The organism is Streptomyces sp. NBC_00568 (genome assembly GCF_026341855.1).
In the GTDB taxonomy this organism is placed as follows: domain Bacteria; phylum Actinomycetota; class Actinomycetes; order Streptomycetales; family Streptomycetaceae; genus Streptomyces.
Window position 1 is genome coordinate 7,295,599 of sequence record NZ_JAPENW010000001.1, and the last position, 115,343, is coordinate 7,410,941.

General features: G+C 69.7%; 98 protein-coding genes, 1 tRNA gene, 6 pseudogenes and 2 CRISPR repeat arrays (1 of these 107 running past the window's edge). Of the genes and pseudogenes, 49 read left to right on the plus strand and 56 right to left on the minus strand.

The features are described 5' to 3' along the window. From OOK38_RS31740 to OOK38_RS31750, 3 genes are all read right to left on the minus strand, one after another. Positions 1-188: the 5' portion of a CU044_5270 family protein gene (locus OOK38_RS31740; RefSeq protein WP_266849165.1), read on the minus strand. The gene continues 910 nt to the left of window position 1, outside the view; 188 of the gene's 1,098 nt are visible here — the first part of the coding sequence; it begins with the start codon at positions 186-188; its stop codon lies off the left edge, out of view. Next, entirely contained in the window at positions 185-883 is a 699-nt protein-coding gene (locus OOK38_RS31745; RefSeq protein ID WP_266766174.1) for an RNA polymerase sigma factor, read from the minus strand. The genes OOK38_RS31740 and OOK38_RS31745 overlap by 4 nt, the downstream gene beginning before the upstream one ends. Before the next feature lie 248 nt (positions 884-1,131). After that, positions 1,132-1,959 (minus strand): bifunctional 2-polyprenyl-6-hydroxyphenol methylase/3-demethylubiquinol 3-O-methyltransferase UbiG, encoded by an 828-nt coding sequence (locus OOK38_RS31750; RefSeq protein ID WP_266849166.1) that lies wholly within the window; start codon positions 1,957-1,959, stop codon positions 1,132-1,134. Between the two features lie 206 nt (positions 1,960-2,165). On the opposite strand from OOK38_RS31750, the gene OOK38_RS31755 reads away from it, so the two are divergent. The 5 genes and pseudogenes from OOK38_RS31755 to OOK38_RS31775 all read left to right on the plus strand — a co-directional run bounded on the left by OOK38_RS31755 (position 2,166) and on the right by OOK38_RS31775 (position 4,916). After that, positions 2,166-2,420, plus strand: coding sequence for a DUF6479 family protein (locus OOK38_RS31755; protein ID WP_266766172.1), 255 nt, complete (start codon positions 2,166-2,168; stop codon positions 2,418-2,420). Between the two features lie 66 nt (positions 2,421-2,486). Beyond that, positions 2,487-2,984 carry an SRPBCC family protein gene (locus tag OOK38_RS31760; RefSeq protein ID WP_266849167.1) on the plus strand — a complete coding sequence of 166 codons (498 nt, stop codon included), beginning with the start codon at positions 2,487-2,489 and terminating at the stop codon, positions 2,982-2,984. Next, a pseudogene (locus OOK38_RS31765) lies at positions 2,981-3,127 on the plus strand (NAD(P)-binding protein); the annotation flags it as partial. The gene OOK38_RS31760 and the pseudogene OOK38_RS31765, both read left to right, overlap by 4 nt. 105 nt (positions 3,128-3,232) lie before the next feature. Further along, complete coding sequence (locus OOK38_RS31770) at positions 3,233-3,922, plus strand: HEAT repeat domain-containing protein (protein WP_266849168.1); 690 nt, start codon at positions 3,233-3,235, stop codon at positions 3,920-3,922. Further along, positions 3,909-4,916, plus strand: coding sequence for a HEAT repeat domain-containing protein (locus OOK38_RS31775; protein WP_266849400.1), 1,008 nt, complete (start codon positions 3,909-3,911; stop codon positions 4,914-4,916). Before OOK38_RS31770 ends, OOK38_RS31775 begins: the two co-directional genes overlap by 14 nt. A gap of 333 nt (positions 4,917-5,249) precedes the next feature. Here the strand turns inward: OOK38_RS31775 and OOK38_RS31780 are convergent, their stop codons facing one another. Next, the gene (locus OOK38_RS31780; RefSeq protein ID WP_266766169.1) at positions 5,250-6,080 is read right to left on the minus strand and encodes an endonuclease/exonuclease/phosphatase family protein; all 831 of its coding nucleotides are present in this window, start codon (positions 6,078-6,080) and stop codon (positions 5,250-5,252) included. Positions 6,081-6,881: 801 nt separating this feature from the next. Here OOK38_RS31780 and OOK38_RS31785 point away from each other — a divergent pair. Continuing rightward, complete coding sequence (locus OOK38_RS31785) at positions 6,882-7,118, plus strand: DUF5302 domain-containing protein (RefSeq protein WP_266766168.1); 237 nt, start codon at positions 6,882-6,884, stop codon at positions 7,116-7,118. A 247-nt stretch (positions 7,119-7,365) separates the two neighbouring features. After that, positions 7,366-7,644, plus strand: a pseudogene (locus tag OOK38_RS31790) (RNA-guided endonuclease InsQ/TnpB family protein); the annotation flags it as partial. Between the two features lie 700 nt (positions 7,645-8,344). On the opposite strand, the gene OOK38_RS31795 reads toward OOK38_RS31790, so the two are convergent. Further along, complete coding sequence (locus tag OOK38_RS31795; RefSeq protein ID WP_266766167.1) at positions 8,345-8,929, minus strand: dihydrofolate reductase family protein; 585 nt, start codon at positions 8,927-8,929, stop codon at positions 8,345-8,347. A gap of 159 nt (positions 8,930-9,088) precedes the next feature. Between OOK38_RS31795 and OOK38_RS31800 the strand changes: the two genes are divergently transcribed. Together OOK38_RS31800 and OOK38_RS31805 are read left to right on the plus strand one after the other, a co-directional pair. After that, positions 9,089-10,099, plus strand: coding sequence for a sigma-70 family RNA polymerase sigma factor (locus OOK38_RS31800; RefSeq protein ID WP_266849169.1), 1,011 nt, complete (start codon positions 9,089-9,091; stop codon positions 10,097-10,099). A 463-nt stretch (positions 10,100-10,562) separates the two neighbouring features. Beyond that, on the plus strand, positions 10,563-10,769 hold the full coding sequence (locus OOK38_RS31805; protein WP_266766165.1) for a hypothetical protein: 207 nt from the start codon (positions 10,563-10,565) through the stop codon (positions 10,767-10,769). 271 nt (positions 10,770-11,040) lie between these two features. On the opposite strand, the gene OOK38_RS31810 is transcribed toward OOK38_RS31805, so the two are convergent. Further along, positions 11,041-11,202 carry a hypothetical protein gene (locus OOK38_RS31810; protein WP_266849171.1) on the minus strand — a complete coding sequence of 54 codons (162 nt, stop codon included), beginning with the start codon at positions 11,200-11,202 and terminating at the stop codon, positions 11,041-11,043. 894 nt (positions 11,203-12,096) lie between these two features. On the opposite strand from OOK38_RS31810, the gene OOK38_RS31815 reads away from it, so the two are divergent. Further along, positions 12,097-13,134, plus strand: coding sequence for a hypothetical protein (locus OOK38_RS31815; protein WP_266849172.1), 1,038 nt, complete (start codon positions 12,097-12,099; stop codon positions 13,132-13,134). A gap of 323 nt (positions 13,135-13,457) precedes the next feature. Next, on the plus strand, positions 13,458-13,769 hold the full coding sequence (locus OOK38_RS31820; protein WP_266766163.1) for a cold-shock protein: 312 nt from the start codon (positions 13,458-13,460) through the stop codon (positions 13,767-13,769). Positions 13,770-13,798: 29 nt separating this feature from the next. Here OOK38_RS31820 and OOK38_RS31825 read toward each other — a convergent pair whose 3' ends face one another. Then, positions 13,799-14,938, minus strand: coding sequence for a pentapeptide repeat-containing protein (locus tag OOK38_RS31825; protein WP_266766162.1), 1,140 nt, complete (start codon positions 14,936-14,938; stop codon positions 13,799-13,801). 388 nt (positions 14,939-15,326) lie between these two features. Here OOK38_RS31825 and OOK38_RS31830 point away from each other — a divergent pair, with 388 nt between their 5' ends. The 3 genes from OOK38_RS31830 (at position 15,327) to OOK38_RS31840 (ending at position 17,368) form a co-directional block, all read left to right on the plus strand. Then, on the plus strand, positions 15,327-15,674 hold the full coding sequence (locus OOK38_RS31830; protein WP_266766161.1) for a PadR family transcriptional regulator: 348 nt from the start codon (positions 15,327-15,329) through the stop codon (positions 15,672-15,674). Then, positions 15,671-16,489: an HD domain-containing protein gene (locus tag OOK38_RS31835; protein ID WP_266766160.1), complete on the plus strand. Its 819-nt coding sequence runs from the start codon at positions 15,671-15,673 to the stop codon at positions 16,487-16,489. Before OOK38_RS31830 ends, OOK38_RS31835 begins: the two co-directional genes overlap by 4 nt. Positions 16,490-17,294: 805 nt before the next feature. Beyond that, positions 17,295-17,368, plus strand: a tRNA-Met gene (locus tag OOK38_RS31840). Between the two features lie 117 nt (positions 17,369-17,485). Here OOK38_RS31840 and OOK38_RS31845 read toward each other — a convergent pair. Then, positions 17,486-18,127, minus strand: a complete 642-nt coding sequence (locus OOK38_RS31845) for a TetR/AcrR family transcriptional regulator (RefSeq protein ID WP_266766159.1) — start codon at positions 18,125-18,127, stop codon at positions 17,486-17,488. A gap of 84 nt (positions 18,128-18,211) precedes the next feature. On the opposite strand from OOK38_RS31845, the gene OOK38_RS31850 reads away from it, so the two are divergent. The 3 genes and pseudogenes from OOK38_RS31850 to OOK38_RS31860 all read left to right on the plus strand — a co-directional run bounded on the left by OOK38_RS31850 (position 18,212) and on the right by OOK38_RS31860 (position 20,379). Then, positions 18,212-18,949 (plus strand): SDR family NAD(P)-dependent oxidoreductase, encoded by a 738-nt coding sequence (locus OOK38_RS31850; protein ID WP_266766158.1) that lies wholly within the window; start codon positions 18,212-18,214, stop codon positions 18,947-18,949. Further along, positions 18,946-19,170: pseudogene (locus tag OOK38_RS31855) on the plus strand (DUF664 domain-containing protein); the annotation flags it as partial. The gene OOK38_RS31850 and the pseudogene OOK38_RS31855, both read left to right, overlap by 4 nt. Positions 19,171-19,389: 219 nt before the next feature. After that, positions 19,390-20,379 carry an aldo/keto reductase gene (locus OOK38_RS31860; RefSeq protein ID WP_266766157.1) on the plus strand — a complete coding sequence of 330 codons (990 nt, stop codon included), beginning with the start codon at positions 19,390-19,392 and terminating at the stop codon, positions 20,377-20,379. Between the two features lie 333 nt (positions 20,380-20,712). Here OOK38_RS31860 and OOK38_RS31865 read toward each other — a convergent pair whose 3' ends face one another. Together OOK38_RS31865 and OOK38_RS31870 are read right to left on the minus strand one after the other, a co-directional pair. After that, positions 20,713-21,600: a nucleotidyl transferase AbiEii/AbiGii toxin family protein gene (locus OOK38_RS31865; protein ID WP_266849174.1), complete on the minus strand. Its 888-nt coding sequence runs from the start codon at positions 21,598-21,600 to the stop codon at positions 20,713-20,715. Continuing rightward, on the minus strand, positions 21,552-22,331 hold the full coding sequence (locus OOK38_RS31870) for a hypothetical protein (RefSeq protein WP_266849176.1): 780 nt from the start codon (positions 22,329-22,331) through the stop codon (positions 21,552-21,554). Before OOK38_RS31870 ends, OOK38_RS31865 begins: the two co-directional genes overlap by 49 nt. Before the next feature lie 581 nt (positions 22,332-22,912). Here OOK38_RS31870 and OOK38_RS31875 point away from each other — a divergent pair. Then, positions 22,913-24,220: a hypothetical protein gene (locus tag OOK38_RS31875; protein WP_266849178.1), complete on the plus strand. Its 1,308-nt coding sequence runs from the start codon at positions 22,913-22,915 to the stop codon at positions 24,218-24,220. A 52-nt stretch (positions 24,221-24,272) separates the two neighbouring features. On the opposite strand, the gene OOK38_RS31880 is transcribed toward OOK38_RS31875, so the two are convergent. The 4 genes from OOK38_RS31880 to OOK38_RS31895 all read right to left on the minus strand — a co-directional run bounded on the left by OOK38_RS31880 (position 24,273) and on the right by OOK38_RS31895 (position 27,445). Beyond that, a complete protein-coding gene (locus tag OOK38_RS31880; protein WP_266766153.1) occupies positions 24,273-24,740 on the minus strand; it encodes a hypothetical protein in 468 nt (155 codons plus the stop codon). A gap of 437 nt (positions 24,741-25,177) precedes the next feature. Further along, positions 25,178-25,819, minus strand: coding sequence for a uridine kinase (locus OOK38_RS31885; RefSeq protein ID WP_266766152.1), 642 nt, complete (start codon positions 25,817-25,819; stop codon positions 25,178-25,180). Between the two features lie 376 nt (positions 25,820-26,195). Next, the gene (locus tag OOK38_RS31890; protein WP_266766151.1) at positions 26,196-26,903 is read right to left on the minus strand and encodes a metal-dependent transcriptional regulator; all 708 of its coding nucleotides are present in this window, start codon (positions 26,901-26,903) and stop codon (positions 26,196-26,198) included. 8 nt (positions 26,904-26,911) lie between these two features. Continuing rightward, a complete protein-coding gene (locus tag OOK38_RS31895; protein WP_266766150.1) occupies positions 26,912-27,445 on the minus strand; it encodes a YbhB/YbcL family Raf kinase inhibitor-like protein in 534 nt (177 codons plus the stop codon). A 156-nt stretch (positions 27,446-27,601) separates the two neighbouring features. Here OOK38_RS31895 and OOK38_RS31900 point away from each other — a divergent pair, with 156 nt between their 5' ends. From OOK38_RS31900 to OOK38_RS31910, 3 genes are all read left to right on the plus strand, one after another. Beyond that, positions 27,602-28,300: a GntR family transcriptional regulator gene (locus OOK38_RS31900; RefSeq protein ID WP_266849179.1), complete on the plus strand. Its 699-nt coding sequence runs from the start codon at positions 27,602-27,604 to the stop codon at positions 28,298-28,300. A gap of 662 nt (positions 28,301-28,962) precedes the next feature. After that, positions 28,963-29,655 carry a hypothetical protein gene (locus OOK38_RS31905; protein WP_266849181.1) on the plus strand — a complete coding sequence of 231 codons (693 nt, stop codon included), beginning with the start codon at positions 28,963-28,965 and terminating at the stop codon, positions 29,653-29,655. A 74-nt stretch (positions 29,656-29,729) separates the two neighbouring features. Then, complete coding sequence (locus tag OOK38_RS31910) at positions 29,730-32,636, plus strand: AAA family ATPase (RefSeq protein WP_323178838.1); 2,907 nt, start codon at positions 29,730-29,732, stop codon at positions 32,634-32,636. Positions 32,637-32,639: 3 nt separating this feature from the next. Here the strand turns inward: OOK38_RS31910 and OOK38_RS31915 are convergent, their stop codons facing one another. The 5 genes from OOK38_RS31915 to OOK38_RS31935 all read right to left on the minus strand — a co-directional run bounded on the left by OOK38_RS31915 (position 32,640) and on the right by OOK38_RS31935 (position 39,641). After that, the gene (locus OOK38_RS31915; protein ID WP_266849183.1) at positions 32,640-34,826 is read right to left on the minus strand and encodes a bifunctional serine/threonine-protein kinase/ABC transporter substrate-binding protein; all 2,187 of its coding nucleotides are present in this window, start codon (positions 34,824-34,826) and stop codon (positions 32,640-32,642) included. A gap of 39 nt (positions 34,827-34,865) precedes the next feature. Continuing rightward, positions 34,866-37,130, minus strand: coding sequence for a bifunctional serine/threonine-protein kinase/ABC transporter substrate-binding protein (locus OOK38_RS31920; protein WP_266849185.1), 2,265 nt, complete (start codon positions 37,128-37,130; stop codon positions 34,866-34,868). After that, positions 37,130-37,975 (minus strand): hypothetical protein, encoded by an 846-nt coding sequence (locus OOK38_RS31925; protein WP_266849186.1) that lies wholly within the window; start codon positions 37,973-37,975, stop codon positions 37,130-37,132. The genes OOK38_RS31920 and OOK38_RS31925 overlap by 1 nt, the downstream gene beginning before the upstream one ends. 187 nt (positions 37,976-38,162) lie before the next feature. Then, complete coding sequence (locus tag OOK38_RS31930; protein WP_266849188.1) at positions 38,163-38,348, minus strand: hypothetical protein; 186 nt, start codon at positions 38,346-38,348, stop codon at positions 38,163-38,165. A gap of 468 nt (positions 38,349-38,816) precedes the next feature. After that, positions 38,817-39,641: a hypothetical protein gene (locus tag OOK38_RS31935; protein ID WP_266849190.1), complete on the minus strand. Its 825-nt coding sequence runs from the start codon at positions 39,639-39,641 to the stop codon at positions 38,817-38,819. 312 nt (positions 39,642-39,953) lie between these two features. Between OOK38_RS31935 and OOK38_RS31940 the strand changes: the two genes are divergently transcribed. Then, positions 39,954-43,550 (plus strand): SpoIIE family protein phosphatase, encoded by a 3,597-nt coding sequence (locus OOK38_RS31940; RefSeq protein ID WP_266849191.1) that lies wholly within the window; start codon positions 39,954-39,956, stop codon positions 43,548-43,550. A 138-nt stretch (positions 43,551-43,688) separates the two neighbouring features. On the opposite strand, the gene tnpA is transcribed toward OOK38_RS31940, so the two are convergent. Then, positions 43,689-44,105, minus strand: a complete 417-nt coding sequence (gene tnpA, locus OOK38_RS31945; protein ID WP_266849193.1) for an IS200/IS605 family transposase — start codon at positions 44,103-44,105, stop codon at positions 43,689-43,691. A 25-nt stretch (positions 44,106-44,130) separates the two neighbouring features. Between tnpA and OOK38_RS31950 the strand changes: the two genes are divergently transcribed. Beyond that, a complete protein-coding gene (locus tag OOK38_RS31950) occupies positions 44,131-45,339 on the plus strand; it encodes an RNA-guided endonuclease TnpB family protein (protein WP_266849195.1) in 1,209 nt (402 codons plus the stop codon). 71 nt (positions 45,340-45,410) lie between these two features. On the opposite strand, the gene OOK38_RS31955 is transcribed toward OOK38_RS31950, so the two are convergent. The 22 genes from OOK38_RS31955 to OOK38_RS32060 form a co-directional block, all read right to left on the minus strand. Next, positions 45,411-48,719 (minus strand): LysM peptidoglycan-binding domain-containing protein, encoded by a 3,309-nt coding sequence (locus tag OOK38_RS31955; protein WP_266849197.1) that lies wholly within the window; start codon positions 48,717-48,719, stop codon positions 45,411-45,413. Continuing rightward, on the minus strand, positions 48,719-49,171 hold the full coding sequence (locus OOK38_RS31960) for a pilus assembly protein TadG-related protein (protein WP_266849199.1): 453 nt from the start codon (positions 49,169-49,171) through the stop codon (positions 48,719-48,721). Before OOK38_RS31960 ends, OOK38_RS31955 begins: the two co-directional genes overlap by 1 nt. Beyond that, positions 49,171-49,629 (minus strand): TadE family protein, encoded by a 459-nt coding sequence (locus tag OOK38_RS31965; protein ID WP_266849201.1) that lies wholly within the window; start codon positions 49,627-49,629, stop codon positions 49,171-49,173. The genes OOK38_RS31960 and OOK38_RS31965 overlap by 1 nt, the downstream gene beginning before the upstream one ends. Next, positions 49,626-50,051, minus strand: coding sequence for a TadE family protein (locus tag OOK38_RS31970; protein WP_266849202.1), 426 nt, complete (start codon positions 50,049-50,051; stop codon positions 49,626-49,628). Before OOK38_RS31970 ends, OOK38_RS31965 begins: the two co-directional genes overlap by 4 nt. Continuing rightward, positions 50,051-50,266, minus strand: a complete 216-nt coding sequence (locus tag OOK38_RS31975; protein WP_266849203.1) for a hypothetical protein — start codon at positions 50,264-50,266, stop codon at positions 50,051-50,053. The genes OOK38_RS31970 and OOK38_RS31975 overlap by 1 nt, the downstream gene beginning before the upstream one ends. A 44-nt stretch (positions 50,267-50,310) precedes the next feature. Continuing rightward, on the minus strand, positions 50,311-51,195 hold the full coding sequence (locus tag OOK38_RS31980; RefSeq protein ID WP_266849205.1) for a type II secretion system F family protein: 885 nt from the start codon (positions 51,193-51,195) through the stop codon (positions 50,311-50,313). Next, positions 51,192-52,145 (minus strand): type II secretion system F family protein, encoded by a 954-nt coding sequence (locus tag OOK38_RS31985; protein ID WP_266849206.1) that lies wholly within the window; start codon positions 52,143-52,145, stop codon positions 51,192-51,194. Before OOK38_RS31985 ends, OOK38_RS31980 begins: the two co-directional genes overlap by 4 nt. Then, a complete protein-coding gene (locus tag OOK38_RS31990; protein ID WP_266849208.1) occupies positions 52,142-53,617 on the minus strand; it encodes a CpaF family protein in 1,476 nt (491 codons plus the stop codon). Before OOK38_RS31990 ends, OOK38_RS31985 begins: the two co-directional genes overlap by 4 nt. Further along, positions 53,607-54,428 carry a hypothetical protein gene (locus OOK38_RS31995; RefSeq protein WP_266849209.1) on the minus strand — a complete coding sequence of 274 codons (822 nt, stop codon included), beginning with the start codon at positions 54,426-54,428 and terminating at the stop codon, positions 53,607-53,609. Before OOK38_RS31995 ends, OOK38_RS31990 begins: the two co-directional genes overlap by 11 nt. Beyond that, positions 54,428-55,132 carry an SAF domain-containing protein gene (locus tag OOK38_RS32000; protein WP_266849211.1) on the minus strand — a complete coding sequence of 235 codons (705 nt, stop codon included), beginning with the start codon at positions 55,130-55,132 and terminating at the stop codon, positions 54,428-54,430. Before OOK38_RS32000 ends, OOK38_RS31995 begins: the two co-directional genes overlap by 1 nt. Positions 55,133-55,155: 23 nt before the next feature. After that, complete coding sequence (locus OOK38_RS32005) at positions 55,156-55,641, minus strand: ATP/GTP-binding protein (protein ID WP_266849213.1); 486 nt, start codon at positions 55,639-55,641, stop codon at positions 55,156-55,158. 389 nt (positions 55,642-56,030) lie between these two features. Continuing rightward, positions 56,031-56,642, minus strand: a complete 612-nt coding sequence (locus OOK38_RS32010) for a hypothetical protein (protein ID WP_266849215.1) — start codon at positions 56,640-56,642, stop codon at positions 56,031-56,033. Between the two features lie 203 nt (positions 56,643-56,845). Continuing rightward, positions 56,846-57,775: a replication-relaxation family protein gene (locus OOK38_RS32015; RefSeq protein WP_266849216.1), complete on the minus strand. Its 930-nt coding sequence runs from the start codon at positions 57,773-57,775 to the stop codon at positions 56,846-56,848. Beyond that, a complete protein-coding gene (locus tag OOK38_RS32020; RefSeq protein ID WP_266849218.1) occupies positions 57,772-60,405 on the minus strand; it encodes an ATP/GTP-binding protein in 2,634 nt (877 codons plus the stop codon). Before OOK38_RS32020 ends, OOK38_RS32015 begins: the two co-directional genes overlap by 4 nt. Continuing rightward, a complete protein-coding gene (locus OOK38_RS32025; RefSeq protein WP_266849220.1) occupies positions 60,381-61,028 on the minus strand; it encodes a hypothetical protein in 648 nt (215 codons plus the stop codon). Before OOK38_RS32025 ends, OOK38_RS32020 begins: the two co-directional genes overlap by 25 nt. Beyond that, a complete protein-coding gene (locus tag OOK38_RS32030; RefSeq protein ID WP_266849222.1) occupies positions 61,025-62,137 on the minus strand; it encodes a C40 family peptidase in 1,113 nt (370 codons plus the stop codon). The genes OOK38_RS32025 and OOK38_RS32030 overlap by 4 nt, the downstream gene beginning before the upstream one ends. Positions 62,138-62,172: 35 nt before the next feature. Continuing rightward, positions 62,173-64,929: a hypothetical protein gene (locus OOK38_RS32035; RefSeq protein WP_266849224.1), complete on the minus strand. Its 2,757-nt coding sequence runs from the start codon at positions 64,927-64,929 to the stop codon at positions 62,173-62,175. Position 64,930: 1 nt separating this feature from the next. Further along, the gene (locus tag OOK38_RS32040) at positions 64,931-65,287 is read right to left on the minus strand and encodes a hypothetical protein (protein WP_266849226.1); all 357 of its coding nucleotides are present in this window, start codon (positions 65,285-65,287) and stop codon (positions 64,931-64,933) included. Further along, complete coding sequence (locus OOK38_RS32045; protein WP_266849227.1) at positions 65,284-67,953, minus strand: ATP-binding protein; 2,670 nt, start codon at positions 67,951-67,953, stop codon at positions 65,284-65,286. Before OOK38_RS32045 ends, OOK38_RS32040 begins: the two co-directional genes overlap by 4 nt. Next, the gene (locus OOK38_RS32050) at positions 67,950-68,528 is read right to left on the minus strand and encodes a hypothetical protein (RefSeq protein ID WP_266849229.1); all 579 of its coding nucleotides are present in this window, start codon (positions 68,526-68,528) and stop codon (positions 67,950-67,952) included. Before OOK38_RS32050 ends, OOK38_RS32045 begins: the two co-directional genes overlap by 4 nt. Next, the gene (locus tag OOK38_RS32055; RefSeq protein ID WP_266849230.1) at positions 68,525-68,866 is read right to left on the minus strand and encodes a hypothetical protein; all 342 of its coding nucleotides are present in this window, start codon (positions 68,864-68,866) and stop codon (positions 68,525-68,527) included. Before OOK38_RS32055 ends, OOK38_RS32050 begins: the two co-directional genes overlap by 4 nt. Further along, complete coding sequence (locus tag OOK38_RS32060) at positions 68,863-69,792, minus strand: conjugal transfer protein (RefSeq protein ID WP_266849232.1); 930 nt, start codon at positions 69,790-69,792, stop codon at positions 68,863-68,865. Before OOK38_RS32060 ends, OOK38_RS32055 begins: the two co-directional genes overlap by 4 nt. A 682-nt stretch (positions 69,793-70,474) precedes the next feature. Between OOK38_RS32060 and OOK38_RS32065 the strand changes: the two genes are divergently transcribed. The 6 genes from OOK38_RS32065 (at position 70,475) to OOK38_RS32090 (ending at position 79,234) form a co-directional block, all read left to right on the plus strand. Beyond that, positions 70,475-71,938: a hypothetical protein gene (locus tag OOK38_RS32065; RefSeq protein ID WP_266849234.1), complete on the plus strand. Its 1,464-nt coding sequence runs from the start codon at positions 70,475-70,477 to the stop codon at positions 71,936-71,938. Beyond that, entirely contained in the window at positions 71,935-73,350 is a 1,416-nt protein-coding gene (locus tag OOK38_RS32070; protein WP_266849235.1) for a hypothetical protein, read from the plus strand. The genes OOK38_RS32065 and OOK38_RS32070 overlap by 4 nt, the downstream gene beginning before the upstream one ends. Positions 73,351-73,536: 186 nt before the next feature. Continuing rightward, positions 73,537-73,887: a trypco2 family protein gene (locus OOK38_RS32075; protein ID WP_266849237.1), complete on the plus strand. Its 351-nt coding sequence runs from the start codon at positions 73,537-73,539 to the stop codon at positions 73,885-73,887. Next, on the plus strand, positions 73,884-77,195 hold the full coding sequence (locus OOK38_RS32080) for a serine protease (protein ID WP_266849239.1): 3,312 nt from the start codon (positions 73,884-73,886) through the stop codon (positions 77,193-77,195). Before OOK38_RS32075 ends, OOK38_RS32080 begins: the two co-directional genes overlap by 4 nt. A gap of 694 nt (positions 77,196-77,889) precedes the next feature. Next, entirely contained in the window at positions 77,890-78,360 is a 471-nt protein-coding gene (locus OOK38_RS32085; RefSeq protein ID WP_266849241.1) for a lamin tail domain-containing protein, read from the plus strand. 238 nt (positions 78,361-78,598) lie between these two features. Continuing rightward, positions 78,599-79,234, plus strand: a complete 636-nt coding sequence (locus tag OOK38_RS32090) for a DUF1524 domain-containing protein (RefSeq protein WP_266849243.1) — start codon at positions 78,599-78,601, stop codon at positions 79,232-79,234. Between the two features lie 74 nt (positions 79,235-79,308). Here OOK38_RS32090 and OOK38_RS32095 read toward each other — a convergent pair. The 3 genes and pseudogenes from OOK38_RS32095 to OOK38_RS32105 form a co-directional block, all read right to left on the minus strand. Next, positions 79,309-79,501 (minus strand): annotated as a pseudogene (locus OOK38_RS32095) (IS5/IS1182 family transposase); the annotation flags it as partial. Between the two features lie 30 nt (positions 79,502-79,531). Next, entirely contained in the window at positions 79,532-79,978 is a 447-nt protein-coding gene (locus OOK38_RS32100) for a hypothetical protein (RefSeq protein WP_266849245.1), read from the minus strand. A gap of 257 nt (positions 79,979-80,235) precedes the next feature. Then, positions 80,236-80,463, minus strand: a complete 228-nt coding sequence (locus tag OOK38_RS32105; protein ID WP_266849246.1) for a hypothetical protein — start codon at positions 80,461-80,463, stop codon at positions 80,236-80,238. Between the two features lie 1,100 nt (positions 80,464-81,563). Then, positions 81,564-83,300: direct repeats of the CRISPR family, unit length 29 nt; unit sequence GGGACCATCCCCGCGTGCGCGGGGAGCAG. A gap of 227 nt (positions 83,301-83,527) precedes the next feature. Here OOK38_RS32105 and cas3 point away from each other — a divergent pair. Genes cas3 through cas2e form a run of 8 tightly spaced genes read left to right on the plus strand, consistent with a single transcriptional unit; the run spans position 83,528 to position 92,782 of the window. Beyond that, positions 83,528-86,425, plus strand: a complete 2,898-nt coding sequence (cas3, locus tag OOK38_RS32110) for a CRISPR-associated helicase Cas3' (protein ID WP_266849248.1) — start codon at positions 83,528-83,530, stop codon at positions 86,423-86,425. Continuing rightward, positions 86,418-88,109, plus strand: coding sequence for a type I-E CRISPR-associated protein Cse1/CasA (gene casA, locus OOK38_RS32115; protein ID WP_266849250.1), 1,692 nt, complete (start codon positions 86,418-86,420; stop codon positions 88,107-88,109). Before cas3 ends, casA begins: the two co-directional genes overlap by 8 nt. Further along, entirely contained in the window at positions 88,106-88,792 is a 687-nt protein-coding gene (gene casB, locus OOK38_RS32120; RefSeq protein WP_266849252.1) for a type I-E CRISPR-associated protein Cse2/CasB, read from the plus strand. The genes casA and casB overlap by 4 nt, the downstream gene beginning before the upstream one ends. Next, positions 88,789-89,979 (plus strand): type I-E CRISPR-associated protein Cas7/Cse4/CasC, encoded by a 1,191-nt coding sequence (gene cas7e, locus OOK38_RS32125; protein ID WP_266849253.1) that lies wholly within the window; start codon positions 88,789-88,791, stop codon positions 89,977-89,979. The genes casB and cas7e overlap by 4 nt, the downstream gene beginning before the upstream one ends. Beyond that, on the plus strand, positions 89,976-90,704 hold the full coding sequence (gene cas5e, locus OOK38_RS32130; protein ID WP_266849255.1) for a type I-E CRISPR-associated protein Cas5/CasD: 729 nt from the start codon (positions 89,976-89,978) through the stop codon (positions 90,702-90,704). Before cas7e ends, cas5e begins: the two co-directional genes overlap by 4 nt. Beyond that, positions 90,704-91,483 (plus strand): type I-E CRISPR-associated protein Cas6/Cse3/CasE, encoded by a 780-nt coding sequence (cas6e, locus tag OOK38_RS32135; RefSeq protein WP_266849256.1) that lies wholly within the window; start codon positions 90,704-90,706, stop codon positions 91,481-91,483. The genes cas5e and cas6e overlap by 1 nt, the downstream gene beginning before the upstream one ends. Before the next feature lie 4 nt (positions 91,484-91,487). Beyond that, a complete protein-coding gene (gene cas1e / locus OOK38_RS32140; protein WP_266849257.1) occupies positions 91,488-92,435 on the plus strand; it encodes a type I-E CRISPR-associated endonuclease Cas1e in 948 nt (315 codons plus the stop codon). After that, positions 92,432-92,782, plus strand: coding sequence for a type I-E CRISPR-associated endoribonuclease Cas2e (cas2e, locus tag OOK38_RS32145; protein ID WP_266766078.1), 351 nt, complete (start codon positions 92,432-92,434; stop codon positions 92,780-92,782). The genes cas1e and cas2e overlap by 4 nt, the downstream gene beginning before the upstream one ends. 93 nt (positions 92,783-92,875) lie before the next feature. Beyond that, positions 92,876-94,549: a CRISPR direct-repeat array (repeat unit 29 nt; unit sequence CTGCTCCCCGCACGCGCGGGGATGGTCCC). 37 nt (positions 94,550-94,586) lie between these two features. On the opposite strand, the gene OOK38_RS32150 is transcribed toward cas2e, so the two are convergent. After that, positions 94,587-95,177, minus strand: a complete 591-nt coding sequence (locus OOK38_RS32150) for an HD family hydrolase (RefSeq protein WP_266766077.1) — start codon at positions 95,175-95,177, stop codon at positions 94,587-94,589. Between the two features lie 13 nt (positions 95,178-95,190). Further along, positions 95,191-96,306, minus strand: a complete 1,116-nt coding sequence (locus tag OOK38_RS32155) for a helix-turn-helix transcriptional regulator (protein WP_266849259.1) — start codon at positions 96,304-96,306, stop codon at positions 95,191-95,193. A gap of 315 nt (positions 96,307-96,621) precedes the next feature. Between OOK38_RS32155 and OOK38_RS32160 the strand changes: the two genes are divergently transcribed. The 9 genes and pseudogenes from OOK38_RS32160 to OOK38_RS34655 form a co-directional block, all read left to right on the plus strand. After that, the gene (locus OOK38_RS32160; protein ID WP_266849261.1) at positions 96,622-96,984 is read left to right on the plus strand and encodes an ATP-binding protein; all 363 of its coding nucleotides are present in this window, start codon (positions 96,622-96,624) and stop codon (positions 96,982-96,984) included. Between the two features lie 80 nt (positions 96,985-97,064). After that, the gene (locus OOK38_RS32165) at positions 97,065-97,409 is read left to right on the plus strand and encodes a DUF6415 family natural product biosynthesis protein (protein WP_266849262.1); all 345 of its coding nucleotides are present in this window, start codon (positions 97,065-97,067) and stop codon (positions 97,407-97,409) included. A 59-nt stretch (positions 97,410-97,468) separates the two neighbouring features. After that, on the plus strand, positions 97,469-98,137 hold the full coding sequence (locus OOK38_RS32170) for a hypothetical protein (RefSeq protein WP_266849264.1): 669 nt from the start codon (positions 97,469-97,471) through the stop codon (positions 98,135-98,137). Between the two features lie 617 nt (positions 98,138-98,754). Next, on the plus strand, positions 98,755-99,780 hold the full coding sequence (locus OOK38_RS32175; protein WP_266849266.1) for a radical SAM protein: 1,026 nt from the start codon (positions 98,755-98,757) through the stop codon (positions 99,778-99,780). Continuing rightward, entirely contained in the window at positions 99,777-100,412 is a 636-nt protein-coding gene (locus tag OOK38_RS32180; protein ID WP_266849268.1) for an AAA family ATPase, read from the plus strand. Before OOK38_RS32175 ends, OOK38_RS32180 begins: the two co-directional genes overlap by 4 nt. Next, a complete protein-coding gene (locus tag OOK38_RS32185; protein ID WP_266849270.1) occupies positions 100,405-100,908 on the plus strand; it encodes a hypothetical protein in 504 nt (167 codons plus the stop codon). The genes OOK38_RS32180 and OOK38_RS32185 overlap by 8 nt, the downstream gene beginning before the upstream one ends. After that, complete coding sequence (locus OOK38_RS32190; protein ID WP_266849272.1) at positions 100,905-101,702, plus strand: STM4013/SEN3800 family hydrolase; 798 nt, start codon at positions 100,905-100,907, stop codon at positions 101,700-101,702. The genes OOK38_RS32185 and OOK38_RS32190 overlap by 4 nt, the downstream gene beginning before the upstream one ends. Before the next feature lie 18 nt (positions 101,703-101,720). Then, positions 101,721-102,155, plus strand: a complete 435-nt coding sequence (locus OOK38_RS32195) for an NUDIX domain-containing protein (RefSeq protein ID WP_266849274.1) — start codon at positions 101,721-101,723, stop codon at positions 102,153-102,155. A gap of 7 nt (positions 102,156-102,162) precedes the next feature. Further along, positions 102,163-102,455: pseudogene (locus OOK38_RS34655) on the plus strand (Tn3 family transposase); the annotation flags it as partial. A gap of 20 nt (positions 102,456-102,475) precedes the next feature. Here the strand turns inward: OOK38_RS34655 and OOK38_RS32200 are convergent. The 4 genes and pseudogenes from OOK38_RS32200 to OOK38_RS32210 form a co-directional block, all read right to left on the minus strand. Continuing rightward, positions 102,476-102,834: pseudogene (locus tag OOK38_RS32200) on the minus strand (transcriptional regulator); the annotation flags it as partial. Positions 102,835-102,892: 58 nt separating this feature from the next. Further along, positions 102,893-103,696 (minus strand): DUF6082 family protein, encoded by an 804-nt coding sequence (locus OOK38_RS32205; RefSeq protein ID WP_266849276.1) that lies wholly within the window; start codon positions 103,694-103,696, stop codon positions 102,893-102,895. Next, positions 103,678-103,971 carry a DUF6313 family protein gene (locus OOK38_RS34660; RefSeq protein WP_354006131.1) on the minus strand — a complete coding sequence of 98 codons (294 nt, stop codon included), beginning with the start codon at positions 103,969-103,971 and terminating at the stop codon, positions 103,678-103,680. The genes OOK38_RS32205 and OOK38_RS34660 overlap by 19 nt, the downstream gene beginning before the upstream one ends. Further along, positions 103,968-104,384 (minus strand): DUF6313 family protein, encoded by a 417-nt coding sequence (locus OOK38_RS32210; RefSeq protein WP_266849277.1) that lies wholly within the window; start codon positions 104,382-104,384, stop codon positions 103,968-103,970. Before OOK38_RS32210 ends, OOK38_RS34660 begins: the two co-directional genes overlap by 4 nt. A 708-nt stretch (positions 104,385-105,092) precedes the next feature. Between OOK38_RS32210 and OOK38_RS32215 the strand changes: the two genes are divergently transcribed. Further along, entirely contained in the window at positions 105,093-105,605 is a 513-nt protein-coding gene (locus OOK38_RS32215; protein WP_266849278.1) for a hypothetical protein, read from the plus strand. A gap of 118 nt (positions 105,606-105,723) precedes the next feature. Here the strand turns inward: OOK38_RS32215 and OOK38_RS32220 are convergent, their stop codons facing one another. From OOK38_RS32220 to OOK38_RS32235, 4 genes are all read right to left on the minus strand, one after another. Beyond that, positions 105,724-106,725 carry a pentapeptide repeat-containing protein gene (locus tag OOK38_RS32220; protein ID WP_266849280.1) on the minus strand — a complete coding sequence of 334 codons (1,002 nt, stop codon included), beginning with the start codon at positions 106,723-106,725 and terminating at the stop codon, positions 105,724-105,726. Between the two features lie 5 nt (positions 106,726-106,730). Beyond that, positions 106,731-107,225: a hypothetical protein gene (locus tag OOK38_RS32225; RefSeq protein ID WP_266849281.1), complete on the minus strand. Its 495-nt coding sequence runs from the start codon at positions 107,223-107,225 to the stop codon at positions 106,731-106,733. Positions 107,226-108,472: 1,247 nt separating this feature from the next. Next, on the minus strand, positions 108,473-109,150 hold the full coding sequence (locus OOK38_RS32230) for an AlpA family transcriptional regulator (protein ID WP_266849283.1): 678 nt from the start codon (positions 109,148-109,150) through the stop codon (positions 108,473-108,475). Between the two features lie 119 nt (positions 109,151-109,269). Next, positions 109,270-109,608 (minus strand): hypothetical protein, encoded by a 339-nt coding sequence (locus OOK38_RS32235; protein ID WP_266849285.1) that lies wholly within the window; start codon positions 109,606-109,608, stop codon positions 109,270-109,272. Between the two features lie 557 nt (positions 109,609-110,165). Between OOK38_RS32235 and OOK38_RS32240 the strand changes: the two genes are divergently transcribed. Both OOK38_RS32240 and OOK38_RS32245 read left to right on the plus strand, forming a co-directional pair. Next, complete coding sequence (locus tag OOK38_RS32240) at positions 110,166-110,477, plus strand: trypco2 family protein (protein ID WP_266849287.1); 312 nt, start codon at positions 110,166-110,168, stop codon at positions 110,475-110,477. A gap of 11 nt (positions 110,478-110,488) precedes the next feature. Next, positions 110,489-114,535 (plus strand): trypsin-like peptidase domain-containing protein, encoded by a 4,047-nt coding sequence (locus OOK38_RS32245; protein ID WP_266849289.1) that lies wholly within the window; start codon positions 110,489-110,491, stop codon positions 114,533-114,535. Positions 114,536-114,739: 204 nt separating this feature from the next. Here the strand turns inward: OOK38_RS32245 and OOK38_RS32250 are convergent, their stop codons facing one another. Further along, entirely contained in the window at positions 114,740-115,336 is a 597-nt protein-coding gene (locus OOK38_RS32250; protein WP_266849290.1) for a DUF6193 family natural product biosynthesis protein, read from the minus strand. Between the last annotated feature and the right edge of the window lie 7 nt (positions 115,337-115,343).

Here is a 115,343-nt window from a genome sequence, read left to right on the forward strand (position 1 = left end):
GGCTTCGGCAGGGCGGGGGTGGCCTTCGTGGTGCTCGCGTCCCGCTGGGTGTCCTGCTGGATGTGGGCCATCAAACGCTCCTTGTGGAACTGGTGACGGCCCGCCGGGAGATCGCGCGCAGTCTGCGGGAGGAGAGGCGCGCTCTCCTCCCACTCGGCCGGACTCTGCCGGGACTGGGTCGCTTTCATCGCTTTCCTTCCGATACGGGCCGGATCGAGTGGATGTGTTCTCCTCTTGTCTGTCGATCCGGCCGGCCGAGTTCCCGATTTCCCCGTACGGGTTTTCCCGCGCGTTCTTCGGCGCGGTGGTCCGTGGACGGGACCGGCGCCGCCCGGGTGGCGGGTCGGCCGCCGAGTTCGGCCTCGGTGAGTTTGCGCAGCCTGGCGCGTGCGCGGGAGAGACGTGAGCGCACCGTTCCGACGGCGATGCCGAGCGCCTGGGCCGCGGCCGTGTACTCCAGCCCCTCCCAGAGGCACAGCGTCAGGACCTCGCGCTCGGGTCTGCGCAGTGCGGCGAGCGCGCGCAGGGCGGCGGCGATACGCCGTCGGTCGTCGAGCCGGCCCGCCACCTCGTCGGCGTGGTCGGGCAGCGCCGTCTCGGCCTCCGCGGCGGCGTTCGCCGCGGCCCGGTAGCGCCGGTTGCTGCGATGGTGGCCACGGGCGACGTTGGTCGCCACGCCCAGCAGCCACGGCCGCAGGCTGCCGCCCTCGGCGTCGACCCGGTCACGCAGCCGCCACGCTTCCATGAAGGTCTCGGCCATCACGTCCTCCGCCGCGGACCAGTCGGCGGTGAGGCGGAAGGCGTGGTTGTAGACGGCGCGTGCGTAGCTGTCGTACAGCTCGGCGAACGCGCTCGGATCCCCGGCCCGTATCCGGGTACGCATGTCAGTGCTCACCTTCATTAACTGCCGATCCGCGCACCCCGGGTTCCCGTGATCCGCGTCACACGCGGGGCGGCGGAGGTGCCGTCCGGCCGTCACTCCTTCGACGCGGTCCGGCACATCGTGCACGATGTGCGCGATCTGCCGGGATCCGCGACGGCGGTCTGCCTCGGCACGAGAGAGACGGACAGGCCCTCTCCGGCTGCCGACCGGGCTGCTGCGGCCGGTAGTTCAGGGACCGGCCCCCGGCCTCACCCGGCGCGCTGTCCGACGCGGAGGACGCTCAGATAACGGCGTGGTACCCGGTCGCCCATCCGCGTGCGGACGCGCTCGGCGATGGCGTCGAGCAGGGGCTCACGGACGTCGCGGGCGAGCCTTCGATACAGCGACGTCGAGCGAAGGAGATCGGCAAAGCCGTCCCCGTCGAACCACTGAACGGCTGGGTACCAGCGCACGATCGTCGGGCCGAACAGTCCTCCGGGGGCGTCGACCAGGCCCCAGCCCTCGTCGGTGGTGCGCACGTCGTCCTCCAGCGGCGGATGACCCCAGCCGGGGTTCCCGGGGCAGAACCGCTCGTGGAGATCGGCGGTCCCGGCGTACACCTCCGGCTCTCCCGGCCGGCGGACGACGACGTTGCCGAGCAGCGCCATCCAGCCTCCGGGACGGAGCACGTCGTGCGCCCGCTGCCAGCCGGTCGACGGGTCGACCCAGTGCCACGACGACGCGGCCACGAGAACATCGAAACGCCGACCGCGGTCGTCCCACTCCTCGAACGTCGACGTCTCGACTCCGACGTTGCGGAAGGCGGCGATCCGCCGGCGGGCGAGTGCGGCCATGTCCGCGCCCGGCTCGACGGCGGTCACCGGGCATCCGAGCGCCGCCAGTGAGCGGGTCGCCTGGCCGGTACCGCAGCCCACCTCCAGCACCGACGACCTTCCGTCCATGCCGGTGACGGCGACGAGGTCCGCGAACAGCTCGTCGGGATACCCCGGCCGGACCCGGTCGTAGATTTCCGGCACCTCGTTGAACACCCGTCCGAGGCCGGGTGGAATCGGGCGCACCATCGGGTCATCAGCCACGAGCGCACAACCTATGAGGCTCGTCCACGAAGACGCCACCGGATTGCCGCCGGCCGCGGACGGGCTGCCGCCGGAGGGCCGGACCCGCTGGACGCCGGCCGGGACCGGGGCCGGATACCGGCCCCGCTTCCGGGTGAAGAGCACCGACTCCCGACATCCCCGCAGCCGATAGGGTGTTTTGTGTCGATTCGGGGTACACGGCACCCATGATCGACGAAGCGCACACCATATTGGCCGTTTCCTCCGCCGGTGCCCTGTGGCTGATGGTGGCGGGTGTTGCCGTGGTCGCCGTCCTGATCGCGGCGTTCGTCATCGGCAGCCGGCGCTCCGCCCGGCGCAGGGTGTCCACCCCCGCGCCCAAGGCCGCACAGGTGCGCCAGGAGGTGGCTGACCCCGCACGCCGCGGCGAAGGATGGAGCACCCCCGACGACGACCCCGAGCAGGGTCACCCCCGCCGCTGATCGTGCGCGTTGGGTAGGGGGTGCTGGGCCGTATAGATCCATTTCAGATGATTTGAGGGTTTTGTCATGGCGATCCGGCACCACGTCATCGAGCGGCCGCCCGAAGCGGTGTGGGCCGTGCTGGAGAACCCCGAGCTCTACGGCGAGTGGGTGGTGGGCACATCCGCATCGCGGCCGCTCGATGACCGGTGGCCGCAGGTCGACGCATCACTTGAGTACTCGGTGAGCCTGGGCCCCTGGTCCTACGAAGGACGCACCACGGTGAGACGATTCGAGCCACATCGCTGGCTGGAACTCGAAGCTCACACCGGCCGCCTGGGCACGGCCCGAATCGCCATAGAGGTGCGGCCCTGGGGCGGCCATACATTGGTCATCGTGGACGAGCATCCACTGCGCGGGCTGGGAGGTGCCCTGCACGCGGCGCCGCTCGAGGTCCTCATCCAGCTGCGGCACCGCAGCCTGCTCACCCGCCTCGCAGAAGTCGTGGAACGCACGACTTCCCCCGCCGCCTCCGCCGACGCACAGGCCCTGAAGGACGCCCACCCGCCGGGCGTGAGGAGCTGAGCACGCCGGACGCCGTGGTCATCGGAGCGGGCCCGAACGGCCTGGCGGCCGCGCGAACCACCCTGACCGACGCGGGGTGGAGCGTCGAGGTCCCCGAAGCGCAGAGCGAACCCGGAGGCGCTGTCCGCGGCGACCGCGAAGTGCGCAGCGGCCGGGAACATTCTCCCGATGGCCCGTAGCCGGGCAGCCGGCCCCGTTGACCTTGACACGGTGACAAGGTCTTCACTGCCTCCCAGGAGGTGGTCCCGATGACCATGACGAGACAGGACACGGACACGCTACGAGCACTGCGGGGACTGGAGGACAGCCGTTCGTCCGTGCGACTGCGGGCCGCTCTCGCGGTCGGTACGCTGCCTGACCCGCGCTTCGTCGACAAGCTCATCGAGCGCTGCGCGGTCGAGCCCGAGTTCTTCGTCCGCGACATGCTGACCTGGGCACTCACTCGCCACCCGGTGTCCCTGACGCTCCCCGGGCTGCTCCGCGCAGTCCGCTCGGAGCGGCCACAGGCACGCAGCCAGGCGCTGCACACGCTGTCCAAGATCGGAGACCCGCAGGCGTGGCCGGCGATCACACGCACACTGCTGTCCGACGCCGATGACGAGGTGGCGAGGAGCGCCTGGCGGACCGCGACCGTGCTCGTGCCGGCCGGCCAGGAGCCCGCCTTGGCCACGGTGCTCGCAACACAGCTCGGGCGCGGTGAGCAGGAGACACAGCTGAGCCTCAGTCAGGCGCTGGTCGCACTGGGCGAAGTGATCGTGCCGGCGCTGCAAGCCGCGACGACGGCCCCTGACCCGCACGTGCGTGCGCACGCGCTCGCCACACAAAGGCTGCTGCGCGACCCGGACGCCGGCTTCACATTGGCGATCGAGGCGGCCAAGCGCGCCGCGGCCCTCGTCGGGGCCCCCAGGACAGACGATGAGAACCGTGCTGATCGGTGAGGTGTCGAGGCGGTCCGGAGTCAGTTCCCGCATGCTCCGGCACTACGAATCCCTCGGCCTGGTACGGCCTTCAAACCGTACGGGATCCGGATATCGGGAGTACTCCGCAAAGGACATCCGACGGATCTTCCACATCGAGAGCCTGCGGTCGCTGGGCCTGTCACTGCGGGAGATCGGGCGCGCGCTCGACGATCCCGCCTTCACGCCTTCGGCGCTCGTCGGCGACCTCATCCGCCAGACGCACGATCGCATCGCGGCCGAGACCGAGTTGCTCACACAGCTCCGCCGGATCCACGCCGCGGATCCCGTCGGCTGGGAGGACGTGCTCCAGGTCGTCGCGCTCCTCCAAGCCCTGAGGTCGAAGAGCGCCGACATGCGCCAACGCGCGGTCCTCCACCCGGGCGACGAGGTTCCCGTGCCGGTGGAGGCCCTGGTCGAGGCGACACTCAGCGAGACGGAGCCGAACGTCGCCGGCGCCCTGCGATGGGCACTGGCGCGATCGCACGACGACGGCACCCTGGCACTGCTCGCGGAAGGCCTCACCTCACCGGAGGCCGCGGTGCGGGAGCGTGCCGTTCAAGCCCTCGTCGAGATGCCGGGCGATGAAGCCACCGCGCAACTGCGGGATGCCCTTGCGAACCCCGACGCCGTGGTCCGCGGGTACGCGGCCCTGGCACTCGGTGCATGCGGTGTGGCCGATGCCGTCCCGGCGCTCATCGACATGATCGTGGAAGGAAGGAACGACACCGATGCAGCCGACGCACTGAGCGTGCTGGCGAGCGACACCGTGACGCCGGATCAGATCGCGACCCGGCTTGTCGACCGCCTTGCCGACGACACCACCCAGGCACCTGCACGCGGCCGGTTGACCCAAGCACTGGCGGACATTCCGGGGACGACGGCTTCACGAGCCCTCCTGGAGCTGTCACATGACGAGGACCGCGCTGTTGCGCTGACTGCCGCATACCTTCTTCGGCTCCGCGACGCACGGTGACGACACGACCCCATCGTGCCCGGCCGGCGAACCGCGACGCCCTCTCAGGTGCAGCGTCGCCCGCGGAACGACAAGCTCCTGGGGTCCAGATCTCCCGGAGAATCGGGCCACTCGTCGAGTGCTGTGGTGACAGCGCCGGCCCACCGGCGGGAGAACTCCCGGCGCAGACGCACGCCATGGACACCGTCGCCACCGACTGATCCGCTGCCACAGGGGCCGGCCGGACCGCCCGTGCGTGAGGCCACGCCCGCGCGCCGCACACGCCCTACCCCCGCCGGGCGGCTCCGTGTCCGCCGCCCTGTGCTCCTCAATCCCGGTCGGGCGGTCTCCGTGTCACTTCGACCGGATCAGCCGCGCCTGCACGCCGTAGTGGTCGGACAGGTAGGCCTGGCGGCCGTCGCCCAGTGTCACCTTGTCCTGGAACACGAAGTCGGCGCCGCCGGTCAGCGTCTCCCCGGCTGCGGCCCGGACCAGTACGTGGTCCAAGGCCGGCGGCGACGGCCATCGAGGTGTGGGCCGGTAGGTCGGACGCGTGTCGCCGGCGAGGATGTCGCGCAGCCCCGCTGCGGCGACGAAGCCGGCGAGTGCCGCCGAGTCGCGCGGGATGTTCAGGTCACCGACCACGGCGACGGGCAGGGACGGGCCGACGGCCGCGATCAGCCCGGTGAGCCGGGCCAGTTCGGCACCTGCGATCCGTGAGTACCGGTTCGTGGGGGACCAGTCGTCGTCGCGGTTGGCCGACAGATGGGTGTTCACGACCACCAGTTCACCGTCCGGGGTGGCGACGGACGCCAGCTGGGCCCCCTTGCGCATGAGGAGTTCGCCGCGCACCGGGCCCGTCATCGGGTACCGCACGAACCGCCACCGGCTGATCGGCCACCGGGACAGCAGCACCAGGCCGCCCTTGAGCAGGACCGTGCCCGAGTAGGCGAAGTGCCGGTACGCAGGAGCGGCACGGCGGATCAGCCGGGCGTTGCGGCGGAACATGACCTCCTGCAGGCAGACGATGTCGTAGTCGGACCGGTCGAGCGCCGCGCCGAGGGCCCGCAGCCGAGCCGGGACATCGCCGGTGAAGAGGGTGTTCATGGTCAGCAGCCGCAGGGCCTTCACGGACTTGTCACCTTCCGTCCGGTGGCCTGCCGGGCCGTGCGGGGAGTCGCTCACGGCGTTGATCGTACTGTTCGCCCCTGCCGCCGAAAGGCCCGAAGTCGTGGACGGACACTGCCGCGAGAGAGGTGTCGGTGGCGTACGGTCCCGGGCCCGCAACCGCGGCGTACGCACACTCGCCGGCGTCACTCCACAGGACACGACCGGGTCGGGAACGACCGGGGGATGACCGATGACCTCCCCGCCGGCCCGGCACCCGAACCGGCAGCCCGCCCCGGCGGCCAGGACGAACTGCGCGCACTGTCGGCTCCGCGCCGCTCGGCGTGGACGACCACATGCTCACCGCCCCCGGGCTGCCGGGGACGTTCCGGCAGCAGCTGTTCACCGCTCCCGGGACGCCCGGTCGCCGTGGCGCCCCAGATCGCCGGCGCGGAGGGCATGGGGCTGATGAACGGGGTGGAGAGGTTCGCGGGCGCGGTGTGGGAACAGCAGTGCCCCGTCGCGGTGTCAGAGCCGTACGGGGATGCCACGGCTCGAAGCAACTGTTGTTCGAGCCGGCTCTCGGGTGCACCTCGCGAGAACACCTCTTGCCCCGACTCCTGCCGCATCTCCCGCCGGGATCTCTCGCGACTTCGCTTGCGCGAGAATCGCCCACATCACGGAGTCCGTGCAGGTCACCTCGCCCGCGCGGGCGTGGTCGCGGCTCCGACATCCCCGTTGCGGGTGCTTTTGCCGATGTCTCTGGCTGTAGTCGAGGAGAGGGAGGGCGGAATCGGCGGCGCGGACGCCCCGGGGACCGGGGTGCGGTGCCCGCCATGACAAGCTGTGCTTCCCACCACACAGTCCCAGGAGATCACCATGGCCGCAGAGTCTTCATCGCCCGAAGAGCCGGTTGACGGCGAGAGCCCTTCCCTCTCGCCCGACGATGACGCCCAGGACGACCTGAAGCGCAAGTTCCGGGAGGCTCTGGCGCGCAAGCGTGGTCTGCAGGCGGACGCCGCTGACCTCACTGCGAGCACCAACAAGTCGAAGGTCCACGGCGCGCACGGCCCGGCCGCGAGCCAGCGGTCGTTCCGTCGAAAGAGCGGCGGCTGAGTCCCACAACGGCCTCAGGACGGGACTCGGCAGCGCCAGGCGATTTCTGGCGCCGGCCAGTTGGGCCGCGACCAACGACGACATCGAGCGGGGTCGCCCGGACAACGACTTTGGACCGGCCGACTCGGCCGGACACCCGACTGAAGACGAGCCACGCGAGTCGATCTGCGGCAACGTTCGCGGCATAGCGGCACGTCGCCCTCGCCAACTCACAGACCGGGTCCTCCCCGCCGACGCCGGGGTGCTCCGGGCCGGACTCAACAAGTCGATCAACGATGCCGGATGGGGGGTGTTCCTGACGATCCTGCAGGCCAAGGCTGAAAGCGCCGGACGGGAAGTGATCGCCGTCGACCCCCGCAACACCTCCCGCACCTGCCCCCACTGCGGGCACACCGCCAAGGAGAACCGGCCCACACAGGAGAAGTTCCACTGCATCGCCTGCGGACATATTGCGCACGCGGACACGGTGGGAGCACTCAACGTTCTACGGGCCGGGCTGGTCCGTCGCAACGCCCACCCGGCGTAACGAGAAGCCCCTGGCTTCAGCCGGGGAGGAGTCACGATGTACACGTCGTAGCCTTTGCCCTTGCCCGCCAGGGCCTGCGCCCAGCTGTATCTGGTGTCCGGGTGCGAGGAGCTGCCGGGCGCAGGGAGCACGAGGTCGAAGCCGGGGAGGGCCGGAACACTCCTGCCGTGGAGCATGAGGACCGGCTTGGGGGTGCCGCCGGATCCGGCGGCCTTGTATTCCCGTACAAAGAGATTGATCTGGTCGCCGGCGTTCGCCGGGATGGTCGATTTGTGCTTGACCTGGTGGTCAACGGGAGTCATGTGCGACATGGTCGCCTCAGATGTCTGTTCGCCCCGGGAACGGTTGTTCCCGGAGTGGTCAGCATTTCTGCCGCCCCTGGGCGGTACGGGGAGTCGGGACGGCGGGGCGCACGACGGTGACTGATCGGGTGGCCGCCGCTCCTCCGATCGGCGGGGCGCGCCCGGGGGCGCGTCAGCGACTGCGCTGCGGGCACGGGAATCCGTCACTCACCGACGTGTTGACTCCGAAGAGGTCGACTCCGGAGTCCGCACGGGCCGATGGGGGCCTGGTGTCCGAACTCTGCGACTCCTGCCCTTTCCAGGGGGTTTGCCGAGCCGAGGCCGAACCCCGACGGAACCGGTTCACGCCCGGCTCCGGGTCTTCCGAGGCGCTTGGTGATCCCTCGGCCGCCTGGCCGCTAGGCGTTGTGGACGAACGTGTAGGTGAGGAAGGCCAGACCGTCCCCGATGGTCCTGGCTTCGACCAGGCGCATGGGCTTCCTGCCGCCGGCCTCGCCGAAGAACCGTTCACCGGACCCGAGCACGACGGGGAAGACGACCAGCCGCACCTCGTCGACGAGGTCGTGCTCGATCAGCGTACGGCCGAGCCGATAGCTGGCAGGGACGACGATTTTTCCCTCCAGCTCCTGCTTCAGCTTCGCAACCTCGCTCACCACGTCGCCCGTCAGGACCGTCGAGTTGTTCCAGTCGGGTTCTTCGAGGGTCGAGGAGACGACGTACTTGGGCATGCTGTTCAACCGGTCCGCGAGCTCGCCGCTCCGGGGCCGCCACCGGACCCCGAAGAACTCATAGCTTCTGCGGCCCAGCAGCCACGCCTCGGCGCGCAGCGCCTCCTCGAGCGCGACCTTGTTCCACTCAGCGAGATCCTCGCCCCCGAACCGGGTGAACCAGCCGCCCAGCTCGAAGCCCTCCGCACCGTCCGGGTCCTGGACCACTCCATCGAGCGAGACGTTCTGCGGCCCGCTCATCACGATCTTTCCCATGACGATCCTCCTTCGCGCCGGCGTTGTTCGTCGGCTACGCAGGTACAGGCGCCGCGGCGCCGGGAAACCGGGCGCCGGCAGACCGCCCAGTTCTCCTCCCTGCCGGCGCCTGTACAGGATGGAAGTGCGACACGGCGCGGGAAGAAGGTGACGGTGAGGATGGCGGCAGCCGATCTGGTCGAAAGGGCGCGGGCCGGGGACAACGACGCGTTCCGGGAGCTGACCGAGCCCTACCTTCGAGAGCTGCAGGTGCACTGCTATCGCATGCTCGGATCCCTGGAGGACGCCGAGGACGCCCTACAGAACACGCTGCTGTCCGCCTGGCAAAGCCTTGGCGGGTTCGAGGGACGTGCCTCGCTGCGCACCTGGCTCTACCGGATCGCGACCCATCGGTGTCTCGACGCGCGCCGCGCGGCCGCCCGGCGCCCGGCCAAGGAGTGGGATGTGCCAGGGGTCGAACCGCCCGAGCCGACCCGGCTCGGCGAGGTCGTATGGCTGCAGCCGTTTCCCGGCGCCCTCCTGGAAGGCGCGGTGGAGGCGCCGCTCGGCCCGGAGGCCCGCTACGAACAGACGGAATCCATCTCTCTGGCCTTCGTGACCGCCCTGCAGGTCCTGCCGCCCCGCCAGCTCGCCGTCCTCGTCCTGCGCGATGTCCTGGGGTTCAGGGCGAGCGAAGTGGCCGACATGCTGGACTCGACCGTCACATCGGTCAACAGCGCCCTCAAACGAGCACGCGCAGGCCTGCAGCGCCACCGGCCGCCGCCCGCCGGTCAGCAGCCGCCTCCCCCCGCCGGATCACCCGCCGAGGACGCGATCGTGGCGAGGTTCGTCCACGCGTGGGAGTCCGCCGATCTCGATGCGCTGGTGGCACTCCTGACCGACGACGTCTTCATGTCGATGCCGCCGATGCCTTTCGAATACCAGGGCCAGGACATCGTGGCCCGCTTCTGCGCCGGCCTGTTCGACGCCGGCCGCAGGTTCGACCTCGTTCCGTCGCGTGCCAACGGCCAGCCGGCGTTCGGGGCCTACCTGCGCACCCCCAACGGCATCAGCCACGGGGTCGGCCTGTACGTCCTCACGCTCACCGGTGACCGGATCTGCGCTCTGACCCGATTCGACAACAGCGTGCTCCCATGGTTCGGGCTGCCCCGATCACTTCCGAGCCGGTAGCCGGTAGCCGGTAGCCGGTAGCCGGTAGCCGGTAGCCGGATGCGAGGGCGCGGCGGGGCTGCCGTGCCCCACCCGGCGTTGTTGTGCGAGCGCGACGGCTACCGGGGTGATGACGTACGTCGAGCCGGCGAAGGCCGCGCTCACCGGGATGACCGGCCCTGGTCGGACAGGTCGCCCAGGCGGGCGGCAGGGAAGGACAGTGCAGCGGGACCCATCGACTGCTTGATGTCACCAGCGAAGATCGCGGTCCCTGCCGAGAGGGCAGAGCGCCATCCCCCGACCGGAGTTCAGCGGGTGACAGCGCCGACCACAAAGCACGACCGCCATGCCCGCCGACCTTCTCCACCGCGCTTCGTGACAGCCGACGGCCGGTGCTGAACTGGAGGCGTGCCGCACGGCCCCGTACACTCGGCGGCTGCCTCCGTGTCCGACGCGAGGCGCCGACAGGAAGGACGCGTCGCTCGTGTTCCAGGAAGCCCCGATCTACACACAGCTCGTCGCGGAGCGCGGTGACGTGCCGGCGCAGGTGCGCGGCGAGGCCGAGCGGATCGGCAGGGACCTTCAGCGGGTGATGCTCCCCTTGCAGGTTTCCGCTCCTCCCACACCCGAGCGCGCATGGCCCAGCGCGCCTGCCGGCCTGGCGCTCCCGGCCGGCGCGCAGCCGAGCTGACCGACACCACCCGCGGATCGTGCGTCCGGCGGATGGCCTCCGAGTACAGGTCGGGCCGGGCTCGCCCACGACATCGGCGGAGCCGGACGCCCCCTGAATTTCCTCGCAGACCGCGCGTCGGGGACGGACATGGCACGTGGACGCAGGCGAGTCCGTCACTTCCCCAGTGGTGGCGGACCCGCCTTTCTGCGTGGCCGAAGGCGTCGGTTTCAGTGAGGCGGCCTCCTCGACAGGCCAAGCTCTCGATCGGACGAGTTGTCAGTGGCAACGCCTACCGCCGGGTGCACCCGGCCAGTTCGCCGAACTCTCGTGACAGTGTCGGAGTGTCTGCCGCCACGGCGACCGCACCGTGGCGGCGCCTGCGGCCGAGCACGGGCCGGGCCGGCCCGCACTCCGCCAGCCGGGCGCGTGCGATGTCCTCTTCCCCGGACATGCTGCTCGTTCTACGCTCGTACACGTCGGTGAGCCGTACAGCTCCGTCCGAGCGGCACGTGGGGGAGACCATGGACGTTCCGACGCTGATCGTTCTGGGGGCTGTGGGCGGATTTTTACGCGGGGCTGTGGACCTGTACGTCCGGTTCCGGGAATGGCTGGCCGACCGCCACGTCCATCAGCAGCGTGTGTCCACAGGAACGGCTGATGGCCAGGCTCCGAGGTTCGGTGCGTACGTGGACTCCGCTGCCGACTCCGCGGCGGCCGCTGTGCACAGCCTGCTGGGGGCCGCAGCCGCCGTGCTCTTCGGTACCACAGGGCAGATCAGCGGTCACTACGCTGCCCTCGTCGTGGGTCTGTCCGCCCCCATGCTCCTCACACAGCTCAGTCACGTTCAGGCGGTGAGTGACATCGTCACCGGCAACGGCGAGCACACCGTCGTGGCACCTGGAGCAGAGGCCGGTGCGGGGACAGCTGCTGATGGAGCGCAGCCGGTCGTGGGCGGCGCGGCGAGCTCGTCAGCACCCGGCCAGCCGCGGGCTTCCACGGCACCGACGGCAGTTCAGGCCCCGTCTGCTCCATCGGGTACCGACCAAGGGGCGGCGGACCATCACACGGCCCAACCTGCGTTTCCTGCCTCTGCGGCGGCATCCTCGGTGCAGCCCCAGGGGAGCCGAGGGCGCCAGGAGGCCGCACATCTCACGGATGACGTGGACCCCCAGCCTCCCGCTCGCCGCGAGCGGCGCGCTGACCGGCAGGAGGGGACCGGCGACGGTCTGCCGCACGTCGCCCCTCACAGCGCGGACCGCCGCCTTGGGGACGTGGAAGAGGGCTCCGGTAGTCCTGTCACGCCACGCTTGCAGCACCGGCCGGTGCCGGGCGAGGAGGGGCTGCTGTGACTACCGTTCCGCAGCACCTGCTGAGCGAGGACCGTCCGGAGTACGAGCGGATCCTCGATGAGGCGCTGCTCTCCGCACCCGCCCGTCCGGAACTGGCCTCTATGGGACAGCGGCTGAGCCCTGAGCAACTGCGCACCATGGCCCTCAACGCGAGCGGTCTCATCACGGCGGCCGCAGCTCCCGAGTACGAGCACTATGTGAAGATCCGTGAGGAATGGCGCGGGCCGGCAGCTCCGCCACTGCCGGCCGCGCCTCCGCCCGAAAGTCCCCCGGCAGGCCGCGGCCGACTCCCCACGGCCAGTCTGGGCCGCAGGATCCGCGCGTCCGTTCTCAGCGGCGGCCCTGGCCACGGTCGCCAGACCGGCACAGTCACCCGGCAGAGCTGGGCCGGCATGTCCTTCGGGCGGCGTGTGCTGGCATCCGTTCTCGGCCTGCGGGTGCGACCGTCCCTTCCCCCGCCACTGCGGGGATCATCAAACGCCGCTCACTCAGGTAGCCCGGCGCAGCCGCCCTCTCCCGCCGCGGACAAAAGCACGGCCCGACTCGCTGCGACGCTGGGCGAGGTCGCCGAGAGCGCCGGCGCCGGTCTCATCGCCGTCGTCGCAGTCCTGGCACCCGTCCTCGCCGGGACCGCTGCACTGATCTTCCTGGTGATCGGATACCTCCTGAGCTTCCTCGACCCCGAACCGGCCTACGCTCAGGACGCACTGGGAACAGGGTGGGTGCTGGGCGCTGTGACAGCAGTGTCGGTTCTGGCCTCGGCCATCGGTCTGCTGGTGACGGCAATGCGCAACGGCGGCCTCGAGCAGACGGCGCCGCTCAGCCTGTCGGAGGAGGTCGCCCGTGCCAAGGAGGTCTGGCAAAAGGCTCTGCTGGAACGCGGCATTCTGCCCTTCTTGCGTGAAGCGCTCGCAGAACCTGTCGTCGCGTCCGTCGGGTCACGCTCCGACCCGCACGCACGGTCGCTGCTGAGCGCCGATCATCCCTGGTTCACCAACCCCGACTTCGGCGGACCGGAACACCAACCCGGATGAACCCCCCCGTCGTCCCCCAGCATCGCCACGTCCAAGTCCGGCTCTTCGTGTCCGGCGACGGCCACTCCATGCCGACGACGAGTCGACGCCCTGTTCCAGGAGCAGTGTCGTGCGCGGTGCCGTAGGCCGTGGAAGCGGATCCGGCGGGGGCCGGCGCGGTGGAGCAGGGTGGCGAAGCGGGCTTGGTGAACGGTCGCCGCCGTGTCGGATCAAGATCGAGTGGTTCCGGTCTGTCTGTAATATCACTGATGCTCGGTCGAGCGCTGCTGACCACAGTGCACGCCGGAACGGCGAATTGCCGGTACTGCAAGGGGGAACGGGGAATGCCTGACGTCACGTCGGCAGAGGTGTTCAGCGGGCGCGTGCTGGAGTGGCACAGCGAAGAGGGCTGGGGAGTTATCGCTTCCGATGCCCTCCCTGACGAGGTGTGGGTACATTTCTCGGCCATCCAAGCCGATGGCTACCGTGAGCTGATCGTTGGTCAGTCCGTCACTTTCTCGGCTGAGCAGGCAGAACAGGACGAGTACCGATGGCGTGCCGTGTCCGTCTGGCCTGAAGCCGGGGCACGGCGCTCGTCGAACGGGGACGAGGGGCCGGGCTGTTCATCCGGCCTGGACATCACGTCCGATTCCTGACGCGGTCGGTCACCGACTGAATTTCTCCATCACTGCGAGCCGCCACGGCGCTGAGGCGGCAATCCGCGTGCGCCCTCAAGGATCGCGCCCGACAGCTTTGCCCCGGTCAAGTCTGCGTTGCTCAGGTCTGCGTTGCTCAGGTCTGCATTGGTCAGGTCTGCGCCGCGCAGGTCGGCGCCGGTCAGGTCCGCATCAGTCAAGTCCGCGTCGATCAGAATGACGCCGCGCAGGTCCGCGGTGCTCAGGTTCGCGCCGATCAGGGACGCGCGGGTCAGGTTGGCGCTCGAGTCGGCCTCACTGGTTTCGTTGGTTTCCTCGGCCCTGCTCAGGTGCGCGTTGTGAAGGTTCGCTCCGCCGAGGTCCGCGCCGGTCATGTCGGCCGCGCCCAAGCGCGCGTTGGTCAAATTGGCGCTCCCGAGGAATGCGTGCCGCAGGTCCGCATTCGGCAGCTTCACGCCGGACATGTTCGCGTTGTCGAGGGACGCGCCTGAGAGGTCGAAATTCTCGAGGCCTGCGTCTCGGAGATCCGCGCCGGTGAAGAACGCGAAGCGGAAGTTGCTGCGTCTGGGCATGCCGCCTTCTGTGAGCCCCACTTCGCGCTCCAGACCGCGCAGATCGACACTGCTCAGATCCGCTCGGTACAGCGGCTTCCCGTCCTGGGTCACCTCCCGGTCGGCGGACCGGTTGCCCAGCACGGAAACTACGGCTGCTACGTCGGTAGGGGGTCTGTACTCCTCTGCCGGCTTGAAGCCACTGACCGGAACGGGAGCGTGCTGGCGTACGAACGCGGACAACACCGAGACCACAGTTCGCTGGTCTCGAGACGAGTCCTGCATGATGCGTTGCAGGGCGTAGATACCCCCTAGGCGCACATCCAACGATGCCTTTCCCAGGTTGGTGATCGCGGCGTTGAACCGGGTGGTGATCTGCCCCTGCTCGGAGATCTGTAGATCTTTGTTGGTCTGCCCGACCGACATCCACGTGAACAGCAGGGCGACGAGCGCAGCCAGTCCCGGCAGCGTGGACGCCGCGAGGGCCACCCACGTCAGTCGGCTGACACCACTGTCGCGGCCCGGCCCGATGGAACGGCTCCGTTGCCGTCGATGATCCCTGGCGGCCCGTCGACGTGCGATCCGGCGTAGTTGTGCGGCGGCAGACGACTCGGTCATCCACTCATGACATAGCAGGAAACAGTGCCCACTTCTCCGCCACGCTGTCGTAGCATCCGATCAGGACTGTCCGGAGGTGGTCGTAGGGGCCACGGACCGGTTGTGCACAACGCTGCCGACTGCGCTGCCCAAGCCCGTTCCAGCCGTGCGCAGTGCTGCACGCCGACTGTGCAGGCCCTCCGAACTCCTTGCGCAGACGCAGGCATGGCCAGCCGGACGGGTCGGCGTGACCCTGCACTGATGCCCGGCACCCTTTACGCCCAGGGGTGCAGTGTTCGGCGGTCAGCGTGGCGAGCGTCTGAACTGGGGCTCTGCGTCGTCGTGTTGGCGGCACTGACAGTCGCAGTTTCTCTAGACAGGCCATATATAGGCTATGTAGACTACGGGTATGGCGACGTTGCGGATGACCCTGCAGACCCAACTGGTACTGCGGGCTTTGCTGGAGGATCCCGCGAGACAGCGGTACGGCCTGGAGCTGTGCGAGTTGGCGGGACTGCCGTCGGGGACGATCTATCCGATCCTGGCCCGGCTGGAACAGGCCGGCTGGGTGGACAGCACCTGGGAGGATCCGGCTGTGCACGAGGAGGCAGGCCGGCCGCGGCGGCGCTTCTACCGGATCACACACGACGGCGCCGAGCAAGCCCGTGAGACCCTGGCACGCGCCTACCAGTCCCGCAAGCAACCGCTGCCGGGATGGGCGGCGGCCCGTCCGGCCACGGATGGGGGAGCTTCATGAACGGTGCGCGGTTACGGACTTGGCGCAGCAGGCGTGGGGATCAGTGCCCGTCCTATGACGAACTGCTTTCGAGCGTCCGCGTCCACCATCCTGCCGTAGATGCAGTACTGCTTCAGGGGGCCTATGCGGAGGCTGCTAGGTGGCACCAGGGTCATCTCCGCCGCAGTGGAGCCCCGGTGCTCGCGCACTGTGTGACCGTCGCTGCCATCGTGGCGGAGTGCGGCATGCCGCCCGACGTGGTCTGCGCGGCCCTGCTGCACGACCTTGAGGACACGGACTGCCCGCCCGAACGCGTTGCCGAGCTGTTCGGCCCGTACATCGCTGACCTCCTGCGGGCGATTCCGACCGCTCCGCTCGACATGCCTTCGGCCGCCGCCTTGGGAATTCCTGGCGATGCGCCATCGTTCGAGGCGGCCGTGCTGGCCATCCGACTCGCGGACCGGCTGCACAACATGCGCACCATCGCGTTCCTGTCCCAGGCCGCCCGCTATCGCAGGGCCTGCGAAACCGTCGACGTCTTCGCCCCGCTGGCGCACGCAGCGGGCCTGCACCACGTCAGCCGTGAACTGCACCATCTGGCCTCCGCCGTTCTCCGTAGCCCGGTTGCTTCCTACGCTGTCACCGGACGGACACTGGCCCTCCTTGCGCTGCTGCTGCCTTCCCGTCAGCGCTCCCGGTGGCAAGAAGAATGGACCGCCGAACTGGTTGCCCACCGCACTCGACGGACTCGCGCCCGCTACACCCTCCGCGTGCTGTGGCACACGCCACGCCTCTCGCTGGCGCTGCGGCGCCCCGTGGAGAGGGAGCAGTCATAGAGAACGTTCTAGCCCGTGCTGGAAGCGTGCTCGGCGCCACGGCAGCCGCTTGCGCGATGGCCTTCGTCGGCGGTGGTCTGCCGGCATGGATGACCGTGGCACTGTGCGCCGGGCTTCTCGCCCTGGCCGCGGCAGTGCTGTTCTGGCCCAGTGAAACCCCCGCCCGACGTTTGACGCATCTGATCCAGGCTTGGAGGGGTGCCACCGAGGCCGGGCTGCCTCAGCCGGACCAGTCATCGAGGTCCGTGATTTCACCGGAGGGGGAAAGTCTGTGACACGCGGTCCCTTCAGCAGACGTCGAACGCCAGTTGCCCTGAGGCCTCCGGCTTGCCGTACCCGTAAGAGCCCGGTCCAGGCTGCGCTCGGTGAGGACCCGCACCTGCCTGAGCCGAGGTTGGTTCCCTGCTCAACGCCCGGGCTATCGGCGCCTACCAGTAGTCGGCCAGGCCGGCGTACCGCGGGCGTGGACCACGTGCGGCCGCACCGGTACTGCCGGTCCTGCACGACCTCGATGCCATGGCGTTCGGACACGGTGATCAGTCGACGGACACGCTGCTGCGTGCGGCCGATGCCGACCATGCGCGGCCCATCGGTCGGCCTGTGTCCGGCGCGCGGGCTGCTCGGTCTCGTCCGCGGGTTCGAGGCCGAGGACGCTGCCGGGCATCCACTGCTGCGCCGGTGTCAGCTTGTACCAGTCGATTCTCTGCGCCGTCGTCCACGCGCCGAGGTCTCGCCCTGCACCGGATCCTGCGTCGTACGGTGGTCTTCGGTGCTTGCTGTGATGCCGTACGGTGGGGGATACCGACGCGGGGTGGAGCAGCTCGGTAGCTCGCTGGGCTCATAACCCAGAGGTCGCAGGTTCAAATCCTGTCCCCGCTACTGCTGGAGAGGGCCCGGATCCACACGATCCGGGCCCTCTCGCCTTCCCGGACGATCGCCCGTCCGGCTCCTGCCCAGGCACTGTCCGGCGGATCATGTGGCCGTGATGGCACCGAGTTAGTTCTCGCGGGCCGGACTGCGCCCGGTTGCGGGGCGTTTCTGCCCCTCGGGCATGGGCAGGACCGCCAGTGCGGTGTCTGCGATGTTCCGCAGCGTCTGCGGGTCCAGGCCGGCCTTGCCTACCGCCTCGATACCGCGGACCACCGTCAGCAGCAGTGCCGCCAACCGCTCCGGATCCGCAGCGCTGTCGATGTCGCCGTGGCGCTGGGCGGCGCTGATCTCCGTCCGCAGCAGGGTCAGCAGTGCCGTCATGGTCTCGGCCGACCGTCCGGCGACCGCCGGATCGTGCTGGGCCAGTTCCGCCGCGCCCTTGGCCAACAGGCATCCGCGGCGCTCGGTGTCTGAGGCGGTGTTCTCCGCCATCAGGTGCACGTATCCCGACAGCCGGGCCAAGGCCTCTGCGTCCGGGCCACCTGCCAGCCGCCCTTCGGCCACCTCAACGACTGCGGTGCACCAATCCCCGAACACGCGGTGGAACAGCTTGCCCTTGTCGCCGAACGCGCCGTACAGACTGCCCTTGCCCAGGCCGGTCACCTGGGCGATGTCGTCCATCCGGGTTCCTGCATAGCCGGTCGCCCAGAACTGTTCCCGGGCCCGCTCCAGGACTTGGCGTTCGTCGAATGCGCGTGGTCTCGGCATGATCTCAGCCTAACCATTCTTGACTCGATCGTCCATTACTGCCTACGTTATGGACGAACCATTCCACAATTGAAGGGGTTCGACATGCCAGGCGTGCTGCAGGAGAAGGTGGCCGTGATCACCGGAGGGACCAGCGGGATCGGGCTGGCCATCGCCCACCGCTTCGTCCGGGAGGGCGCACGGGTCTTCGTGACCGGCCGGGACATCGACCGCATCGAAGCGGCAGTCAAGGAGATAGGCCCTGCGGCCACCGGCGTACGCTCCGACGTCTCGGTCCTGGCCGACCTGGACGCGCTCTACGCGCGAGTCCGCGAGGAGGCCGGACGCATCGACGTGCTGGTGGCCAACGCGGGAATCGTCGCGGACGCCGCGCTCGGCGCCCACACCGAGGCGAACGTCGACCTGACGCTCGCCGTCAACGTCAAGGGCCCACTGTTCACCGTTCAGAAGGCGCTTCCGCTGCTGGCGGAGAACGCCTCCATCCTGGTCGTCGGCTCGAGCAACAGCGTGCGGCCCCATGAGCAACTCGAGGTCTACAGCGCCTCGAAGGCGGCGGTGAGCAACCTCGTGCACAACTGGGCCCGGCAGTCGCGGGAGCGCCGATTCCGGGTCAACGTGCTCAGCCCGGGACCCACACGGACCCCTGGCCTGCTGGGCGCCGCGGGGCCGGACGTCGACCAGTTCGCCGAGGCCCTCGTGCCACTGGGGCGGCTGGCTGACCCAAAGGAAATCGCCGAGGCCGCCCTCTTCCTGGCTTCGGACGCCTCGTCGTTCGTCACCGGCGCCGAACTCTTCGCCGACGGCGGCTACACCCGGGCCTGAACGACGGCCGGCGGTGCGCATCCGGTTCCCTCGAAGCGAAGGGGCGCACTCCCGGCCGCGCGCGTGCGTCGTACGAGGCCCAGTGCGCCCGCAGCAACGAGATCGTGGCCGCGGCCTCTTTGGATGACGTCGGCCGCCACCCCGACTGCCGCTCCGGCAACGCCAACCTCCGCTGGACGCTCATCCATCTCGTCGAGGAGACCGGACGGCACGCGGGGCACGCGGACATCGTGTCCTCGGCGGCGTTCGCCGAGATCTTCGCACTCTGCGCATCGATCGACTTGTGCTGGAGTGCGCTCGAACTCGTAGCGTCGCAGACACCACGGTGCACGAAGCCGTATCGCTGTCCGCTTCTCACGGGATGCCGACGTCGGAATCCGCCGCTTGAATCGACGAGGGGCTTCGTGCGCTCGAACGACAAGGAAAGGCTGGGACACGACATGCACAAACGCAGTCTGCGGGACCTCCAGGTATCACCCATCGGCCTGGGGTGCATGGGCATGTCTGCCTTCTACGGATCCACCGATCGACAGGAGAGCATCGCGACCGTCCGGCGCGCCCTCGACCTCGGGGTGAACTTTCTCGACACCGCGCAGATGTACGGGCCGCTCACCAACGAGTCCCTCGTCGGCGAGGCGATCCGGGGACATCGCGAGCAGTACGTGATCGCGACGAAGTTCAACTACCGGATGGACAACGCCGTGCCGGGCGACATCAGCACGGTCGGCCCGCAGGACGGCTCGGCCGAGCACGTCCGCAGCTCCGTCCACGGCTCCCTGCAGCGTCTTGGGACCGACCGCATCGACCTGTACTACCAGCACCGGGTCGACCCGAACGTACCCATCGAGGAGACGGTCGGCGCACTGGGCGAACTGGTGGCCGAGGGCAAGGTGCGGTGCATCGGCCTGAGCGAGGCGAGCTCGGAGACCATCCGGCGCGCCCACGCGGTGCATCCGATCACTGCGGTGCAGAGCGAGTACTCGCTGTGGTCACGGGACGTGGAGGCCGAGGTATTGCCCGCCTGCCGTGAGCTGGGCATCGGCTTCGTGCCGTACTCGCCGCTCGGCCGCGGCTTCCTCGCCGGGCGGTTCACCTCGACGGATGAGCTGGACGCGAACGACTGGCGCCGGGAGAACCCGCGTTTCCAGGACGCCAACCTGGAGGCGAACCTGCGGCTGGCGGCAAAGGTGAAGGAGATCGCCGCCGAGAAGGACGTGACCCCGGCCCAGCTGGCGATCGCCTGGGTGCTGGCCCAGGGCGAGGATCTGGTACCGATCCCGGGCACCAAGCGCCGCACCTACTTGGAACAGAACGCCGCCGCAGCAGGCATCGCGCTGACCGAGGAGGAATTGGCCCGCATCGAGGCGGAGCTGCCCGAAGCGGCGGGTGAGCGGTATGACGAGGCAGGGATGCGAGCCGTCAATCGCTAGTGCCGCGTGAACGAACCTGACCGCTCTCCTTGCCCGGATTCCTCGGGGCCACGGTCGCAGTACACGGCCGCCGACCTCAGGACTGGCATCATCAGCCACCGGTCCAGGGCCAGTTTCTGCCACAGGTCCGGGCGGCCCTGCAGGCGCATGGGATCGGGCCGTGCTGTTCGCGTTCGCCCGGTTCACCGGCTGCCGCTTGAGAGCGGTGCAGAACGTGACTGCGGACCAGTTCCTGTCCCATCTGCGCCGTGAGCGCGGCTTTGCCCTCGGAAGCCCCACGCACCGAGTCCGTCATCGCTGTTCCCGCGCTTCAGACCTTTCACCGAGCCCGGATCAGCCAGCGGTCCCCTTGAACGTTTTCGTCACAGCCTGCACCAGCCGGTCCGCGTACTCCCGCTCGGCATCCCTGAATTGCGGGTACTCGGTGACGAAGTGGTCCCACTCCACGTACCCGACCGCCTCCGCCACGTCCTCGAGCAGGATCCGCTCGCGGTTCGCATATGGCCACTCGCCCGACAGCCGGAACACCTCGTGCAGTAGCTCGTAGCGGAGCGGATGCCGCTCGGCCAGCAGCACGGCGTCGTACAGATCCTTGCCCTGGCCGTGCATGTCGGTGATCAGCCACATCAACTTCCAGGCCAGGGACAGTTCCGGCGTGGCCGCCTGCACGACCGTGCCGCCCGGCAGCTCTGCCGGCCGGGGCGCTTCGGGCAGCCGCTCGTTGAAGACGAAGTCGAGCTGGACATGGCCGCCCGGCAGCCCGGGCGACACCCACGGCAGCACCATGCGGCAGCCCGGTACCCGGTCGTAGGTCCAGATGTCCTCGACCACCGCACCCTGCGCCGAGATCCCGACCTCGGGTCCGTGCGCTTCGGCCAGCGTCTGCGCCGCCGCGGCGATCCCGCGCAGCATGTGGTCCGTACGGTCGTCGTCGATCCGCCAGGTGTCGGGGACGACGACGAAGTCCAGGTCGCCGGGCTCGCGGGCGGCATCCGGGAACCACACCGACATCAGCACGCTGCCCCGCAGCACCAGTGCGTCCGCCCACGGCGACGCGGCGATCGCGTCCAGCACCAGGTGCAGGGCCCGGCGCCGGGCCGCCCGCCACGTCTCGCCCCGCGCCGGATCTCCGAACCGCGGGTCGGTCGCGCGGTAGGCGTTCTCGTGGTGCTTCAGCGACGGGTCGAAGACGGGACGCTGCACCACGTCGTCCCCTGCCACCCACTGCAGCGTCTTAGGCAGGTCCTGTGCACTGCGGGTGACCTCGTCCAGCGGTTCCCGGGGCAACTCGGTGCTCCGCCAGCCGAATCCGTCCCATGCCGTCCCACCCATCTCCGTACCCCCACAGGCTCCGCGATCCAACCGTCGTCCACGGACAGGTCACTGTCATAAAGCACGAACTCCCGCTCCACGCCCAGCACCACGAATCCGCCCAGCTCCCTCAGCAACTGCTCCAGCGCCCGCCCCGCCCCGTCGGCGCCCACCCCGCGGCACCGCTGCGTCACGAACCGCTCGTGCCGCGCGCCGGCCCGTACCCGCAGGGCGTTCCACGACAGATGGGCGCCGTGCGGCACCACCCGGGCCGCGAGCGCGGCCAGGTCCGTACCCGCGTCGAGCAGCAGCTTCACGTGATGCTCGAAGTACCGTTCGTCGTCCCCGCCGAGCCGAGCCGGTACCTCCGCGGCCCACGGCGTGGACTCGGTCTTCACCCGTACCGGCTCGAAGCCGTCCGCACGAAGCCCCGCCACGACGTCCCGCACTCGCTCGGCCTGCTCAACGTACGACGAGGAACCGGACAGCGTGAGCATGGGCTGATCGCGCATCCGGCCGCGCGCCAGCACGATATGCGTCAGCTTCAGACCACCCGAAGCCGCCCACCGCTGCAGCCGCACCCACTCGTCGGGGTCGGCACAGCGGACCGTCACATGCGATTCGTACAGGGAAGCGGACACCCGCGGATCCTGCCAGACCACGGCCACTCACGCCCATTCGACCGTTGCTGAGTCCGTAGTCAGGTCTCAGCATTCCGGGATCCTGTGGGAGAAGCAGACGAAGGGCAATCCGGTGACGCGGCCGGCCGCATCGTGCGGCGGGACTGACTGACACTCAACGGACGCCGGCAGCTGCGGGGCGGGCACCTTTGTGCCCTCCGGACGCGCCGGGGTGGCCGGTGCCGCTCGTCCATTTGGCAGCGCGACGCTGAGGCTCAGGCGCGAGCAGGCACTCACGGCTGCCCGCTGCCGGTCACCGAGGTGGTCCCGATGAGACGGGCCTTCGATCTCGGCCAATGATCCGTCCTCATCTCGCCATCCCTGCGAGGCTGCGGCAATTGCGGTCATTCGTTCGATAGATCTTTTCTCGACCAGGTGTTCGGGCATGGGGTCCGGCACCAGCTGAGTTCGGGGGTTCAATCATGAACGGAGCCTTGCTCCGCCGTGCCCGCAGACGGGCACTGACGATGATGACGGCTGTCGCCCTTCTGTCCGCGGCAGCGCCATCCATGGCGAGAGCCGAAAGTCCCGCAGATCTGCAGGTGGAGTCCTACGTGCTGCCGGCAGGAACGGCGGCACCGTCACTCAAGGCACTACGGAGCGAGGGCGGTACGCAGCGGCTGCGCGAGCTTGCTCGAACCGCAGATCCTGCTGAGCGAACGGCGCGGGAGACGGTGGGGCCAGCCCGCTCGTACGCGCCGCTGGCGCGCCATGCGTCCGCTGCCGCACCGGCCGCAAAGAGCAGGCTCTCACCTGCGGGGCCGCCGGGTGCGCAGATCGCGGTACCGGAGCCCTCGCGGACGCTGACGTTCGACGAATGCAAGAGAGGACTGGGCAGCACCACGAACTTCTTCATGAAGTCCCGGTTCGCGGTCTGTTCGGGAGCCTCGTTCGTCCAGACCTGGGTCGTCAACCGCGAGCCCGTCGGCGTTAGCCAGTTCAACGTCCGCGTCGTGGGAACCATCGCCAAGAACAGCCGCACGATCAACTTCCAGTACTACTTCACCGAGATGGTGGCCCACGGCGAGACCGAAGTGGCCGCCATGAAGATCACAACGAAGGCCGGCATTCCCCGGAGCTGGCCCTCCGGTGTCCGCTACACCCGCGGCGGCCACATGCCCGGGACGAAGACCTTCACCGAACTCTCCGCACAGCGCACCTTCAACGACACCGTCAACGCCAAGCCGGGGCAGGGCAGTAGCGGTTCCACAGATCTGGTGTTCTCCGTCTACCAGCCCTCCATCTCCATCACCCCGCCGCCCAACGCCACGCTGACCGGTGATCTCAAGGGCAACATATTCATGCTGGCGCCGCGCTGGGAGGCTGCGAAGTACCTCGCCTACTCAACCGGCGGCGGCAACCCGGCCAGAAGGGGCGCAGCTACGTTCAGCTACGTGCCCACGCTGACCTACAGCACCAAGCCCGGCGCCAGCGAGCGGGCCGCGGCGCAGCACGTCAAGACGGCGTTCACTCATCCGGAAGACACCAACCCGTACATGTCCGCGAAGAAGGTGCCCGGTCAGACGCCAGGCGCCCCGCTGCACCGCACCGTGGACAAGACCCGCAAGGAAGACAACCGCAAGGCTGCGATCAAGCAGTGCAAGCGGTACTGGGGTCCCAACTACAGCCACGGCGCGACGCTGGAGTGCGACGAGTACCCCTTCGCCTCCACCTACGAAGGTGCCGCCGAGTACGACTACGACCCTGACGCGAGAAAGTTCAACTTCTCCGTGCGTCCGATCGCGAAGGCGGACAACGGGGCAGGCGGCAGCCTGCTGCTCAGCTTCTACGCGAAGAACCGCCTCATTGACGGCCTCGAGGACGGATTCATCGTGAAGATCGTCTCCTGACCTGTGTGAAGCCGGGCCGGCGGCAGTATGCGGCCGCCCCGGCTCCCGCCGGTCAGGCTGTGCGGGGCCAGAACTGCACCAGATACTTCTCGACCCCGTGGCCAGTGCCCTCTTCCTCCGACAGACGCGCGGCCGCGGCACGCCCGGTGCAGCTCACCCGCACACGCCAGAGCCCGCCCGAGTCGGCCAGAGTGATCACATCGTCAGCACGCCCCAGACTCATCGACCACACGGCGACTTCGCCGCTCGTCGATTCGTAGTCGGCTTCCGCCTGCTCGTCCCACTGCACCCGGTCGTGCGAGGCCGGCGGGCCGTCCCACACCTCGACGGTGACCGACGCGGTGTGCGTGTGGCCGGCGCTGTAGATATCGAGCCGTCCCGGGAAGGCGTTCAGGAACACCTCGTCGGCGAAGTCGTCCGGGAACGGGACCAGGATGTCTCCGTCATCGGACTCCTGAAAACCAAAGCCGTGGTAGCCCACGTCAGCATCAAGATGCTGCTGCCGGACAAGCTCAGCCATGAGAGCCCCTCTGATGTGACAGACGACTGATCCTTGCCCTGATCGTAAGTCGGCCTGGCTGTGAGCTCGATCCGCTTTGGGAGGATGCCCGCGCCGCCGCAGCGGCTGCTCGCCCGGGTTGCGGAACTGATCCACGGCGAGATCTGGGCCGGGAAGACGTTCCCCACCGCGGGGTGAGCGCGAGATGCTCAGTTCCGCCTCAGCCAGCGTTAGTTGTGCGCAATTGCCCGGCCCTCCCGCGCAGTGCCGGGCGAAGCGGAAGAGAGCCTGGATGCGGGTCTTCCCCTGATCCCGCCATATGTCGCCCCTGCAGTTCGCCTGGCTGCAGGTGAACTGGATCGGTCGTGATTCGCCTGAGAGCCCGCGGGGGGTTGGGCTGTGTTGCCGGAAGCGTGATCACGCGGTGTCTCTCGCCGGGGCCGGTGCCGCCGGGCACGTCACAGCGCGAACGCCGGGACTCCGGGGGTACGGGTCACACCGCACACCCCCCGTGCCCGCGAGGACGCTGCGGGCGGCGGCGCGAGGGCCGGCTCGATCAGCGGCATGACGGCCGCCAGCATCTCCGCCTCGCTCGCCCTCCCGTCCACGACCAGATCGGCCGCTGTCCGGGAGGGCGCGACGTGGGCTGCGTGGCGGTCCCTGCCGGTCTGCAGATAGTTGCGCAGGGACAGTCGGGGGTCCTGCCGCTGCATCTCGATCTTCCGGAGGATCTTGCGGGCCAGGCGTATGTCGTCGGGGGTGTCGACGTACACCCGCCACGCCGCCCGCCGGACCACGGACGGCAGTGACAGCGCGAACAGGCCCTCGACCACCACCAGCAGCACGCCGGGGCGCAGCAGCGCCGCGTCGATGGCATGTGCCACCGCTGTCTCGTCGATCGACCCCGGATGGTTCCAGTCGAGGACGGCATGCCCGTCGGCACTGACCGTCCACACACCCCTCAGGGGGTCGTGCGCGGGCACGTAATAGTCGTCCAGATGGACCAGCGCCACGCTCTCGGGACACTGCAGCGACAGGGCTTCGGCAAGGGTGGACTTGCCCGATGCGGTGCCGCCTGCGACCGCCAGTACACCCGTCATACCGGGCGCTCCTCATGTGCTCAAAGGGGATAGATGAAGCGGCCGGACAAGCCGGGTGCAGGGAATGTACGGCGGCGTGATCGCCTATGGCAAGCAGGGAAACGCGGCCCGGTTCAGGGCCGCGACCTCGGTCGACCTGCGCACCGGTCTCGGCGATGCCGCGGACCTTCAGCGTGGCGTAACGGCCCATGCGCCGCGGGCGTGCTGTCCAGAACGCTCTCGCCCTCGATGAGGTCCCGGCAGGCCTGGGAGAACTGGCCAGCTGTCACGTGCGGAGCGAGCTCGTGCACGCGTTCCGCTGAATCAGGCGGACGGCCCTCGACCACGATCGTGGTCGAGAGCCGTCCGCCTGCCTGCAAGGGCCTTACAGCCTGGGTCAGCGCCCGGCTGGGCTCCGCTTGGCCACGAAGACATGCGCGGCGGCCTGCGTGGGGAGTTCCGCGGCCTCCCCGTCGCTGCTGACCATCACGCCGCCGGGCGAGGACGTCACGCTCACGACCACGCCGGGCTGCACCCCGGCGTGCCGCAGGGTGTACATCAGCTGAGGGTTGGTCTGGATCAGCTCCCTGATGCACCGTACGACCGCGCTCGCGCCGTTCGGCCCGGGCTCAAGGTCGCTGAGGCTGACCATGCTCTCGCCGGGGAGCGGATCCACGGTGCTCTTCCCGCCGAGTTCCTCCAGGCCCGGGATCGGGTTGCCGTAGGGCGACTTGGTCGGGTGCCGCAGCAGCTCAAGGATGCGGCTTTCGACGGCCTCGCTCATCACGTGCTCCCAGCGACAGGCTTCGGCGTGGGCCCGTTCCCATTCCAGCCCGATCACGTCGACGAGCAGGCACTCCGCGAGCCTGTGCTTGCGCATCACGCGCGTGGCGATCCGCCGGCCCTCCGCGGTCAGCTCCAGGTGCCGGTCGCCGGCGACGTGCAGCAGACCCTTGCGCTCCATGCGGGCGACGGTCTGGCTGACGGTGGGGCCGCTCTGGTCCAGGCGCTCGGCGATGCGGGCGCGCAGGGGGACCACGCCTTCTTCCTCGAGCTCCAGGATCGTGCGGAGATACATCTGAGTGGTGTCGATGAGTGGGGACATGCTGTTGGTCAGGCGGGGGTTTCGGCGGTGGCCGTCAGTACCGCACGGCCGAGGATGTGGCCGGCCATGGTGAAGCCGAGGACGGCCGGGGTGGCGTCGGCCGGGACGCCGATGGAGGTGACGTCGAGGGCGTGCACCACGACGAAGTAGCGGTGTGGGCCGTGCCCGGCCGGCGGGGCGGCGCCGATGAAGCGGGCCGCACGGGCGTCGTTGGGCAGCTGGAAGGCGCCCTCGGGCAGGCCCGAGCCGGCGTCGTCGCCGGCGCCCTCGGGCAGCTCGGTGACGGTGGCGGGGACGTCGGCGACCGCCCAGTGCCAGAACCCGGACCCGGTGGGGGCGTCGGGGTCGTAGACGGTGACGGCGTAGCCCTTGGTGCCTTCCGGGGCGCCGCTCCAGGACAGCTGCGGGGAGACGTCCTTCCCGCCGGGGACGCCGGAGGAGTACTGCTCGGGCGACCAAGCGGCGCCGTCGGTGACGGTGGTGCTGGTAACGGTGAAGGAGGCCACCTCGGGGAGGCGGGCGAAGGGGTCGTTGGCGCTCATCACGTCGTTCCTTTCAGGCCGTGCCGTGGGTTGGCGGTGATGCGGCCGACGGGGCCCACAGCGTCGTGTGGAGGCACCGCCACCGTCTTTCACCGGCCGATAGGTCGACCATAACACTAATAATCGATTATTCACTGGATCGTCTATGCTTGGGTCATGACCCAGACGGCCCACACCTCGACCTCACCGGGGAAGCAGATGCTCTCCGAGCAGGTCTACGCACACCTGCGGGACGCGATCATGCGCGGCAACCACGCCCCCCGTGACGCCCTCAAACCGCAGGACCTCGCCAAGGAACAGGGCGTGAGCCTGGCCGTCGTCCGTGAGGCACTCGTGCGACTGGTCGGCGAGGGCCTCGCCGACCGGCTGCCCAACCGCGGCTTCGCCGTCCCAGCCTGCTCTGACCGCCGCTGGCAGGAGATCGCGGAAGCCCGCCGGACCATCGAACCGGTCGTGCTGCGCATGTCCATCGAGCGCGGCGACGTCGACTGGGAGTCCCGCGTACGAGCCGCCCACCACCGCCTGGCCCGCACCCCGGCGTACGCGCCGGAGGAGGGCGAGTACTACAGCGGCGCATGGTCCGAAGCCCACCGGGTCTTCCACCGCACCCTGCTGGAGGGCTGCGGCAACCCCGTCCTGCTGGAGACCTTCGACCGGACATGGACCGCGAGCGAACTGGCTCGCCGCTGGTCGGCGCACCGCGTCCCCGACCGGGACCACGCCGGCGAGCACCGCCAGCTGGAGGAGGCGGCGCTGGCCCGCGACGCCGACACCGCGGCCGAGGTACTGACCCAGCACCTCACCCAGACCGCGGCTGGACTGACCGGCTGCACCCTCCACGAACCCGCGAACTAAGCCCGATGCGCCTCGCCGACCCGGCCGGAGATCTGACCTGATCACCGACACCGGAGCTGTGGACGGCGCCGACGCCAGTGAGATTCCGCCCGCCCAAGCCACTGCGCGACGAGTTCGAGGCGTTCGCCAAGGGCAAGGGGCCCACGCCAACGTTGCCGGGTCGAGCACCGTCTGGCGGGCGCTGGGCAGGAGTTGCCGGATTTGTGGCCGTGGTTGACGGCGTTGCGGGTGGAGAACAAACGGCGGTCGGAGCGTCAGGACGATGAGCCGCCGGTTGTTGAGCTGCCGGATGTCGGCTGAGCCTCACATGGCTGAGGACCTCTGTTCGCGGACGTGCGGATCGGCGCGTACCGACTGCCCCCGTCGCAGGATCCCGCACAGTGCGACGCGGACCGGTCGACCCCGAACCCCTCACCCACCGGGTCGACGGCCTGGGACATCTACCATCCGTGACGCGGTCACGGCCGGGTGGTCGACCGCAACCATGGTCAGCTGTGCGGCGTGTGATCCGGTGGGACGGCTTTCGCCTGTCCCCGACCGGAAGGCGAGGGGGCCCGATGGCGCAGGAGCAGACCGGGGACACGACGTCGCGGACGAGACCGGGCACGAGGCGGCCCAGGACAGTGCGAGGCCATGCGCTGCGCTGGGTGTTCCGCCTGGTCATGGCTGCCCTGATCCTGCTGCTCGCCATGCGCACCTACGAGGAGACGGGCGTCGCGCACGCACGGTCGAACGGGACGCTGCACACGGCCGATGCCACCATCACGAAGCTGACGTCCCACACGACGAGTGGGAGAGACGGCGGAGGCCAGGACGGCGGTAGCGGCGACTGGATCGTCACCACCAAGTACACGATCGAACTGCGCGTCGGCGACGAGACGAAGACGGTGAACGGCGTCCCGAACGATTCCGCGAACGACCTCCAGGAGGGACAGCGGGTCCAGGCGGGCCTATGGCACGGGCGGGTCGTGGAGATCGACGGGCGTGACGTGTGGCTCGGCTGGCACCCCGGGGGGTGGGACATGGCACTGTTCATGCTCTACCCGTTGATCACGGGCTATCTGATCGACCTCGCCCTGGCCGCCGCCGCGTACCTGGCCGGCCTCGACGGCCGGGTACGGCTGGAGCGGCAGCACCGGCTGGGGCCCTGGGGGTTCGGGTTCGTCGTCGGGGTGGCGGCGATCTTCGTGCTCATCGTGTGTGCGGCTTTCGGGAACAGCATCGCGTACTGGCCGGTCGTTCCCATGGGCGCCGGAACGGCCGCCGCGCTGGTGAGGCTGAGGGGAGCGCCCCGGCGGGTCCGGGCCACCCAGGTCGCTGACACATCCAGCGGAAATGCACCGGCCCAGGTCTGATGGCCGGGGCCCGGCCGCCCAGGGGACCACTCTGGAATGATCACGCAAAATCGGTGGGGAATGGAGACGCGCTGGTGCCAGCGGTGGACGGGACGGCGACGATGCTGGTCGGCAGATCCGAGGAACTGAGGCGGTTCGACTCGGTGATCGCCGGTCTGGGGCAGGACGGCGTCCCCGCCGTGGTCGACATCGCCGCAGACGCCGGTATGGGGAAGAGCCGGCTGCTGAGCGAGTTTTGTGCGCGGGCGCGGCAGCGTGGGCTGACCGTGCTGCGCGGCAGGGCCACGGAGTACGAGCGGCACACTCCGTTCCAGACGTTCACGGACGCGTTCGCCGACGTCGATCGTGCCTTTCTCGACTCGGACGACGTACCCGAGGCGGCGGCACCGGTGCTGTACGGCGCCGACAGTGTGCAGGGCGCCGCGTCGGGCACGGGCAACCGCGATCGATTCGGCCTCTATCGTGCCGTCACGGAAGTGCTGACCAGGCTCGGGGAGCGGAGCGGGTTGGTGATGGCCCTGGACGACCTGCACTGGGCGGATCCCGCGTCCCTGGAGCTGTTGGACCACTTGATCCGACACCCCGCGTCCGGCCGGATGCTGCTGGTCGTGGCCCGGCGGGAACGACAGACGCCGCACTCGCTTGCCGCCGCTCTGACACGTGGCATCGACAGCGGAGCCGTACTGCGCATGCCGCTGCGGCCGCTGCCCGAGCAGGACTCGATCGAGGCGCTGGCCTCCGACCTGCCACCGGGCGACGCCAGCAAGATCTATGAATCCAGCGAAGGCAACCCGCTCTATCTCCTCTCCCTCCTGCACGCCTACCGGCACGGCGCGTCGTCGCACGGCACCACCATCCGGGCCCACGACGACACCGCGTCCGGCGTGCCGAGCGGACTGGGATCGCTGCTGCTGGACGAACTGACCGCGCTGACCGAGGCACAGCGCCGTACCGTCGAAGCGGTGGCGGTCCTCGGTGACCATGCCACGCCCGCGATGCTGAGCCTGACGACCGGACCCACCACGGCGGAGGAACTCGACGACTGCATCGGTGCATTGGCGCGACGGGATCTGCTGCGCAGGGGGTCCGACGGGCGCTGGACCCTGCGCCACCCGCTGCTGCGGGCACTGGTCTACGAGAACACCCCCGCACCGCGCCGCGCCGAGATCCACCGGGGCGCGGCGGACGAACTGGCGCGGGCAGGAGCCTGCGCCGCCGAGCGGGCTCATCATGTCGAGAGGTCGCTGGTCGGCTGGGATTCGGTGTCGGCGGCCGTGTTGAGCGAGGCGGCCGCCCAGTTCGCCCACACGGCGCCCGCTACCGCCGCACATCTGCTGGAGGTCGTCCTCCGGCTCATGCCGGAGGCACCCGCCCACGCCCAGCAGCGTGGGGATTTGACGCTGGCGCGCGCCAGAGCCCTCGGTGTGGGCGGCAGCCTGCGGGAGAGCCGCGATCTGCTCCACACGCTGATCAGCAGGTCCGGGCCGGATGACGCATCGCTGCGCGGGGACGCGATAGCGCTGTGCGCGATGATGGAACGGCACCTCGGACACTCCCCGGAAGCGATCGCCCTGCTGCAACGGGAACTGGTCCGCAGCCCTGGTCCTGAGCCCCGCCAGGCGGTCTCCCTGGGGCTCGCGCTGGGCATGGCGGCCCTGAACACCGTCTCCTACCCCGACGTACGCGACGACATCGAGCGGACGCTCGCGACGGCCCGCTTCCACGGCGACCTCATGGGAGAGATGGGGGCCCTGGCGCTGGGGTCGTTGGGCGAGGCCTACGAAGGGGAGACGGAGGTGGCCCGCCGGTTCGCCGATGCCGCCGCCGGGCTCGCCGACGGTCTGACCGACCCCAACCTCACGGAACTGTGCGAGTCGCTGGTGTGGCTGGCCTGGGCGGAAGCCCTGCTGGAGCGCTACACCGACGCGGAACGCCACGCCGACCGGGGGCTGGACATCGCCCGTCGCAGCGGCCAGGTCCACGTCTTGCCACACCTGCTGAGCAGCAAGGCCTTCGTGCACCTCAACACCTGCCGGCTGCCGTCCGCCCTGGAGTCGGCGGAGGAGGCGGAATCCGTCGCACGAGCCATCGGCAGCAGCGATCTCCTGGCCTTCACCCTGTGTTTCAAGGCGCTGATCCTGCTCCCGCACCGCCCTCTGGGCGACACCAGGGCCGTGCTGACCGCCGAGGAGGCCGTGGCCGCGGCCGGCGGAAGCCGCCACTGGTGGGCGTCGCTGGCCAGCTGCGTGCTCGGTCACACGGCGCTCGTGAGCGGCGACCCGCACCGCGCACAGGACGCCATCCTGAGGGCGGGCGGTCCTGAACTGCTGGGGCTGCAACCCTCCATACGCCCAGGCCAGCTGGACACCCTCGTCAGCACCGCCCTCGCGATCGGTGACGTCGAGCAGGCCGCGCGCTGGGCCGCACGAGCCGTCGAGGAGGCCGACCGGATGGGGCTGCACGGCCAGCGCGGGGCGGCACTGCGGGCCGAGGCGGCGCTCGCCCAGCACCAGGGTGACGCCCGCGCGGCCGCAGACCTCTTCGAGCGTGCCGCGCAGGCGTACGCACCCTCCGGCGCGAGGCTCTGGGAGGCGTACTCCCTGCTGCTGGCGACGACCCAGGCACAGGCCGCGGGCGACGGTCCGCGCGCCGTCGCGATGTGGGAGCGGGCCCGCCGTATCGCCGACGACGGCGGCGCGCGCCTGCTGTCCGACCTGGCCGCGCTCGTGCGTCCCCCAGCAGAGGAGGCACCCCTGGTTCCCACGGAACTCGACCAACTGACCGCACGTGAACGGGAGATCGCGGAACTCGTCGCCGAAGGACTGAGCAACCAGGCCATCGCGACCAAGCTGTACCTCAGTCGCCGTACGGTCGAGACCCACCTGTCGGCGATCTACCGGAAGACCTCTGTGTCGTCCCGCTCGGCGCTGGCGGGCCTCATGACGCGCACGGTCCTGGACCGGCGCGCGCGTGGACAATGAAACTCAGGCCGTGGCGTCCCGGTAGTCGCCGAGACAGCGGAAGGCGCCCCCGGTCGCCCGGAACAGGTACATCGCGTCCGCGTACCGGTAGGTGGACGAGTCGTAGCGCAGCCGTTTGGTGATCCCCCGGTAGTCGGTCTCCCGCAACCGGCCCATGATCGCGCCCCGTTCCGCGCGCAACGCGCCCAGGGCCGTCATGGCGCGGGCCACGAAGAGCGTCGCGTCGTAGGCCTCGGCGGAGTACCAGGGCGGTGCGGTGTCGAAGCGGGCGCGGTAGGTGGCGACGAAGGACTTCGCTGCCGTCACCCGGGCCGGATCGAGGAAGGCGGTGGCGAACACCCATCCGTCGGCGGCGTCGCCCGCCGAGGTGAGGAAGCGGGGGTCGAGGGCGCGGTGGCCGGCCAGCCGCGCACCGGAGTAGCCGGCGGAGCGCAGCGCCCGGGCCAGCCGCGCGGCCCGCGCGTACCCGCCGCCGAACACCACCGCGTCCGCTCCCGCATCCGTCACCGACTCCGCGAGGGTCCGGAAGTCGCGGTCCGCGCCGTCCTCGGCGGCGAGGGTGCGCCGGACCGTGGTGCGCTGGGCGGATCGGACGGCCTCGTCGACGCCGGCGCACAGACGCCAGCTGAAGTCGCCCTCGGCGCCATCGTCGATCAGCGCCGTCTTGCGGGTCCCGGCGGTGCGGACGAGGTACCTGACGACCGGCGCCGCCAGGGTCGCGTCATCGGGGCGGGTGGCCGCGTACACCCGGTACTTGGTGGGGTCCACCTCGTTCAGTCCTACCGACACGGTGACCATCGGGAGCCGTGCCTGCTGGTAGAGGCCGAGGGTGGCCTTCGCACAGGCGTCGGTGGTCGGCCCGAGCACCGCGCGGACCCGGTCGTCGGCCGCCAGCCGCCGGGCGACCTGCCGTGCCCGGGTCGCGCTTCCTTCGTCGTCGTGCACCTGGAGCGCCAGGTCGAAGCCGCGCCCGGCGCGGGAGTTGAGGTGGTCGAGGGCGAGCCGGACGCCGTTCTCCTGGGCGCGGCCCGTCGTACGGCCGCTGCCGCTCAGGTCGGCGTGCAGGGCAACTACGAGGCGCGGGAGCCGGGTTCCGCTTCCCTGGGCCGAGGTGCGGCCGGGGCCGTTCGCCGTCCACCACGCTGCCGTTCCGCCGGCCGCCAGGACCCCGGCGGCCGAGCCCAGTACCAAAAAGCGGCGGCGCGTGGCGCCTCCCGGGCCGACGGCCGTCTCAGCGCCGGGCGCTGCGTCGGCCACCGTCGCCCCGGACGCCCCGGACGCTCCGGACACCTCGGTCGCGTCGACGGCGGGCAAAGCGAGCACGGCGGCCGAACGGCGCGCGATCAGCCGGGTCAGGGACTCCGGCAACCAGCCCCCGCCCTCGCCCGTACCGTCCAGGGCCCGACGTATCTCGGCCACGGCCGGCCGGGAGCCGGGCTCCTTCGCCAGGCACCCCCGCAGCAGTGGCAGCAACGGCTCCGGTACGCCGTCCAGTTCCGGCTCGTCATGGACCGTGCGCACCAGCATCCCGGCCGCGGAGCCATGCCCGAAGGGGCGCTCGCCCGTCACGGCGTACGCCAGCAGACAGCCGAGCGAGAAGACGTCACTGGCCGGCCCGATCTCCCGGCCCCTGCCCTGCGCCTGTTCGGGGGAGAGGAACCCGGGGGAGCCGACCACCATCCCGCTGGCGGTGAGCGCGGTGTCCTCCGGCATCCGGGCGATACCGAAGTCGATCATCCGGGGTCCGTCGACGGCGAGCAGAACATTGCCGGGCTTGACGTCCCGGTGCACCAGCCCCGCCCCGTGCACCGCGTCCAGCGCCTCGGCCAGCCGCGCCCCCAGGACGCGGACGGTCCCGTACGGCAGCGGCCCGCACTCCTCCACCGCCTCCGCCAGCGAGGGCCCCGGCACGAACGCCGTGGCGAGCCACGGCGACTCCGCGTCCGGGTCCGCGTCGAGCAGCGGTACCACCCAGGGGTTGGCGACCCGGCCCCCCGTCTCCACCTCACGGCGGAAACGGGCCCGGAACCCCGCGTCGTCCGCGTGCGCCGCACGGATCACCTTCACCGCGGCGAGCGCGCCTCCGGCAGAGCGGGCCAGATACACCACACCCATGCCGCCCGCGCCCAGCCGGCGCAGCACCCGGTAGCCCGCGATCCTGGCCGGGTCGGCGCCGCGCAACGGCTCCATCAGCGCCTCACCCGGTGGACACCTGGTACGAGCGCCCCATCAGGTGGACACCTGGAACGGCGCCACGCCCTGGTACGCGAACCGGCCGCCGGCGACCTTCCACAGGTAGACCCCGCTGCCGTCGATGACCAAGGCCCCGGTCGCCTTGTCGAACGCGAGGTTCCGGCTGATCCCCTTGTACGTGGCCGAGCGCAGCGCCGCCGTCAGGTTCTGCCGGGTGCGGCGCCCGGCGGTCAGCGAGCGCAGAGCGCGTACGGAAAGTTGCGCCACGTCGTACGTCTCGACGGCGTACCGCTCCGGCTCCGCGTCGAAACGCTTGCGGTAAGCAGCCCTGAACGCCTTCGCCTCGGGCGCCACGGTGGCGTCCATGACCGGGGCGACGATCACCCAGCCGTCGGCCGCGTCCCCCGCGGCGGACAGGAACCGTGCGTCGAGCACCCCCTGGGCGGCAGCCCTGGCCCCCGGGAAGTCACGACTGCCCAGTTCCCGGGCCAGCAGCGCCGCCCGGTCGTGGTAACCGGCGAACACCACGGAGTCCGCGCCCCCGTCGAGCAGGGCATCCAGGGTTGGCCCGAAGTCGGTGCGCAGGGCGCTGACCACCTTCGGCACGGCCGGCTGCCGTTCCTTCCGCAGGATGTTGGCGAGGGTGCTGCTGATCTCCCAGCCGTAGGCGTCCGCCGCCCGGTCGTCGACGATCCCGACCGTGCGCGACTTCGCGGTGCCGCGCACATACGCGTCCAGGTAGAACGGCAGGACCGTGTCCGTCACCCGGGCGTGCAGGAAGGACCGGCTGCCCATCACCCCCAGCACGGTGGCGCCGGGCGACACCGCGATCAGGGGCAGCGAGGCCGCATCGTACGCCGCCAGCGAGGCCAGGGCGGTGGCGTCCGTGGTGGGACCGATCACGGCCAGCACGGAACGGTCGGCGACGAGCTTCGCGGCCGCCTTGGGTGCCCGGGCCGGATCGCCACCGTCGTCCACCGTCTTCACAGCGAGAACAAAGGGACTGTCCGCACGGGAGTTGAACTCGTCGACCGCCAGCCGCAGCCCCCGCTCCTGAGCCCGGCCGACCGCCTTCTGATCGCCGCTCAGGTCGGCATGCAGACCGAGGGTGTACACGGGACTGCTGGAGTTCGGGGCGGCGTTGTCGTTCTCGCCGTCACCGGAGAGCGCCGCCCACGCGGCCAGTCCGCCCCCGGCCGTGACCACCGCCGCGCCTCCGGCCAGCAGGAGGAAACGGCGTCTGCCGACGGCACGGACCGCGGGCTGCGCCGCCGTGTCCGTCGCAGCGGTGCCGACGGACGCGGCGTCGACCTCGGTCTCGTCGATGGAGGGCAGCGCGAGCCCGGCGGCCGACCGTTCCGCGATCAGCCTGACCAACGGCTCGGGCAGCCAGGCCTCGTCGCCGGGGGCCGACTCCGTTTCGCCGGGAATCCTGTTGTCCTCGGGTTCTGGAGGACGTACGACGCGCAAGGCCTCCCGCGGGTCGGAAGGCGAGGCGGGCGACAAGGGCGCGGCGACCGTGAGCGCCTCGGCCGTAGGCCGCAACTCCGGGTCCTTCTCCAGACAGCTGCTCACCACCTCGGCGAGCTCCGCCGGAACACCCTCCAGATCCGGCGCGTCGTGCACCGTCCGGTACAGCAGCGCGTCGATCGACCCGGTGCCGAACGGAAGGCGCCCCGTCGCGGCGAAGGCCAGCACGCAGCCCAACGAGAAGACGTCTCCGGCCGGTCCCGGATCCCGTCCGCCCCGCGCCTGTTCCGGTGGCAGGAACCCCGGCGTGCCCACCACGACACCGGTCGTGGTGAGCGCAGTGTCCTCAAAATTGCGGGCCACACCGAAGTCGATCAGCCGTGGGCCGTCGAGCGCCAGCAGCACATTGCCCGGCTTGACGTCCCGGTGTACGAGACCGGCCGCGTGCAGCTCCCGCAGCGCCTCGGCGAGCCGCGCCCCGAGCACCCGCAGGCTCGGCACCGGCAGCGGCCCGTGCGCGGCGAGAGCCTCGGCGAGCGAGGGACCGGGGACGAAGGTGGTCGCGAGCCAGGGCTGTGCCGCCTCGGGGTCCGCGTCCACCAGGGACGCCACCCACGGGCTGGTCATCCGGCGGGCCGTGTCCGCCTCACGCCGGAATCGCTCCCGGAAATCGGGGTCCTCGGCGTACTCGGCCTGAATCACCTTCAGTGCGACCAGAGTTCCGCCGGCCGAGCGGGCCAGGTACACCACCCCCATACCGCCCGCGCCGAGCCGTCCCAGCAGCCGGTAGCCCGCCAGCCTGGCAGGATCCGAAGTTCGCAGCGGCTCCATCACTTCCCCTTCAGCCGCTGCTCGATGCGCGTCAGCATCTGAGCCAGGGCCTTGCTGCCCAGTTGTTGGAGTTCCTGCGCGGTGTTGCCCTTCGAGCCCGTCACGGAGACGGCCACGACGACCGTGCCCAGCCGGGCGACCATCCACCGGTACGGCTGCGCGGCACCGCCGTTCTCGACGTAATCGCCGGCCTCAAGTACGGAGTCGTCGGCGTACTCCTGCTCGCGGGCGCCGAAGGGGGTGCCGAGCGACATGAGACCCGTGATCCGCTCGTCGGACCGGGGCCGCTGCTCCGGGCAGCGCAGCACCTCTTCGAGAGTGGTGCTCAGCTGCTCGTCGGCGCCCAGGACGGAGGCGTGCACGGTGGCGACCGCCGTCACCCTGACCGCGCCCTTGCCTCCGCCGGCCGGCAGCCGGCTGTAGCGGGACGTGCTCGCCAGCACCCCGCGCGAGACCTTCTCACGCTGCCAGCGGCAGTCCTCGTTCAGCACGGCCCAGGTACCCGGGGTGCTCCCGGCCGGAGTCTGGGCGACGAAACTCCGCCCCCAGCCGGCCGGGGCGAGCACGACGGACTCGGCCAGCCGGCGCCCGTCCTTGGAGGTCCTGGGGACGAGGGAGGCATCGGGCGTGAAGACGGAAGAGGCGGCGGACGCGCCGGCCGACGGGGTCTCCCCGCTGACCGGCGAGGAACTGGCCGAGGCGCGCGGCGAAGTACCGGCCGAGGGCGAATCGCTCTGCCGGGAAGGCTGGTTGTCCGTCCCCTGGGCCGAACACCCGGCCAGCAGAGTCCCCGCGACCAGCAGCGTCACCCAACTGCCCCGCATCCCATGGGCGTTGCTTGTCACTCAGTCCCCTCAACACCGTTCGTGCCATTCGACTCGTCGAACATAGATGGCCGGGAGGGAACGGACCTCCGTAGAACCACGTATCTGGTTACGTAATCCGCAAGCGGAACGACGACAGTCGCGGTCAGCACCAACGCGCCCGCAATCACGCATAGGAACCGTTCGAAGAAGACGACCGGGATACCCCTCATCGGTGGAGCAGGGCGGAGGCGACGGCGCCCAGCGTCGTCGTCACCACCACCGACGCCCAGAACAGTACGGGCCGTACGACGACCCGTGGAGGCGAGCCGTGCCGGCGCCTCAGCAGCCCGCGACGCCCGATGTGGACGGTCGCCCAGACCCAGCCGACGATTCCGACCAGCGCGGACGCCATGTGCCGGGCGCTCCACTCGTCAGGCCAGGCGAACAGGCAAGCCGGGCTGAACGAGAGCATCCACGACGCGCGGTGGCAGTCCACTGTGGGAGAGCTCGTCGAGCCAGGACGGCAGGGAGCCGGCGTCGCGGACGGTTGTCGAGCATGGCGACGAACCGGCGGACTGGCGCCACCCACCGAAGTCCCACTCCTCGACCTCGGTGCCATCGTCACCGCAGTTCAGCAGGTAGTGGGTCAGCCGGTCTCCTTCGCCGACCCGGACCTGCCGCCCGTCCTGCTCTATCCGCTGGCGCCGTCCGGTCCCGCGCCTCAGTTCGGCCCGGCCGAGGCGTCGTTGTCGGCACTGCTCGGACGCACCCGCGCCGCGATTACTTGGCCCCGCGCCCGTGAGCCGAGTTACGTCGGCCCAGGTGTACCCGTCGCCTCAGTCCAGGTCGACAGGCCCATCGGCGGGGAGCCGACCTCGCTTCACTCCGTAGCCTGGGTGGCTCGCTGTGTGCGGAGTGTTTCGGCGACCTCGTAGGCGGGGGCCGGGTCGTAGACGGTGATGCTGTTTCCCGGGTTGTACATCGCGCTTGCTCGTGGTGTGTATGTGTGGCTTCTGACGCCGTGGTGGGCGGCTGTCTCGTCGACGGCCTCGAGGGGCACCTGCCACAGGGCGGCGACACGGGGGCCGGCCAGCCATTCCTCGGGGCACGAGAAGTTCCTTTGGGCCTCGGTGCGGTGCTCGACCTCTACTGCGCAGGGGGTGAGCTCCCCCGTGAGCCAGTCGGTCAGGGTCCCCGCGTCGATGAGCGCGAGCGGGGAGGACGCCGCCGGCCGGCACTCCAGCCTTCCGCCCGTGGAGTGCAGCGTCACAGTGATCGACTTTCGTAGGCCCAGCCTGGTCTGCTCGACGACCACGATCCGCTGGAGATCATCCATCGCGAGTGTCGAGCGGCGCAGGAAGCGGGCGATCTCCACCTGCGGCGGAACATGCCGGGGACGGAACTCGACCCATCGCACCATGCCGGCCGGCACGGTGTACAGCAGGACAGCCACGATCAGGATCGCGGCCAGGGCCATGATCCCCAGCACGACCCAGACGATGCCCCAGACCAGCGCGTACCCCGAGACAAGAGCGACCACCAGCACAGGCAGCAGAAGCGGCAGCGCGATCAGCGGAACCAGAACCCCGCTGCCGAGCATGCTGAGCAACTCCCGCACCCTGCCAGGAACAACCACCAGCCGCCAGCCCTCCGCGGTCGGCCCGACAACTCCTGCTAAAGCAGAGGCGCTTCGATCAGTTGCCATGACGAAAGCATAGGGCTCGGCACCGGAGTCGGTAAGGAAGCGTCAGGCGTACCGCGGCACTTCGCAGGTGGGGCGCCGCCGGGGCCTCAGGTGGGGTCGATCCTGGCTTCAGGCAGCCCACGGCCACGTGCCCTTTGCGGCCCGCCACCTTCCTCCCGCACGTCCCGCCCTTGTCCGTCGGTGCCGACAGTGTCGGCCGCCCGCAGGGACTGCGAGTCGGCGATCACCGCCGTCGGCGTGCGGCTGCAGGCGTACACTACTGGGCAAATAGCCTCTTATTTGCCTTAATCTTGCAATTCGGAAGATTTCTCGATGACCCGGCCCGATGACCCGCGCACGGCGGCGGCCCGGGTGTTCGCCGAGGGCGGCGCGTTCGGCGAGCTTCTGGCAGGGATCGACTGGGCGGCGACGCCGCTCGGGCCCACCGTCTCCTGGCCGGGGCCCCTGGTGGACACGCTGCGCCTCATGCTCACCTCTGAGCATGGGATGGCTCTGTACTGGGGGGCTGAATTCGCCACGCTGTACAACCTGGGCTCCACACCCATTGTCGGCGCCAAACACCCCTGGGCGCTCGGCAGGCCCTATAAGGAGGTGTTCCCCGAGGTCTGGGCCCACCCCGTGAGCTCCCACTTCCACTATGTGACCGGCACCCGCAAGCCCCTGCTGGTCCCGGATGAGCTGCTCATCATGGAGCGCCACGGCTTTTTGGAGCAGTGCTACTTCGACTCCGCCTTCCAGCCCGTGCTGCTGGATGACGGCACCGCCGGCGGCGTGCTGCAGATCCTCACCGAGACCACCGGCCGGGTACTGGGCGAGCGCCGACTGCGCCTGCTGAGCGAGACCGGCACGCGCACGGCCGGGCTGCCCACTCCGGGCGAGGTCGCCCGCGTGGTCGCCGAGGTGGCGGGCTCCTACCCCGACGAGATCCCGTTTCTGGGCCTGTACCTGGCCTCCGAGCCAGGGATGCAGCGGCTGGCGGCCTCCACCGGGCTCCGGTCGGCGCCCGAGACCGTCTCGCTGAGTGCGGCCGACGGGCCGGAGGCGGCGGCCCGGCTGGCGCAGGTGGTCGCCGACGGTGCCCCGGCCACGCTGCCGGCCGCCGCGTTCACCGACGGCAGCACGGCCGGGCAGCACGCCGCGGCCCCCCGGCTCCCGGTCGAGCAGGCGCTGGCCCTTCCGCTGCACTGCGCGGGCCAGGTGGAGGGCGTGCTGGTGGTGGGCGTCAACCCCTGCTTCCCCCCGGCCGGGGCCTACCACGACTTCCTGGAGGTGCTCGCCTCAGCCGTGGCCGGGGCGCTGTCGGCCGCGCTCGCGCACGAAGAGCAGCGCAGGCGGGCGGAGGCGCTGGCCGAGCTCGACCGGGCCAAGACCACCTTCTTCGCCAACGTCAGCCACGAGTTCCGCACCCCGCTCACCCTGCTCCTGGGCCCGCTCCAGCAGGCCCTGGCCGACGAGGACCGGCCCGAGCGGCGCGAGCAGCTGGAGCTGGCCGAGCGCGGCGCCCTGCGCCTGCTGAAGCAGGTCAACACCCTCCTGGACGTCGCCCGGGCCGAGGCCGGGCAGATGCGCCCGGCCCTCGAGCCGGTCGACCTCGCCGGTGCCACGGCCGAGCTGGCCGGGGTGTTCCGGTCCGCCTTCGAGGCGGCAGGGCTGACGCTGGAGGTGGACTGCCCGCCGCTGCCCAAGCCGGTGCCCCTGGACCGGGAGATGTGGGAGAAGACCATCCTCAACCTGCTCAGCAACGCCCTGAAGTTCACCTTCACCGGCGGCGCCCGGGTGCAGGTGGCCGCGGCCGGCGACCGGGCCAGGCTGACCGTGACCGACACCGGCACCGGCATCCCAGCGGACGAGCTGCCGCGCCTGTTCGAGCGCTTCCACAGGGTCCGCGGCGCCCGCTCCCGTTCCCACGAGGGCAGCGGCCTCGGCCTGGTGCTGGTTAAGGACCTGGTGGAAGCGCACGGCGGCACCGTCGGCGTGGACAGCCGCCTCGGCCAGGGCACCACCGTCACCGTGGACCTCCCCTTCGCCACCGCCCACCGGCCCCGCCCGGCCCCGCCCGCTGGCGCCGGATCCCCCGGGGACGCGGCTGGCGCCGGATCCCCCGGGGAAACCCCCAGGGAAGGCGGAGGCGGCCGGCCCGGCCGCGCCGCGGCCTATGTGGACGAGGCGCTGGGCTGGCTGGCGGCCGACCCCGTCCCCGCCGCGGCCACCCCCGCGGCACGCACCCCGCACGCCCCCGCGACCCACGATGCCCCCCACGGCCCCGGCCCGCACGAAACCGACCGCCCCCACCGGGCCCGCTTGCTGGTCGTCGACGACAACGCCGACATGCGCGCCTACCTCACCCAGCTACTGCAGCCCGACTACGACGTGCTGCTCGCCGCTGACGGCCGGGCCGCCCTGGAGATGGCCCTGGCGCAGCCGGTGGAGCTGGTGCTCAGCGACGTGATGATGCCCCGCATGGACGGCTTCGAGCTGGTCCGGGCGCTGCGTGCCGACCCGCGCACCGCCCGCCTGCCCGTCGTCTTGCTCACCGCCCGCGCCGGCGAGGAGGAATCCGTGCAGGGCCGGCACGCCGGCGCCGACGACTACCTGGCCAAACCCTTCTCCGCGCGCCAGCTGCTGGCGCGCGTCCGCACCGGGTTGGAACTGTCCCGGCTGCGCGAACAGGCCCTGACCGAGACCCGCAACCAGCTGGCCCTGCTGGCCTCCCTGGCCGACGCGGGCCTGCGGCTGTCCGCCACCCTCGACCCGGACCAGATACGGCAGACTGCCGGCCAGATCCTGCTGCCCGACTTCGCCGACCAGATCAGCATCCACCTCACCGCCGCAGCACCCGCCCCGGCGCAGTCGCCCCCGCCATACATCGCCGGCACCCCCCTTCTCGCCCACGAGGCCCTGGCCACCGCCGCCACCCACGCGATCAACGGCACCGCCCCAGCCCCAGCCGGCCCGCACCCGGCGCCCGCCGCCGTGCTGGCCCTGCCGCTGCACGCCCACGACCAGACGCTTGGGGCCCTGGTACTGGTCCGGCACACCGACTACTCCGCGGTCGAACACAAGTATCTGGAGAACCTCGCCCACCGCCTGGCCCTGGCCTACGACAACGCCACCCGCTACCACAACGAGCGCCGCCTAGCCCTGACCCTGCAGCGCGCCCTGCTGCCCCACCACCTGCCCCAGGTGCCCGGTGTGCGCCTGGCCACCCACTACCGGGCCAGCAACCGCGGCGCCGAGGTCGGCGGCGACTGGTACGACGTTCTCGAACTACCCGACGGCGCCGTGGGACTGGCCATCGGCGACGTCATGGGCCACGACGTGGAAGCCGCCACCGTGATGGGCCAACTCCGCTCCGCCCTGCACAGCCTCGCCCTGGAGGGCGCCGGCCCAGCCCAGGTGCTGACCAGGCTGGACGCCTACCTGCAGTCGCTCGCCACCGACCGCTTCGCCACCTGCCTGTACGCGGTCTACGACCCCCACCGCCACCGCCTGCGCTACGCCGCCAGCGGGCACCTGCCGCCCCTGCTGGTAGCCGCCGACACCGCCTACCTGGAACTGCCCCCGGCGCTGCCGCTGGGACTGGGCAGCACCCCGGTCGACCGCGAGGTGGCATTCCCGCCCGGCACCAGCCTGCTGCTGTACACCGACGGCCTGGTGGAGAACCGGGCGCTGTCCCTGGACGACGGCCTGGCGGCCCTGCGCCAGACCTGCGACGCGCTGCCCGCCGCCGCCCGCCCCGACCCCCAGCGGATCACCGAACGAGCCCTGGAACTGCTGAACACCCCCGACCGGGTCGACGACGACGCCGCCCTGCTCGCAGCCACCGCCGAACCATCGCGTCGAACCGGCGACCCGCAGACCGACGCAAGTGCCATACAACCGACCGCTACTGCTCGTAGTCATTGCTGAGGAAGCTGCGGATTTGCTAATTCACTGCTACCGGGTCTATTCGCAGTGCACCGGGCTTCAGCCCGGTGGTGAAGTGAATCTGAGAACTGCTCTGACCTGAGCTGTGGGCACGGATCTGCGCTGTTGACTTCAGCCGTGTCAGAGCGGCCGGTTCTGCTGCTCGATGTACTGCTTCACGATGCTGAGTGGCGCGCCGCCGACGGACCCGGCGAAGTACGAGCCGGACCACAGACGCTGTGCCCGCCAGTAGTGGCGGACGAGGTCGGGGAACTCCTGGCGGAGGCGGCGTGAGGATACGCCGTTGAGGGAGTTCACCGGCCTGGACACGGCGACCTTCGGCAGGAAGTTCACGAGCAGGTGGACGTGGTTGGCCTCGCCGTTGAACTCCACGAGCTCGGCCTCGAAGTCCTCGCACACGGCCCGCACGATCTCCTCGCACCGCGTCAGGTGCTGTCCGGAGAAGACGGAGTGCCGGTACTTCGTCACGAAAACCAAGTGGACGTGCATGCGGAAGACACAGTGACGGCCTGTACGAATGTTCTCATCGATACCCATAAACCAACTGCGTATCGTGATCCGTGTGCAGCTTCGGTACAGCTTCCGCTTGTACCCGACGGCTGGTCAGCGCACAGCGTTGGCAAGGGCGTTCGGGTGCGCGCGGGTGGTCTACAACGACGCGCTTCGCGCGCGGGAGACCGCCCGCAGTGAAGGCATGCCGTTTCCGAAGACCGGCGACCTGTCGAAGACGTTGATTACCGAGGCCAAGCAGACGCCGGAGCGTGCCTGGCTCGGCGAGGTGTCGGCGGTCGTGCTCCAGCAGTCCCTGCGCGACCTGGACACCGCGTACCGGAACTTCTTCGACGCACTGAAGGGCAAGCGCCCGCGTATGGGTGCGCCCCGGTACAAGTCGCGGAAGGACACCCGGCAGGCGGTGCGGTTCACCGCGAACGCCCGCTGGTCGATCACCCCGGGACAGAAGCTGCGCCTGCCGAAGATCGGCGACCTGAAGGTGAAGTGGTCCCGCATGCTGCCCTCGACGCCGTCCGCGGTGACGGTGGTCAAGGACTCAGCGGGTCGGTACTTCGCATCCTTCGTCGTGGAGACCGGGCCCGAGGAACTGCTGCCGGAGATGACGCCCGAGGTGGGCATCGACCTCGGCCTCGGGCACTTCGCGGTCCTCTCCGACGGAACCAAGGTCGATTCCCCGCGCTTCCTGCGCCGGGCGGAGAAGCGACTGAAGAAGGCGCAACGGGCCCTCTCCCGCAAGGAGAAGGGCAGCAAGAACCGGGACAAGGCCAGGATCCGCGTCGCACGGGCACACGCCCGTGTTGCGGACGCGCGCCGCGAGTTCCACCACCAGCTCTCCACGAAACTGATCCGCGAGAACCAAGCGGTCGCCGTGGAGAACCTGGCGGTGAAGGCACTCGCCCGCACCCGCCTGGCCAAGTCCGTCCACGACGCCGGATGGTCCGCGTTCGTGACCATGCTGGAGTACAAGGCCGCCCGGTACGGACGAACCTTCGTGAAGATCGGCCGGTTCGAGCCGACCTCCCAGGTGTGCTCCGTGTGCGGCGTCAAGGACGGCCCCAAGCCCCTCCACGTCCGCATATGGACATGTGGGGCGTGCGGGGCAGTCCTGGACCGGGACATCAACGCGGCGGTCAACGTCGCCAAGGCTGCCGGACTGGCGGCAACAGCCTGTCGAGCGCAGGTAAGACCGGGACTTGTCCCGGCACCGCGCGGCGAAGCAGGAACCCACTCGACACCGCAGCCTTCAACGGCGCGGTAGGCGGGAATCTCCCCCTTCAGGGGGGAGAGGATGTCAACGAACTGTCTTCATTGCGCATTGGATCGTGGACCCTACACTGCCCGGTGGTCCCGGACCGGGTTGAGGAGTTCGTGGATGAGCTGCTCCGTCTCGATCTCCAGAGAGCAGTCGAGTGCACGGTTGACGGACTGGACGCGGGTGATCACCGCATGCAGACCGGGCCGGTTACCGGCCGTCGATTCGACCATCAGCCAGTCCCGGTAGAGCAGTTCGGCTGCGTCATCCACGTCAAGTCCCGTCGCGATGGCCTTCCTTGCGGCAGTGAGGTCGTGGTGGGGGCCTTTGCGGGTGCGGTGGGCCGCCACGGAGTGGGCGACGTCGACGATCCGGGTGATCATTTCCTGCTGGTACGGCTCGGCCCACGCCGGCGCCCGGCTGCCGAAGGGGCGGCCACGTACGAGGGACAGCGCCCCCTCCAGGTCAGGCAGTCCGGCCGGCCCCTGGGGGAGTGCGTGTTCGGCGAGGCGGACGAAGCGCGGCCAGTCACAGCGCACACCGGCGGCCAGCGTGTAGGGGGTGTCGCCGTTGCGTCGACGCGGTACGTACGGGTTGCCGTCCCGGTCGTTGCCCAGGGCCCGTCGCAGGCCCTGGAGACGGGCGTTGAGGGTGGCAGGTGACCAGGGGCTGATCGGGTCCATGTCGGCGCACAGGGCGTCGGCCGTGCGGCCGGGGCGGAAGTAGAGCAGGGCGGCGAGCTGCGCGGTGCGCGGGCCGTGGCCGGTGCGGCCGAGACCGTCCACGTTCACCGGCCCCAGCACGCGGATCTCTGGCGCGCTCAGGTCGTGCGTCGGCGGCGCGTCGTTGAAGGTCTCAGCAGTGTCTGGGGTCTGGGGTGGTGCCGTGGCGGTGGTGTCTGTCTTACCGGTGCTCACCTCGTCGGCCGCCTGCGGTACGTCGGTGCCGGCGGGGGCGGCGGATGGTGTGGGCAGCAGGGGCAGTGCCGCGGGATCGGCGGAGGCTTTCAGCAGAGCCGGGAACACGGCATCGTCCCTGTCCGAGCGGACTGCTCCCGAGCCGTTCCGGGCCGGTGCGGGTGCTGCGCTGCCGTCGCCGGGCGGTTGTTCCTGCTGCGGGCTCGGCGCGGCCTGCCCTGTGACGCTGGGTTCGCCGGGAACGTGCTGCCATGCCCCCTGCGCCTCGTTGGCGGGCTGTCCGGAGACGGCGAGGGCCGTGACGATCTGCTGGTAGGCGGCATGTTCCAGGCGCTGCACGGTGATGTCCGTGCCGAGATGGTCGAAGTGCTGCGGCGTCTGGGCGGAGACGGCGAGGATGTCCGCCTCGGGGAAGTGCGCTGCGGTGGTACCGGCCGGGGCGATCAGCGTGACCGGGATCTGTGGGTTCGTGCCGAGGATGTCGGCGAACTGCCAGGCTGTGTCGGTGTCCAGGGCGCTCGCGCACAGCACCACGTACGGGTGGTTGGCGGTCTCGGGGATCTGGTGCACTTCCAGCAGCCGCTCGGTCAGATCGCGCAGCGCGTGCGCGGGCCGGCGCATGTGCGCGATCCGGGAACTCGGCAGCAGGCTCGGCAGGTCCTCACCGAAACCGACGGTGACCACCTCGACATCCTGCGACCACGGGCTCATGCCCAGCTCCAGGGCCAGCGACGTGCACACCTCGCTGATGTGCACGGGGCTTCCGTCCAGCAGAAGGACGGGCAGCTGGGCGAGGTCGGCGAGGACGAGGTCACCGGATTCGGTGCTGCCCACCGTGACCAGGGCGGGACACGGTGCGCGAAGGGTGCGTGCCGTGTCAGCGTCCAGGAGTTCGGCGCCATCGGGCAGTTGCCACCATCCTGCGGCGCCCGCCACGAACGGTTCCTGCGGCTCGGACGCGAGGTCATCGGGCAGGACGTGGCAGGTGCGGGCATCGAGCCGCGCGCCCCGCAGCCGGGGTACTTCCCGCCCGTCCTGCTCGGCGGCGTGGACCATCGTGCGCAGTGCCACGTCCAGGCGGGCGGCGCCGACCGGTTCGGCGGCCGCCGCGAGCCCGGCTTCGGCGGGCGCGGTCTGCGGCGCGATGGCGATCGTCTCGCCCGGCTTGCGGCGTCGGCGCTGCAGCGTCCTGCGTAACGCGAGCGCCGCGGTGACGGCGGCGGCCAGCAGCGCGCCGGCGCCGAGAACGGTGCGCAGATTCAGCATGCCACCGGCCGGGTCCGGCTCAGGGGTCTCCGGCGGAGGGGAGGGTGGCGCCGATTGCGTGGGGTCGGCACTGCCGGCCGGCGGTGTGCTCGAGGCAGACGAGCCGGGTGTGGGCGCGGCGCTCCGGTCGGGCGTCGTGGGCGCCGTCGGGTCTGCGTCCTGGTCCGTGCCTGCGGAGGGCTTGTGTTCCTGCGGTGCGGGAGAGGCCGAGGGCGGGCGTGGTTTGCTGCTGGTGCCGCCGCGGTCCGGTCCGCCCGGGGACGGGGTGCTCGGGTCGCCGGGCCGGGCGCCGGGCACGGTGACCTGCTGCCCCGCATAAATCACATCGGGGTCGGTGATGGCGGGCAGTCCGTCCGGCTGCGGCCTGCCGCGGCTGGCCGCGAACAGCTCGGGCCACGCCCCGCCGTCACCGAGTTCTTCCTCGGCAATCTTCGACAGGTAGTCGCCCGAGTGGACCGTGACGACGTGCCCGCCCTTCTCGGCAGTCACAGCCCTATGCCCGTCCGTCTGCGTCAGCAGGCCTTGAGGCCCTGAACTCTCGGGCATCGCCAGCTTCCAGCCCGGCTGCAGAAAGCTGTTGGACCGGAAGACCTGCCCGCCGCCCATGGCCTGTCCCTCATTGACGTCGGCGATCTCTCGCCATCGCTCTCCGTCGCCCAACTCCCTTTCAGCGATGCTCCACAGGCTTTCCGCCGGCCGGGATTCACGCACCGTGTACGACGGACGCGCATTCGCGGCCAGGGTCTGCGAGTCCTGGCCTGCACGCGAGGCCTGCGGGCTCGGGGATGCCTGGCCGGGGATGCGAGCGGCGGTGGCGGCCGGGGATGCCTGGGCGTCGGAGGCGAGGGCAGAACTGGCGGGCAGCAGGACCAGGATGCTGCCGACCAGGAGGGCCGCGGCGCGCTGCGAGGCGCCCAGCCCGCGCGGGGCGTGCCAGCTGCGGCCGCGCAGCTGCGCGACCAGCTCCCGCAGGGTGCAGAACGTGAACTGCGCCCACCCCGTCCAGCCCACCGCGACCAGCACGAGCAGGAACACGGCCCCGGTGTCCTGCCGGTCCAGCAGGTGCGCCAGGTCGTCGTGACTGGACGCCCAGATCACCGGGGTGGCCCAGGCCAGCAGCAGGGGCAGTGCGCCGACCGCGGCGGCCAGGACGAGCAGACTCACGCCGGCCTTGCAGAACCGGCCCAGGGTGGCGGTGCGCATCAGTTTCCTTCGTCGGGTGCTGTGACGCCGTGCAGGAGGGTGGCGGTGGCGTGGCCGGTCACCGGCAGAGAGCCGATCCCGACGGCCGACAGGAAGGCCGTGTCGCTGGAGCCGTAAACGGTGACGGTGACGCTCTTGCCGTCCCCGGACACGCTGACAGTGCCGGTGGCTCCGGCGGCACGCAGGTAGGCCTGTGCGGCAGCAGCAGCCTCCTGCGGGTCGGCGACGACCGCCGTGCCGGTGACGGCCTGGGCGGGGTCGAGGGCCTGCCCGCCGGCCCGGGCTGCTTCGCCCGCGACGTAGTCGGCGCGTTCGGTGGCGGCCATCTTCGCTCCGCCGTCGACGGCGACGCCGATGATGCCGATCAGCGCGAGGACGCACACGGCGACGAACACGGTGACACCACCGTCATCCCGCCGTGCGCGGCGCACCCGCATCTGCCGGTGGTGCATCAGTCGCCTCGCTGCCGGTACTGATCCACCACCGAGGTCGCCGTCGACGTGAGCGTCCGCGCCCCGGGCACGCCCGGCAGCAGCAGGTCCGACAGGTTGACCGTGCAGGTCACGGTCACGGTGACGGTGCCGACTTGGCCGACCGGCACGCTGACGCCGCCGGTGTTGACGTGGACGGTGGTGGAGGCGCAGGCGATGCCCTGGTCGGTCAACGATTCGGTGGCCGCGGCGTGTGCGGCGTCCTGGGCGGCGGCCGCGGTGCGGTGGATGGACGCCTCCCGTGCCGCGTCCTCGGCTGCCGCGTCGATTTTCGCCTGGGAGGTGACGATGCGTCCGCCGGCGATCGCCAGACACAAAAACATGATCAGTGACGGGAGGACGATCGCAGCCTCGATCGCGACACTGCCGTCATCGCTGTGGCGCTTGCCAGGCCACCAGGCCTCTCGCGTCCTGTTCACCGTCCTGGGACCGTCCAGCGTTCGACCGCCCCGGACGCCGACTGCCTGACCTGCAGGCCCGCAACTCCCGGGATCATCGACATGGCTGTCCCGGAGACCTGCACCCGCACCCGCTGCCCGTCGCTGCCGGCGGCGACGCTGTAGCCGCGCAGGCTGTCACCCGCTGTCCGTTCCAGGACGTCCCGCGCCCGGGCCGCTCCGTCGCCGGGGCCGGCCTGGTAGGCACGGGCGGCGCCGGCTCCCTCGCGGGCAGCGGTCAGGGCGATCTGCCGCGCGAAGTACCACATGGACGCCTGGATGACGGCGACCGTGGCGAGCAGCACGAACGGGAAGACGATCGCCATCTGGATGGACGTGTCCCCGCGGTCATCGCTCCAGCGTCGCCCCTGCCACCAGCCTTTGACCTGTTCGGGAGACGGCATCACAAGCCGCTGATCTTGCCGTTGTACTTGGCGATCACGACGGCGATGCTTCCGGCGATCAGTACGGCGCCGGTGACGGCCGCCACCCAGATGATGACGGTGGTAGTGCTGATGTCGCCGCGGTCCGGGCGGCGCCTGGCCTCGGCCAGGCCGTCCTGCAGACGACTCGTCAGCCAGTACGCGGCCCGGTAGGTGCGGGCTGTGGCGTTCCTCATGGACTCTTCCTCTCTCAAGGCGTTGAGCACGACGGGACGTGGTGTCAGACGGTGAGCATGCGGATCACGGCGGGGAAGGCCATCAGCAACATCACAAGCACGGCGAGGAGGGCGCCCGGGGCGGTCATCTTCTCGCTGGCGGCGTTCGCCTCCGCGGCCTGATCGGCCAGGAGTTCAGCGTTGAGGGCAGCGGTGCGAGCGCGCAGCGCTTTGTAGACGGCGGCGCCGTCGGTGGCCGAGCCGCGCATGATGTCGGCGACGTCGCCCAGGACCGGCAGGTCGTACTCCGCGGCGAGCTCCGCGAGAGCCTGGTACGGCGGGATCTTCTCCAACCTGGCCCGGCGCAGCGCGCCTTGCAGGTACAGGAAGGGCCAGCCGCGCCCGACTGCGGCGGCCTTCTCCAGCGCCTCCGCCGGACCCGCGTCGGCGGCCCGCTTGAGTGCGACCAGGTCCAGGTAGGCGGACAGGGCGTGCGCGAACTCCTCCCGCGCCCGCTTCGCCTGGTCCCGCACCGCGAGGTCCGGGGTGATGAACAGCAGCCCCGCAACGAGCAGTCCGACGGCGGCGGGCACGTAGAACGGCAGCCCCACCCCGGCGATGATCCACGGAATCGTCGCGATCACCGGGCACAGGAGACCGAGCGCGGCGAACGCCACCTTCTTGAGCATGAACTGACCCGGGCCCTGCCCGATCAGCGCCAGATTGACGCTGGGGACCCGCACACCTGGCAGGCGCTCCATGCGGGCCAGCAGCCACCGGCCCCACACCTCGTCACGGTCCAGCTCCGGCACGGGCATGGTCAAAGTCGCCGGGGCGCTGCGCGCAAGCGCGAGCCCCAACGCGGGCTGCGGGCGCAGCAGTTCGCGCACCAGCAGAGCCAGGCCCGCACCGACTGTGCCACCGGACGCCACGACAGGAAGCAGGTTCACGGTGTGACTCCTTCGGACAACCGGCCGGGCTTGGGCAGCCGGTCCGGCTCTGCGGCGGAGGCGGGCAGCCGGACGGTGCTCGCCGGGTCGGTGACCAGGAAGCGCGGGATGCGGCGGAAGCTGCCCAGCTGCCGCATGAGGGCGAGGACACCGACGAACCCGGCCGTCAGGAAGGCGAGCACGAGCTGACCGAGAAGCGAGGAGTAGGGCCGCGTGTAGGAAGGGACGAAGAATCCCGCCGCCACGACGGCGACGGTGATGGTGGTCATCCATCGCACCGTGGTCCTGGGCTTCGCCCGATCCGCCTCGATCGACCGCTTCTTGGCTACCTCCTCGCGCACCGTGCCCGCCAGGTCCTCCAGCGCCTGCGCCAGGCCCGGGCCCCGGTCGCCCGCCGACAGGATGAGCGCCGCGACCACCTTGTCCGCAGTGATGTCGTCGAGTTCTGCGGCGAAGGCGTGCAGTGCTTCCTGTGGCCGCCACCCTTGCCGCAACCGGTCGGACAGGTTGGTGATCTGCCCAGCGAGTTCCTCCGGAGCCCCCTGACGGCTGGTGATCATTGCCTGCTCCAGGCCCATGCCCAGGCGGAGCAGACCGGCCAGCCGCTGCGTCCACTCGGACAAGCCCTCCAGCGCACCGATGCGGCCCTGCGCGATCTGCGCCGGAGCGATCAGCCAGGGCACGCCGATCACGGCAGCACCGAGCAGGACACTGCCCACGAAGTTTCCCGAGATCAGCCACACGACGACGAACACCACGACCGCCGCGGCCGACAGGGTCCGCCGACGCAGCCGGGTGTCCTCGCTCTGCGCGGCCCCGCTGCGCCGGGCCTGCCAACGCCGGCGCAGCGGAGCCCTCAGCGGGGCGGTCGTGCCGACCACGCCGGCCACGACGCCGATCAGCCCGGCGACCAGGGTCATGCCGCTCAGCAGCGCCCACACCAGTGTCATCGCCCCGCCACCACCTTGAGTGGCAGCGGCGCTGTCCACGCCCCGTAGGGCTGTTGCAGCAGGGCGGAGTCGAAGCCGACGCGGCGCAGGTCGTCGATGCAGCCCGGATCCATCCGGGGCACCGCCCGCAAATCACCGAACTCGGTGCCGGGGGAGAAGATCTCATTGGTGGCCGGGCGGCCGTTCTCGCCGATCCCTGTCAGCTCCAGGACGTGGGAGACATAACGGTGGCGGCGGCCGCCGATCTGCGTCTCGTCCGTCATGTCGATGTAGACGACGAAGTCCAGGCCGTTGGCGGTCTGCCGGTAGGCAAGCTGCTCGGAGAGGTTGTCCTGGGCGAGCGCGTACAGCTCGGCGATCCGGTCGAAAACGATGTCGGGTCGTCGGGCGTGGATGGTGCACAGGTTGCCGCCCGACCCGTTCGTCAGCGCCTGCATCATCGCGACGACCTCGGGGCCGCGGACCTCGCCGACCACGATCCGCTCCAGCGACATCCGCAAAGCGGGGTGCATCAGGTCCAGCAGTGTGACCTCACCGGCGCTGCGGCCCGTGACGTCCTTCTCTCCGTTGGACTCACGCCCGACCAGGGAGACGACCTGACGGTGGTAGCCGTTGGTGTGGGCGAACAGCTCGTCCTCGGTCTGGATGGTTGCGAACCGGCACTCCGGGTCGAACTCGCGGAGCATTGCCCGCAGCAGAGTCGTCTTTCCCGCTTTCTGCTTGCCCGCGATCATGATGTTCTTCTCCGCGCGGACGCAGGCGCCGAGGAACTCGCGCAGGACCGGGTCGATGGTGCCGAGGCGGACCAGGTGGTCCAGGTCGGCGTGGGAGACCCGGTGCCGGCGGATGACCGCATACGTCATCGGCCCCAGACCTGTGATCGCCTGAAGGCGGGAGCCGTCCTGCAGGGACAGGGCCAGCGTCGGGTTCGCGGTGGAGATGGTCCGCTCGTTGTGTCCGGAACCACGGGCCAACTCCCGCAGCAGATCCAGAAGTTCTTCCTCCGAGTCGGCGATCGGCCCGACCATGCGGCGCTCACCGTCGCCGTAGTCGAGCCACACCTCGCCCGGCCCCTGGATGATGATGTCCTCGACCCGTTCGTCGTCCAGGTACGGCTGGAGCCGTCCCGCCCGGAAGAGCAGGTCGTAGACGCCTCGGCGCAGTGCCTCGTCCTGCTGCGGCGTCATTGCCTGGGCGTTCGACCACAGGGCGACCGCCTCGTTGATCCAGTCCAGGCAGCGTTGCTCCTCGCTGGCCCGGTCCATGTCCGGTGTGGTCTTCAGCAGTTCCTCGCGCTGCTTGGCCACCTGGGCGGCAATGTGCCGGGCAACCCGGTAGTCCACTGTGACCTGCGGTGTTGAGCTGCCGAGTGCGTGCGTGCTTGCGGCAGCACCGGCAGGTGTCGCCTTGGCAGGGCGGGGACCGGGCGGCGGGGCCACCGTAGGGTCGGCGTGCAGGGGCCTACCGCGCACCGGGCACCCCCGAAGCAAATGCGGCGCGCGGATCGAGGCGGGCACGCCGGACAGCGGCCCGCTGCACCAGCAGGGCGCCGGACGTGCGTGCCGCCTTCATCAGCTTCGACCTGGTGAAGTGCCGCGGCTGCTCATCACCGTCGGACAGCACACGGGCGTCCTTCGGCGTGTAGGGCAGCGTTGCCACCACCGGCGCCTGCAATACCCGTTGGACTTCGCCCGCCGGGTAGGGGCCCTCGTCGATGACCAGAAGCCCGACGTCTCCGACCTGCTCTTCCAGCTGGCGCACCCGTCCTTGCGCCGCCTGCAGGCAACGCAGGGTGTTGCGGACCACCACCAGCACGGCGTCAGCCTGCTCGGCTAGGACACTGGACGGGCCGAACGCGCCGCGGCGGCCGAGGTCCAGCAAGACATCGTGGCCGTGCTCCGCTTCGATGCCGCGGAACATCTGCGACAACGCTTTCCACACCGAACCGAGGCTCGCGGCCTGCGCGGGATCGGTAATGCCCGGCAGCAGCAACCGGTCGGGCGGCGAGTCCCGTGGACCATCCTCGCCGTTCAGGTCGATCAGCTGGCGCCAGAACGCCTCACCGAACTCGCCCTTGCGAGCCGCCACCGACAGATTGGGCAGCCCGTACCGGTCACCGAGCGTCCCTTGTAGCAGCCCGTGCAGCACAGCCCCGCCGTCCGGGTCGCACTCGGCGAGAATCATCCGCCGACCCGGCTCCAGCGGCCAGGCCAGCAGCAGAGCGAGCGCGCTCGTGGTCACACCAGGTGCACCGCTGCACCCGGCGAGTGCGATCACCGCCATCAGCGGCCGCCCGGGGCGGCGAGGACCAGGCGCAGCGTGCCAGCCGACACCCACGCCGCGACGGTCGGCCCGTCATCAGCCGACGTGGCGACGTCGACGACCACGACCCCGGTGCCGGGGGCGGCCTGCGATGCCTTCACGACCCGCCCCGGAAGCGTCGGCGGTGGGCTGCCGGACGTCTTGTCTGTCTCAGCCTGACCCTGTGCGGGCACATGGACCAGCTGGACCTTCTGGCCCGACACCAGCTCCGTCGCGGGGATCTGCTCCGGCTTGAGCCCGATCGGCACCAGCTGCTCACCGGGCTTCACGAGACTGTCCTTGGTCACCTGTGACGGAGCAAGGAGCGAGCCCGGCCGGAGCTCCACGGCCGCCCGTTTGCCCACCACCTGGGCCAGGTCGTCAGCCTGGACCGCCTTGACCGCCGGGTCCAGAGCGATGGACGCCTTGCCCAGGTCCTGCTCGGTGAGGACCTGGCCGACCTGCACGTCCCGCACCACGGTGACGACCTCGGTGCGGTCTCCGACCTGGAGCAGGAGGACCGCGACACCAGCACCGCCAGCCGCGATCAGCCCCAGCGACAGGGCAATCACGCCCGGACGGCGGCGGCGGGCCGACACCCGAGGCGGACTGACCGGGCCGGCCACTCCGGCCGGCTGCGGCAGCCCGCGCTCGACCACCGCTGTTGATTGCTTGGTCTTGCTCAACGTCGTAATCCTTCCCGGCGGCCCTACCTGACGACCTGCACCTCGCCGATCGGCACCTGCGCCTGCGACTGCCTGGTCTCGGTGAACTGGCCCGTCTCGCCCCCACCGTTGACCTGCCAGTCGACCGTCCAAGTGGCCGTGGCGGCGACGGGGTACTTCCCGTCCCTCTGGGTGGCTGACGTGCGCGTGTATGTGTGGCCGCAGGTCGGGGACTCCTGCTTGCTGTAGGAAGCCGTGTACGCCGTGCCGGGCCCGTTGCAGGTCACCATCGAACCGTCACCCATCGCCCAGTCGATGTGGTTGACCTTCGCAGTTGCGGTGACCGTGACGCCGGCCAGCGTCGCGGACGCGGAGTTGGGTCCGTAGCTGGTGGGGGACTGATGGACCCACATCCACATCGGCATGCCGACCACGTAGCGGCCTGCAGTGCGTGGGCTGGCGATGTCGGGACCGGTCAGCAGCATCCGGTCGACGGCCTCACGCGCCAGTTGCTCGGGGTCCACGTTCACTGTGGGGTCCTCGGCCGCCCAGAACACCTGCGGGGCAACCTGTGCGCCTGCCGCGGCCCCGAGGGCGTCACTGATGCAGACCCGTGTGTAGATGGCGCCGTCTCCCGGCTTGCGCCCCTTCCATACGGGATCGCTCGCTGGGGGCTGGGGATCAAGGCGTTCTACCGCGCAGATTTGTGGCTTGGGCTTTTCGTCTTTGCCGGGGCGCTTACCCGGGTTTCCGCTGGGATCACTGCCGCCCTGTGCTCCGGGTTGTTCCCGGCAGACAGTCACGTACTGGCCCACGCCTTCGCAGTCCCCGCCGATGACGGGATCGTCGTTCGCAGCGCCTGGGCGGATGCAGACGGCGGTCGCGGCTGCCGTCAGGAGGAGAGCTAAAGCGGGGCGGCTCAGCATGTCTGCTCCCCATCGGGAGTGACCTCCGTGATCAGCCACTGCTTCCCCCACTTCTCCGCCTTGGCCGTGGTGATGTAGCGAAGCGGCTGGGCGGACGGGAACGGCTTTACCTGCCCCGACTTCTTCTTGATCGTGTTCCAGTGGGAGATGTCCAGACAGTCCCGCACACTTGCCTTCGGGATCGACCCGGTCAGCGTCAGAGACGTGACCTCGGCCTGGTGTGTGGGGGCGCCCTTAGTAGCGGTGCCCGCCTGTTGCATGACCAGGACATCGGCCATGGCCTGGCCCAGAGCCTCTTTGGTCGCGTACTTCTTCAGGTCCGTGCCCTTGATGTTCGCTTGGCCATACGCCTTGACCTGCTCGCGCCAGAACGCGCTGTAGGCCGTCAGTACGTCCTTTCGCGCTGCAGCCTGTGGGTCGGTGCTCGGCGACTTTGAGGGACGTGACGGACTGCTCGCGGACGATGGCTGTTTTGAGGAGTCACCGGAATCTTCATCGTCGCTGCTGCACGCGGACAGCGCCATCAGGCTGGCGGCGATGAGCAGGGCCGTTCCGGGCTTCCACTGGTGAACGGTGCGCTTTTGCAGGCGTGGTGCTCGTGTCACGTGGTCTCCCCCGTGGGACGCGGTGCGAGATGGCCGCTGTTCTGCCGCCGCCCATGGGGGCGGTGGTGTTGCCGGTCGGTGTGCGTTGCTCAGTTTGCGTTGAGGAAAGACTAAGCATATGCCGGTCCGTTTCTGGCTGGACTGGTCTGTCTCAGGCGTTACTTGGCTTGAATTCAGCATCACTATGTCTTTGCGTAAGCGAATCAGGGGTGAAGGGTGTGCCAAGGCTGGCGGTCTGGGGCGCCGGCGAGGCAGACCCATACGTTTTGGCTGGGGCTGGCAGTCTCGAGGTCGTTGAGTGTGGCGGCGCCGAGGGGAACGTTGCGGGCGAGGGCGGCGACGAGGGGGTGTTGGGCGGTCATGTCCCGCAAGTCGTTGATCCGGTTGGTGAGCGTGGTGCGGGAGGCTCCGGTGAGGATGAACAGGATCCGGGGGTAGACCGGGTACCAGCGCAGCCATGCGGCATCGGTCTCGGCGTGCTGGCGGGGGCGCCGGTGGTTGGCGGGTTGTGGGTGGGACCAGAGCCGGGCGTAGTCGATGAGCTTGGCTGCGAGGCGCTCGCTGCTCATGGTGGCGCGGTCGATTTCGATGAACGCGCGCAGTTTTCGGCGTTGTTGGCCTTCGTTGAGGGTGTAGTGCATGACGGCGTCGGCGATGACGCGTTCGCGCTCGCTGAGCGGGTGGGCCACTTCGGGGGTCCAGTCGAGGTGGCCGTGTTCGTCGCCGCGTCGGCGGGCGTCGCGGACGAACGTGAGGTGAGCCCGGACCGCGGTGAGGGTGTGCGGGATCTTCAGTGATGCGGCGGTTGCCGAGGTGATCGGGTAGGGCGGCCGGCCGCGCAGAGCCGGCCAGTTGCGGGTCAGACGTGCGCCGTCGGGGGTGAGGTACCAGGCGCGGGTGCGGTTCGAACGGGGCAGCACCGTGTAGCCGATCAGGCCGTGTGTGCGCAGTCTGTTGAGCGGTTGGGAGATGGCCTGCCGGGTCGCGTGGGGGCGCAGCAGGAGGCGGAGTTGGCCGGTGGTGGCCATGCGGTGCTGGGCGAGTGCGGCCAGAAGCTGGTGGGGCAGCGGTTCGATGGGACTGGGCGTGAAGGGGGGCGGCTCTGGCCGGGCCGGGGGAGAGGTGCTGGTCATTGGTACCCCTTGCTTGTGTCCGGGCGTGAGGACGGTGCTGGTGCGGAGGTGTGCTGCGCGAGGAAGGCGGTAACGCGGTCGAGTTGGCCGGCCGCGTGGGTGGTGAGCTGGTGCAGCGGACGGGTGCCTGCGGTGGTGCGGGCGGCATGTTCGAGGGCGGCGACGTTGCCGGGGCGGGCGAGTTCGGCGAAGACGTCGTCGAGGTGGGGGCCCTGCAGACGCAGGGGGCCGATGCGGCGGCCGTGGACGGTCAGCGTGGCGTAGTGCTCGTATCGGTTGAGGGCGGCGACCTGGTCGGGGCTGGGCTTGTCGCCCCACTCGGCGGTGATCGCGGAGATGGCGGTCCGAGATCCGGCGGTGGTCGCGAGGGTGGAGGCGTTCTGTGTCAGCGACATCCGCACGGGGCCGGGCAGCCGGGCCAGCAGCTGGGTCATCCCGTGGACGTGCGCCTTGTATTTACGGAAGTCCTCGAACATGGCAGCGATGGTCTCGGGAGCGGCGCCGGTCAGGGTGATCAGTTCATCGAAGTAGGGCCGGAAGGGCAGTCGTTGATCCTCGGGGGTGTCGCGGCGGGAGCGCACGGCACGCAGCAGGTCGCGGGCGAGCAGGGCGGTCAGGAGCCGGTCGGTGGGCCCGTTGCCGGCCGGGCACACCCACACGATCATGCGGTGGTCCATGGCCGCGCGGATGTTGTAGACGCCGCGGGGCTGGCCGAGGAAGGCGCGGGTGACGGGGTTGGCGGCGAGGCGGGCCAGCGGGTTGAGGACGACGCCGAAGGCGTCGGCGGGGAAGGTGGGGAAGACGCTCTGCCACCAGGAACGGGTCTCCTCATCGAGCCGGTCGGCGGTGGCGGACAGGGCCGCGGTGCGAAAGGCGGGTTCGGTGAGCAGGGACCGCACCTGGAAGAGCGTGGCCTGGTCCTCGGAGCGGCCAGCCCTGCAGGCGGCCTGGTTGACGGCGGTGAGGACGGACAGGGCCGCGGTCAGGAGGGTGAGGGCGCGGGGTGCGGTGGCGTCCTCCCAGCCCAGTGCGGCGGCGAAGGCGTCGGTGACCGCCTCGACGACTTCGTGCGCGGCGGGGCCCTGGTACATGTCGAGCGGGTTCCAGGAACTGATCTGGGGCGTGGGGCCGACAGTGTTGAGGTCGATCAGCGCGATGCGGTCCATGAGAGGGGCGTGGGCGAGGAACGGTGCGGCGCGCGGCCAGGAGTCGCGGTGCGGGTCGAGGAACAGCAGCCCGCCGCCGGCGTGTGCCCAGCCGATCGCCTGCGCGAGGGCGCGTTCGGTCTTCCCGCCGCCTGCCTTGCCGACCGCGCACTCGAAGAGGGTCTCTGCGGCATAGGTGGCGACCAGGCGGCGACGGCCGTCCGGTGCGCGGTGGATGCCCTGCAGCAGCAGGGCGGGGTTGCCGAACTCGAAGGTCGGCAGCTCGGGGGCCAGCAGCGGCAGCCGGCAGTGCAGGGTCGGGGGCTTGAGGAGTCCGGTGAGTTCCTCCAACCGCACCCAGTTCGGGCGGGGCGGCTGGCAGTGTCCGTGCCTCCAGCGGCGTTCGAAAGCCTGGCGGCTGGGCCACCGGTCGGCGCCCAGCCGCCAGGGACCGATCCGCAGGCCGCGCATCGCCCAGCGGGAATGGCCGCCGAACACATCGAGTGCGGCCTGGAGTTGTCCGAGGCGAGCCTCGGGCCGCCCGTGGATATGGGACGCACAGGTGACGAGGAGCTGTACCCGCACCAGCTGGTCGTCATGGGCGAGTTTGCCCAGTGCCTCGGCGGGATCGATCCGGCGCGGCACCGGCGGCATCACCAGACGGCGCCCCTGCGACGCTGGCCGGTGCTGCGGGTCAAGAAGCTGCAGCAGTTGGTGGCCCAGCGAGTCTTCGATGCCTGCGGCATCCCGGCGAATCCAGCGGACAGCACGCTGGGCTTCACGGCGCTCGGAGCGGCGTGCGGCCTGCAGCAGATGGAGCCGCCGTGCCCGCAGCACCCATTTCGGGGCCCGCTGGATGTCCAGACGGATTTCGGCGAGGTCGCCGAGGTCGGCGCGCAGATCGCAGACCGCGTCGACGAGGGGCTGCAGCGGGTCGGGTTCCAGGGGCACCTCCCGCAGCGGGGCGATCGGCTTGCCGCGCAGGATGAACTCGGCCCGCACGGTGTGCTTGCGCGGTTCGTCGGTAATCGGCCGGGCCCGGGTGACGGTGACGTCGGGGCCGAACGGCGTGATGGACAGCAGCCGTTCGCCGCCGACCGGTCCCTCGATGCGGTAACGCAGAGGGCTGGAGCCGTCGGCGCGCAGCCGGATCTGCACGGCCTTGGTGCGGCGGGGCGCCCACCAGGGCATGCTGGTGGAGGCGCGGGCAAGCTGGACTCCGCGGCGGAAGATCTCCTCCAGGCCCGGGTCGAAGTGCCGGGCCGCCTCGAGTTCGAGCGCCATACGCTCGGCGGAGGCCTTCACCGCAAGGCGCCGCACCACGACTTCGCCCACGCACCAGAGCACACCGGCAGCCGGCAGGATCAGATACCAGTGCTGGGCCACCCACAAAGCGGCGCCCGCGGCATGGGTGGACAGACTGATGACGTGGCCGCCTGCGGTCGGGTGTGCCGGGCCGGTCAGATGGGGCGCTGCGGAGTCCACGTGGATCCTCCCTTGAAGGTGGTACGGGTGAAGTGCCAGTCGGTGATGCGCCGGTCGGTGTAGGTGCCGCCGCGGTCCGTGCCCGCCCACACCAGGTGCACTACCGCCTTGTCCGGGCTGCCGTCGCTGCGGGCGATGGCGGCCTGGATGCGGAAACCAGCGGTGGCGAATGCCGGTGCGATCGCCTGGTCCGGGTTCCTGAAGAGGGCCGGCCACGTGGTGCGGCCGATGCCGGTGGCGTCTGCGCGCAGCAGGCCGCGGCCTGCTGCGAGGAGCTTGTGCGCGTCGGCGTCGGCAAGGTCGGCGGGCCAGGCGTCCTCCAGCGACTTCTGGATGGCGGCATCGCCGGCTGCGCCCTCACCGTGCGGTGGCAGCGCGGACGCGCCGACCGTTTCCGCTGGCGTGGAGGCCGTGACTGACGCGGGCGCAGGCGCCCCGGTCTGCGAAGAGCGGCTGCCGGGAAGGGTTGCCGAGGCAGTCGACGTGGACACGGCCGTCCGCGGTGTCGCGGTTGCAGGTGCGCTCGGCGCATGCGGCACCGTCAGCAGGATTACCCCGGCCACCGCCAGGACCACGGTGGCGATCAGCAGCAGGTGCGGCGAGCGCGCCGGGGGCATGGTCATAGCAGCCGGGCCCCTCCCGCGTATCCCGGCATGGCGTTGACCGCGTCCAGGCGGACAACGGTGTCCGGGCGGGCGGCGTTGACCATCTGTCCGCTGCCCAGGTAGATCCCGACGTGATAGATCGTCGCGTCGCGGCCGGGGGCGTCGGCGTAGAAGACGAGGTCGCCGGGCTTGAGCGCGCCGGTGTCAAGGCTTGTGGGGATTCGTCGGCCGACCCTGGCCTGGGCGGCGGCGGTGCGCGGCAGGCTGATACCGGCCTGGGCGTACGCGTACGCGGTCAGTCCCGAGCAGTCGAAGCCCTTGATGTTCGCGCCGTTCTTGCCGCTGGGGGAGCAGCAGAAGCCGTAGGACTTCCCCTGGGTGTTGCCGCCGCCCCACGAGTAGGGCACGCCCCGCTGGGAGAGCGCCGCCTCGATGACGGTGCGGACCTTCCCGGACACGTTCTTCAGGTCCGGGTCCTTCGCGGCTGCCGTGTACTGATCGATCCAGCCCAGCACATTGGCGACGTATTCGTTTGAGTGGTTGTACTGGAGGATCGCGGCCTTGAGCGGAGCCTGCTGGGCCAGGTCGCGTCCGGTGCCGCACAGGTAGACGGCGGCGCCGAGGGCGGCGTCGTCGGCGTTGTGCGGGTCGGCTCTCCTGTCGCCGTTCGCGTCCTTCCCGATGCCCGCCCAGGTGGAGGGTAAGAACTGGAACGGGCCGACGGCACGCTCGCCGTTCGCGGTGCCGTCCCACTTGCCGCCATCGGTGTCCGGGAAGGTTGTGGTGTTGCCGCCCGCCCCGGAGCCGTTGAGGAGGACCCCGTAGATGCGCGGACGGATGTCGCCGCCTGCGGCGATGCTCCGGCCCACGGCGTGGTTGGACTCCACCTTCGCGATACCGGCCAGGATCGGCCAGCGCATGCCCCGGCACTTCGGTACGTACTTCCCGACCTGCTGGACCGCCTTCTTGTAGGCGGTCAGCATCCGTGCAGGGATGTCGGCGACACTGCCGCCCTCGGCGATTCCACCGTCGCCCTGTACGCCCGTCTTCAGCGCGACGTACGCGCTGATCGCGTTCCCTACCGGCGCGGCACAGCACACGGCAGCGAACAGCAGTAGCGCCACCATGCAACCCCACCGCCGGAAGCGGTGCCCGGGCGTTCTCACGTGTCCTCACCGTCCTCGGGCGGCCGTGGCTGGTTCTGCTTCGGGCGCCGGCGTTCGGCTTGGGGGGCGGTCCGCCGCATGAGCTCCTGCCACTGGGCCGCCGCCTCGTCGCGTGTACTGCTACGTGGGCTCCCGAGGCCGGGAAGAGCCGACCCCTGCGGTCGGCTGCGCATCGGAGGTCGTGGTGTGCTGCCTCCTCGCGGTGGCGCCGGGGCAGGCTGCGGTGCCGCGGTGCTACCGGCTCCGGAGACTGGAGCACGGGTCGGTGCGGAAGGCGGGACGGTGCTGCCCGGGGATCGGCCGGACCTGGCAGGCGGTGTCGGGGCAGGCGGGCGGGTGGTCGCGGTTGGCGGCGTCGCGGTCGGGGATGTTGCGGTCGGTAGGCGACGGTCGGCGAACGGACCGGGCCCGCCTCTGTCATCGGTGTGTTCCCGCAGGACCCGGGAGACGTGACGACCCGTGTCCGCCCAAGCGTGACCGTCCTCGCGGACGGTGTTGCCCCACACCCGTACCTGCTGTCGGGCGTCCTGCGCGTACTGCGATCCGCCCGAGCGGGCCCGGCGGACGTTGGCCGGGAGACCGACTGTGGCCCCGTATGCGGTGCGGCCGCCCCGGTGCAGGATGCGGTAGCCCCGAAAGCGCACGAGCCGGTTGTGGGCGCGTGTGGAGAGCAGGGTGCGGTCGGTGTTCTGGTCGTGCAGTGGCTGATCGGAGCGGCGGTCGATGATTTGGCCGTGCTGGTCGCGGTAGCGGTCGGGCGGACCGCCGGGACGGCGCGGGCCCCCGCTTCCGGGACCGCTGCCCGGGCCGCCGGGAGGGCCCGGGGTGTTCGGGTCGCCGTCAGCCGTGGGCTTGCGCCATTTGGCCAACTGCTCCGGGTCGGGCCGTCGGCCGATCAGCAGCCAGTGGGCGCCCTTCACGCCGAGCCGTGCCCCGGCCCCGCTCACGGCGGCCGCCGTGAGCGGGGCCAGCCCGCGCCTGGCTTCGGCACTGGCGTCGGCGAACATGCGGCCGGTGTCCACCGGCATACCCGTCCCGTCGACCAGCGACGTCAGCGCGCCCATCAGTCGCTGCCGGGTGCCGAGCAGCCCGAAACGGCCGCCCCCGCCTCCGGTGAAGGCACGTAGCCCGCCGTAACCACCCAGAGCGGCGGGTGAGTTCAACGCGAGCGCGGCGCCGAGTTCGGAGGTGTCGCCGGGCAGGTGCGTGCCGCCGACCTTGGCATAGCGCATCCGCATCGCCATGCGCCGGCCGAAGGAGGTGATGCCGGTCAGTAGCCTGCGGTGTCCGGCCGCTCCGGCGACGGCCAGCACATCGATCAGCAAGATCCGTTCGACCATCAGGTCGGGGCCGTTGGTGATGGTGGCGTCCACGGCGATACCGAAGAAGGGGACGAAGGCGCAGACGCCGACGAGCGTCAGCACGGAAATGCCCCAGACCGACAGCCACTTCCACACGCTCTGGCGGGCCGGTCCGGGCAGCATGCCCGCGATGAACGTGACGCCGCCCGCGGCCGCGGCGGCCGCGCAGATGCCCTGGGTGCCGAGCAGCACGATGGCGCAGGACAGCAGCATGCCGCAGACGAACAGCGCAGCGACCAGCAGGAGTGCGGCGCCGCCGACCCGCCACCAGGTCGGCTTCTCTGCGTAGGCGGCGCACGAGGTGCCGACCGGTCCGGCCTTCTTCATGTCGGCGAGGAAGGCGGCAAACTCCTGGTCCTCATCGCTGACGACCGGGCTTGCGGTATCCAACAGCTGCCCGCCCGGCGTCAGTTCGGGCAGTTTGCTGCCGGCAGGCTGGTCGCTGTTGTCGCGCTGGCACCATCGTTTGCCCGGGCCCTTGACCAGGCTGCAGGGATCGTCTTTGTCATCCTTGTTGGCACCGGCCTTGTAGCCGCCGGTGACCCACTTCAGATGGACGGCGTAGGCCTGGCGGTCGCCCCTCCTGGCCGGGTCGAGGACGCGCCCGTACTGCAGCAGCATGTACGGCTTGACGATCAGCGCGTTCGTGATCGAGTCCTGGATGGGGCGGGCCACCTCGGCGGCAGAGACCGGGCCTTCGCCTTCACGCTCCAGGCATTTGATCTCGGCGTTGCCGGCCAGGCCGTCGCAGGGCCCCATGCTGGCGAGCTTGCCGCCCCAGTCATAGGAGTTGACGGACTGCTGCGCGACCTCGGCGGCCACCTGCTGGGACTGTCCCAGCGGCCCGTCCTGGGTGAGCAGATAGTCGGGGCGGACGAACGTGGAGGCGGCGAACGCCGCGATCAGCAGGGTCAGGAAGATTTCGCCCAGGCCGCGGCCCACCTTGCCGCGCACGATCATGAATCCGGCGAACACGAACGCCCAGGCCAGCAACAGCCCCTTCAGCCCGAGCGTGTCGACGACCACCTGGCCGTAGGCGTCGGCGACCTTCTGGGCCGGACGGATCAGGATTTTCAGCAGCGGGAACCGGAACGCCAGCTCGATCGCCCACCCCGCCAGCCCGACCAGCAGCCGGATCAGCGTGAACAGACCCGACAGCGCGAAGGCCAGGGCCTGCGTCTTGAAGGCGACGATGAAGCCGCCCGAAGCGTTCAGCTCGTACCCGTTGATCGCCACCCCCTCGGACGAGGTGATGTTCAGCGGGGACAGCAGGTCACCGCTCTCGCTGCTGCTCGCCGCGTAGACGACCTGGCTGTTCACCAGCACGAACACACCGGTGAGCAGCAGAACGAAGCCGGCGGAGCGCAGGGTTGTGCGGTCTGGACGGACCATCTCAGCGCCGCCTTTGCCCAGCAGCGCTCCGGCGCCGCCCCATCGCAAGGACGGCCAGGCCCGCTCCGGTCGGCACCAGCCGCCAGGCTGCTCCGGCGGTGTGACGGGGCGCGAGGGAGGCGGAGTTCATGGCGTCGCGCCGGCTGTACGCCTTGGCCGGTCCGACGATGAGAGCGCAGGGGGCCGCGTGTACCGGGCCGGTGTCGGAGGCGCAGGCCTGCCCGGCACGCGGCCACCACGTCTCCGGCAGGCTCAGTGCGACGGACAGGCCGGGCACACGGGCGGCAGCCGCCAGCACGGCGAGGATGCGTGCGGCCGTACGGAGTTGCCGGGCGCGGTCCCAGGATGCAGAGATCATCGGATGGGTTCCTTCGGCCTGGCATCGGAGGCTGCTGCGTTGGGCGGCTCTGCATGGCGTCCCGGGGTGGTGGTGATGGACGACGTGATGCGCGTGATGCGGGGGATGACGGCCTTGACCCGGCCGGTGTTCTGCCGTGGGCAGGTCAGGAGGAACTCGCCTTCGCGGCCGCGCTGTCCGACGGGGGACAGGCCGGTGGTCACCAGCCGCAGCAGGTCTGGGTCGCCCGGGTCGAGTCCTACGAACTCCAGGCCACGGCGGGCACGTTCACGGTCCGCTGTGCGGGCGAGCGCCCGGTAGGCCATCAGGCCGCGGTCGGGGCCGAGTTCCTCGGCGTCGTGGGAGGCGGCGAGCAGGCCGGCACCGTGTTTGCGGCCGTCGTGGAGGATTTCGTGGACCAGGGCGGTGCCCTCGGCGGATGAGGTGAGCCAGTACAGCTCGTCCAGGACCACCGCGGTGAATCGCCCGGGGTCCTCGAACGCGGTCTGGCGGGCGATCGCTGCGATCAGGTAGAGCACCGCGCGGCCGATCAGGGCTTCGAGGGGCTGCTGGTGGAGGACTTCAGGCTTGTCGAACGCTGCTTTCGGGGGCAGCTTCAGTCCCGTGGTGGTGATGACGATCATGTCGGAGGTGCTGGAGGCGTCCAGACGCACCGGCGGCAGCGTCGGGTCGAACACCATCCGGGCCAGCGAGTTGGTCGCCACCACCCGGATGAGGCCGGCGAGGGTGGCGGCCGCGTCCTGCCGCTTGCCCGCCGCCCGCACGGACATCTCCTCGAGGACCTGAAGCACCCGGTGCATGGAGGGGGCATCGCTGGCGGCAGCCTGTTCCACGGCATGGTGCAGGACCTCGCCGCTGGTGCTCATCGGGCCGATGCCGAGCTGGAGGGTGAGGTAGGACAGGGCGTAGTGGCGGCCCTCGGGTCCGTCGAACATCCGCAGCGGGTCGATCGACACCTCGGCCTGGGCGGCGTCGATGATCTGGACGCGGCCCTTGGCGGCTGAGCGCGCGAAGGTCGCCCATTCGCGTACGGGCGTGCGGTCGATGCAGATTGCGCAGCCACCGCGTGCCCACACCGCCTCCGCGATCAGTTTCTCCAGGACGCTCTTGCCCGCGCCGAGGTCGCCGACGATGCCCATGGACGCGGACGCATCTCTCTTCGGGGCATCCGCAACGTTGATCATCACAGGGCGGGTGGTGCCGCTGTCCAGGTCGATGCCGAGGAACATGCCGTTCGGGTCGCCGACCTCGCCGACAGTGAAGGCGCCGCCCAGCGCCCAGTCCTCGGAGACCTGGTGCTGGGTGAACTCCCGCACGACAGCGGGCCGCACCGTGCCCGGCAGCCCCAGCGTGAACAACGCTTCCTGCAGGCCGGCCGGGCGCACCGCCCGGTAGTCCGCCCCGCCGAGCAGCGCGGCCAGCGCCCGGGCCCGCGCGTCGCAGACGGCTGCGGTCGGGCCCCACACCGTCAGCACGGTGACCGACTGCACCTCGACCTCGACCGAGGTGCGTGACAGGCGGGCGTCCAGTTCGCCCAGATCACGGGCGGCCTCGGTCAGGGAGGCGGGCATCCCGGTGGGCCGGGCGTCGTACTGGTCGGCCTGGTCGATCAACTCGTTCTTCTTGCGCCGCACTTGGTCGCGTGCCTTTTCCGCGGGCACCAGGGTGAGGTCGACGGTGTAGTCGACGGGAAAGTCCAGCGTCTCGAGCTGGGCGAACAGATCGGCGGCATCCTGGCTGACGGCGGGCGGGCACTCGGCCAGCGCCAACTGCGCCTGGTAGCCCACGCCGATGTCGGATTCGACCTGCAGCCAGCGCCGCCTGAGCGGGGAGGAGGTGCTCAGCCGCCACCAGGCGTTGCGGCCCGACCGGGTGATGTGGCCTGCGCTCTTGAGATTGTCGATGTCGTCGAGGGCGGGGTCGATGCCGCCTTCCTGCAGGCGGACCTGGCCGAGGTCGGCATAGCTGGGGGAGTGGAGCACGCCCTCGCGGACCTGACCGCCGTACAGCTCGCTCGCTTCGGCCTCAGCGAGCAGCGGCTCCGGCAGGCCGCGATGGAGTGCGTGCTGGACCATCCACACGATCTCCGCCGGACGGGCCGGACGGAAGGCGATGCCGCCGGCGAGGGCGGCTTCCACGCGGGAGGCCTGCTCCCGGTAGGCGTTCACCTCACGCCGCGCCACCGGCGTGGGCAGGACGCCCAGCACCGGGCCGAGTTCGGCCCACATGGCCCCGAGCGATGCCGACAGCTGCAGGCCGGCTGTCTGGGTCTGCAGCGGTACGGCGAGCCACAGCGTGCGGCGGTGCATCTCCTGCTCGTCCAGCAGGTCAAGGGTGGCCTCGATGTTCTCCACCCACGGATGCGGGCCGTCATCCGACGAGGTATCAGCCGGCTCGATGCCCTCGATCATGCGGAGCGCGACCTCGCCCGGATCGACCTGCGCGCACATCCCGTACAGGCGCGGCGTGCCGGTCAGGGAGCGCACCAGGTGGGTGATCTTGGCGAGCTGTTCGTCGCGTACGGGTGCGGGCACGTAGGTGCCTTGAACGGTCTCCTCCGTCTGTCCGCGGGCGTCCGGGCCGGGATGCAGCCGGTAGAGGGCCCATACGCTGCCGTGCGCCGACCAGAGGAGGTGTCCGGCGATGTGCCGGATCGGGATCCTCACCGCGTACCCCCTGCCTGCCCGGCGAGCGCGAGCAGCTGCTGCACGCCCGACAGCGGCGGTGGCGGCGCCGCGGGGCTGGTCGACGGCGGGCGCCGGCTCGTCGACCGGTGAACTGAGGCAGCAGTCCGGCGTGGCGTTCTTCCGCCCGGCCGACGAGCGGCACTGATAGAGGCGCTCGCCGTGGGGGAGGGGAGAGCGTCCTCGATGGTGAAGCCGCCGAGGAGCGGGCGGGGAGCACGGTCGCGTGCGGCGTGGCCGCCGATCCGGCCTCCGCGAGGCTGCCAGCCCAGCAGCATCCAGCCCAGGGCCGCCTGCACCGGTGCACGGCCCCCGATCTTCGGCCTGCGCACCGCCCAGACCGCCAGCAGCCAGGCCACGATCGGGACGGGTCCCATCCACGACCACCACCTGATGGTCTTGATGAGAAGGAAGCCGCCGCCTACGGCGACCGCGATCTGGGCTGGGGTGTAGGGGCCGAGCGGGATCTTCCAGTCCGCCACTTTCCCCAGCACCCACGGGTGCCGGCGGGCCGAGGTGTAGAAGCGCCCCACCCGCCCGGCGGCGGCCGCGCTCATAGCCGGTCTCCCGTAGCTGCAGAGTGCGCCCGCACGACAGGATCGCGGGCGCGGACGATGCCGGGGATCGCGGGCGCACCCTTGGCCGGGTTCTTGACCTCGTCCTCGAACATGCCGGCAAGGTCCTCGCGGGAGTTGTACAACCCCAACGCGATGATCATCAGCATCAGGGCGCCGATCCCTGCCTTGAGGCTGAACTTCTGGATCATGATGACGACCACGAGCACGACCAGGCCGGTCTGCAGGCCCTTGGTCGCCCACTCCTTGAACATGTTGATCCAGCTGTCTCCGAGGTCGTTCAGCTCCCCGGCGAGCATCAGGCTGTGCACCGTGTTCACCGGGCACCCCCGGCCTGGGCGGTTCCGGACTCCAGTCCGGCGACTTCCCACCGGCCCGAGCGGGCCTTCAGCACGACCTCGTAGGCCAGCGGCCACCGTCCTCCCGCATCCCGGGCTTCCACCTGGGCACGGACGTGCACCCGGGTGCCGTCGCCCGGCATCTGCTCGGCGGCCGCAGCCTTCTCGGCAGCGAGCACCTGCTGGACCCGGACCGTCGAGTACGGGGAGGGAGAGACGGCCGACAGCTTCACCCCAGGTGCGAGGTAGCGGTCCACCTCCCCGGCCCCCGTGAGGTACGCACCGAGGAACTCCCCGACAGCGGAAGTTAGATCCCCTTCAGGGACACTCACGCCGTACGACGACGCCGACACGTCGATCAGGGCCGGGCCGGCAACCACGCCGGGCTCCGCAGTCACCGCGAACGCCGCGCCCGCACGGTCCACGGCGACGGGGACGGCGTAGTAGCGCACTGCTGCGCCGGCGTACTGAGCAGCCACCGTCACCGACCACACATCGCCCGCGCGGTGCGCACTGCGCACCGCCGTCACGGAGGCCAGCCTCGACTGCGCACCGGGGGAGGGGGCGGGCAGTTCGACGTCCGGCGCCATCGACTGCACAAGCAGGGCCTGCGCACCCGTGGCGTCATCCGCACTGCTGCGCAACCAGGCGCCGACGAACAGCTGCGCATAGCCGGCCGGATCAGCGGCCGCCGTGGTGCGCACTGCTGCGGGCCTGGTGGGTGTGGCCGCCTCGACCGTGGCCGGGGTGGAGGTGATGGCGACACCCAGGGCCACGGGGCCGGCCGCGATGACGGTCCACAGCGCCAGGCGCGAAAGCCGGACGCGGCGTCGCATCGCCTCCAGCCGGACTCCCGCGACCATCGGAGCAGCTGCCTCGCTGCCTGAGGCCTGCTTGCCAACAGACATGGTCGAACTCCCAGGTCAGAACGTGTACTTGCTGACCTTGAGGAAATCCAGCGCCCCTGACCCGACCACCGACCATCAGACCCCGACCACGGTCACGATGGGGGCACAAAGCCGGTGGTCGGCCCGACCATGAGCCCGACCACGGCCCCTGAGACATGCACCGCCCCTGAAGCGGCGGGAAGGGGGCGAGTCGCGAGCCTCCAGCCCCAGGCGGAGAGTCCGGCGACGGATCGGGACGCGCATCGCCCCCGAGAGAGGGGGGCACGCAACGCGGGTGCGCACGACATGGTCGAGTCCGCAGCCAGTACGCCGACGCCGCGGTCTGACCCTGCGCAGCCGCCCGTACCTGTCCACTACGCAGAACTTCGAATGCCTTGCGCAGCCACCTGCGCAAGGAGAGCTACCTCGCTGCGCACCGTGATTGCGCATCCTCCCTCGAGCGCACGGGGGACACCCGTGGTCGGCCCGACCATGAGTCCGACCACGGCAGCCCCGTGCGCATGGTGCCGGATCGTGACCGATGGTCGGGGGTTATGGCTGTCAGCCTGGTCGTTGGTGCCCGGTGAGCTGCTGGCATGGATCTCGGATACCTCTCCTCACTTGGTAGCCCCGGACACCTCGGGTTCGTAGCCTCATCCCAGAACGGGGGCCGCCGCGGGCCCGTGGCAGCCGAGGCAGCACGGTGAGCCGCTTCGGGGCGGGGATCCGTCGCGGGGTGATGGCGGCGGATCAGTTCACCCAGATCGCCAACGGCCTGTTCCGCGATGCCCGGCTCTCCTTCAAGGCGAAGGGAATCTTCGGCTTCATCAGCACCCACGCCACCGGCTGGCACGTCACGGTTGCCAACCTCGTGCGCGATGGACCCGACGGGCGGGACGCCGTGCGCGCCGGCCTGAGTGAACTGCAGCGGCACGGCTACCTCGTCCGCAACCAGCTGAGGCACGACGACGGGACGCTCGGCGAGATCGTCTACTCGATCACGGACCGCCCGGCGTCTCTCGACACCGCAATCGCGCAGACACAGGGCACGGCATCCGTCTGCGCTTTACCGAACGGGTCGGCGGCCGACTTCGGAGCGGGGATTTGCCGTGGGGTGATGGCGGCGGACCAGTTCACCCAGATCGCCAACGGCCTGTTCCGCGACCGACGGTTGTCGTTCAAGGCCCGCGGCCTGTTCGGGCTCATCAGCACGCACAGGAACGGCTGGCGGATGAGCGCGCCGGACGTGGCGCGCCGCAGCCGGGACGGCCAGGCAGCCGTCAAAAGCGGGCTGAAGGAGCTGGAGAAGCACGGCTTCCTGCTCCGGGAACGCAAGCGCCACCCCGACGGCACCCTCGGCGCGGCCACGTACGTCATCACCGACCTGCCCAGCCTGCAGAGCACCAGGTCCGAGCCGATGTCGGGTTTTCCACCGGTGGATAGCCCGACGTCGGTTCATCGCCCCGCTAAGAACACCAACAGAAAGAACACCACGAAGCAGAAGACCAGCCCCCTCCGTCCGTGCGATCGCGCCGACGTCGCGACGCCCCCGAGGGCGAGCCGGCCGGACACGCCGGCATTCCTGCCGGTCGATCTTCCGGCGGACGAGATACATCCAGGGATCCGGCTGCTACTTGAGATCGGAGCGGGCCGCCCCGAACTCCTACTGACCGGGAAGGCGCTGAGCGATCAGGGCCGTGTGGTCACCGTGATGATGGAGTCCGGCTGGAGCAGTGAGCAGCTGCATCACGTCATCGCCGACCGGCCGTTGCCGAGCCCGGTACGCACCTCCGTCGGTGCGATCATCGCCGCCCGCCTGCGGTCCGCTCAGGCCTACCCGCCACCCGCCGCCCCGGACAGCCGGTACCACCGCGGCGACGTCCTGCAGGACGAGCCGCCCGCAGGGCCGGTGACCGAGCAGTCCTCCGCGGCGTTGGCGGCCCGCACGGTTGCCGAGGCCCTGACCTACCGGGCACTTGTCGAGTGCGCCTGCTGCGGCGTGCCCGGCACCGCCCTGGGCGAAGACCTCTGCCCGGCCTGCCTGGGCTGGCCGCCGTGCCGAACCTGCCCAGGGCCGACACCCCGCCGGGCCCGTCCCGATAGCGACGGCCGCTGCACCACCTGCGCCACCGCATCCACCTACCTGCCGCAACGGAGCACACCATGATCACCTTTGCCTCGCCGACGTCCGGGATCGCTCAGCGGCTGAGCCTGCTGGGACAGCAGCCCAAGCGATGGGAGAAGAAGCGGTCCCGCGCGGTGCGCCTCGGCCGCGGCTACTCCGGGCTGGGCTGCGAGCCTGCCCTGATTCGGGAGCAGGCCGGATGGGGGTGGATCGACTGGAGCGTCCCGGCCGACGGCAGCCTGCCCGAACAGCCGCACCGGATCGCCGTGTCCACTCCGATCGCGACACGTACCCAGCGCATCGGCCTGCGCTGGCTGGCCAGGAGCTGCGCACACCGGATCCGCCTCGGCCCGGTGGCCGTACGGACCGCTACAGCCGCCGTCGCAGTCCTTGCTCTGGCGGCGGCCGTCCTTGCGATCCTTCATGGCATCCCGTTTGGTCTCGTGCTGCCGGCAGCCGCCCTGGCTCCGCTCCTCGTGGAGCACCTGCGCGACCCGCTCGAGGCCCGCGTTGGCGAGAACGTCCGGATCGTCGAGGCCGAAGCCGCCTGCCGCTACCTGCACCGCCTCGCCGCTCTGCACGCCAGCCTCGTCCGGGCAGCCGCCGGCAGCGACCACCCCGAGGTACGGCACGCCGTCGAGACCGGTCACCACCAGCTGTTCGACACCGCGGACCTGCTCCAGCAGCACGACACCCGCTCCGCCTCCGGCGAGCTCATCGCCCGGGAGCAGCTGATGCAGCAACTCGCCGTCCGCATCCGCCACATCGTCGCCCCCACGCCGGACGGCGCACCGTCCGTCCGGCACGACCGGGCCGACGCACCGCAGCCGCTGGGCCCCTATCCGCCCAGGCCCCACCCCTCAGCCGGCCATTCGGCGCCCATCGCGCCGATGAAGGAGGAACCGCACATGCCCCAGGACGGCCCCCAAGGGCCGGCTCGCCAGGTGTATCTGCTCTTCGCCCACGAGGCCTACTACCCGGCCGCCGGCCAGGAGATCAACACTTCGCTGGTGGCCGCAGCCTCCCTGCTCCACCCGCGCGTGCGCCAGCCCGACGGCGCCCGCATCCACGACCGCCTGACCCGCGGCCGACGGCAGGCAGAGATCGTGCCACTGTCCACGCTCACCCACGAACTGGACGGCGGCACGCGCTGGCCGGAGGTCGGCGACTGGGAGGCGGTCACCGCAGACCTGCTCCAGCTCATCCAGGACGGCGCATGCGACGCCCTCAGCCTGGACCTGCCATACATCGCCCGTGCCCTGGTGTGCTCCGGTCCGCACAGCCGAGTCCGGGCCTACGACCCGGCGGCCGGGCGATATCAGACGTGGGGGCCCGCCGACCGGATCGAGGTCCTGGTTGAGGTCGGCAAGCAATTGGCCTTCGCGGAAGCCGGGCGCGCCCTGTGGCCGGGCGACGGTCTGCTCCGTCCTGCTCATCCCGGCAAAGGCACGTGATGTCTGGCCACGAAGCGTCCGCAGTACGGGACGGCGGCAACGCCGTCTGCAGGATCACGCTGCGCTGGTAGCTAAGGCTCGCTTGTCCGTCGATACCGGCGCTGCGAAGACGGGCTTGCTCGCCCACGTCGCGGGGCTCATCATGATGTGGCCCAAATACTGCGGTTGTGCCAGGAGTTGAAGAAGATGTGGTTCTCTCGCGGCAAGCCGGACGACGGTCCTGCTGAGGTCTCCGTCGAACTGGTGTCTGCCGTGCGGGCACTCCGTGCACAGATCACCGAGGCGGCCGCGTCCGACCCCGACTCGGACCTGCGCTTCCAAATGGGCCCGATCCAGTTGGAGTTCACTGTTGCGCTGACCCGCGACCGGACTGCCAAGGGCGGGATCAAGGCATGGGTCGTCACGGCCGACGCGGAGCGCAAGCGGTCCATGGCGCACACCCATCGCGTGACGCTCAACCTCACCCCCGTGTCGGCCGCCACCGGCGAGAGCCCGGAGATCCGTAACACCGAGTCCGGCCACCGCATCGTCCGATGAATGCTGCCGTCCGCCACCCCAGCCGCCTCTATTTGGTCGCCCTCACTACGAAAGACGACCAGGTGCGCGGCAGCGGGTACCTCCTCAACAGCCGCGTCGTCGTGACGGCGGGCCACGTGGTCGAAGGTGTCCCGGCTGAGGATCTGCGTGTCTGCCGGCTGCATACCCTGCGCGCGACGACTGCCGAGATTGTACGGATCGAGAAGGACATCGCCGTACTCCTCACGGCCGAGGACCTGGCCGCGCCGGGGGAGCTGGCGAACGTGGCGTTGCGCGAGCTGGGATCCGACTCGCACTTCGGTGACTGCTCGGCCCTGGGTCTGCCCGCGGTGATGACCCGTGTGACTGCCGGCGTCGCCCCGCTCGAGGCCGCGTTTCGCGTGGCACCCAACAGCGCGGACAACCACGGCTACCTCTCCCTCGAACTTGACGGACACCCGCCGACGGGTCCGGAACCGTGGAGCGGCATGTCGGGTGCACCGGTGTTCCACGCGGGCCGGTGGCTGATCGGTGTCGTCGTGCGCGACTCGACGGGCTGGAACCACTCCCGGCTTGAGGCGAGTCCTATCAGTGCCCTGTTCGAGGGGTTGCCGCTTGCTGATGCGCTGTTCCGCGTCCGGCCTTCACCGCCGGTTACCGAGTCGGACGCTCGCGATGCCGCGTTCCTGGACACGTACCGCAGTGAGACGATCCGCCGCTACGGGCACATCGAGCTGTTCGGGCTCGGTCTCCAAGGCCATCTCGCGGACGACATCAGCATCGACCACGCGTACGTGAGTCTGCGTGCGGGCGTTCCTTCGCGCCGCCTGTCGTCGACGGCGGAGCAGACCAGACCTGTTGAGCCCCTCATCGCGAAGAACACGCGGCTCCTGCTGCGGGGCAGCCCGGGGGCGGGGAAGTCCACCCTGCTCGAGTGGCTTGCCGTTTCCATGGCGCGAGGTTCGTGCAAGGGCGAACTCGAACCGTTCAACGACCGGATTCCCTTTTTGCTGCGCCTGCGCGACATGTACGCGCCGAGATGGAAACGGATCGAGGGACGGGACGGAGTTCCGCCGCGGATTGGGCAGTTCCTCGAGTTCAGCGGGATGGCGAGTGACTTCGCCCCGCCGGACGGGTGGATTCGCCGGATGCTTGAGCAAGAGCGGGCGCTCCTGCTCGTCGATGGCCTCGACGAGGTGCTGGAGGGCCACCGGGACGGCGTGCTGCGCTGGATCAGCGATCTTCTGCGGGAGTTCCCTGCCCTGCATGTCATCGTCACGGGGCGCCCGGAGGCGCTGCAGCATTGGTCCCCGCCTGCCAGGCTCGGTTTCGTGGAGCTCAAGCTCGTTGAACTCGACGCCGACCAGCGGGCGGAGCTCATCCACAAGTGGCACCAGGCGGCGATCCTCGGGGTGCGCTCGTCGCGGCTCGGCGATGAGGAGCGCGACCGGCGGATCGACCGCCTCTCCGCCTACGAAATTTCTCTGACCCGCCACATCAACGCATCATCGGATCTCTCCGCGCTCGCCGCGACCCCACTGCTCTGCGCGGTGCTGTGCAAGCTCCACGAGGTGCACGGCACCCGGCTCCCGCGGTTCCGGCAGGAGCTGTACGCGCGGACCGTCGACATGATGCTCGGGCTGCGCGACGCGGACCGTGAGGTGCCCGAGCCGCTCCCTGGCCTGGACATCGATCAACGCCGAGCGGTTCTCTCCTGGATCGCCGGCTACCTGACGGCGGAAGGCGAACGGGAGATCACCCTGACGCGATTCGACGAGAAGGTGCAGAGCCGGCTGCCCAGTCTGGGACGGGAAGCCAGCGCCCACACCCCCAGTGAGATCCGCAAGGCCCTGCACGAGCGGAGCGGGCTTCTCGTCGCCCCGGCCGAGGACACCCTGCGCTTCAGCCATCGCACCTTCCAGGACTACCTCGCAGCCACGGATCTGGTCGCCCAGCGCTCCTTCGGGCAACTCGCCGGCCACGCCGGGGAGGAGATGTGGGACGACGTCCTGCGCTTCGCCATGAGCCAGTGCAATCTTGCCGACACCCGTGAGTTCGTCGCCCAGATGCGGCGCAAGGCACGCCTGGTGACCAACGGGAAGCAGCGCGCCCGCATGCGCCTGGCTGCGGCATCGTGCATTCCCTACGCGGTGCAGATGGGGGAGGAGGACCGCGGGTCCCTGATCGCGGGGGTCGCCAAAACGTTCCGGCTCGCGGCGAACGAAGAGAGCAAGGCACTCACCGCGGGACCGGAGAAGGCTCTTGCACAGCCCACCGGGTCGCAGGACGACGGTCTCCCGCACGAGACCGACCAGTACGCCTCGGTCGGGCCCGACCTGCTCTCCGCTCTGCAGCGTGACTTCGACTGGCAGGACATGGACCTCTGCCGCAGCGCCGCCCAGTTGGCTGGCAGGCTGGGGGGCTCCGAGGCTCTCGCCTTCCTTTCCCAGATGCCGTTCGAGCAGCGGAAGAAGCTCGCCTCCGTACTCGTCGGCATCTGGGAGAACTGCCCGGGTCAGGAATACGCCGATGCCGTACTCGCCGGTCTGGACGTCTCCCGGCTGTGGGCCGACTCGACCCAGCAGCTCGGCCAGGCGCACGTTCTGGGCTCGGTCGAGGGCCTGACGGTGCGCAAGGCCATGCCTCTCGCAGAGGTCGTCTCCTTCGCCAACAGGCACCGGACCAGCTTGCTGAACTGGACCCCCACCGCTCTCAAGGACACTGAATCCTTTGACCTTCTCCGTGAGGCACAGGGGCTGACCAGCCTTCTTCTCGGAATCGCTCCGACCACGAGTGACCCGCTGTTCATTGCCTCCATGATTCTCATGCCCCACCGGCAGTACGAAGCGTTCCGGTTCACCCTGCCCCCGCTGCCCGGGGTGCGGGATCTGGCGTTCGCGTCCATGCCCCTCGACTGGCCGGCGCATGTGGCCGAGTGGACGAGCCTGGCCCAGGTCTGGCTCACCGGCTCCGCGGTGGAAGGGATCCACTCGCTCGGCGACCTGCCGGCCCTCACACAGTTGTCCGTCTCGTGTTCGGCGCGGCAATTCACCCTGCCCTCACGCCTCGGCCACGGCGGAGTGAACCACCTCGGCCTCATGCTTCACGCGGATCACGGGCTCGAAGAGATCGACCTGACGAGCCTGCCGACCGCATTCCCGGCCCTGCGCCGGCTCACGCTCGGCGTCACGGGGCTCGGCTGGGAAGCCGATCTGACGGGGCTCGAGCGCATGCCGGACCTGCGGATACAGCTCCTCGGCGTGCCGCGGAGCCACCCGGGTATCCGCGGTGCCGAAAACTTCCCCAAGGAACGGATCAAATGGGGCTGAGGCGCTGACCCCCACCCTGCACATCCGGTGAGAGCAAGGTCCACGACTCGGCTTCTGCTGGATTCTGTCCTGCGCGCTCAGGGCCCGAAAGGCCAGCACACCCAAGTCGGCCACCCGGGTGCGTGCGGGGCGGTGCGGGATATCGGGTACGGGTGTAAGTGAGGGCTCCTCCGCTGTCGATGGTGCGGCGCAGGCTTTTGCCGCTCTTGAGAGTGAGGGTTGAGGTGCCCCCCCCGACGCGCAGGAGGCGGCCGGGGTGCCGGAGGTGACGGTGCTCGGGCCGAGTTCCAGTCGGCCGCCCCCGCTCGGGACGGCGGCCAGCGGGGCAGTGAACCTTTTGCTGTCCGGAGCAGGGACGACTGGTCGGGGCGCGGGGTTGTTACTCACTTTCGGGTGACGGCCGGAAGCCTGGTGGGGTGGCGGGGGCTGGCGGGCGTGATGCAGTGGCCAACTGCCGCAACAGTGCTTGGGCCGTGGTTGCGTCAACTTCGTGCACTCGCGGCATGGATGGCCGTTGCAGCCAAGTGTCACAGCAGTGCGGTTGATCGGTAACGCGCTCCAGATCTCATTCACATTCTGGAGAACTGGCGGGCAGGGTGTGAATGCGCGGCCAGCCCGGCCGCCACCCGCACACCGCACAACCCGGCCAGGGATCTGGCGCGTTGGTTGTGCCCGCACGATGCAGGGGGAACCTGTGACCGTATCCAAGACTGCAGTCCGTCGTCTGACCGCCGTCGCGCTGACCACCGCGGCCATCACCGCGGCCATCGCGGTACCGGCTTCCGCCACCGCCCACCGCCCGCACCGCTCTGGCGTGGAGATCAGCCAGGTGCAGTACGACTCCCCGGGATTCGACGACCGCTCCAACCGCTCCCTGAACCAGGAGTGGGTGGAGATCACCAACACCACCCGCCACAGCGTCAACCTGGACGGCTGGACCCTCTCCGACGAGGACGGCCACACTTACACCTTCGACCACTACCGCCTCGACCGGCGCGCCACCGTCCGTGTTCACACCGGCATCGGCCGCGACACCCGCACCGACCTCTTCCAGGACCGTCGCGCCTACGTCTGGGACAACCGCTCCGACACCGCCACCCTGCGTAACGACCACGACCGCTTCGTCGACGACGCCTCCTGGGGCCGTCACCACTTCCGCCGCTGAGCGGAATTGAGCCGTACGCCGCGGGTCGCGTGAGCCACCGGCAGCGGTGAGAGAGAGGGGGCGGGCCGGTGACTGCGGCCCGCCCCCGCCTCCTTGTCCGTCGTTGCGTGGTGACCGCCGGGTGAAGGCGCCGTGGAGGGGTTGAAACGCCCGATCGACGCGCGTAGCGCGCCCGCCGGGCGGTGCGGTTTCCTCAGGAACGCGCATCTCCAACCCCCCACATTTTTTTGGAGAGTTCATGTTCCGCCGCACGGTGTTCGGCCTGCCCACAGCCTCCCTCGTCCTGCTCGGCGTGTGTGCCGCGCCGGCCCTGGCCGAGCCGCCCGCGCCCCCGTCGACCACGACCGCGCGCAGCGAGCTCGCCGCCCTGACCGTCGCCTCTCCGCACTCGATGGACGGCTACGCCCGCGACAAGTTCGATATTTGGTCCACCCAGCCCGACGGCTGCACCACCCGCCAGGACGTCCTCGCCCGCGACGGCAAGAATGTCCAGGAGCAGCCCGGTAGCTGCCAGCCCGCGAGCGGTTCCTGGTATTCCGCCTACGACGACACCACCGTCACCGTCGTCGCCGATGCGACCATCGACCACATGGTCCCCCTCGCGGAAGCGTGGCGCTCCGGCGCCGACACGTGGACCGCTGATCAGCGCAAGGCCTTCGGCAACGACCTCAAGGACCCCCAACTCCTGATCGCCTCGGAGTCGTCCAACTCCTCGAAGTCCGACAGTGGCCCCGCGGACTGGAAACCTGCCAATCATGCCTTCTGGTGCACCTATGCCAAGGACTACACGCACATCAAGTCGATCTGGAAGCTGACTACCACCGACGACGAGAAATCCGCCCTGTCCTCCATGATCGACACCTGCGCCAACTGAGGGTCAGGCAGCACAGCACGAGGCCGCGAACGTGGCTGCGGTCAGACCGCGCTCAGGGGCCTTGCCTGAGCCACGGGCAGCACGGGCCAGTTCCACAGCATCTTGCTGGTGGGGTCGGTGACGACCTGGACGTTCACTCCGTGGCGGCGGCGCTTGGCCGAGTGGTCGCCGTGGCCGTCACCGGTCACGGCCTCACCTGGCGAGGGTCCCGTCCAGCAGTACGTCCGGGTCGCTCTCGCGCAGGACCTTGAGGAGGCCTGGAGCCCGATGAGGCGGGTGATGTAGGGGCAGTTGTGGTCAGTCGGTGGTGAGGTCAGCGGTGACGGATTCCCACAGGGAGTCGAACCATTGCTGGGACTGGATGACGAAGGCGGTGTCGTCGCTGGTGCTGTCGGTGCCGAACAGTCGGACCAGTTCCATGGGGTTGGCGTCGTAGATGTCGATCTGGCGGCCGTCGACGTCGAGGGGGCGACGGTGGAGGGTGTAGTAGGAGAAGAGGGCTTCGGTGTGGTTGACGAGGTAGAGCTTGGCCATGGGGGTGAACGGCAGGGCCCGGAAGGTGATGCGGGCCTTGATGCCGTGGGTGTCGTGCAGTGACTGGAGTGCGGCGCGCAGGGTTTGTCCGTAGGCGTTGCGCTGGGCGAGCCAGCGCCGCTGGATGGTGTCGGCGCCCTCGTCCCAGGAGACGGGGCTGGGGAAGGCCAGGTCGATGTCCCGGCTGGGCAGCAGGACTCGCACCGTCACCGTCTGCCCGGGCTCACCTGGCCGGTGTGGACGGCATGGATCGGGCGGGCCATGGCGAGGGCCTGGCCGCTGAGGCAGACGGCGTCGATGGTCACCTCGTGCTCGGCGAATGCTGCGGTCAGCAGCTCGCCGAGCGCGGCGATGGCCGAACCGTGTGCCGGGGTCGATCTGGGTGCCGGGCGAGGTGTGTTGCGGCTGGCGGCATCCAGAAGGCCCCTCCAGTGGGGTGTGGAGGGTGGTGCTTTGGCCGCCCACGTTCACAGCTGCGTGACCACCTTCAGCAAGTCCGCAGTCTCCCGGGGGAGATGGTTGCCGCGCAGCCAGTCGCTGAGGGTGGCCACCGGAACGCCGGTCGCGCGACTGGCCCGGGCGAGGGTCAGGCGTGAGCCGGCCTCTGCCAGGCGGGTCTGCGCCTGCTGCCCCAGACTGTTCAGTTCGGTAAGGACCTCGGGGGGCGGGCGGCTGGAGGCGGGCACAGGCGTCAACTGCCCTTCTCACGAAGGTCGTCGGAAACTCCGACCCGGAAAAGCAGTCTAGGACCCCATCTGACGACTTTTCCGACGTTGTTCGACATCTCTGCCGTTGGCACGCTTCCCGCGCGTCAATGCCTGGTAGTGGCCGCGCGCATCGGGCGGTCGGCCTCTCGAAGGGAGCGGAGGGAATATGGCGCAGCGTTCGACCAGACGACGGCTGGCACGGGCGGCACTGTTTGCCACCGTCCGGGCCGCCGCGGCAGCGGCGGGATCCGGGATGGTGGCCTCTGCGCTGTGGTGGGTCCAGACGCGGTGAACGGCGCCGGGGCGGGCCGTTGTGCGTGACGAGGGGAGCGGGTGGGGTTGGTGGGCCGGACGGTGGCGAAGAGATGGGCCCCCGATGGCAGCGTGTGGCGGCCTTCATCCGATGAAGAGGCATGACAGTTGGTCGAGGAGGCTGGGTGTGGGGGCTGGGTTCGGTGGTGTCGTGGCATGCCGGGGCCGGCGTCTGCGTGGTAGTGGCGGTGGTGAGCGCATCCGTGTGTCTCGCTGAACGGGGCCGCCGGGTCACGCTGGTGGCGTTGGTACGACACGCGCCGCCGGGGACAGTGGTACGCCAACAGCTGGGCATGGGCGGGCCTGCGATGGAGGTCCGCCTCGGGTCTGCGGTGAGGGAAGGGGGACACCGTGAGGGACCGGCGGATCTCCGAACAGACAGCGCATGACGTGTCAAAGGTGTGGGACTGCGAAGCGATGCCGTTACTGCGCTATGCCATGGTCCTCACGGGTGGTTCACAGCCGGCCGCGGAGGACCTGGTGCAACGGGTGTTCGCGGGGGCCGGGCGGACCTCTGCCCCGCCTGCCTCAGCTGGGCGCTCTGCCGTACCTGCTCCGACCCGACCCGTAGGCTTGCCCATCCCGATAGCGACGGCTTCTGCGCAACGTGCGCTACTACCTGATATGGCAACCGGAATGGACTCGTCCCACGACGACGGACCACCCTCTTGTGCGCGGGGAGCAGCATGGCTCCGGCACTTTCGGGGCAGGCTTCTGCGGATCATCCCCGCGTGCACAGGGAGCAGAACTTCCTCGGCTGCAAGGTCACCAACAGCGAGGGAACATTCCCGCGCGAGGGGAGCAGAGCGCGGGCCCGAGCGAGCGGGCCGGGCGCTGGGGGCCATCCCCGCGTGCGCGGGGAGCAGTCAGCGAACGTCCCGGCGCCGGACGGCGGCGGGGGATCATCCCCGCGTGCGCGGGGAGCAGGAGCGAGCCAACTGTCCGGAAGCGAAGGCTCGGGGACCATCCCCGCGTGCGCGGGGAGCAGATGCGCTCGGCCAGGGTCTGGCTGAACTCGTTGGGACCATCCCCGCGTGCGCGGGGAGCAGACCCGGTACAGGCCCGAGCTGGCTTCGATGCCGGGACCATCCCCGCGTGCGTGGGGAGCAGATGCGGCCCTGGTTGGTGAGGACGTAGCCGTTGGGACCATCCCCGCGTGCGCGGGGAGCAGACGGGGCCCGGGGTGTCGCGGTCGCCGATGGGGGGACCATCCCCGCGTGCGCGGGGAGCAGAGCTGTGTCTCCGCGTCATGGAACGACTGGGTGGGACCATCCCCGCGTGCGCGGGGAGCAGCCGGCGTCCTCGACGGCGCACGCCATGCGGTGGGGACCATCCCCGCGTGCGCGGGGAGCAGGCCTCCCGGTGGGAGGTGTACAAGGCCAGCCGGGGACCATCCCCGCGTGCGCGGGGAGCAGCCGCCCAGCATCGAAGACCGCATCCCCACCGGGGGACCATCCCCGCGTGCGCGGGGAGCAGATCCGCGCCCTGGTCGCCGGGGCGGGCGGCTGGGGACCATCCCCGCGTGCGCGGGGAGCAGCTTCCGGGCGCCGCGGTGGGCGAGGCATCCGTGGGACCATCCCCGCGTGCGCGGGGAGCAGACCGCACCCAAGACCGGGTCCGACCCCGCGCAGGGACCATCCCCGCGTGCGCGGGGAGCAGGAGATGTCGGTGTCGGGGTCGAAGGCGGCGCTGGGACCATCCCCGCGTGCGCGGGGAGCAGGCGAGGTCGAGGGGTTGGTGGTGTCCAGGTCGAGGACCATCCCCGCGTGCGCGGGGAGCAGGCCGCGCACCGTGGGGGCCTTCTCGCCCGTCCGGGACCATCCCCGCGTGCGCGGGGAGCAGCACCGCCGAGTCTCTCGGCGACGCCATCGCCGGGGACCATCCCCGCGTGCGCGGGGAGCAGCTCGCGAAGAACGGCAAAGAGGCATTCGACCTGGGACCATCCCCGCGTGCGCGGGGAGCAGGCGGTGAGGGCCAGGACGACGGCGGCGATGTGGGGACCATCCCCGCGTGCGCGGGGAGCAGTCGCTTTCATCCCCGTCGGCGAGGGGCACCTCGGGACCATCCCCGCGTGCGCGGGGAGCAGGTGGACGCCATGTCCGGGGTGTCGATGGGCTGGGGACCATCCCCGCGTGCGCGGGGAGCAGATCCCCGACAACTCGCCTGCGAGCAGGACCTGGGGACCATCCCCGCGTGCGCGGGGAGCAGCTTCACTTCCCGCAGTGCCCGGTCGAGCCAGGCGGACCATCCCCGCGTGCGCGGGGAGCAGACCCCGCCCGACCTGTGGGACCGCATCGACTACGGACCATCCCCGCGTGCGCGGGGAGCAGGGGTCGTCGGTGTCCGTGCAGTTCCGCGCCAAGGGACCATCCCCGCGTGCGCGGGGAGCAGCTGGCGTAGTAGGCGAGCCGCCCGAGTGCAATGGGACCATCCCCGCGTGCGCGGGGAGCAGATCCAGTTCTGTTCGCTCCGCCCGGCCGGGATGGGACCATCCCCGCGTGCGCGGGGAGCAGACTGCGTGACCTGCAGCTTTATGGCCGAGGCGATCTGATTTCACAGAGTTCCATTGAAACAGTCATACCTGGCATATCGGTTTACTTCCGAAGTTCTAGCGTCACTGGGCCCGGACTCCCTGGTCTGTTACTACACACTGAGCAGCTCAGGCTTGAAGTTGATCAGACTGCAGGCAACTTCCTGCAGAAGCCTACGTGGTGCGGGATTTACCTGTATCCATCGGGCCATGACAGGTGACGGGGGGCTCCTCCCAGGATTGGGAGGCCGGCTCGCAGGTCCGGTCCGGACTGTGTGGGCCAAGCACGACCGGGATACTGACGGCTGGCTGCCGCTGTGGCGTCACATGGAAGACAGCGCTGCTGTGGCGGGACTGTTGTGGGACAGGTGGTTACCGAACAGCCTGCGCGGTCTGATTGCCGAGCCCTTGCCAGGGGGCGAGGCGGATGCCCGGCACTTGGTGGTTTGGCTTGCCTCGGTTCACGACATCGGGAAGGTGACGCCGGCCTTTGCCTGTCAGGTCGATCAACTCGCCGACCGGATGCGTGCGGAGGGGCTGGAGATGCGGACGGCGCGTGCGTTCGGCCCTGACCGCAGGATGGCCCCCCATGGCTTGGCCGGGCAGTTGCTGCTGAGCGAGTGGCTTGAATCGCTCGGCTGGACGGGACGGCAGGCCGGGCAGCTTACGACTGTGGTGGGGGGCCACCACGGCGTCCCGCCGGACCACGGTCAGATCAAGGCACTGGACGATCGGCTGTACCTGCTGCGCACTCCAGGGACGAGTCGTCCGCTGTGGCGGTGTGTGCAGGACGAGTTGCTCGATGCTTGTGCCGATGAGTTCGGCGTGCGCGGGCGGTTGGCGGAGTGGCGGACAGTCAAACTGTCGCAGCCAGTACAGGTGCTGCTCACTGCTGTGGTGATCCTTGCTGACTGGATCGCCAGCAACCCGGAACTGTTCCCGTACTTCCCGGACGAGTCACGGCGTAGCGGTGAGGAACGCGTGGCTGCGGCATGGCGGGGGCTGCGCCTTCCTCCGCCATGGCAGCCCGACGTTCCTGGCGAGGATGTACAGGAACTTTTTGCCTCCCGCTTCGACCTGCCGCCAGGGGCGAAGCCCCGGCCGGTTCAGGAGGCCGCGGTCCGGCTTGCGCACGAGATGCCTGAGCCGGGGCTGTTGATGGTGGAGGCGCCGATGGGTGAAGGGAAGACCGAGGCCGCCCTTGCCGTTGCGGAGATCTTCGCCGCACGCGCGGGTGCTGGAGGCGTGTTCTTCGCGCTGCCGACCATGGCGACCGGCAACGCGATGTTCCCTCGTCTCCTCCAGTGGCTCGAGAGGCTGCCCGCCAAGGACGGCGCCCGCTTCTCTGTGCTGTTGGCGCACTCGAAGGCTGCCTTGAACGAGGAGTACGCCGACCTCATGAGGGAGAGCCGCCAGCCCGTCAAGGCAGTCGACATGGATGCCGTGACCGAGGAATGGCGGCCCTCGCATGCGACCCGGAATGCGCCGGCGGACCTGGTGGCGCATGAATGGCTGCGGGGCCGCAAGAAGGCGATGCTGTCGTCGTTCGTGGCGGGGACTGTCGATCAGTTGCTGTTCGCGGGGCTCAAGTCGAAGCACTTGGCACTGCGTCACCTCGCGGTCGCCGGCAAGGTCATCGTGATCGATGAGGCGCACGCCTACGACACGTACATGAGCGCGTACCTGGACCGGGTGCTGTCGTGGCTGGGGGAGTACCGGGTGCCGGTCGTGGTGCTCTCAGCGACGCTCCCCGCGGCCAGGCGCCGGCAGCTCGCGGAGGCCTACGCGGGGGCTGGAGAAGGGGATGCGGCTTTCGAGGCATTGGAGCAGACGACCGCATATCCGCTACTGACGGCGGTGGCGCCCGGGCGTGAGCCGGCCGTCGAGCAGCCCGAAGTCTCCGCACGCGGTGGCAACATCCAGGTCGAGCGCCTTGACGACGGCCTGGACGTCCTGGCCGACCGGCTCGCGGCAGAACTCGCCGGCGGTGGCTGTGCGCTCGTGGTCCGCAACACGGTCAAACGGGTCTTGGACGCGGCCCGTGTCCTGCGTGAGCGTTTCGGCGACGCCCATGTGACGGTCGCTCACTCATGCTTCATCGATGTCGACCGGGCCGCGAAGGACGCCGATCTCCTCAGACGGTTCGGTCCTGCGGAGAAGGCCGCCGGGCGACCTGGGATGCACATCGTGGTGGCCAGCCAGGTCGCAGAACAGTCTCTTGACGTCGACTTCGATCTGCTCGTCACGGATCTGTGCCCCGTCGACCTCCTGCTCCAGCGGGTGGGCCGCCTTCACAGGCATCAGCGCGGCGAGGCTCAGAGCGGACGACCGGAGCGGCTTCGCAGTGCGCGCTGCCTGGTGACCGGCGTCGACTGGCATGGGGATGTGCCCACTGCGGTGCGTGGATCCGTCGCGGTCTACGGGGCTCACATGCTGCTGCGGTCTGCTGCCGTCCTGCTGCCTCACCTGGACGATGTCAGCCATCCGGTCCGGATTCCGCAAGACATCAGCCCCCTGGTGCAAGGAGCGTATACGGATGCGCCAGCAGGTCCCGCCGGGTGGACTGAGGCCATGGCGAAGGCACGCCTCGCCCACGAAGAGCACCGCGCTGACCAGGCAGGCAGGGCCGACACGTTTCTTCTCGCACCGGCAGCCCGTCCAGGGCGTCCGTTGATCGGCTGGGTTGCGGCGGGCGCCGGTGACGCGGACGACAGCCGGGCCGGGCGCGCCCAGGTGCGCGACAGCAGAGAGAGCCTGGAAGTCATCGTTGTTCAGCGACGGGGGGACGGGTCACTGGCCACTGTGCCGTGGCTGGCGGACGGCAGAGGCGGTTTGGATCTGCCCCAGGACCGGGCGCCGTCGCCGAAAGCGGCCCGTGCGGCGGCCACCTGCGGTCTGCGGCTGCCGATCCAGTTCTCCTATGCCGACGTGATGGACAAGGCGATCACCGAACTTGAAGAACTCTACGTGCCCGCATGGCAGGTGAAGGACAGTCACTGGCTCGCCGGCCAGCTGATTCTCGCGCTCGACACCGATTGTCAGACCCACCTGGCAGGGTTTCAGCTCCGCTACAGCGAACGCGACGGTCTTGAGGTGACCCGTGCCTGAACCAGCTGACGACGCCGGCCCATTGGCGTTCGACCTCACCAGCCGGCCGTGGATCCCGGTCCTGCGCCAGGACGGCAGTCAGGATGAACTGTCGCTGAGCGAGGTGTTCGAGCAGGCCCATGAGCTGCGCCGTCTCGTCGGGGACCTGCCCACCCAGGAGTTCGCCCTGCTGCGGCTTCTGCTCGCTGTGGCGCACGATGCCCTCGACGGGCCGCGGGATACCGAAGACTGGGCCGGCCTGTGGGCCGATGACGCGTGCTTCACCCCGGTCGGACCGTACCTGGACCAGCATCGGACCCGGTTCGACCTGCTGCACCCACAGGCCCCGTTCTACCAGGTCGCCGATCTGCGGACGGCGAAGGGCGAAGTCTTCTCGCTCAACAGGATCGTCGCCGACGTCCCCAACGGTGACCCGTTCTTCAGCTCCCGTCTGCCGGGCGTGGACCGGCTTGATTTTGCTGAAGCCGCGCGCTGGGTCGTGCACGCCCACGCCTTTGACACCTCCGGCATCAAGACCGGTGCTGTGGGCGACGCCCGCGCCAAGAACAACAAGGTATATCCCCTCGGTGTCGGATGGACCGGAATGCTCGGCGGCGTCGTCGCCGAAGGAGACAGCCTCCGGGAGACGCTGCTGCTGAATCTGGTGGCCGCCGACACGAACGGTCTGCGATTCGGCGCCGATGACCGGCCGGCGTGGCGGCGCGAGCCCTGCGAGGCCGGAGCGGACAGTGGTCGGACCCCGTCGGGCCTGCGGGATCTGTACACCTGGCAGTCGCGGCGAGTGCGGCTGCATTTCGACGCCGAAGCCGTCCATGGGGTCGTGCTCGGCTACGGTGACCCGCTTGCCGCGTACAACATGCACACGTACGAGCCGATGACGGCCTGGCGGCGCAGTACGGCCCAGGAGAAGAAGCAGGGCAAGCCGCTGATCTATCTGCCCCGCGAGCACGACCCCGCGCGTGCGGCGTGGCGGGGGCTGGCCGCGCTGATCGCCGATCGCGCCCAGGCCGGTCAGGGCGCTGACGCTGCCCCGTACCTGCGGCCGGGCATTCTCGAATGGATCGCGCGACTGGTCACCGAAGGGGAGCTGCCGCGAGGCTTCCTCATCCGGGCCCACGTGGTCGGACCGGTCTACGGCACCCAGCAGTCGGTGATCGACGAGATCGTCGACGACCATGTTGCTATGGCCGTGGTGCTGCTGCACCAGCGCGAGCGGGAGCATGCACAGCAGGCCATCGATGCGGTCGCCGAAGCCGAGGCCGCTGTCACCGCTCTGGGCGACCTTGCAACCGACCTCGCCCGTGCTGCAGGTGCCGCCGGCGAAGGCCCGCGGGCCGCGGCACGTGAGGCCGGCTTCGCAGCCCTCGACGGCCCCTACCGCACCTGGCTGAGGAATCTGGCCGAGGCGGACGACCCGTATGCACAACGCACCCGATGGCAGAAGGACGTGTACCGGCACCTCATCACGCTCGCCGAGAAGCTCCTGACCGCCGCTGGAGACACCGCGTGGCAGGGCCGCATCCTGCCCGCCAAGAGCGGCTCGGTGTGGCTGAACTCGGCACTGGCCGACAAGTGGTTCCGCTCCCGTCTGAGCAAGGCCCTGAGCCACCCGTTCACCCCGGACCGGCCTGCGGAAGCCGGCCCGGCGTCTGGATCCGACTCCTCCTCGAGGGTGCCCGCATGACCACTACCGCCAGCATCCCCACAGTCCGTGCGCGAGCCGGAGCGGTCACCGGCAGGCTCATCACGCGGCTGCAGAACGACCATCTCGCCGACCGGCCGCACGCCGTGGCCGCGCTGGCGAGACTGCGGCGCGGCGCAGGCAAGGAATTCGCCCAGGTCCCCGACCTGTGGGGTCTGCTTGATACCGGACCGCTGCACGAGCCCCCGGCAGACGGCGGCCGTCCTTGGAATGAGAAGGAACTGTCGCGAGCCGAGGATGCTGTGCACGTGGCGGCCACGCTGTGGGCTCTGCACCAGCAGTCCCGGCCCCGGGGCATGCACCAGCCCGATCGCCGTGACAACCCAAGAGGGCTGGGGGCTGCCGTGCGCCGTCTGATGCCGCCGGGCGACATCGCAGAACCCGTCCTCAAACGATTCGTGCGGGCAGGCAACGCACCGGATCTGGCAACGCTCGCGCAGCGCCTGCGGGACATCGTCGTCCTGCTCCGCGGTGACGACATCGAGCTCGACTACGGCCTGCTGGCCGAGCAGCTCTGCCACTGGCAGGAGCCCGGCGGCCGGGACGTTGTCCGCCGCGCATGGGGGCGCTCGTTCCAGGCGTACCGGACCCCCGCCGAGGCTGCAGCCGGCAGCCGGACTCCCTCTCCAACCGAGACCATCGACACCTCCAAGGACGCCTCGTGAAGCGGATCTTCCTCGACGTGCACGCTCTGCAGACCGTGCCTCCCAGCAACCTGAACAGGGACGACACCGGTGCACCGAAGTCCGCCGTCTATGGCGGCGTGCCCCGGGCCCGCGTCTCCAGCCAGGCCTGGAAGCGCGCGACGCGCACCTATTTCAGGGACGAACACCTTCTCGACCCGAGCGAGCTCGGCGTACGCACGAAGAAGGTGGCGGAAGTCCTCGCCGAGCGAATCGTCGCCCTGGAGCCCTCCCTGGAAGGTGCTGCTCTGACGCTTGCGGCTGAGGTGATCGAGGCCGCAACCGGTTCCAAGATCGAGGTGCCCAAGCGGAAGGCGGGAGCGGCCAAGGACGGCCAGGAGGAACCGGCGCCCCAGTCCAAGTACCTGATGTTCCTCAGCGCCCGGCAGCTTGAGGGCCTTGCCCGATTTGCCGTCGAAGGTGCCGACGACATCAAGGCTTACCTGAAGGACAACAAGGCGCGGGCCAAAGCCATTGCTGACACCCGCCACTCCGTGGACATCGCTCTGTTCGGCCGGATGGTCGCGGACTCCGCCGACATCAACGTGGACGCCGCGGTCCAGGTCGCCCACGCCATCAGCGTTCACCGCGTGGAGAACGAGTCCGACTACTACACCGCTGTCGACGACCAGAACACGGACGCCGAGCCCGGCGCCGGAATGATCGGCACGGTCGACTTCAACTCCGCCACCCTCTACCGGTACGCCACCATCGCCGTCCACCAGCTGGGGGAGAACCTCGGCCAGGGCCTGCGCGAGGACGAGCCGCTTACCGTTCCCGTGCGCCGTGCGGTGGAAGCATTCGTCCACGGCTTCGTGGCCTCCCTGCCCACCGGAAAGATCAACACGTTCGGGCACCACACCCTGCCCGACGTGGTCATCGTCAAACTGCGCACCACACGCCCCGTGAGTTTCGTTGCGGCATTCGAAGAGCCCGTGACGAGCGAGCTGGGCGGCGGCCACGTCAGGGAAGCCGTCGGGCGCCTCGCCGAGTACATCCCCGACATCGAACGCGCCTACGGGGACAGCGAATCGACCAGCACCTGGGTTCTGCGCGTGGGCCCGGCCACGGAAAAGCTCACCGGACTCGGCGAAGAGACCACCAACCTGACCACCCTCGTCTCCTCGGTCGGCAGCGCCGTCGCCGCCCAGGTGGAGAAGCCTGCATGAGCGTGCTCACCCTCCGACTCGCCGGGCCCCTGCAGGCCTGGGGGGCCTCCGCCCGCTTCACCCGCCGTACCACCGAGCCGGCGCCGACGAAAAGCGGCGTCATCGGCATGCTCACCGCTGCCCGGGGCATCCAGCGCGGCGACGACACAGCTCTGGCCCAGCTGAGCGCACTGCGCTTCGGCGTCCGCATCGACCAGCCTGGCACCCGGATACGCGACTTCCAGACCGCTCATCACGCGGACAGCGGCAAGTCGATGCCGCTCTCGGAGCGTTTCTACCTCGCCGATGCGGTATTCGTCGCCGCGGTCGAAGGCGAGGCGGGGCTGCTTCGCGAACTGCACAGCGCGCTGCGTGCCCCGGTCTATCCGCCCTATCTCGGCCGACGGTCCTGCCCGCCCTCCCAGCCCGTGGAACTCGGCCTCCACGACGACGGCGAACTCGAGCAGGTCCTCAGCAACGAACCCTGGCGAGCCTCCCGCTGGTATCGCAGGCAGTACCGGCAGGCCAGCGTCCCTCTGGCCGTCCTGCGCGAAGCCCGGCCCGGCGAACAGCACGCGGACGTACTGCGCGACCAGCCCCTCAGCTTTGCAGCAGAGCACCGGCGCCACGCACTGCGCAGCATCGTGCGGACCACCGTGGACGTGCCCAACCCGCAAGCCGCCAGCCCGACGAGGAGTGCACCGGCGCACGACCCGTTCGCTGCTCTGCAGGAGGAGAGCCCCTGATGTACCTCACCCGCTTCCGCGTGAACACCGCGCGCCCCGGCGCCCGCCGCCTGCTCTCCTCACCGCAGGCACTCCACGCAGCCGTGATGTCGTCCTTCCCCGCCCTGCTCCCCACAGCCCAAGGCGATGCCGGCGGTCCCAGAGTGCTGTGGCGCTTGGACCACAATGCGCGGGCGGAAGTCTTCCTGTACGTCGTCAGCCCCGCCCAGCCCGACCTCACCCACCTCGTCGAACAGGCCGGATGGCCCGCGGCCGCCGCCAACCCGGAGACACCCGGCTGGCACACCCGCCCCTACGGACAGCTGCTCGACCGTCTTTCAGAGGGCGGTATGTGGGCCTTCCGGCTCACCGCCAACCCGGTCCACCACATCCGCCGGAAGGACGGCGAACCCACCAAGGCAACGGCCCACATCACCCCCGTCCACCAGAAGAAGTGGCTCCTCGAACGCCAGGAACGTGCCGGCTTCCGCATCATCGAAAAGCCCCATGACCAACGGCTCCTGCCCAGCGGGACAACCCTCAAAGGGCATGAACACCACGGCGACCGTTACGAATTGACCGTCCGGGACCAGCGCCCACTGTCCTTCGCCAAGTCCGGCGGCCCGACGCAGGCGCAGCGCCGCCCCGTGAGCCTGCTGACCGTCACGTACGACGGACGCCTGCAAGTCACCGATCCCGAAGCCCTGCGCCGCACGCTCACCCAGGGGCTCGGCAAAGCCAAAGCGTACGGGTGCGGGTTGATGACCCTGGCCCCGCCAGTCCCCAACGCTGGAGGGTGAAGCGGTGACGACTGTCGGCAAGCGCCCCGCCCTCACACCGCGGCACCTCACACGCGCCAGCGACCGGATGTCCTTCGTCTATCTGGAGCGTTGCACCATCCACCGGGACGCCAACGCAATCACGGCGGAGGACGCCGACGGCACCACGCACATCCCCTCCGCCACCATCGGCACCCTCCTCCTCGGCCCCGGAACCCGCATCACCCACCAGGCCATGAGCGTCCTGGGGGAGACCGGCGCAGCCGTGGCCTGGGTAGGCGAACAGGGTGTGCGCTACTACGCGGCAGGACGGGCTCTGACCCGCTCCTCCGCCCTCGCAGAAGCCCAGGCCGGCCAATGGGTCAATGTCCGAAGCCGCCTTGCCGTCGCCCGCAACATGTACCGGCTGCGGTTCCCTGATGAGGACCCTGCCGGGTGTTCACGCCACGAACTTCTCGGCCTGGAAGGACGACGAGTCAAAGACTGCTACCGCGCACAAGCGGCCCGCACCGGCATCCCCTGGCGCGGCCGTAAATACATCCCGGGCGACTTCGCGAGCGGCGACCCTGTGAATCAGGCCGTCACCGCCGCGGCCCAGTGCATGTACGGAATCGCCCACGCAGTCGTCGCGTCACTCGGCTGCAGCCCTGCACTCGGCTTCATCCACTCAGGCCACGAGCTGTCCTTCGTCCTGGACATCGCCGATCTCTACAAGACCGAGATCGGTATCCCCCTGGCCTTCGATGTCGCAGCACAGGGAGACGAAGACGTTGGCTCACGAACCCGCCGCGCCCTACGCGATCGGATCAACGAACTCTCCCTGCTGGACCGTTGCGTTGCCGATATCCAAAGTCTTCTGAAACCCAGACCTGACGAAGTGAGCAGCATGTCAGACGTCGTCACCCTGCAGAGCAACGGCGGCCACGCAGTACCTTCCGGCCGCAACTACGACGAGGAGCCCGTGAGCTGGTGACCGTCATCGTCCTCACAAACTGCCCCGCAGGACTACGAGGATTCCTGACGCGATGGCTTCTGGAAATCTCTGCAGGCGTCTTCATCGGCAACCCATCGGCCAAAGTACGCGACGTCCTCTGGGACGAGGTGCAACAGTACGCAGACCAAGGCCGGGCCTTACTCGCTCACACGACAAACAACGAGCAGGGCTACACATTCCGAACCCACGACCATAACTGGCACCCCGCCGACCACGAAGGCCTCACTTTGATCCGCCGCCCAAGCAGCGGCACGCCCTCCACGTCCAGCGCACCCAAGGCCGGCTGGAGCAAGGCTTCCAAACGTCGCCGATTCGGCAGGGCTTGATCGTTATATATGCCCGGTAAGAGCGTTTTGGGTGATTCGATGAAACTACTCGAGAACGGGCGGTTCCTGCGCTAAAAGCGCAGGTCGGTGAGTCTGCTCCCCGCACGCGCGGGGATGGTCCCTCCCGGCCATCAGGGGTTAAAACGATCCGGTACTGCTCCCCGCACGCGCGGGGATGGTCCCGGGTTGGGGAACACGGTCGCTTCGAGCCGGTCCTGCTCCCCGCACGCGCGGGGATGGTCCCGGGCTGCACCCGGATAAATAACTAGACAGGTTCTGCTCCCCGCACGCGCGGGGATGGTCCCCGCGATTCCCTGCATGTACCGGACGGGGCCATCTGCTCCCCGCACGCGCGGGGATGGTCCCTCCGTTCCTTGGGAAGACCTGTCGCCCGAGGACTGCTCCCCGCACGCGCGGGGATGGTCCCCCGGCCCTGGAGTACGTGCAGGAGACGATTTTCTGCTCCCCGCACGCGCGGGGATGGTCCCGCGCTCCGGCTCCTCGCCAACGAGGGGCTTATCTGCTCCCCGCACGCGCGGGGATGGTCCCACCACCGTCGGCGGGGCCTCCGAGGCGATCGACTGCTCCCCGCACGCGCGGGGATGGTCCGAGGGCGACGGCCAGGCGGGGAACGGTCTCCGGCTGCTCCCCGCACGCGCGGGGATGGTCCGAGGGCGACGGCCAGGCGGGGAACTCTCCGGCTGCTCCCCGCACGCGCGGGGATGGTCCCTTCTACAGGATCAAGCCGACCGCCGAACTCGGCTGCTCCCCGCACGCGCGGGGATGGTCCCGGATCGCACGCGCGGCGACGCCGGGCCCGTGGCTGCTCCCCGCACGCGCGGGGATGGTCCCAGGGCCAGCGTCGGGCTGCTGCCGCTGGTGCCCTGCTCCCCGCACGCGCGGGGATGGTCCCTCCGCGCCCGCATCGAGAGCGGTGAGTTCCCGCTGCTCCCCGCACGCGCGGGGATGGTCCCACCCAGCCACGAGCGACTGCGAGCGAGACGGCCTGCTCCCCGCACGCGCGGGGATGGTCCCGCGCACTGCTGCTCCTCCAACTCCCGCAGCCTCTGCTCCCCGCACGCGCGGGGATGGTCCCTCCAGGCGACGGTCGGGTAGTCGTAGGCGTGGCTGCTCCCCGCACGCGCGGGGATGGTCCCGGCGTCGAGTCCGCGCCGCTCCCCATCGGCGTCTGCTCCCCGCACGCGCGGGGATGGTCCCGTCTTCTTCAGCGTCGCATCGTGAGCCCGCTCCTGCTCCCCGCACGCGCGGGGATGGTCCCCACATCCGACCGCCACACCAAGACGGCAGATGCTGCTCCCCGCACGCGCGGGGATGGTCCCTCTCTTCACTCTGGGCGGCTCCTGCCAGCCGGCTGCTCCCCGCACGCGCGGGGATGGTCCCTTCGAGCCCTTCGTGTAGAAGGTCGTGGTGACCTGCTCCCCGCACGCGCGGGGATGGTCCCTCGGCGGCGACGAGGAGTTCGACGGGATCCAGCTGCTCCCCGCACGCGCGGGGATGGTCCCGGGCCCGTGGTCGCGGTCGTCAACGTCCCGGCCTGCTCCCCGCGCGCGCGGGGATGGTCCCATCCGCACGGGCCGGGTGACGATCACCCCGTCCTGCTCCCCGCACGCGCGGGGATGGTCCCCAGCCTTGGGTGGGGGAGACCAACTCCAAGTACTGCTCCCCGCACGCGCGGGGATGGTCCCGACCACGGCGACCCGGGCGCGTTCCCGATGGCCTGCTCCCCGCACGCGCGGGGATAGTTTCCCGGACGTGCCGCGCGTCATCTGAGAGACCAGGTGGATCAGGCCTGCTCTGTGTTGCTTTCGCCGAGTGCTGTGCGCAGCCAATCGAGTGAGTCTGTTTCGAGTACCGCTTCGGCAAGTGCATGGGCGGTTTTCGTCGTGAGGCGGCTGCGGCTGTTGTCGATCCAGCGCTGCGCGTTCTGATATCCCTGGGCCTTGTACTCGATGCCCTGGATCAGGCATTCCAGCTTGTCGGCGTCCCGTGCACAGACTGCCTCCGGGGTTTCCTTGGCTTCGTATTCGTCGATCAGCTCGCGTACGGCCTGAGCCAGAATTTCGGGCATCTGGGCGACCTGGTCGGCGGTGACGTGGCGGGGGTCGGCCTGCGGCGCGTATTTCCTGCCCAGGTAGTTCACGTCCCCGGTGCGGGATTCCTGCGAGTCGTGCCATACCGCGAGGAATGCCGCCCTGGCTGGGTCCGCGCCCTCCAGCTTGGCGATTATCGTCGCGATGAGGGCAGTACGCCACGAGTGATCGGCGACCGACTCCGGCTCTTTGACCCCGGCCATCCACCATCCCGTGCGTGCGGTGTTCTTCAGCGTCCCCGCCTCGTACAGGAAGCGTGCCACCGCGGTCAGGTCCTCGGACACCGTCAGGCTCCTCTCACGCCTCGGCGAGGCGGATCGCGTACCGGATGCTCTCCAACTCCCGCCGTCCGCGCGGCGAGAGTCCCCCGCTATCCAACATGATCGACAGCCTCTCGCGCAGGTCCCGGGACGCTGCACCCGAGCGGAGCAGGCCGGGCCGGGCCTGGAGGAGGGCCCAGACGCTGTGGATGTTGAGTTCCACATAGCCGTGCCCGGGCGTGATCCCGTCGACGAGATGTTTCAGCAGCCTGTCGCCTGCCCACGGCCCCGGAGAGCGGTCGGCGATGAAGGCGTCGGAGAGCTCGACTTGCCTCACCTCGCCGACCCAGTAGCCGAAGTAGTTGAGGTTGGCAGCTTCTCCGGCATCGTCATCCACCAGTGCGGTGTCGATGAAGTGAGACATGCGATCAACGTCGCCCTGTCGGGCGGCAATGGCTGCCACACTGCGAGCGTTCAGCCAGTCGGTGAGCCAATCGGCCGGCCGCTCGCTGCGCTGCTGGTGAACGAGCCAGTCCTCCGTGTCCGTCTCGCGGTCGTATCCGCACAGGTAGAGGGCTTGGCGACGAAGGAGGAACTGGTCCGTACCGCGCGCCTGCTCTGCAGCACGCCGCATCTGAGCGAAGAAGCCTCGCCGCTCAGCCGACGACAGTTCAGGCCCGGATCGAGCCGGTCCGCGGCGAGAAAGGGATGGTGCGGGCAGGTTCCGCACGGGTTGTGGCGGGACGCCGTTGAGCGGCCACACCAGCACTTCGGCGAACTCGCGTTGCATAACCATCGCGCCGAGCAGGCTTTCCTCGACCGGGGAGCCTTCTTCCAGAACGCCTGCGAGGAGCACGTCGGCTTCCAAGGCGCGCTCCAGTACGTGTAAGAGAGCGGACGCGGTACCTATCTGCATCAGCCGGCGGCGGTGGACGAGCATCTGCCCGACAGGCACCGCGGTCAGTGGACGGCGCCCGGTCTCCCACCCAGCGATCGTATCCAGGCTCACCTTCAGGCGCTCGGCGATCTCCTCCTGCGTGAAGCCTTGCTGCTCCCGAATCACCCGCCAGACATGCCCGCTGATGACGCCGAAACGGCCGCGCGAATTCGTACCCGTACTACCGGTCAGGGTTTGTCGAGGGCTCGGCCGCATGGGAGGTCCAATCCGGGCAGCTTTCGGCAAGCCACCTGTACTCGCGGTCACTTCAGCAGTTGCGACGGTTTATCTACCGTAATCGCCATCCCCCGCGAGCCTAGTAGGGAGGCAGCAACTCATGGGTCTGGTTCACGCTCACCAGCCAATCGTGCCAACTCGCCCTGACCGGTGCTGCAACCCGTTACCGAGGTTGAGATGACGTCGACAGCCGTACGGATGCATCGGACAGTCCCCAATTGCGATGAGGACGTCATGGGGTTGACCTTCGAGGTTTCTCCGCGTCGTGGCGGCGCCCCGCCCCGAGAGAAGGACATGCGCAAGGTCGGTGCCATACGGCGGATCGCGGCCGCGCGCCTCAGGTACTGCGGGCTGGAGGCGATGACGGACGACGTCACGCTGATCGTCTCGGAGCTGTTGACCAACGCGTTGCTGCACAGCGGAACGACGGAGATCAGCCTGACCCTCGCTGTCTGCGACGGCTTCCTTCGGATCACCGTGCGGGACGGTATGGCCGGATGCGCCGAGCCCGGTGAGGCCGATGAGAGTGCCGAGTCGGGGCGTGGTCTCGCTCTCGTTGACCACCTGGTTGAGGAGAACGGCGGCGCATGGGGGACCAGAGACGCAGGCGCGGTCACCTGGTGCCGTCTCACCGTTCCGGCCGAGGAGAAGGCGTGATGGCTGCCGCCACCGTCCCGGGGCGGACCAGGGCGGTACCTGTGTGGACGCCGCCGTTAGCCTCTGAAGCCTTGGAAACAGTGCTGACCAAGATCCGTGGATGGCAGCCCTTTGACGGTGAATCGCTCCTCGACGACGTCGGCGCGGTCCTTGACGATGTCGTCCCTGCCAAGGAAGCCTCCGGCGACCATGACATGCGGCTTCGCTCCCATCTGATGCAACTCGTCGCGATCGCCATCGCCGCGGAGGCCGGCCAGAAGGACTCGGAAGCGGAACGCCTGATCGAGCGGGCCCGCCGGTTACGTACCGAGGCGATGCCGGGCGAACACCTCCAGGCCGTGGGGCACCTGCGTCGGATGGCCTGGGCGGTCAACGAACTCCACGAACGCCTTGGCGCGATCAAGTGCCTGCGGGAGGCGGCCTGATGTTGGATTCCCTTCTTCCGCACAACCCGCCCGCCCCGTCGAGAGAGACGCATCGTTCCATGCCTTCCATCGCAGCCGGACCGGCCGTAGCCCCGTACGTCATCCAGCGGTTAGGGGAGGAGGCCGCGCCCGACAACCTGGTCATCAGGCGCACCGCTCCGGGCCGAAGCCGCCTGCACTACCTCGACGAAGATCCCCGGGACCGTGATCCGCGCGGTGTGCTGTACGCGCGGGTCGGCTGGAACCCGCTGGGCGCGGACGGGATGCCGACCGGGGAACCGCAGTGGAAGTTCATGCACCCGCACCGGCAGATGATGACCATGCAAACCCTCCGATGCCAGGTCTGCACCCAGCCCGCCCGCACGAAGATCGGCTTCATCTTCCTTGCAGGGCCCAGGGACGAGGACCCCACCCGGGCCGAGATCCTGACGAACCAGCCCCCGGTGTGCGCCAGGCACGTCCGCACCGTTGCGGCGCTGTGCCCGCACATGGAGAAGCAGCCGATGGTGTTGCTCGCCCAGAGCGCACCCATGTACGGCGTGAGCGGAGTCCTCTACGGCCGCCTCGCCCGCGGGGGCCTGCACGTCGTCGCCCGCCCGGACATCGCCGTGCCTTACGGAAACCCCGACCTGGCCACGTTCCTCGCCTCGCAGATGGTCCGCCGGCTCTCGAGCTTCCGAGTCCTCGACCTCGGCGAGCTGCTCGAGGAACTCGGCACGGCCGCATAGACCCCTGCCCGGTGGCCCGGAAGACCGTCCGCGCCCAGGCCATCGGGCAGGCCGTACGCCCAGCGCAGGGAGCTGCTGGCCGATCCCCTACAACCCGGCTCTCCCTTCCCGCGCTGGTGCTCACCCCCTTCGCCGCTCTTCCCCCGGCGCGGCGAAGGGGGCCCCACGCGCCTGTATCTGACCGTCCACGCCACGGAGGAACGATGACCAGCCTCAGGGTCCCCACCGTTCCCGGGCAGACGATCGTGACCATCGGCGAGAGTTCCCGACGGCAGGGAGTGGGGTCGCGTGCAGGGAAAGGCCCGAAGCGAGCAGCTCGCGGTCGGCCCCTCCTTGCCGCCGAGCGGAGCGGTCTGTTTCACGACGTGACCACACACAGCGGACACCCAGCGTTCTCCGCTGCGCCCCTGCTTGGTGATGCCCGGCTGGAGAACCTCCGCAGGCAATACGAGCGGGGCATCAGCCACTGATTCCCGACTCGACTCCCGGCGCGGGGCGCTGCCCGAAGTCCCCCTCGGGCTCAGTGAATTCTCGTTCCAGCCCACTGCCTTCGCCGCCCTGTCTCTCCCGACGGGGCGGCGAAGGGTCCGATCTCACGGAATGCTCTGGAGGCCAGCATGCAACCGCTGACTCATCCTGTAGAAGCCGACGCAGTCGACTTCACAGCACTGAAGAACTTCGCCGCCCTGCGCGGGCAACTCCGCGTTTCCTTCACGCCGCGGTGCAACATTGCCTGCTGGTTCTGCCACAACGAGGGTGACGTCCCGCCCCCGCTGACCAGGGCGGACCGCTCCCGGCAGCCGCGCACCCGAGCGCTGGACCCGGACAGCTACCTGGCGCTGATCCGCTCCCTGACGGCCGAGGGCCTCAAACGCGTGTACTTCACCGGCGGGGAGCCGCTGTCTTCTCCGATGGCCCGGCCGATCCTGGAAGGACTGCCGGAGCAAGGGCCGGACGGCTCTTACACGCTGATCACCAACGGGACCCGGGTCCGCACTCACCGGGCGTGGCTGTCGCGCACCCCCCTGGACAAGGTGAAGGTATCGCTCCACTACTTCTCCGACGAGAGCCTGAAGGCCATCGCCGGGACCCGCATCGGCATCGACACCGTCCTCGACGGCATCGAGGCGGCCCGGGAGATGTTCCAACGGGTGGAACTGAACACCCTGCTCCAGAAGGAGAACGCCCACGAGGTAGAGCGCATCCTCGACTTCGCCCTGGAACGCCGCCTGCCCGTGCAGTTCATCGAACTGGTCGGAACAGACTTCAACGAAGCCCGGGCCGCCTCAGCCGTGTCGGCCGAAGCGATCCTGACCTACCTGCGCACCCTGACCTCGGACGAGCACGTCGAAGTCGCCGGGGTGGGCCAGGGCCGGCGCGTCTTCCGCATCGACGGCATAGAGATCGACGTTATCCACCGCAACCTCGGCCGGCACCACGTCGGCCAGTGCGGCACCTGCCTCCTGCGCAGCCAGTGCGTGGAGGGCTTCTGGGCCCTGCGCGTCGACCACAACGGCGGCATCCAGCCGTGCCTCTTACGCGATGACCTGCGCCTGAGCGTGACCGAGCTCCTAGCCGACCCGCAACGGCTCGTGGCAGCCGTCGCCGGGCACGTCACAGCCTTCACCGAGGGGACGCTATGACCCACATCCCGCCGCCCTACCAGCCCTTCTCCTACGAGACCGACCACCCGATCGTCGTTCTGGAAGGCGTGTCCGGCGTCGGCAAGTCCACGCTGGCCAGCCTGCTCGCCGCACGCCTGAAGGCATCCACCTTGCACACACTGCCCGACCCGCACACCGACTGGTCCCCGCTCATCGAACGCACGCTGCGGCCGCTGCCTCAACTGGGGTTCTACCTGTCCGGGCTGCTGCACGCGTCCGACCGGATACGACAGGCCCAGGCACACGGGCCTGTGGTGGTCGACCGCTACCTGTCGTCCGTCATCGCCTGCCACCCTGCCGTCCACAGCGTCCCCACCGATGCGGTGACCACGCTGCTCGCACCCTTCCGCCCCTACATGGCGACGCCCACCCGCACCTACTACCTGCGCTGCGCGGAGGACGAGCTGCGCGAGCGGCTGGCCACCAAGACAGACACGAAGAGCGACGACACCGACCTGCTCAACATCCCCGACCGGCTCCCGCGCCTCCTCACCAACTTCGCCAAAGTGGCCGAAGCCGACGCCACCGCGGTCTGGCTCGACACCGACGACAAAACGCCGGACGAGCTCGCCAACTGGGTCATCGCCGATCTGGAGCGCCCCCTTGCTTAACCCCATCGACACGGCCGCGGTCATCCGCGACGGCGGCGCCGTCGGGCACTACCCCGGCGAGATCCACGAGGCCGTCGGCTGGTGGCTGGGCGCCTGCCTGGTCGTCACCATGAAGACCTCCCGTCTCGCCGTGGCCCACGACGGACACCCGGTCAGCGTCGAATTCGCCGACCGCCTGTGCCGGGGCGCAATCAACGCCGAGCACTACGCCTGCCGCGTCCGCCACCTCGGGCAGCAGCCCGAAGAGGAACTGCTGGCCGCAGCAAGCGCCCTTGAAGCCCCGGCCGCGTGGGTGTCCGCGAGAACCGACAACCGCACCGACACCGTACGGATCCGCCTCTACACCCCGCTCGGCACGCTGCTGGACGACACCACCGGGCTCGCAGCGATCCGCGACCTCATCGCCCGGGACCGCATCCCGATCCCCGTGAACACCCAGGCCAAGGGCGCGATCGAGCTCTGGCCCCCCACGTCGGCAGACGGAGCCCACCCGTGATCAACGCAGCAGAGATCATCGAGTCCGGCACCAACATCCTGTTCGTCACGCTCGACTCCCTGCGCCACGACGTCGCCCACCGCGCGCTCGAGGACGGCCGCACACCGCGCCTCGCCGGGCTCCTTCCGGGCGGACAGTGGGAACGCCGACAGACGCCCGGAACCTTCACCTTGCCCGCCCACATGGCGTTCTTCTCCGGCTTTCTGCCCAAACTGCCCCAGCCCCAGCAGCCGGCCCGCCTGTGGGAGTGCCGCCCACCAGCCTTCAAGAAGGTGCCGCCCCAGACGTTCGTGTTCGACGCCCCCAATCTCCTCGACGGACTCGCCGCGCACGGCTACCGCACCGTATGCGTCGGCGGGGTCACCTACTTCTCCCAAGAGACCCCACTCGGCTCGGTACTGCCTGCAATGTTCCACGAGGCGCACTGGCGGCCCGAGTTCTGCTCCCCGGAGCCCGATTCCACTCGCCATCAGGCAGACCAGGCCCTCGCCATCGCCGATCACTACGACGGCCGCTGGCCGTTACTGCTGTTCGTCAACGTCTCCGCCACACACGTCCCCCACGGCCACTACCTGGGCAACAGCACGGACAGCAGCGCCTCACAGGCGGCCGCGCTCGCCTACGCCGACGCCCACCTGGGTCGGCTGCTCGACGGGCTCTCCGCCCGGGGACGGTGGCTGGTCATCATGTGCGCCGACCACGGCGATGCCTACGGAGACGACGGCTTCCACGGCCGCGGCATCGCCCACCCTGCCGTGTGGAATGTGCCTTTCGCCATATGGGTGCACAACTGACCGCTACGCTCGATCCGTATGAGCGATGGATCGATGCGTGACGCCTCCGTGGTCGTGGCGCGCGACTCAAACGGCCTTGTTGCACTGCTGAGCGCCGACTTTCCCGCCCACGGAGGCGAGTACCTGTTCCTGCCCGGCGGGCGCCGTGAAGACGGAGAGAGCGCGCTGGACTGCGGCCGCCGCGAGCTGCGCGAGGAAGCCGGAGTGAGTGCCGGGCAATGGCGGCAGCTGGGATCACACGCCATCACGCTGAGCTCTCCGGCACGCGTCCACATCTACGAGGCCCGAGACCTGACACTCGGCGCCCAGGAACTCACCGAGACGGAGCAGGACTTCAAGCTGATGTGGTGGCCGATGGCCGATGCGCTGCAAGCTGTGCACGACGGGCGGTTCCTCCTCCCCGCCGGGCCGCTGGCCCTGCTCCTCTCAGATCACCGCCCTGCGAACAGCTGAGGGGGGTGAACCGGAGTCCCTGACCTGGCTGAAGACCACCACCGAGGCCATGTTCCCCAGGATCGACCTACCGGACCTGCTGTTCGAGGTCCACTCCTGGACCGGCTTCCTCGACTCCTTCGGCCACGTCTCCGAAACCGCCGCACCCGTATGGAGGGCCTGCTCGTCTCCATGGTCGCCCTGCTGGTCTCCCAGAGCTGCAGCATCGGCCTGACCGCGGTCATCGACCCGAACAACAAGGCGCTGACCCGCTCGCACGTCGACCAGAACTACGTGCGCGCCGGCACCATCGCAACGGCGACGCCGCCCAGTCCCGCATCGATCAGGTGCAGCGCCCTCCTCGTTTCGCCGCAGCGGGTCTCGCACTCTGCCTGGACCGCGTCCAGCCACGCGAGCAGCTCGACTGATGCCGGGCCAGGGCGAGCGTAAGCACGGGTGGCAAGCATTCGTTCGAGGCCGCATCCTGGTCGCTCTTGCAGGCGGGGATGAACGCCGGGTGCGCAAGGATCGCATCGCCCAGCAGCGCCTGCAGAGCACGCAGCAAGGTCTGATCGGCACGGTCCGCGTCGCACAGGTCGAAGAACTCGATCCACCCCACAAGCAGCCACGCCTGCGCGAGGACGGCCGCGGTGCGCTGCTTGGTCTGCTTGGCAGCCTCCTGCAGCAGGGCACAACCCAGGGCCCGCGCACGTGGAGACCGAGCGGAAAGGGCGTCAACGCCCACGAGGTCTGGCTGTTCAGGATCGGTCCTCGGGAGCTTCGCCGACAACCCACCACTCGTCTGCGTCTGACTCGTCCAAGTCGCGTGCAAGGCTGTCGATCATGCGGCCAATCCTGCTTTCCACCGATCTCTCCGGCAGGCTGGCTCGGTGATATCGGGTGGCTTCCCAGTACTCGCGGAAGATGCGGTTCTGAAGCAGCACTCTGGCATGTCCGTGGAGCTCTCCCCAGTCGAGGACGCCGGTGCGGTAGGCGTAGAGCGCGTGCACGTAGAGGGCGTTGCTGAAGAGGAGTTGGCGCTGCCGGCCCGGAGATACGTCTGCGTCGTATGTGTCGAGAACCGCGGCGAGTTCTGGATCGTCCATGGCCTTCGCCAATAGCTCGTACTGCATTCGGTAAGCGGCCGTTTGGGCGTCTTCGCTTCGGAAGCGGGACAGTGTCTTGGCGCGCTTACGCGCATTCCGGAGGGTGGTGATTCGCCGCTTCGCTTCTCCGCCTTGTCCTGCAAGGCTCCCGGCTGCCTGCATGCGCTCGACCGCCGCCGCTGCCCCGGCGGAGGCAAGTCCCTTCGCCTTCCGCAGCCCCTCAGTCAGCGCACTGGAGCGCCGTGCAGGCCGGGCGGAAGAACGCAGCAGTACAGCGTGCCGGCTGACGAACGCGTCAATGTCCTCGATAGTCGGAGCCCGGCGCAGTCCCACCTGTGCGATATCTTCCGCAGCCGCTCGAAGAGACTCGGGCGTGGCGTCGTCGAAGACTCCGGCAAGCATGTGTCGGATGACCTGCTCTGTAGGTGTTCTCTCAGTCATGTTCGCCGTCGCCACCAAGACATCGAGGGACGTTGTGTACCGCAAGCCCAACACTTGTGTGCCCGCGCCAGACCATGCGCCAACATGCGCGCTATGTCCTCAGCGCGGCGCTCTGCCTCCCTGCGATCCAGCGACTCCAATTCCCGAGCGTGGTCGGCTATATACCGGATCGTGCGCGTCCAATGATCCTTCGCCAGCTGAACGTTGCCCCGATGAGGATTGTTGATGAAGTCATCCGCGAACCTCGCTGCGTCGCCTCCTTCGGCGGCCAGGTCGTCCAGGGATCTCATGTACCACCGCCAGCGGCCGGGGGTCCCGGGCCACCGGACTGGCTTTGCATCCGGTCCAGCAGCTCGGCAATGTCGGTCGAACGGCGACGCTCGATCTGCCGGGTGACGAGATACCCGGCTGCCGCTCCGGTCAGGCCCGGTACCAGTAGCCATCCCGCCAGGGAGAGGAGGTAGCCGTACCAGGGATGGCGGGAGCTGGCGGGCGCTGTCAGACCCACCAGGACCTCGTACGCCGTGGACCACCCCAGTAAGAAGCCTCCGAATAGATACAGGACGCCGAAACCAGCGAGCCACACGGACGCCCGTGTCAGCAGCCAGTGATGAGCCCGGTTCAAGAAGGCGACGGATCGGACGAGATCCCGCACTTCCTCCCGCAGGGTGTCACTCGGCACGCCGGGTGCGGGAGAAGCCATGACCCTAACGTAGCGAAGCGGCCGCGTTCCGTCAGCACCACCTAGGGTTATCGCATAAGTGTGCGGTTCCATTAGGCGTGCTGCGCGATCTCTACGGCGTTCTGCAACACGCTTTCACTTGCCTCGATCGACCCGCCTGCCGCGAATGACTGCGGATCGACGTGCCACACCCTTGGCTGCGTTCGGTCTACTGTTCGGCTACTTCGAGTTGCTGTGCTGGATATCGGGATACCTCAGCGGCCTATTCGGCGAGGCTTCCAGGCGTCCGCTCGGGATCGGCGGTCCGAGCGTTGCGGCCCCTGGATAGGCGGGGTGCATCTCGTGGTCTGCGCCGGACACGAGCACGGACGGCAGTCCGACGCCCCCACATCCCTGGCCCTGCCCGGTTACACATCCTGCAGCTGGCACAGAGGACGGAGATCTCGATGCCGTCGGACTGTGGACCTTCGACGGCTCCACCACCATCGCCCACACCTCGGGCGCTGTGAAGCGGATCGGCCCGCAAGGGCTGTGGGAGGTGCCGTGCATCTCTGGCCTCGGGTGTACGGCAAAAGCTCTACGGAGAGCTTGTTGGCGCCCCCGACATTCAACTCTGCGCCCCTCCTTCCAGGTTGAGTGAGCAGAATCCTTGGTGGACGGGCATGGCGAGGTTCTCCTGCACGGCTCAGGGAATCCGCGTTCGAGCTGACCTGGGGTGGGGTGCGACAGGTGGATGTCTCGACGGCAATCAACGTTGGAGCCGTCGCCGTGTCGATCTTCGCGTTGGCCGTGTCCTCGTGGCTGGCAAAGAACCAGTTCGCGGCCCAGCGGCATGGAAACCACGTCGGTCCGCTGATTGAGCTCCTCACCGAGTTCCGCTCGCTTGAGTTTCATCGCAACTACGCCTTCATCCGTGACGAATTGCCGATGATGTCCAGCGACGGAGGAATCTCAGGGCTCGACGAGCAGGTGCAGCGGAAGATCTATGACGTTGGATACTTCTTTCAACTCTACGCAATATTGGTCTATTTGGACATCATGGACGAGCGGTCCGTCAGCGCACTGCTGCGCCATCAGTGCATTGAGGTCTGGACGGCTCTGGAGCCGTTCGTCAGACAGGAGAGGGCACTCCGAGGCCTGCCAGAAGGCGCCATTCTCAACAAACTTGAGGTCTTCGTCGCCCGGCTACTAGCCAGTCCTCCCAGTGATGTACCGAGGCTGGCTCTGCGGCGTCGCCGTTGACTCTGGGCGTGGACCGAGAAGTCGCCAGTGAAGCGGGGCCCGCTCGAGCCGGCCGAATCGTTCTGAAGCCCAAGCTTTCACAACGCCTACAACGCTGGCCTCTGTTGGGCTCACATGTTCATCTTTTATGAGGTTCGCCGGCAAGGCGGTGGACCGTGGTTCGGAAGACGACCCATACCCCATCGCTCACGCGCAAGGACCGGGCCAGCATGAGGCTTTCCAGGTCTGATGGCCATTGGGTGGCTGCTGTCCAGCGGGCTCCGGACAGGCGGAGGAGGCCGCGGCCAGTGTGTTGCCAGGGCCCGGTGTCGATGTCGTCGAAGACGGCACCGCTGAGATCGGCTTCCTCGAAGTCGGTCTTCCAGAGCTGGGCACCAGTGAGGTCGGCGTCCCGCAGGTCTGCGCCGGCGAGGACGGCGCCGCGCAGATCGGCACCTCTCAGGTTGCAGCCGCGGAGTTGGCCGCTCTTGAGCTGCTGTCGCCGCAGGTCTGTGCCGCTGAGGTCGGCCTCCTCCAGATTGGCAGTATGAAGGGCTGTTCGCAGACGCGCGTTTCTCAGATCGGCGCCGTGCAGGTCGGCATGGTGCAGGTCGGCGTTTCTCAGGTCGGCGCCTTGGAGGTCTGCGCTGCGTAACGTCGCGTCAGAGAGCACCGCTTCGCGTAGGTCCGCACCCGTGAGCCGGGCGTGGGCGAGGGTTGCTTTCGGCAGGCGTGCGTTGCGCAGATCGGCGTCCGTCAGGTCCGCGTGCCGAAGGTCGCAGTTGTTCAGATGGGCATCCCTCAGATCGGCACTGCGCAGACCAGTACCCTCCAGGCTCGCCGAGGTGAGATTGGCTACCTGAAGATTGGAGCTGTCGAGGTCGGCGTCCCTGAGATCCGCGTCGCGCAGATCAGCCCCGCGCAGATTTGCCCCAGGCAGGACCGCTCCGCGGAGACTGGCCTTGTGCAGCCCCACGTTCACGAGCAGTGGGCTCTGACTATCCCGGGCCCTGCCCAGGCGTTTGGACACAGTGTTCCGTTGGCGCGCGCTGGGTGTGCCGGGACTGGCACCGGTCTGAAAGGCTGGTGCACGACGCGAGAGAACGGAGACGATACGGCCGACGAAGCTGTCTGCACGCACAGCGGTCACTCTCCCTCAGAAGTGGCGGTTGCCGGACCGACTGCCGACTCAGAAGAGGAGAGCGAGCCTCCCGCTTGCGGCCCGTTGCGGGCTGTGTTGTCCTCCACCTGCGGCAGGAGTATGCCTTTGTCGCCGTGGACGAGGAGAGGGACCATGGTGGTCAGCTTCTCCAGCAACAAGGGTGCGGTAGCCCCCGTCAGCACGGCAATCCACGCCGAGGCCGTATGGGGTGACGTACTCACCACGGTTGCTGACAGACCTCCGCCGACCATGATGCGCAGCGTCCCGGCGATGCTGTAGGCGAGCAAGCCCGGCACGGCCAACTCCTGCGGCGGCTGGTGACCGCGACGGGTGGGAACAGCGGCCCGGTTCGGGGTGAGCGTGCTTGCCCCCACACACCACGGCAGTCTGTGCCAGCGGCGAACCGCAATGATGAAGTCGAGGGCCTCCATGGCGAAACCGCCAAAAGCGCCCCACGCCACACCTTCCCAGAGTTGCATGGCAGCGACGATAGGCAGGCGCACAGAAGCCAGTGGGGGATGACGGAAAGCAGGGATCCCATGAGCTGATTCGGCGCCGCTGTGCCGCTCTGAGCCCAAGACCTGACGCATCGTGACCGCTTGCTCCGCTCAAGCCCACCCCGACGGTCGCGTCCGGCGTAGCCGCGGCAACGGACCGCTGCAGGCATTGAGTCGACCCGGGGTGCCTCATGCCGGCTGCACAGTACGCTTCCCTGGAACGAGCCTTGGTCTGCAAGGGGCCGGGCGCCGAACAGGAAGTGCGGATCTTCGACGCCACAGCAGGAGACTTCGTCACCCACGGGCAGGACCGCACGGCAGTCCTGGCCGACATCCGCAGGATCCTCACGTCCATCAAGCCAGAACGGCCGCTGTGGCCCGGAGATCACCTCTTGGCGGCGCCCCCTGGCGAATGCGCGTGAAGCACTCACTGCGCTCGCTTCCCGTAGCGTCCTACGGCGCTGCCATCCTCGTAGCGCATGTGATGCCTCTCTCCGGAAGAAGGCTCGGCCCGTGAGGTGAGGCGAGCGCCGCGCAACGGCTCACTCTTGGCAAGGTCAGGGAAGGCACTCGCCGGTTTCACGATCCGGCCCCTGGGTAACTTTCCGATAGCTCTACGTGACCGCGATGCGTGCTGTCACGCCCCGGCGAATCGAGGTAGGCAAAAGGGACAATCCCGGAAATGTAGGTGACCCCGCAAAACGGCGCTCTCCCAAAAAAATGCCTAATACGGAGAGTGCCAAAAGTGTTGCCCACTATTCCTTCGAAGTGGCTGCTCGTTGTTCTCAAAACGCTGCCACTCATGGTGATTGTCCTCCTCTCGGCGCCGGCGTGGATCTGTTGGCCATTCCTCTCTGAACGTCGCCAGCTGGTGGTTCTCGACATGGTCCGAGCCCTCGAAGATTGGTCGCTCGGTGCGGCCGTAGAACAAGCCCGACCACCGACCGGGAAGCCAAGATAGTGAGGGTCCTGTCCGTCCATGGACGGACCCGTCCACGCGTCGTCGTAGTGCTGTGCTGCATGCGGAGACCGTCGGCGGTAGCGGTGGAGCCCCGCCAGTGGGCGGGGCTCCACGAACGATGACCGGCTCGCGCCGGGTTGGAGCCCGCCGCGGGGCGAGGTGGCGAGCCGCGTCATACCGGCCATCGTGCAGTCTCCGGGCCCAAGCGGGGACAACGAGCCCCATACCCGAAGACCGCGATTGTGGGGACGGTGTAGTACCCGCCTCGTCAGCCGCGCTGCGCCTTCTGCTCGAGGATGCGCCGGCGCGTCCATGCCCGCTTGCCGCGGTCAGAGAGTCCGTCGGCTTCTTCCAGCAGCGGCAGGTTGCCCTGCGACAGGGAACTGCTGAAGGAGTTGAGACTCTTGAAGCCGAGCAGCGCTGCGGCCTGGGTACCTGCCAGCAACTCGTCAGGATCGCCGTGGGCCGGCACGTCGGGCAGCGCCGGTGCCTGCCGCGTCGCTCCCGCCCGCTTGCCCTTGCCGGGCCGGGTGGCACGCCAGTCGGCAATGGTCCGGCGGCGCCATTTCTGCCGCTTGTAGGTGCCGAGTTCCTCGACCTCGTCGGGCGCCGGGAAGTAGCCCGGGTGCTCGATCAGGTAGGTGGTGATCTGGCTGCGGTTCTTGTAGCCCAACAACTTCGCGACCTGCGCGGCGTTCAGCAGCTCGTCCGGATCCCCGCTGGCCAGCGAAAGCTGCTGCAGACGCGAGGGCTCCCTGGCCTCGTACCAATCGCGGACTTCGGCCAAATCCCACAGCCGTGCGCGGCCGCGCTGGTGGACATGCTCGGGGAAGTCGTTCTTCTCGCGCTCCGCATACAGCGAGTTGATGCGACCGACGCTGAGACCGAGTTCCGCGCCGAGCTCCTTGGAGTCGACGGGGTCCTGCTTCTTCGGCTTGCCGGCCATGGTGGTCGCATCCGTCCTGAGCGAGGCGGGCCGGCCTCTCCGGCCCAAAACTCATAATGGCAGCAATCTCGGAGGGGTGTCCAGCGGCCGGCGCAACCTTTCCCAACGATTGCGGCGCGTTAGTACGTCTCAGCAAGGAGACAGACACCCTGGCGCGCAGCATGTGCCGCCAGTTCGTCGAACGCCATCGCACCTGGAGCGTGCTGCCACGAGGCCAATGCCAGGAGGCTCAACGCCTCCTCCCGGGTTTCTGCGCCGGGGAAGCCTGCCTCCGCGCTGTTCAGACACAGCTGGCCGGTGGACAGCTCGCGGGATTGATCCGCGAGCTCCCTACGGGTCTCCTCAAGCCCCTGGTGGTAGAGAGCGTTGCCCTCGTACAGCAGTCGGCGCAGCCGTGCTTCCGCCGCGGTGGCGGACTCGGCGGCGAGCTGCAGGAGGAGCTCCGTGATGGTGGCCATGACAGTCAGTATGCCTTTCAGGCGGGACCGCCGAAGGGGGCGGTGAGAGCGGCGCGCGGGGGCAGACGGCCGGGGCGCGGCCGCGGCGCTCCGAGCGCGATCAACTGCTCTTGGGTGTAGCGGTGTCCTGTACTTGGCGGCGGATCTTCTGCGCGGTCTGGGAAGGCGCACCGCATCCGGCGTCCTGGTGATGCCCGGACACGTCAGCTACCCCTATCGCAGTGCCGATGAGGTCTCCAAACCGCTCAACCGGACGGAGGTCGAGGACGCCGTCCACTTCCAGCACCGCACCATCGAGCGAACGGCGTACGCGTCAGGGACACGCGCCCGAGCGCGGTGCGGCCGCGCCGATGCCGCTGTAGACCTCCTGGAACGCCTCCGTCACCTCGGCGGTGAGCCGGGCGGTCTCTGCCTCCCCTCGTCTCGATGGGTTGGGTCCGTGTCGAGACGGAAGGAGGTGCGCGGGCGCGTCAAGGTCAAACGAATCCGGTTCGCATGCGAGCAAGGTAGCCGCCTGACAGACTCATGGATATCGACGTACGTGGAGGCAGCATCTGATGAGCGACCCCGAGGGCGTGCCCCTGGCCGACTACATCCGCGTACTCCGCGATCAGTTGGAGACGGCACAGCAGGAAGGGGCGGGCCGCGGTGTCAAGTTCGGCGTCGGGGCTGTGGAGCTGGAATTCGAGGTCACGATGACGCGGGAGGCAGGCGGGCGCGGCGGGCTGAAGCTGTGGGTGGTTGAGGCGGGCGCCGACGGCAAGCGCAGCGGCGGCCGGACACAGCGTGTGCGGATGACCCTTACGCCCACCGACGACGCCGGCCAGCCGCTGTCGGTCACCGATCGGCTGCCCGAGCTCCCGCGCTGAGGCCAATGGTGGTGGACTCGCTTGCCGGGCGGTGCGCCGAGGTCCTGGTCGAGCAGGACGGCGGCACCGGGTACGGCTCGGGGCTGCGGCTGGCGACGTCCTTGGTGGTGACGGCCGGGCACGTGGTCGAGGGCGGTGGGTCGGTCAGGGTGCGGCTGTCCGGCGGCGGCCCCGACGAGAGGGTCGTCACCGGCCGGACGGTGTGGCGAGGTGCCCGGCTGGACGTCGCGCTTGTCGAACTCGCTCCGGGCGTCCACCTCGACGAGGTCGCTCCAATGGCCATCGGAGTTGTACCGGACGAGGCTGACGGACGGCTTCCGTTCACCGCGATCGGCTTTCCGCGCCATCAGAGCTGGACGGACACGGACACGGCGACCTGGCGCGACAGCGATCAGATCGACGGGGTGATCCCGCTCGGGTCGAGTGTGAAGCGGGGCCGCCTGCTGCTGCATCGGGCGGATGGCCGCCGCCTGGAGGCGCGCGACTGGAGCGGTTTCTCGGGCGCGGGCGTCATCTGTGAGGGGTCGGCTGTCGGCGTCGTCGTGGAGTCGGCCCACTCGGGCGGGCTGGAGGGCGTGCGGCTGGCTGCTGTGATCGGCGCGTACGAGCCGCGCGCGGAAGGCGAGCGCGAGCCCGATCCGAGTGCCACTGCCGCACGTGAGCTGCTGGCCTCGCACGGCGTCGTGCCGGAACCCCTGCGCGGGCAGGAGAGGCGCCGCCCGGCCTACGAGTCGATGTTGCGCCAGTACGCAGCCCGGTGCGCCGAACTGACCGGCCGCGACCGGGAGCTCGCCGGCCTCCTCGCGTTCGCGACCGGGCCGGACCCCTACCTAATGCTCGTCGCCGGTCCCTGGGCCGGAAAGACGTCGCTGGTGACTCGCTTCGCCACAGGGCCCCACCCCGGGCTGGACGTGGTGTCGTTCGTCATCTCCCGGCGCGATGGGCAGATGCGCGTCCAGCAGTTCCACCGGGCCATGTGTGACCAGCTCGCCACCCTGCTGGGCGAGTTCCCGCCCGCCGAACCGGACGCTGCCGCCTTCCACAGCCTTTGGGAACGCACGATGCGGATCCCCGGACGTTCCCTGCTGCTGCTCGTCGACGGCCTGGACGAGAACGACTTCCGCGAGCTGGCCGAGCCCAGTATCGCCGCCCAGCTTCCGACCGCTCTCGGCCCGGCGGCACACGTCCTGGTGACGAGCCGCCATTCTGACGTGCCGCTCGACGTGGACGGCAGCCACCCGCTGCGCACCTGCCGCCGCCAGGTGCTGACACCGTTCCCCGCGGCGACGAGCCTGCTCCTGCGCGCCCGCCAAGAGCTGGATCAGGTACTCGCCGAACCCGTCCCTCGTACCGTCCTGACCACGATGACGGTCGCCGGCGGCGCGCTGAGCAGCAGGGACATTGCCTCGATCGTCAACGACTCCGCGCTGGCGATCCGCCGGACCCTGGAACGGGGGCTCTCCCGAGTCGTGGAGCCGCGCCCCGGTACGCCGACCCGGTACACCCTCGCCCATGACACCCTGGCCGTCGCCGTCCAGGAGGACCTGGAACCCGAGGAGTTCACCCATACCCGCACCGCTATCGACGGCTGGGCCCTCGGCTTCGCCGCGGCCGGCTGGCCCGACGACACCCCGGACTACCTGACCCAGGCGTACCCGACGCTCCTGCTCACCGAAGGCGCAGGCCGGACGCTGGCAGCCCTGGCCTCGCCCGCGCGCCGCGCCCTGCTTCGCCGCCGGACCGACGGCGACCTGGCCGCGCTGTCCGAACTGTCGAACGCGGCAAGGCTCCTTGAGGCAGCCCCCGACTGTGACCTCACCCTGCTGACGCGAGTGTCGCTGCTCCGCAAGCGCATCGAGGACGACAACTTCACCATGCCCTCCACGTATCCGCTGTTGCTGGTACGCCTCGGCCGAGCCGAGGAGGGCATCCAGTTCGCCCGCGCCCTGCAGAACACCTACGTGCAGGCCGACGCGCTGCTGGCGATCGGCGAGCACCTGCTGGACAGCCAGCGGACCGAGGCGCGGAACCTCATCCACGAAGCCATGGCCGTACCAGGCAGGTTGCCCCTGGAGCAGATGGCACATACGGTGCGCGCAGCCCTCGCGTTCGCGCGGCACGGCGAACCAGGCGCAGCCGACATTGCTCGCCGAGCCGTCACCGAGAGCGGCGACGACCGAGGCTGGTCCCTCACCACCGTCGCCGACGCACTGGCCGAGATTGATCCCGCGCTGACACGGACCCTCATCGAGGAGGCCATCGAAGGCGCCGATACGGAGGACCGCCCCGACTTCTGCGGCCTCCTCGCGCCGGCGTTCGCTGTTCTCGGTGACCTCGACCGCCTCTTCCAGCACCTCGCCGACCTGGACCTGGACGGCCGGAAACGAGCCCTCCTCACCGCCTGCAGCGAGCACGTCGCCAAGGGAGGCCGCCGGAACGTTCCCGAGCCACTCCTCACGGCCCTGAACGATGAGTTCCCCGCTTCCGAGCTCGTGGAATCGGCCGCCTACCAGGACGAGGACCGGGCCCGTCATCTGCTCGCCCTGCCCGCCTCGGACTCTCCCGATCTCGATCTCGTGGAGCTCGCCTACACCGCCCTCGCCGCCCACGGCCTCGATCCCCGACAGCCTTGGGCCACGGACGAGCTGCTCGCCGACGCTACGACGTCTGCCCGGGCCAACGACCACCTCTCATTGGCGCTCTCCCTGGCCCAGGACATCGCCAACCCCGGCATCCGTGCGGACCACCTCACGGAGGTTGCCCTGGCGCTGCTCGACTCCGACACACCCCAGGACGCCGCTCCCGTCGTGCGCGCGGCGGAGGCGGCCCTCGATGAGACCCGGAACACGCCGCCTCCCACCGTCCTTGCGGCCCTCGCCCGGGCCGCCGGCACCGCCGGACGAACGGACCTGGCCACACCGGCCCTGGCACTGGCCTTCCAAACGGTGCTGCAGGCAGGCCAGGACACCCGTGCCACGTGGGAGGCGCGGACTGTGGCAAGCGCAGCCGCTTGGCTCGGCCACCTCGACCACGCCCTGAGGATCGCGGCCAGGTTCGAGGCAGACCAGATCGACCGCATCGACATCCTCCTGGACGCCGCGAGGGCCGTCGAAGCCCACGGCGATCACCGCTCAGCCGATCTCGACCTGCTCATCGCCCAGGTGGCCGAAGGCATCCAGAAGTCGACGGACCCGAGCGTGTCCGGCTGGCGTACCCGCGTCACTCACGAGCTCATCGCCCTCCACCTCCGAGCCGAGCACGCCGACGCGGCCCTCAATCTGGCACGCCGGCTTGACAAGACAGATCTCCACGGCCGCGCACTCGAGTTCCGCGCGCAGCTGCTGTCGGACGACATCCCCGCGGCGATCTCCCTGATCCGCGAAACGGCCCTGACCATGCCAGCGAGTTCCCCGCAGGACATCGCCCGCAGGCAGGAACAGGCAGCAGCGATGATCGTCGAGATGTGCGACGCCGGCCACCAGCCCCTGTGCCGCGACGTCACGGCTCAACTCGCTGGAACTGCAGACCCAGACGTGACGTTGGACAGCGGCCTGTGGGCCCGCCCCTGGCTCACCGCAGCCTGCCAGGCCACCGGCCTCACCGAGGACTTCACCCGCCTTCTGGACACGCTGCGGCACACCGTCCTGGTCACGGGCGCCCACTATGCGACGAACACCGTGCCTCTGGAAGCAGTGGTCCGCCTGCGCCTCTGGGATCGCTACCACGCCGAAGCCCGTCGGCTGACCGGGGTTCTGGCCGAGGGCGTCCTTGCCGACCTGGTCAAAGCGATGCTCGACGCAGGCTTCCTGACCGAGGCCATCCCCCTCATCGACGACCTCCAGGATGGCCACGCCGACTGCCTGGCCCTCGCGGCGGCCGTTAGCTTCCCGCCGCCCGTCGACCTGGTCAAGCGCTCCCTGGCCCACGGCTTCGCCGAGGACGTCATTGCCCCACTGGCCGCCCTGGAACCGGCATGCCTGCAAGAGATCGCAGCCCAGCTCGGGGTGATCCAGCTGCGCGCCGAACAGGTGACGCTTCGAGCCCCCAGGAACAGCTGACCGCGCACTCGGGCGAGTAGTCGTGCGGGGCGTAACAGACCTGCCACTCGGCCTGGCCCCAACCCGCTTGCCCAGCTGCGGTGACGCGCCAGAACACCAGTACCGTGCTGCTGTGAACAGTGACAATGCCGACCGTCGCGGGCTCTGGGACGGCGCTGCGGTCCGTGCCCGTGTCGCCGCCATGGCCCAAGGAGACCCTGGGCGTCAGCGTTTCGGGTCCTCGATCCTGACTGGGGCGGCCTGACACCAGGGCCGGACTTCCGAGACTGGTACCTGGCATGGCTGGCTACGACCTGACTTCTGCGGCCCGAACTCCTCCGGGAGGGCGGCCACCACGAAAGCGACGGCTTCCTCCGGCGTCTCGGTGCGCGCAACCAGCCTGCCTTGGTTCCGCACCCCGTACAGCCCCTCGTCGTACGGGCAGATGATGTGCCCGACCCGCGTCTTCCAGATGTCCTCGACACTGGTGGAGAACCAGAGGTTGAAGTGACTGTTGACCGGCATCAGCCGGCGGAGCACCGGCTGGGCGTACGCCGCCGCCAGCACCGCGTGGGGGCGCGGGTGCCGGTCGTACGGCGGCATGTGGATGCGGTCGAGCTTGGCGCACCACGTCAACTCGACGACACCGAACGGCTCCCGCTCGTGGTCGAGGGCCCAGGGCCTGAACCGGATGAACGGGGCGCGTGCTCTGGTCTCCTCGAGGCCCGCGCCGCCCGTCCACGCAGCTGTCGCCCTGACCGCTTCGGCCAGGTCTGCGGTCCACCCACAGGCCAGACGTGTGCCGTTGTCCTGGAGGTTCACCTGGAGA

Coding starts and splice junctions, on each gene's coding strand:
- OOK38_RS32090 (WP_266849243.1), top strand. CDS start 78,599: ATGTTCCGCCGCACGGTGTTCGGCCTGCCCACAGCCTCCCTCGTCCTG.
- OOK38_RS32225 (WP_266849281.1), bottom strand. CDS start 107,225: ATGCAACTCTGGGAAGGTGTGGCGTGGGGCGCTTTTGGCGGTTTCGCC.
- OOK38_RS31755 (WP_266766172.1), top strand. CDS start 2,166: ATGATCGACGAAGCGCACACCATATTGGCCGTTTCCTCCGCCGGTGCC.
- OOK38_RS31985 (WP_266849206.1), bottom strand. CDS start 52,145: ATGACACTGGTGTGGGCGCTGCTGAGCGGCATGACCCTGGTCGCCGGG.
- OOK38_RS31825 (WP_266766162.1), bottom strand. CDS start 14,938: ATGACCGAGTCGTCTGCCGCCGCACAACTACGCCGGATCGCACGTCGA.
- OOK38_RS31935 (WP_266849190.1), bottom strand. CDS start 39,641: ATGGCAACTGATCGAAGCGCCTCTGCTTTAGCAGGAGTTGTCGGGCCG.
- OOK38_RS31920 (WP_266849185.1), bottom strand. CDS start 37,130: ATGGAGCCGCTGCGAACTTCGGATCCTGCCAGGCTGGCGGGCTACCGG.
- OOK38_RS32180 (WP_266849268.1), top strand. CDS start 99,777: ATGACCCACATCCCGCCGCCCTACCAGCCCTTCTCCTACGAGACCGAC.
- cas6e (WP_266849256.1), top strand. CDS start 90,704: ATGTACCTCACCCGCTTCCGCGTGAACACCGCGCGCCCCGGCGCCCGC.
- OOK38_RS32050 (WP_266849229.1), bottom strand. CDS start 68,528: ATGAGCGCGGCCGCCGCCGGGCGGGTGGGGCGCTTCTACACCTCGGCC.
- OOK38_RS31960 (WP_266849199.1), bottom strand. CDS start 49,171: ATGCACCACCGGCAGATGCGGGTGCGCCGCGCACGGCGGGATGACGGT.
- OOK38_RS31975 (WP_266849203.1), bottom strand. CDS start 50,266: ATGAGGAACGCCACAGCCCGCACCTACCGGGCCGCGTACTGGCTGACG.
- OOK38_RS31800 (WP_266849169.1), top strand. CDS start 9,089: ATGGCGGCAGCCGATCTGGTCGAAAGGGCGCGGGCCGGGGACAACGAC.
- OOK38_RS31900 (WP_266849179.1), top strand. CDS start 27,602: ATGACCCAGACGGCCCACACCTCGACCTCACCGGGGAAGCAGATGCTC.
- OOK38_RS31785 (WP_266766168.1), top strand. CDS start 6,882: ATGGCCGCAGAGTCTTCATCGCCCGAAGAGCCGGTTGACGGCGAGAGC.
- OOK38_RS31860 (WP_266766157.1), top strand. CDS start 19,390: ATGCACAAACGCAGTCTGCGGGACCTCCAGGTATCACCCATCGGCCTG.
- OOK38_RS32155 (WP_266849259.1), bottom strand. CDS start 96,306: ATGCGGCCGAGCCCTCGACAAACCCTGACCGGTAGTACGGGTACGAAT.
- tnpA (WP_266849193.1), bottom strand. CDS start 44,105: ATGGGTATCGATGAGAACATTCGTACAGGCCGTCACTGTGTCTTCCGC.
- OOK38_RS31880 (WP_266766153.1), bottom strand. CDS start 24,740: ATGGCTGAGCTTGTCCGGCAGCAGCATCTTGATGCTGACGTGGGCTAC.
- OOK38_RS34660 (WP_354006131.1), bottom strand. CDS start 103,971: ATGAGATCCCTGGACGACCTGGCCGCCGAAGGAGGCGACGCAGCGAGG.
- OOK38_RS31995 (WP_266849209.1), bottom strand. CDS start 54,428: ATGGCGGTGATCGCACTCGCCGGGTGCAGCGGTGCACCTGGTGTGACC.
- OOK38_RS31885 (WP_266766152.1), bottom strand. CDS start 25,819: ATGACGGGTGTACTGGCGGTCGCAGGCGGCACCGCATCGGGCAAGTCC.
- OOK38_RS31955 (WP_266849197.1), bottom strand. CDS start 48,719: ATGCGCACCGCCACCCTGGGCCGGTTCTGCAAGGCCGGCGTGAGTCTG.
- OOK38_RS32070 (WP_266849235.1), top strand. CDS start 71,935: ATGATCACCTTTGCCTCGCCGACGTCCGGGATCGCTCAGCGGCTGAGC.
- OOK38_RS31850 (WP_266766158.1), top strand. CDS start 18,212: ATGCCAGGCGTGCTGCAGGAGAAGGTGGCCGTGATCACCGGAGGGACC.
- OOK38_RS32040 (WP_266849226.1), bottom strand. CDS start 65,287: ATGATCTCTGCATCCTGGGACCGCGCCCGGCAACTCCGTACGGCCGCA.
- OOK38_RS31845 (WP_266766159.1), bottom strand. CDS start 18,127: ATGCCGAGACCACGCGCATTCGACGAACGCCAAGTCCTGGAGCGGGCC.
- OOK38_RS31820 (WP_266766163.1), top strand. CDS start 13,458: ATGCCTGACGTCACGTCGGCAGAGGTGTTCAGCGGGCGCGTGCTGGAG.
- OOK38_RS32080 (WP_266849239.1), top strand. CDS start 73,884: ATGAATGCTGCCGTCCGCCACCCCAGCCGCCTCTATTTGGTCGCCCTC.
- OOK38_RS31930 (WP_266849188.1), bottom strand. CDS start 38,348: ATGGCGTCCGCGCTGGTCGGAATCGTCGGCTGGGTCTGGGCGACCGTC.
- OOK38_RS32235 (WP_266849285.1), bottom strand. CDS start 109,608: ATGGCCACCATCACGGAGCTCCTCCTGCAGCTCGCCGCCGAGTCCGCC.
- OOK38_RS32160 (WP_266849261.1), top strand. CDS start 96,622: ATGCGCAAGGTCGGTGCCATACGGCGGATCGCGGCCGCGCGCCTCAGG.
- cas5e (WP_266849255.1), top strand. CDS start 89,976: ATGAGCGTGCTCACCCTCCGACTCGCCGGGCCCCTGCAGGCCTGGGGG.
- OOK38_RS32195 (WP_266849274.1), top strand. CDS start 101,721: ATGAGCGATGGATCGATGCGTGACGCCTCCGTGGTCGTGGCGCGCGAC.
- OOK38_RS31760 (WP_266849167.1), top strand. CDS start 2,487: ATGGCGATCCGGCACCACGTCATCGAGCGGCCGCCCGAAGCGGTGTGG.
- OOK38_RS31890 (WP_266766151.1), bottom strand. CDS start 26,903: ATGTCCCCACTCATCGACACCACTCAGATGTATCTCCGCACGATCCTG.
- OOK38_RS31835 (WP_266766160.1), top strand. CDS start 15,671: ATGAACGGTGCGCGGTTACGGACTTGGCGCAGCAGGCGTGGGGATCAG.
- OOK38_RS31770 (WP_266849168.1), top strand. CDS start 3,233: ATGACCATGACGAGACAGGACACGGACACGCTACGAGCACTGCGGGGA.
- OOK38_RS32240 (WP_266849287.1), top strand. CDS start 110,166: ATGAGCGACCCCGAGGGCGTGCCCCTGGCCGACTACATCCGCGTACTC.
- OOK38_RS31895 (WP_266766150.1), bottom strand. CDS start 27,445: ATGAGCGCCAACGACCCCTTCGCCCGCCTCCCCGAGGTGGCCTCCTTC.
- OOK38_RS32060 (WP_266849232.1), bottom strand. CDS start 69,792: ATGTCTGTTGGCAAGCAGGCCTCAGGCAGCGAGGCAGCTGCTCCGATG.
- OOK38_RS32230 (WP_266849283.1), bottom strand. CDS start 109,150: ATGGCCGGCAAGCCGAAGAAGCAGGACCCCGTCGACTCCAAGGAGCTC.
- OOK38_RS32025 (WP_266849220.1), bottom strand. CDS start 61,028: ATGACCATGCCCCCGGCGCGCTCGCCGCACCTGCTGCTGATCGCCACC.
- OOK38_RS31970 (WP_266849202.1), bottom strand. CDS start 50,051: ATGCCGTCTCCCGAACAGGTCAAAGGCTGGTGGCAGGGGCGACGCTGG.
- OOK38_RS32210 (WP_266849277.1), bottom strand. CDS start 104,384: ATGGCTTCTCCCGCACCCGGCGTGCCGAGTGACACCCTGCGGGAGGAA.
- OOK38_RS31915 (WP_266849183.1), bottom strand. CDS start 34,826: ATGGAGCCGTTGCGCGGCGCCGACCCGGCCAGGATCGCGGGCTACCGG.
- OOK38_RS32030 (WP_266849222.1), bottom strand. CDS start 62,137: ATGGTGGCGCTACTGCTGTTCGCTGCCGTGTGCTGTGCCGCGCCGGTA.
- OOK38_RS32015 (WP_266849216.1), bottom strand. CDS start 57,775: ATGACCAGCACCTCTCCCCCGGCCCGGCCAGAGCCGCCCCCCTTCACG.
- cas3 (WP_266849248.1), top strand. CDS start 83,528: ATGACAGGTGACGGGGGGCTCCTCCCAGGATTGGGAGGCCGGCTCGCA.
- OOK38_RS31745 (WP_266766174.1), bottom strand. CDS start 883: ATGCGTACCCGGATACGGGCCGGGGATCCGAGCGCGTTCGCCGAGCTG.
- casB (WP_266849252.1), top strand. CDS start 88,106: ATGACCACTACCGCCAGCATCCCCACAGTCCGTGCGCGAGCCGGAGCG.
- OOK38_RS31940 (WP_266849191.1), top strand. CDS start 39,954: ATGACCCGGCCCGATGACCCGCGCACGGCGGCGGCCCGGGTGTTCGCC.
- OOK38_RS32170 (WP_266849264.1), top strand. CDS start 97,469: ATGCCTTCCATCGCAGCCGGACCGGCCGTAGCCCCGTACGTCATCCAG.
- OOK38_RS32075 (WP_266849237.1), top strand. CDS start 73,537: ATGTGGTTCTCTCGCGGCAAGCCGGACGACGGTCCTGCTGAGGTCTCC.
- OOK38_RS31810 (WP_266849171.1), bottom strand. CDS start 11,202: ATGTCCGGGGAAGAGGACATCGCACGCGCCCGGCTGGCGGAGTGCGGG.
- OOK38_RS31905 (WP_266849181.1), top strand. CDS start 28,963: ATGGCTGCCCTGATCCTGCTGCTCGCCATGCGCACCTACGAGGAGACG.
- OOK38_RS31830 (WP_266766161.1), top strand. CDS start 15,327: ATGGCGACGTTGCGGATGACCCTGCAGACCCAACTGGTACTGCGGGCT.
- OOK38_RS32035 (WP_266849224.1), bottom strand. CDS start 64,929: ATGGTCCGTCCAGACCGCACAACCCTGCGCTCCGCCGGCTTCGTTCTG.
- OOK38_RS32175 (WP_266849266.1), top strand. CDS start 98,755: ATGCAACCGCTGACTCATCCTGTAGAAGCCGACGCAGTCGACTTCACA.
- OOK38_RS31795 (WP_266766167.1), bottom strand. CDS start 8,929: ATGGGAAAGATCGTGATGAGCGGGCCGCAGAACGTCTCGCTCGATGGA.